The sequence below is a fragment of the Microbacterium oleivorans genome (assembly GCF_001644225.1).
In the GTDB taxonomy this organism is placed as follows: Bacteria; Actinomycetota; Actinomycetes; order Actinomycetales; family Microbacteriaceae; genus Microbacterium; species Microbacterium gawkjiense.
This window is the reverse complement of record NZ_LSTV01000001.1, coordinates 228,215-339,790: the sequence shown is the minus strand read 5'-3', so window position 1 is coordinate 339,790 and position 111,576 is coordinate 228,215. Positions and strand designations below refer to the sequence as shown.

Sequence of the window (111,576 nt, the reverse complement as noted above, 5' to 3'; positions counted from 1 at the left end):
TGTACACGGCGACGTGACCGGTCTTGCGGTCGAGCCGGGCGCGCGCGCCCTCGGGGAGTTCACCGTCGGGGGACGTGTGCTTCGCGTAAGCGGTCAGGATGGCCTGCTCGATGATCCGGACCAGTTCGTCGAACGGGATCTCCCGCTCGCGCTCGACAGTCCTCAGCAGCCCCAGGTCGATGTCCACAGGTGCCTCCCTTTTCAGTTGCTCAACACGGCGCCGCGATCACGCCCGGTCTCCCGGTGCGTCGCGGCATCCCGTCAACGTTACCCGATCGGATCGCGGGCGACCTGAGAAGATCGACGGATGACCGATGCCGTGGAGGATGTCGCACAGACCGTGCGGCGCTCCCCCGTCGCGCGCATCCTGGCCCGCGGCGGGTACGCCGCCAACGGCGTCGTGCACCTCGTCTTCGGCGTCGTCGTCATCGTCATCTCGTTCGGCGGCCGAGGTGAATCGGACCAGGCCGGGGTCTTCAAGGCCCTATTGGACGCGCCGCTCGGGCTCGTGCTCGTCTGGATCCTCGGCCTCCTCCTGACCGCGCTCGGACTGTTCCAGGCCCTGCGCGCCTGCCTCGTGAAGGGGAAGGATGCCGGGGCGTGGGGCAGGCGCGGCTCGGCGGCCGGGCAGTCTGTCGTTTACCTCGCCCTCGGCGCCATCGCCGTCACCATCGCGCTGGGGGCGCGCCCCGACGGCGACCGCACGGCACAGCAGATCACGCGCGGTCTCCTGGACACCCCCGGCGGGGTCTTCGTCGTCGCTGCGGCCGGCGTGGGCCTCGTGATCGGAGCGCTCGTCTTCGCGTCGATCGGTGTCCGCCGATCCTTCGACAAGCAGGTCCGCATCCCGGACGGCGCGCTGGGCGTCGCTGTGACCGTGTCGGGGATCCTCGGCTACATCGGCAAGGGGGTGTCGGTGCTCATCGTCGGCATCCTCCTCATCGTCGCGGCGGTGAAGCAGGACTCCGCGGCCGCCGGCGGCTTCGACGCCGCCATCGAGGCCCTCCTCTCGCAGATGATCGGTCCCGTCCTCGTCTTCCTCGTGGGGCTCGGCCTCGTCGTCTACGCGGTCTTCAGCTTCCTCCGCACCCGCTACGCGAAGCTCTGATCAGCCGACGGCGTGGGGCTCGGTCGGCGGCGTCGCCGGGGGCGCCGAGGGGAGCGCGTTGATCGCACGGATGAGATGGTGCAGCTCGCCGATACGGTGCCGGTCGAAGTCCAGGAGCAGGCGGGGCATCTCCAGCCGATCGTCGTCCTGACGCTCGCGGCGCAGGGGTGCGGTGCGCTGGATGCGGCCCCCGGTGAGCAGGTGCGAGAAACGGTCGCTGAGGTCTGCGACCTCGGCATCCGTCGGCTCCGCGCACAACCGCAGCACGAGGCGGGAACCGATCCACCGCAGCGAGTCGTAGTTGCGCCAGAACCCGGTGATCTCGGCCTCCGCCGCCGCGACCGAATCGGTCACGAGGACACGGTCGAGGTCGTCGGGCGAGATCACCCCCGACGGGATGAGATGGTCGGACGCGAACCGCTCGAGGCCCTGCCAGAACGTCCCCCCAGGGGCGTCGAGCAGCACGATCGGCGTCGGCTCGGCCTTGCCGGTCTGCTGCAGGGTGAGCAGTTCGAACAGCTCGTCGAGCGTGCCGAAACCCCCCGGGACGCAGACGAACCCGCGCGACTCCTTGACGAGCATGAGCTTGCGCGTGAAGAAGTACTTCATCGCGACGACGCGGTCCGCCTCGGCGATCACGGCGTTCGGCTTCTCCTCGAACGGCAGCCGGATCGACACGCCGAGCGAGTGCTCGGGACCCGCGCCCTCCGCCGCGGCCTGCATGATGCCGGGACCGGCGCCGGTCACAACCATCCAGCCGCGCTGCGCGAGCGCGCCGGCGATCTCGGCGGCCGCGCGATACAGCGGGTCATTCGCCCGGGTGCGCGCCGAGCCGAAGATCGTCACCTTCGGCGTCCCGCGGTAGGGCGCGAACAACCCGAACGCGGAGCGCATCTCCGACAGCGCCGCCGACGCGATCTTCAGGTCGAGCCGGTCGGTGTCGTCGACCCCCATCCCGAGTCCCGTCACGAGGATGCGGGCCACGAGATCGGCGTCGTCGGTCACCCCGGCGTCGGTCAGGAGGGCACGGACGGCGTCGGTGACGTCACCGTCGAGGGAAGAGGTGGGACTCGGCGACATCTCCCCAGGCTGTCACGATCCGGCATCCGTCGGGTGAACGGATGAGAACGGATGCCGCAGCTCAGGCGGTGAGCGCCGCGATCGCGTCGGCGGCGGCCAGAGTCGACCGCTCGCCCGAGCGGCGATCCCACAGCTCGACCTGGCCGTCGGCGGCGCCGCGTCCGACGATGAGGATCCACGGCACGCCGACCAGCTCGGCGTCGCCGAACTTCACGCCCGGCGAGACCTTGGGCCGGTCGTCGAGCAGCACGTCGCGGCCCGCGGCCTCGAGGTCGGCGGCGAGCTTCTCGGCGAGCTCGAACGCCACCGCGTCGCGACCGGTCGCGACGACGTGCACGTCGAAGGGAGCGATCGACTCGGGCCAGATGAGGCCGCGGTCGTCGTTGTTGAGCTCCGCGAGGATCGCGAGGATGCGGGTCACGCCGATGCCGTACGAGCCCATCGTCACCGTCACGAGCTTGCCGTTCTCGTCGAGGACCTTCAGCCCCAACGTCTCGGCGAAGAAGCGTCCCAGCTGGAAGACGTGCCCGATCTCCATGCCGCGCGCGAGCTCGACCGGCCCCGAACCGTCGGGGGCGGGGTCGCCGGCCCGGACGTCCGAGATGTCGATGACGCCGTCGGGCGTGAAGTCGCGGCCCGCAACGACGGAGTGGGCGTGCTTCTCGTGCTCGTTCGCGCCGGTGACCCAGGCGGTGCCCTCGACGACGCGGGGGTCGACGAGGTAGCGGATGCCGGTGGACGACTGCTCGCCGAGGACCGGACCGTTCGGCGACCAGGGTCCGATGTACCCCTTCACGAGGCCGGGGTGCTTCGCGAAGTCGGCCTCGGTCGCCGCTTCGACGGCGGCGGGTGCGAAGGCGACCTCCGCCCGCTTGTCGTCCACGTCGCGGTCGCCGGGCAGGCCGACGATCACGAGTTCGCGCGTGCCGTCGAGGTGCGTGAGGGCGAGGACGACGTTCTTCAGCGTGTGGGCCGCCGTCCAGGTGTCGGCGCCGTCGGTCGCGGGACCGGCGATGCCGGGCGCCGGGGCGTCGAGGTGGGCGTTGGCGTGCGCGACGAGCGTGTCGATCGTCGGGGTGTCCGGGGAGTCGAAGACGACCGGGGCGCCGTCGGGCAGCGGAAGGGCGTCGGGCACGACGGTCGTGAAGGCCTCGACGTTGGCCGCGTAGCCGCCCGCGGACCGGACGAAGGTGTCCTCGCCGACGGCGATCGGGTGCAGGAACTCCTCACTGCGCGCACCGCCCATCAGGCCGTTGTCGGCGGCGACGATGACGTACTCCAGGCCGAGGCGCGTGAAGATCCGCTCGTACGCGTCGCGCTGCGACTGGTACGACAAGTCCTGCCCCTCGTCGGTGTAGTCGAACGAGTACGCGTCCTTCATCGTGAACTCACGGCCGCGCAGCAGGCCCGCGCGGGGACGCGCCTCATCCCGGTACTTGTCCTGGATCTGGAAGATCGTCAGCGGCAGATCCTTGTACGAGGAGTACAGGTCCTTCACGAGGAGCGTGAACATCTCCTCGTGCGTGGGAGCGAGCAGGTAATCGGCGCCCTTGCGGTCCTGCAGGCGGAAGATCCCGTCGCCGTAGGAGGTCCAGCGTCCGGACTGCTCGTACGGCTCACGCGGCAGCAGCGCGGGGAAGTGGACCTCGAAGGCCCCCGCGTTCGCCATCTCCTCGCGGATGATCTGCTCGAGCTTCGCCTTCACCCGCAAGCCGAGCGGCAGCCAGGTGAAGACGCCGGGGGCGGCGCGGCGGATGTAGCCGGCGCGCACCAGCAGGCGGTGACTGGCGACCTCGGCGTCGGCCGGGTCTTCGCGGAGCGTGCGGAGGAAGTATGTCGAGAGACGGGTGACCACGAGGGTCAAGTCTAGGTGCGCGGGCCGGGACGCCGTGGCGGCGAGGCGCTTAGCCTGGAGGGATGCGCACCGTCCTCCTGACCGGATTCGAACCGTTCGCCGGCGACGCGGTGAACCCGTCGGGGGATGCCGTCCGCGCACTCGCCGCGCGCTGGCGCGGACCCGAGCGCCTCGTCACCGAGGTGCTGCCCGTCACCTTCGACGGTGCGACGACACGTCTGGCCGCGCTCCTCGAGGTGCATCGACCGGATGTCGTGGTCGCCACGGGTCTGGCCGGCGGTCGTGCGGCCGTGACCCCCGAACGCGTGGCCGTGAACCTGGCCGACGCCCGCATCCCCGACAACGCGGGCCACCGCCCCCAGGACGCCCCCGTCGTCGACGGCGGACCCGCGGCGTACTTCGCGACGCTCCCCGTCAAGGCGATCGGTGCGGCGCTCGCGGACCGCGGCATCCCGTCCACCGTCTCGCACACGGCCGGCACGTTCGTCTGCAACGCGGTGATGTACGCCGCCCTGCACGCCACGGACGGTGCACCGGTGCGCGCGGGGTTCGTCCACCTCCCGTGGGCGGACGGCACCGGCCCCGGCGACGCGCCGTCGTTGCCCTTCGACCGCCTCGTCGACGCGCTCGAGGTCGCGGTCCGGGTGTCGCTCGACGCCGGCGACGACGCCGGCGGGGTCGGCGGCGAGATCAGCTGAGGGTCAGCGGCCGAAGATCTCGTCGAGTCCGGGCAGCCCGAAGCCGCCGAGGTTCTCGCCGAAGCCCGAGACCTGCTCCCCGAGGCCGGAGACCTGCTCACCCGCACCGGAGAGCGCCTCTCCCGCCATGCCGTCGAGGTCGACGCCTGCGGCGAGCGCATCGAAGTCGACACCCATGCCGACAGCCTGGGCGAGCAGGGGCCCCGCCACCGAGGTGACGACCGCGCCTGCGGCGACCGCGCCGAGGATGCCGACACCGGCGCCGATCGCCGCACCACCGGCGACGCGGGCCGCGCCACCGCCCGTCCCGGCCCGCGCCAGGAGACCCTCGAGCAGGCCCGGGCGCGTCGCCTCGCCCCGTGCCGCCGCGCGGGCGAGGTCACCCGGTGACGACGATCGCGGGTGCTCGTGGGCGGGAAGCTCCGCCGTCATCCGCGACTGCACGTGCGCACGCTGCTCCGGAGTGAGACGGGCGAACGCCTCGCGGTGGATCTGCTCGACCTGATGGGGGTCCGCCGTCTGCAGCAGGTAGTCGTACCGCGCGACCGCCTGGCGATCGGCCGCCGACAGGGAGCCGTGCGATGCAGATGCCGGCGCTCCCCCCGCCGGCGGCGTCAGACCCACCGAGGTGCCCGCCGAACGCACGTCGGGGTTGTGCGCGGGCGACGGCGGAGCGCCGCGCCCGTCGCCCGTGAGCGCGTCCGCGGCGGAGCGGACCATGCCGCGCCAGTCCCCCGCTGACGAACCCTGCCGGGACGACGAGGCGGACGACGACGAGGACGAGTCGAGGGCTTTGGCGGCCAGGCCGATCAGTCGCGAGAGCGTGCTCATGCCGCTCACGGTATGCGTTGACGTTATGGGCGCCCTGGACGCAACCGAGGAACACGCTGAGGCGGCCCGGCCTACACTGACCGCGTGCCCTCCCGCCGCGCTCGCCTCGTCTCCCCCGTCCAGTCGGAACTGAGCGCCGCACTCGGCGCGCTGCGCGAGCGATTCGACCTGCCGGGCGCCTTCCCGGCCGAGGTCCAGGCCGCAGCGGAGCGGGCGGCACGCGAGGTCCCGGTCTCGGCGTCCGCGGAGCTCGCCGACCTGCGCGGCATCCCGTTCCTCACGATCGACCCCGAGGGCTCGACCGACCTCGACCAGGCCGTGCACCTCGAGCGGACCGCGGACGGCGGCGGCATCCTGCACTACGCGATCGCCGACGTGCCCGCGTTCGTACCCATGGGTGGCGCGGTCGACGCGGAGGCGCGGCGGCGCGGCCAGACCGTCTACGCGCCCGATGGCCGCATCCCGCTGCACCCGGCCGTCCTCAGCGAGGACGCGGCCTCGTTGCTACCGGATCGCGACCGGCGCGCCTTCGTCTGGCGTTTCGAGCTGGATGCCGGTGCCCGCCCGACGGCCGTGACGCTCGCACGCGGGGTCATCCGGTCCCGCGCGCAGTGGTCGTACGTCGACGCGCAGGCGGCGCTGGGGCGCGGCGACGCCCCCGAGACGATCCAGCACCTCGTGTGGTTCGGCGACGAGCGCGCCCGGCGCGAGAGCGAGCGCGGCGGCGCCAGCCTGAACCTGCCCGAGATCCGGGTCGTGGCGACGCCCGAGGGGTACGACCTGCAGGCCGACGAGGGCGTGCCGCTCGAGGACGCGAACGCCCAGGTGTCGCTGTTGACCGGGATGGCCGCCGCGGAGATCATGCTCGCCGGCAAGGTGGGCATCCTCCGGACGATGCCCCCGGCATCCGAGGAGGACGTCGCGGCGTTCCGCGCACAGACCGTCGGGCTCGGCGTGCCGTGGCACCCGGACGTCCCCTACGGCGACTACCTCCGCGATCTGCCGCGGACCCCGGTCGGCCGCGCGATCCGCGAGCAGGCCGCGGGCCTCTTCCGCGGAGCGGGGTACACCGTCCTCGACGGCGAGGTACCGGACCTCGTGACGCAGGCGGCCATCGCCGCGCCCTACGCGCACACGACCGCGCCGCTGCGGCGCCTCGTCGATCGCTGGTCGCTGCTCGTGTGCCACGCGCTCGCGAACGGCGAGGAGGTGCCGGCCGAAGTCCGCGGGTCGCTGACGGAGCTGCCCGAGGCGATGGAACGATCCTCGCGCGTCGCGTCGCAGGTGGACGCCGCCGCGATCGAGCACGTCGCCGCAGCGGTCCTCCGCGGTCGCGAGGGCGAGGTCTTCGACGCCGTCGTGCTCCGTCGCCGCGAGAACGGCGGGCGGGTCGCCCTGACGGTCCCGCCCCTCGAGACGACGGTCGCGGGCGTCGACGCCGAGCCCGGCGCGACGATCCGGGTGCGCCTCGTCGCCGCCGACGTCGCCTCCGGAAAGGTCGATTTCGCGCCCGCCTGAGCGCGCCGATTTGCGTCCGGCCGCTGTCGGGTGTGCAATATATTGCATGCCGGTGCCCTCGACCTCCCTTCCCCCGCGCGGACTGCTGCGCGACGAAGTCCGCACGAGACTGCGCGACGCGATCGTCGACGGGACCCTCGCCCCTGGCGAGCAGCTGCGCGACGTCGAGCTCGCCACGTGGCTCGGGGTCTCCCGCACCCCCGTCCGTGAAGCGCTCCTCGACCTGGCCCGCTCCGGCCTCGTCCTCGCCCTCCCGGGCCGGTCGACCGTCGTCGCTCCCGTCGACGACGACAAGGTCCGGGATGCCGCGGCGGTCGTCGCCGCGATGCACCGGGTCGCGGTCGTCGAGGCGACACCCCGGTTCACCGACGACGACATCGACCGCATGCGTCAGGCGAACGACGCGTTCGTCGCCGCACACGACGCGGGTGACACGTCCGCCGCCCTCGCTGCCGACCACGCGTTCCACGCCGTCGCCGTCGACCGCGCCGACAACGAGGCCGTGCGCACCGTCCTCGCCCTCTACGGACCGGTCCTCGAACGCGCCGAGCGCCTGCGCTTCGCCTCGAATGACGCGACCGCCTCCGCCGCCCGCCATGCCGAGCTCATCCGCCACTGCGCAGCGCGCGACGCGCAGGCCGCGGCAGCCGTGGCCGAAGGCCTCTGGCTCGACCTGCTCACCGACACCACCCAGGAGACCCCGTGATCCTCGACCAGTTCCCGCGCCACCCGCTGACCTTCGGTCCGAGCCCCCTGCAGCACCTGAAGCGCCTCACCCAGCACCTCGGCGGAGCCGAGATCTGGGCCAAGCGCGAAGACGTCTCGAGCGGACTCGCGTTCGGCGGCAACAAGACCCGCAAGCTCGAGTACATCGTCCCCGACGTCCTCGCCAGCGGCGCCGACACGATCGTCTCGATCGGCGGGTACCAGTCCAACCACACGCGTCAGGTGGCCGCGGTCGCCGCGCACCTGGGTCTGCAGGCTCGGCTCGTCCAGGAGAAGTGGGTCCCGTGGGACGAGCCCGTCAACGACAAGGTCGGCAACATCCTGCTCTCGCGCATGATGGGCGCGGACTCCCGCCTCGACGACGCCGGGTTCGACATCGGCATCCGTGACTCCTGGAAGCAGGCGCTGCAGGAGGTGAAGGATGCCGGTGGCACCCCCTACCCCATCCCCGCCGGAGCCTCCGAGCACCGCCTCGGCGGCCTCGGCTTCGCGAACTGGGCCTTCGAGGTGGCCGAGCAGGAGAAGCAGCTGGGCGTCTTCTTCGACACGATCATCGTCTGCACGGTGACCGGCTCGACGCACGCCGGCATGATCGCGGGCTTCGCCGCCCTCGAGGAGCTGACCGGGGTGACCCGCCGGGTCATCGGCATCGACGCCTCCGCGACGCTGCAGAAGACGCGCGACCAGGTCGCCCGGATCGCGCGCCACACCGCGGAGCTCATCGAGCTCGGCCGCGACCTGCGCGACGACGAGATCCAGGTGCTCGAGGGGTGGGCGGGCGACCTCTACGGCATCCCGGTGGAGTCCACGATGGCGGCGATGGCGCTCGGCGCGCAGCTCGAGGCGATGATCACCGACCCCGTTTACGAGGGCAAGTCGCTCGCCGGTCTCATCGACCTCGTGAAGAGCGGCGACATCCCGAAGGACTCGACCGTCCTCTACGCGCACCTGGGCGGGCAGCCGGCGATCAACGCCTACCACTCCCTCTGGAGCTGACGAGAACAGCGGATGCCGGGACCGCCCGGCATCCGCGGCGCGTCAGGAGGTGACGACCTGCGCCGTTCCGAGGGGCGCATCCGGCCCCATCTCGTCGGCGAGGCGGTTGGCCTCCTCGATGAGGGTGGCGACGATGTCCTCTTCGGGGACGGTCTTGATGACCTCGCCCTTGACGAAGATCTGCCCCTTGCCGTTGCCCGACGCGACGCCGAGGTCGGCCTCGCGGGCCTCGCCCGGACCGTTCACGACGCAGCCCATGACCGCGACGCGGAGCGGGACCGTCATGTCCTTCAGGCCCTCGGTGACGTTGTCGGCGAGGGTGTAGACGTCGACCTGCGCACGGCCGCACGACGGGCAGGACACGATCTCGAGCTTGCGCTCGCGGAGGTTCAGCGACTGGAGGATCTGGTGGCCGACCTTGACCTCTTCGGCGGGCGGCGCCGACAGCGAGACACGGATCGTGTCGCCGATGCCCTCGCCGAGCAGGATGCCGAACGCGGTCGCGCTCTTGATCGTGCCCTGGAAGGCGGGGCCCGCCTCGGTGACGCCGAGGTGGAGCGGCCAGTCGCCCCGTTCGGCGAGCTGCCGGTAGGCCTTCACCATGACGACGGGGTCGTTGTGCTTGACCGAGATCTTGAAGTCGTGGAAGTCGTGCTCCTCGAAGAGGGATGCCTCCCACACGGCGCTCTCGACGAGGGCCTCGGGCGTCGCCTTGCCGTACTTCTCGAGCAGGCGCCGGTCGAGTGACCCGGCGTTGACGCCGATGCGCAGCGACACACCCGCGGCCTGGGCCGCCTTGGCGATCGCGCCGACCTGGTCGTCGAACTTGCGGATGTTGCCGGGGTTCACGCGCACGGCCGCGCAGCCGGCGTCGATCGCCTGGAACACGTACTTCGGCTGGAAGTGGATGTCGGCGATCACCGGGATCTGGCTCTTCGCGGCGATGATGTGGAGGACGTCCGCGTCATCCTGCGACGGCACGGCCACGCGCACGATCTCGCATCCGGAGGCGGTGAGCTCGGCGATCTGCTGCAGCGTCGCGTTGATGTTGGTGGTCGGCGTCGTCGTCATCGACTGGACGCTGACGGGGGCATCGCCACCGACGAGGACCTTGCCGACCTTGATCTGACGGCTCTTGCGACGAGGCGCGAGGACCTCCGGCACGCGGGGCATCCCGATGTTCACAGCTGGCACGGCTCCAGCCTAAGCCGCGGGGGGCGCTCGGGCACGGCACCTGGCCGAGAGGATGCCGCGAGGGTCGCCTGTGGTAGGTTCGGCCCCATGTTCGCGAACCGCACGTGGTGGCGCTCCGCCTGAGGCGGACGCCACGTGCATCCCGACGACCGCCTGAGCTGACAGCCCGGCGGTCGTTTCTCGTTTACCGGCGACCGCCCCGAACGGAAGATCCCCCATGACCGGCACCGCCCCGATCATCCTCGCCGACCTCGCCGCGCGCGGCGTCCCCTTCGCCCTCCTCGCCCGCGACGGCGCGACCGTAGAGGTGCTCACCGGCGAGGTGGTCGACGTCGAGCTGCTCGCCGACATCCCCCTCACGGATGCCGCGGGCTCCCCGCGCGAGGTGCTCGCGCTCGTCCCGTTCCGTCAGGTCGTCGAGCGCGGCTTCGCGTGCCACGACGACGACGCGCCGCTGCGTTGCCTCGTCGTCGGCGAACGGCACTCCCTGCCCCTGTCGGAGGCGCTCGCCCAGCTGCCGACCGAGCCCGTCGCCCTCGAGGACGCCGGTTTCGACATCGACGACGAGGCGTACGCCGACATCGTCCGCCGGGTCATCGCCGACGAGATCGGCCGCGGCGAGGGGGCGAACTTCGTCATCCGCCGCGACTACGTCGCGCAGGTCGGCGGCGACCCGCTGACGGCGGGTCTGACGTGGTTCCGTGCGCTGCTCGAGCACGAGCGCGGCGCCTACTGGACGTTCCTGGTGTCGACTCCCGACCACCTCGCCGTCGGCGCGAGCCCCGAGGCACACGTCAGCGCCCAGGGCGGCGTCGTGACGATGAACCCCATCTCGGGGACCTTCCGCCACCCGGCGGGCGGCGCGACGGCCGAGACCCTGACCGAGTTCCTCTCCTCCACGAAGGAGACCGAGGAGCTCTTCATGGTCGTCGACGAGGAACTGAAGATGATGTCGGCGGTCTGCAGCGACGGCGGCCGCATCACGGGCCCGCACCTCAAGGAGATGTCGCGGCTGACGCACACCGAGTACATGCTGCGCGGGACGAGCACGATGGACCCGCGCGACATCCTCCGCGAGACCATGTTCGCGCCCACCGTGACCGGCTCGCCCATGCAGAACGCCTGCACCGTCATCGCCCGCCACGAACAGAGCCCGCGCGGGTACTACTCCGGCGTGGCGGCCCTCTTCACGCCGCGCGCCGACGGCGGACACGACCTCGACGCGCCGATCCTCATCCGCACCGCGTACGTCGTCGACGGCCGGCTGCGCGTCCCCGTGGGCGCGACCCTCGTGCGCCACTCCGACCCGTACGGGGAGGTGGGCGAGACCCACGGCAAGGCGGCCGGTGTGCTGGGGGCGATCGGCGCGATCCCGCGCGACGTCGTCGCCCGCACCGTCGACGAGGACGCGCCGGCCCCGGCCCCGCGGCCGCTCGCCGAGGATCCCGCCATCGCCGAGCTCCTCTCCTCGCGCAACGCCCGCCTGGCCGCCTTCTGGCTGAACCCCCAGGGCGAGCCGGGCCGCGGTCCGCTCGCCGGGCGACGCGCCCTCGTGGTGGACGCCGAGGACCGGTTCACGACGATGCTCGCCCACCAGCTGCGCCACCTCGGCTTCGACGTGACGATCGCGCACTGGTCCGAGGCCTCCCCCGCAGCGGTCGCCGCGGCGGACCTCGTCGTCTCAGGCCCGGGTCCGGGTGACCCGCGCGACGCCGACAGCGCCCGCATCGCCCGTCTCCGCGAGATCGTGGCGGAACGGGTGGATGCCGGTGCGCCGCTGCTCGCGGTGTGCCTGAGCCACCAGGTGCTCGCCGACCGGCTCGGACTCGAGCTGGCACCGCTCGCGAGCCCGCACCAGGGCCTGCAGAAGACCGTCGACGTCTTCGGCACCCCGGCATCCATCGGCTTCTACAACACGTTCACGGCCCGCGTCTCCCCGGGAACGACCCGCGTGGGGGCGACCGAGGTGTCGGCCGATGCGCGGACCGGCGACGTCTACGCGCTGCGCGGTCCCGCGTATGCGTCGGTGCAGGGCCACCTCGAGTCGATCCTCTCGCGGGACGGTCTCACCACCCTTGAGCGGCTCGTCACGCACGCGCTCAGCCCCGTCGAGGCCTGAGCCGCGCGTCAGCCCAGCAGCTGCACGGGGTTGACGATGTCGGCGAGGATCAGGGTGCCGCCCATGATGATGAGGCCGATCACGACGATGTAGGTGATCGGGACGAGCTTCGTCGCGTCGACCGGGCGCGGCGCGCGGCGCCCGGTCATCCGCGCCCAGACGCGCTTGATCCCGTCCCACAGCGCGACGACGACGTGGCCGCCGTCGAGTGGGAGCAGCGGCACGAGGTTGAACACGAACAGGGCGATGTTGAGCGAGCCCAGCAGCGCGAGCATGCCCGAGACGCGGTTGAGGATCGGCGTGTCGGTCGCGGCGACCTCGCCCGCGAGTCGCCCGGCGCCGACGACCGAGAGCGGTCCGTTCGGGTCGCGACCGGCGCCGGTGATCGTGTCCACGGCGGTCTGGTAGACCCGGGCCGGGAGCTGCCAGATGATCCCCACGACCTGGCCGGTCTGCGCGAGGGCTGCCTGCGGCCCGTCCCAGATGGGCTGCGGCACGAACGCGACGGTCGCCGACATCCCGACGAAGCCGACCTCGGCCGTCGTCGTGCCGCCGTCCGCCGTCGCGATCTCGCGGGTCGCGAGCACCGGGGTCACCTCGAGCGTCTGCCGCGTGCCGCCGCGCTCGACGACGACCGGGATCTGCCGGTCCGGGGACTTCTGGATGATCGCCGACGCCTCGGCGAAGGTGTCGACCGGGGTGCCTTTCACCGAGACGAGGACGTCACCGGGACGGATGCCGGCGGCCGCCGCCGGGGAGGCCGGATCGTCCGCCGCGCACGAGGTCTGCGTGCTGCCGGCCGGGAGGACGCACTCGTTGACCGACGCGACGGTGGTCGTGGCCGTCTGCACGCCGATACCGGAGAACATGATCGCGAAGAGGATGATCGCGAGCACGAGGTTCATCGCGGGGCCGCCGAGCATGATGATGACGCGCTTGTAGACCGGCAGCTGGTAGAAGGCACGTCCGGCGCCGTCGCCCTGCAGCGTCTCGTCGTTGGCCGTGCGGGCGTCCTGGATGAGCGTCTCGAACAGGCGGCGGCGGCGCGGCCGCGCGTCGTCGCCCTCGCCCGTGGTCGCCGCCGAGGGCGGGTACATGCCCGCCATGGAGATGTAACCGCCGAGCGGCAGGAGCTTGAAGCCGTACTCGGTCTCGCCGACCCGGCGCGAGAACACGGTCGGGCCGAAGCCGATCATGTACTGGCCCACACGGACACCGAACGCCTTGGCGGGGGCGAGGTGTCCGACCTCGTGGAGGGCGATCGACACGGCGAGCCCGACCACCAGCACGACGACGCCGATGATGAATGCGAGTACGGTCACGAGCCGCCACGCTACCCCCGGACGCTATGAAGCGGCGATGACGTCGCCGCCGTCATCGCCGCTCGTCTCGGATCTAGGCTGGGAGGGTGATCCCCCGACCCGTCGACTCGCGGCGCGTGCGCGTCGTGCGTGCGGGCGGGGCGGCTGCGGTCGCGACGCTGACCGCGGCGGCCGCCCACACCCTCGGCGGGGGCACCGCCCCCGCTCCCTGGCTCGTCGCGACCGTGATGCTGCTCGCGTGGCCGATCGCTCTCGTGATCGTGGGGTCCCGTCCCTCCGCCGTCCGGACGGGGCTCGCCGTCGTCGCCGCGCAGACGCTCCTCCACTCGGCCTTCGCGCTCGTCGGCGACGTCCAGCCGACGGCCGCCCCCGCCGGCCATCACCACGCCGCCTTCGCGCTCGGCGCGACCGCCGGGGGCACCGTCTCGGTCGACGGCGCGATGATCGCCGGCCACGCCCTCGCCGCGGTCGTCACCGCGGTGGCGGTCTGCCACGGCGAACGGATGCTGCGCGCCGTGGCACGCGGCATCCATTCCCTCCTGCGCGTCGCCGTCGTCGCCCCGCCGACGGGCGGATGGCCCGCGCCGGCCCTTCCGCTCACGACGCCGCGGGGCCTCCGCCCCCGCCTCGCCCTCGCCGATCTCTCCCGCCGCGGACCTCCCCGCTGAGTCGGCCGCCCACGGCGGCACGCTCCTCACCTTTCCGCGCGGGCCGGCCCTCGGTCGCGCCCCGCACACCCCTTCGGGAGACATCGACTCATGACCACGCGTTCCCCGCGCCGTTCGGCGCTCACCCTCACCGGCATCGCCCTCGGCGGCGCCCTCGTCCTCGCCGCCCCCCTGGCGGCATCCGCCCACGTCCACGTCCACGCCGAGGGCGCCGCCGCCGGCGCCACGTCGCGCCTGGACTTCTCGTTCAGCCACGGGTGCGACGGCTCCGCCACGACGGCCCTCGTCTTCGACGTCCCCGAGGGGGTGGCCAACGTCACCCCCGTCGTCGACGGCGTGTGGAAGATCAGCCGCGTCCTCGGCGACGACGGCACGCCGACGCAGGTGACGTACACCGCGCTCACCCCGATCGAGGACGGCTTCGCCGCCTCGGCATCCTTCGACGCGCTCTTCTCCTCGGACGTGGGCGACACCGACATCGCGTTCCCCGTGACGCAGCGGTGCGAGGTCGGCGAGACGGCCTGGACGCAGGTAGCCGAGGACGGTCAGGATCCGGAGGAGCTCGAATCCCCCGCGCCGGTCGTGGCCGTCGCTGCGGCGTCGGCCGCGGGCACCTCCGAGCACGGCGATGGCCACGGCGCGGCCGAGGCTGCTCCCGACGCGGAGGCCGCGGCGAGCGCCCCGGTCGCGACCTGGCTCGGGGGCGGCGCACTCGTGCTCGGTGCCGCGGCGCTCGTCGTCGCTCTGCTGAACCGACGTCGGGTCTGACCCGGGCCGGCCGGAGGGCGGGTGCGATGATGGAGGGACCATGCAGAACCCCTCCGCACCTCCCCCCGTCCTCCGGCCGTCGCACCCCCGTGCCGTGCCACTGCAGGACGTCGCCGCCCACCTCGGCGCGACGACGTCGGGCGACCTCGCGGGGGTGTCCGTCCACGGTGTGACCCTCGCGACCGCCGATCTGCGCGCGGGCGAGCTGTTCGTCGCCGTCCGCGGCGCGCATCGCCACGGGGCGGAGTTCGCTCCCGACGCGATCGCGATGGGCGCCGTCGCCGTGGTGACAGATGCCGACGGCGCGGCGCTCCTGGCGGACGTCCGCGTCCCGGTCCTCGTCGTCGACGACCCCCGGGCGCGCCTGGGCGGACTCGCCGCACTCGTCTACGGGACGGGAGCGGATGCCGACCTCCCGCCGCTCCTGGCCGTCACCGGGACGAACGGCAAGACGAGCGTCACCCACCTCATGGAGGGGATGCTGCACGGTCTCGGCGTCACGACGGGTCTGTCGTCGACGGCGGAGCGCCACATCGCGGGCGAGGTCATCCCGTCACGGCTGACGACCCCCGAAGCATCCGAGATGCACGCCCTGATCGGACGCATGCGCCAGAAGGACGTCCAGGCGATCCTGGTCGAGGTCAGCGCGCAGGCCCTCACCCGGCACCGCGTCGACGGTCTCGTCTTCGACGTCGCCGGGTTCACGAACCTGTCGCACGATCACCTCGACGACTACGCCGACATGACTGAGTACCTCGCCGCCAAGGCGGCCCTGTTCACCCCCGAGCGCGCGCGCCGCGCGGTGGTCTGCGTGGACCAGCCGGCGGGACAGGCGATCGCCGAGCGTGCCGGCATCCCGGTGACGACGGTGCTGACCGCCGCCATCGCGGAGGACCCGACCGCGGCCGCCGACTGGCGCGTCGACCTCGTCGCCGAGACGCCCGAGGGCACGACCTTCACTCTGTCGGGCCCGGCGGGCTCGGTGACCACGACGGTGCCGGTGATCGGTCCGCACATGGCGTCCAACGCGGGCCTCGCGATCGTCATGCTGCTCGAGGCGGGCTGGGAGTGGGACGCGCTGACCGCCCTCATCGGCGACCGCGCCATCGACGCGCGCCTGCCCGGCCGCATCCAGCGGATCTCGGGCGCCGGCGGCCCGGCGCTCTACCTCGACTTCGGCCACTCCCCCGACGCCTTCGCGAAGACCCTCGACGCGGTCCGTCGGGTCACCCCCGGGCGGGTCGTCATGGTGTGCGGGGCCAACGGCGACCGCGACACCACCAAGCGCGCCGACATGGGCGCCGTCGCGGCGCTCGGGAGCGACGTGCTCGTCGTGACCGACCAGCATCCCCGCTCAGAGGATCCCGCTCTCATCCGACGTGCGCTCGTCGACGGGGCGCGCGCGGCGCGACCGGGTGCCGTCATCCACGAGGTCACCCCGCCCGAGGAGGCCATCGCGACGGCGGTCTCGCTGGTCGGCGAGGGCGACGCCATCCTGTGGGCGGGACCGGGCCACCAGCACTACCGCGAGATCCACGGAGTCCGCACGCCGTTCGACGCCGAGGGCGCCGCGACGGACGCCCTGCGACGCGCGGGATGGCCGGTTCCCGCCTGACGTTCGGGAAGGGTCGGGACTCGAGGGAGCCTCAGCCGGCGGCGATGAGCCGGTCCGCGGTGGTCCGCGCCCAGCGCTCGGCGTCAGCGAGGCTCTCGCGCGTCAGCTCCGCGGGCGGCTCATGCGCGTCGACGACGCGCGCGATCGTGTCGACGATGCCCAGGAACGGCAGGGCGCCGTCGTGGAACGCCTCGACGGCCTGCTCGTTGGCGGCGTTGAACACGGCGGGATAGGTGGACCCGGCGACGCCGACCTGCTTCGCCAGCGAGACGCTCGGGAAGGCCGCCGTGTCGAGCGGCTCGAACGTCCACGTCGACGCCGTCGTCCAGTCGAGCGGGGCACCCACCCCCGCGACGCGGCGCGGGTGGTCGAGGGCGAGGGAGATCGGCAGCCGCATGTCGGGCGGCGACGCCTGCGCGATCGTCGACCCGTCGACGAACTCGACCATCGAGTGGACGATCGACTGCGGGTGGACCGTCACGTCGATGCGGTCGTAGGGGACGTCGAACAGAAGGTGCGCCTCGATGACCTCGAGGCCCTTGTTCACGAGGGTGGCCGAGTTCGTCGTGACGACGCGACCCATGTCCCACGTCGGGTGTGCGAGCGCCTCGCGGGGGGTCACCTCCCGCAGCTGCTCGCGGCTGCGCCCGCGGAAGGGGCCGCCGCTGGCGGTCAGGACGAGGCGGCGCACCTCGCCGGCATCGCCCGAGCGCAGGCACTGCGCGATCGCGGAGTGCTCCGAGTCGACCGGGACGATCTGGCCGGGGGCCGCCCGCCGGGTGACGAGCTCGCCGCCGACGATCAGCGACTCCTTGTTCGCGAGCGCGAGCGCCGCGCCCGTCTCGAGCACCGCGAGGGTCGGTCCGAGCCCGACCGATCCGGTGATCCCGTTGACGACGACGTCCGCCTCGACGCTTCGCACGAGCCGTTCGGCGTCGTCGGCCCCGAGCGCCGTGTCGGCGACACGGAACTCCTCCGCCTGACGACGGAGGCCCTCGGCATCCCGCCCCGCTGCGAGACCGACGACGTCGAAGCGGTCGCGGTTCGCGCGGATGACGTCGAGCGCCTGCGTCCCGATCGAGCCCGTCGAACCGAGGATCAGGATGCGTCGCATGCGCTTCACCCTACCCGCGGGGACCGGCTCGGCCGGGCCGCCGTCACTGCGCGGGAGCCGCCGCCGGTGTCTGCGCGCCGAGGATGTCGACGACGAAGACGATCGTCTCGCCCTTCAGGTCGGCCTCGTTGATCTTGCCCTCGCCGTAGCCTTCGGCGGGCGGGATCACGACGAGGACCTGCGACCCGACGGTTTGGCCCTCGAGCGCCTTCTGGAAGCCCTGGACGTAGTTCGTCGTCGGGTAGGCGATGGGCGATCCCTTATCCCACGTGGAGTCGAAGGTCTCGCCGTTCGACCACCGGACGCCGGTGTACTGGATGAGGGCGTAGTCGCCCTTCTGCACCGTGTAGCCGTCGCCCTTCTTGATGGTCGCGACCTCGGTCTGGGTTGGGGGCTCCTCGCCTTCGGGGATCGTGATCTTCGGCGCGCCGTTCTCGGCGAGCTCGACCTTCGGGAAGCCGGCGGGGGCGGCCTGCGGCTCACCCCAGGCCGCGGTGGGCACCGTGCCGAGCAGGTCGAGGACGTAGACCTCGGCCTGCGCCGTGTCACTGGCGGGGAACGCGGCGACGACCCGCTTGCCGACGTGCCCGCATCCGAAGACCTGACCGAGGACCGTGTCGGGCGAGAGCTGCGAGGGCAGGAACTGGCCGGGTTCGTAACCGATCGTGGCGAGCTCTTTCCCATCCTCGGCGCTGTACGCGGTCATCGCGTACGACACGAACTCGCCGGCCTTGACGGCGGGGCCGTCGCCCTCGTCGAGCACCGTCACCTGCAGTTCCTTCGGCTCGAGCGGCGTCGAGAAGGTCGCGGTGGAGGGCGAGCCGACGGCGCCGTCGACCTTGACGGAATCGGATGCCTCGCCCGGCTTCGCGGCAGCGTCGCAGAGATCTGCGGCCGCCGAGCCGGTGGGCGTCGGGGCGGCGGTGTCGGAGGAGCCGCATCCGGTCAGCAGAAGCGCGGTCACGGCGACGGCGGACAGGGCGGCGAAGGGACGAAGACGCACGGAGTAGACCTCACAGAGAAACGGGGAGTGCCTCCATCCTCCCCCACCTTCTTTTGTCCGGGGTGTGAGTCGGCGTTCCGAGCGCCGCGGTGCACCGGGGGCATGTCCTGGCCCGCATGGGTTTGGCAGTACCCTCTTCTGGTGACCGAAGCGCCGATTCCCCCCGAGAACTCCGCCGGGTCATCCGACGACGAACTCGCGCGTGCCGGTGGCCTCTACTACCTCGTGCGCTGGGGCTTCGGCCCGTTGGCACGACTGATCTACCGCCCCCGTATCGAGGGCGTGGGCAACATCCCGCGGTCGGGCCCCATCATCCTCGCGAGCAATCACCTGAGCTTCATCGACTCGTTCGTGCTGCCGCTGTTCGCGCCGCGGCCCGTCTACTTCCTGGCCAAGTCCAGCTACTTCGACGGGTCGGGGATCAAGGGCTGGTTCAGCAACCGCTTCTTCCGCGCCCTCGGCGCCACCCCCGTGCAGCGCGGGGCGGGCCAGGCCGCGCTCGACGCCCTCGACCAGCAGCGCCGCATCCTCGAGTCCGGCAAGGCCATCGCGCTGTACCCCGAGGGCACGCGCTCGCTCGACGGACGCCTGTACAAGGGCCGCACGGGTGTCGCCTTCCTCGCGCTGGAGACGGGCGCGAAGGTCGTGCCGGTGGGGATCGTCGGCACGAACGACGCGATGCCCGTGGGCGCGAAGTGGCCGCGCATGTCGCCGCGGGTGACGATCCGCTACGGCGCGCCGATGGATCTGTCCCACCACGGTCCGGCGTCCTCGGGCCGTGCCCGCCGCCAGGCCACCGACGACATCATGTCGGCGATCCACGCGCTCTCAGGTCAGGAGCTCGCCGGCTCGTACAACGAGGTGCCCGCGCAGAATCCGGTCGAGCGCCTCAAGCAGGTTCTGCCTCACGAACGTCGCTGACGGTCACGACGGCCTCGTGGTGCACGGGGAAGTTCACCGAGTTCGCGATGAAGCACCACTCGCGCGCCTGCCGGTGGGCGGCCTCCGCCGCGGGGACCATCGCGGCATCCGCCACCGTCACCCGCGGATGCAGGGTGACCTCGCGGAAGGAGCCGCCTCCTCTGCCGTCGAGCGTCATCGTCCCCGTCGCGTCGTCCTCGTAGGAGGTCACGACGACGCCCACCGTGACGCAGGCGTGCAGGTACGACAGCAGATGGCACTCCGAGAGGGCGGCGAGCAGCAGGTCCTCGGGGTTCCAGCGGGTCGGGTCGCCGCGGAACGGCTTGTCGGCCGAGGCGAGCAGGTCGGGCTTGCCCTCGACCTGCACGGTGACGGCGCGGTCGTAGTCGCGGTACCCGCTGGTTCCGCTCCCCCGGTCGCCCGTCCAGAGGGTCTTCACTCGATAGTGGTGTTCGTCGTGCACGCGGCCAGTCTCGCACGCGCGGCCGGGGCGGGCGCGGGAGGGCCCCGGGTAGGCTGAACGGGTGCCTGAGACCTTCGCCGTGACGGATGCCGTCGAACTCGCCGTCGTCGAACGCAGCGGTTTCATCGAGTCCCGTCACGCGGGGTCGGCGATCGTGCTCGACCCCGAGGGCGGGGTCGTCTCGGCGCTGGGTGCCGTGGAGGCGCCGATCCTGCCCCGCTCGACCCTGAAGCCGATGCAGGCGCTCGCGAGCGTCTCGGCCGGGGCGACCCTCGAGGGCCCGCACCTCGCCGTCGCGACCGCCAGCCACTCCGGCACGGACCGGCACGTGGCCCTCGTCACCGACATCCTCACCGCCGCCGGTCTCGGTGAGGATGCGCTGCAGTGCCCGCCCGCGTGGCCGGGCGACCCGGCCGCGCGCGACGAGATGACCCGCGAGCTGATCGGGCCGCAGCGCGTGCGGATGAACTGCTCGGGCAAGCACGCGGCGATGCTGCTGGCCTGTCACGCGAGCGGGTGGGACACGACGACCTACCTCGACCCGCAGCATCCGCTGCAGATCCACACCCGTGAGGTCATCGAGCGCCTGACAGGGACGAAGATCACGGCGACGGCGACGGACGGATGCGGCGCCCCGGTGCACGCGATGAGTCTCGCCGCCCTCGCCCGGGCCTTCCACCGCATCGGCGCCTCGTCCGAGAAGTCGCCGTTCGCGCTGCACCGGAGCGCGGGCACCCTGGTCCGTGCCGTCCGGGAGAACCCGTGGGTGATCCAGGGCCCCGGTCAGCCCGACTCGATCGTGACGGAGCGCCTCGGCGTGTTCGCCAAGCACGGTGCCGAGGGCGTCATGGCGATGATCGCTCCGAACGGCACGACCGCCGTGCTGAAGATGCTCGACGGCAGCACCCGGGCAGGCGCCGTGACGGCGCTCACGCTGCTCGTCCGCGCCGGCGCCCTGCAGGCGGCGGACGTGGCGCGCACCCTCGCCGACCTGCCGCTGACGGTGACCGGCGGCGGCAGGGACGTCGGCGTCATCCGTCCCACCGTCTGATCCCGGCAGCCCGCCGCTCAGTCGCGCTCCATCAGGACGCGCCGCACCGGGCGATCGGGCACGTGCCACCAGCCGCGACCCGCACCGGGGACGACGAACGGCGGCAGGTCGCGGGACCCGACGAGAGCGCGGTACTCCGCCGCGCACGCGGCGTCGATGATGAGGTCCGCGTCGGCGCGCGCGTCGGCGAGCAGCCGCCACTGGGCGAGCCAGGCGTCGGGCGGGCCGATCACGACCCCGCCGCGCGTCAGGGACGCCTGCCCGTCGACGGGTGTCACCGGGATTCCCCAGCGTTCCCACTCCGCCGTGAGCCGTCGCAGACGCGCGCCGACGGGTGCGACGACCGCCGCGGGCCGGCGTCCGGGGTGCCAGACGGGCGGCGGATCGCTGACGACGGAGAGGTCGTGGGCGCCGGCGTCGGCGACCTGGACGAGCGTCCGCCCGAGCCGTCCGCGTCCCGGCGGCAGATCCGGCAGGTGGTCGCTCGCGTCGCCGCCGGCGGCAACGTGGTCGGCACGCGTGGCCGTCCCGAGGACGAGACGCCGCGGCACGAGCTCGAGGATCCGGCCGACGCCGCCGCCGACGCGCTGCGTCGTGAGGGCGATCCGGATGCCGCGGGTGCGCGCGCCGCGCAGGGCCTGCTCGAGCGACTCGGCAGCGACGGCGCCGTACTCCCCCGGCAGGGCGGCGAGCATGGCGTCGAGGTCGTCCACGAGCACCGTGGTGCCGCCGGGCACGTGCTCGAGGGTCGTCAGTGCGTCCCACGCCCCCTCGGGATCCCCCGGCACCAGGAGCGTCTCCGTCTGCGCGGCGATCGTGCGGAGCACCCCCGTCCTCCCGCTCCGCGGGCCGCCGACCACCGCGAGCGCCGGCTCGTCCCAGACCACGGCGCGCTGGCGCTGCTGCTCGGGCTCGTCGGCGGTTCCCAGCACGACGACGCCGGCCTGCCGGACCGAGGCGAGCGGGACGCACTCGGGAAGAGCAGGCAACCAGGGGCGTCGCGCGCCCTCACCCTCGTACCTCGCCGCCGCCTCGGCGATCACCGTCGCATCGCACAGAGCCACCCGCACCGGCTGCGGCGACGTGTCGCCGGATCGTCGCACGAGCGCCGTGCCGCGGGCATCCGCTCGTCCCGAGAGCCGCGCGGCGTCGTCGACGCCCAGCACCGCACGGGAGTCGGTCGTATCACCGACCCGCAGCGCGATGCGGAGCGGGGCGTTGGCGAGCACGGCGTCGCGGAAGACGCCGTTCGCGCGCTGCGCCGCGAGGACGAGGTGGATGCCGAGGGCCCGCCCGCGTGCGGCGAGATCACCGAACACGTCATGCAGCAGGGGGTGCGCCGCCACGAGCGCCGCGTACTCGTCGACCACGATGACGAGCCGTCCGAGCCCGTCGCCCGCTTCGTCGACGTCGCGCGCCCCGAGGGACGCGAGGGTGCGCTCCCGGAAGCGGACCTCGGCGCGAAGGCTCTCGATGGCGCGCAGCGTCGTGGCCTCGTCGAGATCGGTGAGGACACCGGTCACGTGCGGCAGCGTTGCCAGATGGTCGAAGGTGCGGCCGCCTTTGAAGTCCACGAGCAGCAGTCCCAACTGAGACGGCGTGTGCGCGGCGCAGAGCGACACGACCCACGACGTGAGCAGCTCGCTCTTGCCCGCCCCGGTCATCCCGATGACCACCGCGTGCGGGCCGTCGGCCACGAGGTCGACCGGCGCCGCCGCTCCGCCCGCGCTGCCGAACGCCGCCGGCAGTGCGCCGCGCCGGGCGGGCGGAGCCTGCCGCAGCGTCTCGCGCAGGGTGAGGACGTCCCCCGCGGTCTGCCCGAGCGCGCGCTCCGCCCGATCGGCGAGGAGGCCGGCCAGGTGCGCCGCCTGCGCCGCCGAGAGCACGTCCACGGTCAGGTCACGGGACCGGCCGTCGAGATCGAGCCGCGCCTTGGTCGGCCCGGTCAGCCGCAGGACCGCCCCGCACCGCGGCGGCGGCGGCGCGCCGTCGGGCACGACGACGATCGGGATGTCGACGTCGCCGCCGACGAGCCCGCCGTCCTCGAGCACCTGCAGCAGCGGCCCGACCGCGGCGGCGCGGTGGGGGGCGGCATCCGCCCACGACGGACCGGCGTCGCTCAGACGCACGCGCCCGGGCGAGAGGCACAGGAGCACCTGCAGTGCGAGCGCGCGCGCCACCGCGGCGGCCAGCGCCGGCGGCCCCACGACGGCGACACCCGTCGTGAGCGGCACGAGGACGGGCACGTCGTCCACCCGCGCCGCGCGCCGGCGGAGCTCCGCCGACGCGTCGTCCCCGTCACCGCCCGTCGTCCGCAGGGCGCTCGCATCCTCTCCCGAGCCGACGACGAGCATGGACTCGCGCTCGGGGACGACCCGCCAGATCGATTCCGGGCGGGCGAGGAAGCGCGGAACGTCGGGATGCGTCGCCCAACGCTGGGCGCGCTCAGCGTCATGGCGGTTGGCCACATCGACTTCCGCCTGCGCCAGCCGACGGCCGAGCGCGGCGGCATCCTTCTTCGCGGTCCGTTTCGAGGTGCGCGCCGCGTCGGCGACCGAGGCGATCGCGATGAGCGGGCCCAGGGCGGCGAACAGCAGTGCGTAGGCCGACCCCGTGACCAACCACAACACGCCCGCACCGACGACCGGAACGACGACGGTCAGGAGCGGGAGGGGCGGGCGCGGTGCCGGCTCGGCACGGCGGGGAAGCGCGAGGGGGTCATCGGGTGCGTAGGTGGACACCGGTCCACTGTGCGCGGCGAGCCACGTCCGGCGACCGGTGCACGGACGTCCTGTGGACGATCCGCGTCAGGGGCGCACTGGTGAGGAGATCTCGACGGTGGCGGTGTCCTCATCGGCCGGGACGTGCCGCGCACTCACGACGATGATGGACACGTTGTCGCGGCCGCCGTTCTCCAGCGCCGCCTCGAGCATCGCGTCGACCGCGGCAGCCGGGTCCTGGTTCTGCAGGAGGAAGTGCAGGATGCCGTAGTCGGTGAGCTCTTTCGTGAGTCCGTCACTGCACACCACGAAGCGGTCGCCGTCGACGACCTCGAGTCGCACGTAGTCGGGCACCACCCCGTCGCTCGGACCGACGGCCCGGGTGATGACGTTGCCGTAGGGGTGGTTCTCGGCCTCCTCCGGGCTGAGACGGCCCGCGGCGATCAGCTCCTGGACGACGGAGTGGTCGGTCGTCACCTGCGCGAGCGCGCCGTCGCGGAGCAGGTACACCCGGGAGTCGCCGATGTTGAGGGTCACCCAGGTCGGCTCGGCGCCGGTGAGGTCGAGGTAGACACCCGTCACCGTCGTGCCGGTGCCGTCGTCGGTCGTCTCGGCGTGCGAGGCGATGTCAGCCACCGCGTGCTCGAGGGCGTCCTCGATCGCCTCCGGCGAGACCGTGCCGCGGTCGACGGCGGCCGAGAGGCGCTCCACCGTGCGCGAGCTGGCGATCTCTCCCCCGATGTGGCCGCCCATCCCGTCGGCGACGACGAAGAGCGGGAACGCCGACAGCACGGCGTCCTGGTTGTTCTCGCGGCGGCGGCCCTGGTGGGTGACCTCGGCCCAGCGCACCTCGATGGGGCCTGCGCCGGAGGGGACGACGCGGGACGAGGTGACGGCTTCGGGCACGCTCCCACCCTTCTTCCTGATCGGTGCAGCGTCCTCACACTCTAGTGGACGTCCTCCCCCGTCATCATGCGGCGCGGGGCGTTGCCCCCGACCCGTTCCCGGCACTACCTTTCGTGTGTGGCAGCGCACGCGCGCTGAACGCCGCGCGCCGCGGCGACGCCGACAGAAGGGCATACCGATGACAGACCCGAACACGCCGCCGCAGGACGGCCCCGCGTCTCCTCCTCCCGCAGGCGCGCCGACCCCTCCGCCGGGACAGAACCCGGGCGGTTACGCTCCGCCGCCGCCCCAGCAGCCCTACGGCCAGCAGCCCAACGGCCAGCAGCCCTACGGCCAGCCGGGCTACGGGCAGCCGGGTTACGGACAGCCGCAGCCGGGCGCCGCCCTCACCCCCGATCAGGACAAGCAGTGGGCGATGTTCGCGCACCTCGGCGGCATCGTCGGCTTCCTGCCCGCCCTCATCATCTGGCTCGTGTTCAAGGATCGCGGTCCCCGCACGAACGTCGAGGGCAAGGAGGCGCTGAACTGGCAGATCACCTTCACGATCGCCCTGATCGTGGCGTACATCGTCTACGCGATCTTCCTCTTCATCCCGTTCCTCGGCTTCATCGGTGGCCTGCTCCCGTTCGCCGTCTGGGTCGCCAATATCGTCTTCTCGATCCTCGGAGCCGTGCGGGTGAACGCCGGGGGCAGCTACCGCTACCCGGTGACCTTCCGGTTCATCTCGTAACGGGCGGCACGACGAGCTCCAGCTCGCCGGCTGCCGATGGGCGCAGGACGATCTCCTCGTCCTGCGCCCATCGCATGAGAGCGTCGGTTCCTGAGACGTCCGGCCGTGAGGTCGCAAGGCGGCGGACGAGCTCGCCCTTGGCGTGCTTGTTGAAGTGGTTCAGGGCGCGGACGGCGCCGTCCGGCCCCTCCGACACGACCCGCACGTAGGCCTGCGGGATCCCGGCGGGCACGGGCCCCAGGGCGACGTACGCCTCCGAGCGCAGGTCGAGGACGAACGAGGGTGAGGATGCCGCGATCGCGGCACCGACGGCATCCGCCCACACTGCCCGCATCGGCGGGAGTCCGGGGACGCGGATGCCGGCTCCCAGACGGTACGCCGGGATCGGATCCAGCGCCCCGACCACGCCGAACGGGGCGGAGTGGATCGCGACGTGGCCCGCCAGCCAGGCACGCGACGCGTCGTCGAGTGTCGCGGCGTCGAGGGCGTCGAAGAGGACCCCGGTATAGCGGTCGACGGCGGGCATCGTCGGGGAGCCGCGGAGCGCGGCGTTGACGGCGACCTCGCCGCGTTGCCGGGCGGAGAGCTTGAGCACGCGGGCCGCGCCCTCCTCGTCGTCGCTGAGCGCGACGAGCGCGTCGATCACCTGCTCGCGCTGCGACGAGAGCGTCGGGTAGGCGGGCGCGTCCGGACGCCAGCGCGGGCCGTCGCCGCCGGGGCGCTTGGTCTCGGACGGGGGCAGCAGGATGAGCACGGCGGCACCTCCGGGGAAAGCGCAGCGCCGCCCGGCGAACCGGACGGCGCTGCGTGGAAAGGGTGTCAGGACTGCAGGGCTGCGTTCCCGGCCACGATGGTGAGCTCGTCATTCTCCATCGAGAGGAAGCCGTCCTCCGCCGTCGCGACGATCTTCTCGCCGTTCGACTGCGTGATCCGGACTTCACCCTCCGCGAGGATGGCGAGGACGGGCTCGTGACCGGACATGAAGCCGATCTCGCCCTCGACCGTCTTGGCCACGACGAGGCTCGCCTCGCCGTGCCAGACCTCCGCCTCAGCGGAGACGAGGGTGACGGTCAGCGCCATGTCAGCCGTTCTCCTTCTGGATCTGCGCCCACTTCTCCTCGACGTCGGAGATGCCACCGACGTTGAAGAAGGCCTGCTCTGCCACGTGGTCGAAGTCACCCTTGACGATCGCGTCGAACGACTCGATGGTCTCCTTGATCGGGACCGTGGAGCCCTCGACACCGGTGAACTTCTTCGCCATGTAGGTGTTCTGCGAGAGGAACTGCTGGATGCGGCGTGCACGCGACACGACGATCTTGTCCTCTTCGGAGAGCTCGTCGACACCGAGGATCGCGATGATCTCCTGCAGTTCCTTGTTCTTCTGCAGGATCTGCTTCACGGCGGTGGCCACGCGGTAGTGGTCCTCACCGATGTAGCGCGGGTCGAGGATGCGGCTGGTCGAGGTCAGCGGGTCGATCGCGGGGTACAGACCCTTCGAGGCGATCTCACGCGAGAGCTCGGTGGTCGCGTCGAGGTGCGCGAAGGTGGTCGCCGGAGCCGGGTCGGTGTAGTCGTCGGCGGGGACGTAGATCGCCTGCAGCGAGGTGATCGAGTGACCGCGGGTCGACGTGATGCGCTCCTGGAGGACACCCATCTCGTCGGCGAGGTTCGGCTGGTACCCCACGGCGGAGGGCATGCGGCCCAGCAGCGTGGAGACCTCGGAACCGGCCTGCGTGAAGCGGAAGATGTTGTCGATGAACAGGAGAACGTCCTGCTTCTGCACGTCGCGGAAGTACTCCGCCATCGTCAGGGCCGACAGGGCGACGCGCAGACGCGTCCCCGGCGGCTCGTCCATCTGGCCGAAGACGAGGGCGGTCTTGTCGAAGACGCCCGCCTCCTCCATCTCACCGATGAGGTCGTTACCCTCACGGGTGCGCTCACCGACACCGGCGAACACCGACACACCACCGTGGTCCTGCGCGACGCGCTGGATCATCTCCTGGATGAGGACGGTCTTGCCGACGCCGGCACCACCAAAGAGGCCGATCTTGCCACCCTGGACGTACGGGGTGAGCAGGTCGATGCTCTTGATGCCGGTCTCGAACATCTCGGTCTTGGACTCGAGCTGGTCGAAGTTCGGCGCCTGGCGGTGGATGCCCCAGCGCTCGGTGACCTCGATGGTCTCGCCCGGAGCGGCGTTCAGGACGTCGCCCGTGACGTTGAAGACCTTGCCCTTGGTGACGTCGCCGACGGGGACCGTGATGGGGCCGCCGGTGTCGCGCACCTCCTGGCCGCGGACCATGCCGTCGGTGGGCTTCAGCGAGATCGCGCGGACGAGGTCGTCACCGAGGTGCTGGGCGACCTCGAGGGTGATCTCGGTCGACTCGCCGTCGATCGTGATGGTGGTCTTGAGGGCGTTGTAGACCTCGGGGATCGAGTCGTGCGGGAACTCGATGTCGACGACCGGGCCGGTGACGCGCGCGACGCGACCGACGACGGGGGTCTCCGTCTTCTCAGCGGTGAGGCTCATGGCTTCTCTTCTTTCGTGTGGTCTATTTGCCCGACGCCAGCGCGTCGGCGCCGCCGACGATCTCGGCGATCTGCTGCGTGATCTCCGCCTGACGCGCGTTGTTGCGCAGGCGGGTGTAGTCGGTGATGAGCTTGTCGGCGTTGTCGCTGGCGGACTTCATCGCCTTCTGCGTGGCGGCCTGCTTCGCGGCGGACGACTGGAGCAGCGCGTTGAACACGCGGCTCTGCACGTACACCGGCAGCAGCGCGTCGAGCACCGTCTCGGCATCCGGTTCGAACTCGTAGAGCGGGTAGACCTGGCTGGATGCCGTGTCCTCCGCCTCGACGACCTCGAGCGGGAGCAGCCGCACGGTCTCCGGCGTCTGCGTCATCATGCTGACGAAACGGTTGTAGACGAGGTTGATCTCGTCGACGCCGCCGTCCGCGCCGCCCTTCTCGTACGCGCCGATCAGCGCGGCCGCGATCTCCTCGGCCGTCGAGAACGCCGGCGTGTCGGTGTCACCGATCCACTCCCCCGCCGTCGCGATGCGACGGAACTGGAAGAAGCCGACGGGCTTGCGACCGATGAGGTAGTACACCGGCTCGCGACCCTCGCTGCGCAGCAGCTCGCCGAGCTGCAGCGCCTCGCGGATCACCTGGGAGTTGAACGCGCCGGCGAGACCGCGGTCCGAGCCGAAGACGACGACGGCGGAGCGTCGGATGTCCTCGCGCTCGGTGGTCAGCGGGTGCTGCACGTTCGAGTGCGTCGCCACGGCGGAGACGGCCCGCGTCACGGCCCGCGCGAAGGGGTTGGACGCGCGCACGCGTGCCATCGCCTTCTGGATGCGCGAAGCCGCGATGAGTTCCATCGCCTTCGTGATCTTCTTGGTCGTCTGAGCAGAAGAGATCTTCTGCTTGTAGACCCTGAGTTGTGCGCCCATTGGTTATGAGTCTCCCGTCGGCGTCAGCCGCGGCGGCCCTTGACGATCTTCTCCTGGTTCACGTCGTCGGCGTCCGCAGCAGCGACCTCTTCGTGACCCGGCGCGCCGAGTGCCTGACCCTTGCCGCCCTGGAACTCGAGGACGAAGGCGTCGACCGCCTTGTCGAGCTCCGCGACGGTGCTGTCGTCGAGGACGTTGGAGTCGCGCAGCGTATCGAGGATCGACGTGTTCCGCTTCAGGTGGTCCAGCAGCTCGCGCTCGAAGCGGAGGACGTCCTCCACCTCGATCGTGTCGAGCTTGCCGTTGGTGCCGGCCCAGATCGAGACGACCTGCTCCTCGACGGGGTACGGCGAGTACTGCGGCTGCTTCAGCAGCTCGGTCAGACGCGCACCGCGGGCGAGCTGACGACGCGACGCGGCGTCGAGGTCGGAGGCGAACATCGCGAACGCCTCGAGCGAGCGGTACTGGGCGAGCTCGAGCTTGAGCGTTCCCGAGACCTTCTTGATCGACTTGACCTGAGCGTCACCACCGACGCGCGAGACCGAGATACCGACGTCGACCGCGGGACGCTGGTTGGCGTTGAAGAGGTCGGACTGCAGGAAGATCTGGCCGTCGGTGATCGAGATCACGTTGGTCGGGATGTACGCCGAGACGTCGTTGGCCTTCGTCTCGATGATGGGCAGACCCGTCATCGATCCCGCACCGAGCTCGTCGGAGAGCTTGGCGCAACGCTCCAGCAGACGCGAGTGCAGGTAGAAGACGTCGCCGGGGTACGCCTCGCGGCCCGGCGGGCGGCGCAGCAGCAGCGACACGGCACGGTAGGCCTCGGCCTGCTTCGACAGGTCGTCGAAGATGATGAGGACGTGCTTGCCCTCGTACATCCAGTGCTGGCCGATGGCCGATCCGGTGTAGGGAGCGAGGTACTTGAAGCCGGCGGGGTCGGATGCCGGCGCCGCGACGATCGTCGTGTACTCCATGGCACCGGCGTCCTCGAGCGCGCCCTTCACCGAAGCGATGGTCGAGCCCTTCTGGCCGATCGCGACGTAGATGCAGCGGACCTGCTTGGTGACGTCGCCCGACTCCCAGTTGGACTTCTGGTTGATGATCGTGTCGATCGCGATCGCCGTCTTGCCGGTCTGGCGGTCGCCGATGATCAGCTGACGCTGACCGCGGCCGACGGGGATCATGGCGTCGATCGCCTTGATGCCGGTCTGCATCGGCTCGTGGACCGACTTGCGCTGCATGACGCCGGGAGCCTGGAGCTCGAGCGCGCGGCGGCCGGTGGTCGCGATCTCGCCGAGGCCGTCGATCGGGTTGCCGAGCGGGTCGACGACGCGGCCGAGGTAGCCCTCGCCGACACCGACCGAGAGGACCTCGCCGGTACGGGTGACCTTCTGACCGGCCTCGATGCCGGCGAAGTCGCCGAGGACGACGACACCGATCTCGTGCTCGTCGAGGTTCTGCGCGAGGCCCTCGACACCGTTCTCGAAGCGGACGAGCTCGTTCGCCATGACGCCGGGCAGGCCCTCGACGTGGGCGATGCCGTCCGCGGCGTCGACGACGGTGCCGACCTCGGTCGCCGCAGCCCCGGTGGGCTCGTAGGCGGCGACGAAGTCTTTCAGCGCGTCACGGATGACGTCGGGGCTGATGGACAGTTCTGCCATGGTCTTCCTTCTTAGTGAGGTCTTGTGGCGGGCACCTGGCCAGCCGGGTCCGCTCCTCGGTGGAGCGGGAAGAGTCAGCCCGCCAGACGCTGGCGGAGGTCGCCCAATCGGGACGAGACGGTGGCGTCGATCACGTCGTCGCCGATCTCGATGCGGATGCCGCCCACGACCTCAGGGTCGATGACGACATTGAGCGAGACCTCGGTGTCGTACCGCGCCGCCAGGGTCTGCCGCAGACGCGCGGTCTGCGCCTCGGTCAGCTCCGCTGCGGCGAACACCGTCGCGACAGCGCGACCGCGCTGCTCGGCGACGACGCGGAGCGCCCAGCTCAGCATCGAACGCACCCGCCGCTCGCGTGGGAGCTGCGCGAGCGAGGAGACGATGATCACCGTCGGCTCGGCGGCGCGGCCGGCGAGCAGCTTCTCGATGAGGGCGCCCTTGGCGGATGCCTCGCCGAGACGGCTGCCGAGCGCGAGTTCCAGCTCGGGGTTGGCCGCGATCGTGCGGGCCACCGAGAACAGTTCGCCCTCGATGTCGGCCTGCGGCGCCGCGATGGCGGCGGCACGGATGCCCGCCTCCTCGATGCCGGTCAGCAGATCGGCGGCCGAGGACCACCGCTCGCTGACGGCGGCGTCGAGGACGGCCACCGTGGCCGGCGCGAACGTGCCGAACACGTTCGCGACGACCTTCTGGCGGCCTTCCGCGGGAACCGACGCATCGGAGAGCGCGCCGCTCAGCTGCGACGAGCCGGCCAGGACGCGCGCCGCGGCGAAGAGCTCGCGGGCGACGTCGAGGTCGACGCCCGGCGCGGCCTGCAGGGCCGACGTCGTCGCCGCGAGGGCCTGAGTGGTCGCGCTGCCCATTACTTGGCCGCCTTCTCGGATGCTTCGAGGTCGGCGAGGAAGCGGTCGACCACGGCCTGGGCCTTGGCGTCGTCCGACAGGGTCTCACCGATCACGCCGCCGGCGAGGTCGAGGGCGAGGGTGCCCACCTCGCTGCGGAGGGAGACGAGCGCGCTCTGACGCTCAGCCTCGATCTGGGAGTGCGCGGCGGCGGTCAGACGTGCCGCCTCAGCGGTGGCATTGTCCTTGGCCTCGGTGACGATCTTCTTGCCGTCCTCGCGGGCGGCCTCACGGATCTCACCGGCCTCCTTGCGAGCCTCGGCCAGCTGGGCCGTGTACTCCTCGAGGGCGGCTTCCGCCTTGCGCTGCGCCTCGTCGGCCTTGGCGATGTTGCCCTCGATGGCGGCAGCGCGCTGGTCGAGCAGAGCCTGCATCTTCGGAAGTGCGACCTTCCAGAAGACGAAGAGGATCACGACGAAGCAGACGCCCGACCAGATGATGTCGTACCACTCGGGAATGAGCGGGTTGTGAGACTCGCCCTCTTCCGCGGCGTACGTGACAAGAGCGTTCAGCATCCTGTCTCCTTAGGAATCTGTTCGGGGATCAGACGAAGATGAAGTAGGTCGCGATGCCGATGAAGGCGAGCGCCTCGGTGAAGGCGATACCGATGAACATCAGGACCTGCAGGCGACCGGCCAGCTCGGGCTGACGAGCCACCCCCTCGATCGTCTTGCCCACGACGATGCCCACGCCGATGGCGGGACCGATGGCGGCGAGGCCGTAGCCCATCGTCGCGACGTTGCCCTCGAGGGCGGCGAGAACCGTAGTTGCGTCCACGGAGGTGTTTCCTTTCGGTTGGATGGTTCGGCGTGCGCCGGACCGCTTAGTGCTCTTCTGCCACCGCGAGCTGGATGTAGACCGCGGTGAGGATGGCGAAGACGTAGGCCTGGAGGAAGGCGACGAAGATCTCGAACAGCGTGAAGGCGAACCCGAACGCGAGCGTGCCCGCGGCCAGGGCGGAGAACCAGCCGCCCACGGTGAAGAGGAAGAAGTGCGTCGCCGCGAAGAACAGGACCAGCATGAGGTGGCCGACGATCATGTTCATCAGGAGACGGAGCGTCAGCGTGACGGGTCGGATGATGAAGGTCGAGAGGAACTCGAGGGGGATGATCAGGATGTAGAGGAACCACGGCAGCCCGGGAGGCATCAGGGAGTTCCGGAAGAAGTTCCCCGGGCTCGCCTTGATGCCCGCGTAGATGAAGGTCGCGTACGCGACGAGGGCCAGCAGCAGCGGAACGGCGACGATCGACGAGCCCGCGATGTTCAGGAACGGGATGACACCCGTGATGTTCATGAACAGCACCATGAAGAAGATCGTGGTGAGGATCGGCAGGAACCGACGGCCGTCCTTCTTGCCCAGAAGGTCCTCCGCGATGTTGACGCGGACGAAGTCCAGCCCCATCTCGACGACGCTCTGGAAGCGGCCGGGGACGACCGTCATGCGGCGGGTGCCGAGCCAGAAGATGAGGACGATGGCGATCGTCGAGAGGATCTGGATCAGGTGGATCCGGTTGATCTCGAGGGCGCCGATCTGGAAGACCGCATCGGGGAAGAACTCCGAGATGGACGGTCCATGGAACTCGCCAGGGGCATCTTCGGCGGCAGTAGCGATCAGGGTCGCAGCTTGAGTAAACAGCGCTGGCTCCAGCTTCGGGGCGTCGATCAAAGGATCGGGCGACGATGGTCGGTGAGCTGACTCCGCAGACGTTCCCGTCGGGATCAGGCGGGCTCGGAGAACAGCCTATCAGTCCTGGGACGTGGCCGAGTCCCCGGGCCGACGCTCGCCGGCCTCGATGTCCGCCGCCGTGGGCAGCGTCGTGTCGCTGACGGCGGAGGTCCGCATCCTCAGCATCACGACGACGTCGACGACGAGCGAGGCGACGATGCTGACGACGAGCGAGACGAGGAAGACGAGGGGCGTCAGCCACGGCTGGTCGCGGAGGACGAACAGGACGATGAGGAAGAGGACGAACTTGAGGATCCAGCCACCCATGACCGAGCCGAAGAAGATCGGGACGAACAGCGGATCACCGTAGAACCGGTTGGCGATGAGGATCGACACGATCGTGAAGGCGAGGAACACGGCCGCCATGAGCACGGCGACGAGCGCGCTCCACAGTCCCGACGTGCCCGCGACGAGCAGTCCGACTGCTCCCCCGGCGGCGAGGAGGACGGCGGTGACGATCGCGGACCACACGAGGGCGGTACGGAGCATGGACGTGGACGACAGGGAGCTCACGAGAGGGCCTTCTTTTCGGGCGCGACCGGTCGGGTGCGGCGCGCGGGGGGCAGTGTGACGAGGACGCAGGCGATGCAGCCGATGACGAGGAACGCGACGCCGGGCCAGTACCGGCCGGGCCAGCCCTTCGTCGTGCCGATGTACATCAGGAGGACCGACAGCGAGACGACGGCGGTCCACGCGTAGAACACGAAGACGGCGTTGCGGTCGGTGTGGCCCATGTCGAGCATCCGGTGGTGCAGGTGCTTGCGGTCGGGCGAGAACGGCGACTTCCCCTGCGCCATCCGCCGGACGACGGCGAGCCCGAAGTCGACGAGCGGCAGCAGCACGATGACGACGGGGAGGATGACGGGGATGAAGGCACCGAGCAGCTGCGAACGGCCGAAGAGGTCGTTGTCGCTCAGGAGATTCGGCGGCAAGTTGCCCGTGACGACGATCGCCGACGACGCCATCATCAGCCCGAGGAGGAGCGCACCGGCATCCCCCATGAACATCCGCGCGGGATTCCAGTTGAACGGCAGGAAGCCGGCGCACATCCCGAGCAGCACGATCGCGATGAACACCCCGGTGTTGCTCTGCTCGCTGTTGTCGAAGTCGCGCACGAGCATCGCGGAGTAGGCGAAGAACACCGCGTTCGCGATGAGGCAGACCCCGGCGACGAGGCCGTCGAGCCCGTCGATGAAGTTGACGGCGTTCATGACGATGACGATGAGAAGGATCGACAGGCTGATGCTGACCCAGCTGGACACCACGACCTGCTGGCCGAAGGGCAGGTAGAAGATCTGGATGCCGCCCGGCGAGACGACGATCCAGGCGGCGACGAACTGCGCCCCGAGCTTGATCATCCAGTCGAGGTCCCAGAGGTCATCGGCGACGCCGACCACCACCATGAGGGCGGCGGCCCCCAGCAGGGACCACACCATCGCCGGCTCCTGCCACACGATCGCGAAGGCGGGGAGCTGTGACGACAGCACGAAGAAGCCGAGCATGCCGATGAACATCGCCACTCCCCCGAGCCGGGGCGTGGGGGTCTTGTGGACGTCCCGCTCGCGGATCGCCGGGTGCAGCCCGAACTTCATCGCGACACGCCAGACCACCCACGAGAAGACGAAGGTGAGGGCGCCGGTGATGACGAACGCGAGCAGGTAGTCCCTCACGCGTCGTCGGATTCGTCGGGCGAGACCGGATCCGGCTCGAGCAGGTCGCCGAGCACTTCCCGCAGGGCGGCGCGGGAGACGGCACCGTCGCGCAGCACCGTCACGGGCCGCGGGTCGCGGCCGACGAGACCGGTCGCATCGATGATGGTGGAGGCGACCCCGGTGTCGACGAGTCCCCCGTCGAGGTATACGGAGATGCTGTCGCGGAGCATCTCGATCGCCGAGTCGATCTCGAGCGCCGCGGGCTTGCCCGTCAGGTTCGCGCTCGAGACGGCGAGTGGACCGGTCTCCTGCAGCAGTTCGAGGGCGAAGGCGTCGTCCGGCATCCGCACCGCGACGGTGCCGCGGGTCTCGCCGAGGTCCCAGCGCAGCGAGGGCTGGGCGGGCAGGACGATGGTGAGACCCCCCGGCCAGAACCGCTCCACGAGGCGATCGACGGGCTCGGGCACCTCGGCCACGAGCGCACGCATCGTGTCGGGTCCCGAGACGAGGACGGGCGGGGGCGACTGCCGTCCGCGGCCCTTGGCCGCCAGCAGGCGCGCGACGGCGGAGGCGTTGAACGCGTCGGCGGCCACGCCGTAGACGGTGTCGGTCGGCATCACGATGAGTTCGCCGCGGCCGATCGCCTGGCGCGCCTGGCGCAGAGCGGGGAGCAGCTGACCGGCGTCACGGCAGTCGAGGACGGGAGACATATCCGCAGCATTCTACGAGGACAGGGCTCGGGACCGCCTGCATGCGGGCGGTCCCGGTTCAGGGACGCAGCGCCGTCGTCGCGCGGTCGCGCGTGGTGAGGTCGCGGTGCGTGGCCGCGCCGCGCCACCCATCCGCGGTCAGCAGATCGCGGATGTCGGGGCCCTGCCACTCGCCGTGCTCGATCACCAGCGTGCCGCCGGGGTGCAGCAGCCGCAGCGCGACGTGCGACAGCACGCGCACGACGTCAAGGCCGTCGGGGCCGCCGTACAGCGCCGCCGGCGGGTCCCAGAAGCGCACCTCGGGGTCGCGCGGGATCGCGTCGTCGGGGACGTACGGCGGGTTCGACACCACGACCGAGACGGTGCCGTCCAGCTCGGGGAACGCATCGGCGAGGTCGATGAAGGCGAGCCGGGCGTGCGGCGCATGCGCGGCGAAGTTCTCCTTCGCCCAGAGGAAAGCATCGACCGAGTTCTCGGCCGCGTGCACCTGCGCGTGCGGCACCTCGGTCGCGAGCGACAGGGCGAGCGCGCCGCTCCCCGTACCGAGGTCGACGGCGACCGGCTCCGGGCCGGGCGCGGCGCGCAGCGCGTCGATCGCGAGCTGCGCGACCATCTCGGTCTCGGGACGCGGGACGAAGACCCCCGGACCGACACGGAGTTCGAGGTGCCGGAACGGGGCCGTTCCGGTCAGGTGCTGAAGGGGCTCGCGTGCGGCGCGGCGCGCGACGAGTTCAGCGAATCGGGTCGCGGCGGCCTCCGGCATCCGATCACCGCGCATCATGGCAGCGGCGAGCTCCCCCCGGCCGATGCCCAGGACGTGCGCGGCGAGGAGTTCGGCGTCGACATCGGCGGACGTCACGCCGGACGCGGCGAGGCGCTCGGCGGCGCGACGGACGAGGGGGGCGAGGTCGCTGCCCGTGGGCGCGTCGGAAGTCCGTGAAGTCGACATGGGAAGCCTCAGGATACCGCGCACGGCATCGTCACACAGGGCCGCCCGGGTCGCCGGGACCGTAGGCTGGGGGCGCATCGCGGACACCTGAGCCGCACCCTTTCATCCGACCCGCACGGAAGGCATCCCATGACCGGCATCCACTCCGACATCACGAGCGCATTCGGCAACACCCCCCTCGTCCGACTGAACCGCGTGTCCGAGGGACTGCCGGGGACCATCCTCGCCAAGCTCGAGTTCTACAACCCCGCCTCGTCGGTCAAGGACCGCCTGGGCATCGCGATCGTCGACGCCGCCGAGGCGTCCGGTGAGCTGCAGCCCGGCGGCACGATCGTCGAGGGCACGAGCGGCAACACCGGCATCGCGCTGGCGATGGTGGGCGCGGCCCGCGGCTACAAGGTCATCCTGACGATGCCGTCCTCGATGTCGATCGAGCGCCGGATGCTGCTGCGCGCCTACGGTGCCGAGCTCGTCCTGACCGACCCGTCGCTCGGCATGAAGGGCGCCGTCGGCGAGGCCGAGCGCATCGCCGCCGAGACCCCCGGCGCGGTGCTCGCGAAGCAGTTCGCCAACCAGGCCAACGTCGAGATCCACCGCAAGACCACCGCCGAGGAGATCCTCCGCGACACCGACGGCGCCGTCGACTACTTCGTCGCCGGCATCGGCACCGGCGGGACGATCACCGGCGTCGGCCAGGTGCTGAAGGAGCGCGTGCCCGCCGCGAAGGTGGTCGCGGTCGAGCCGAAGGACTCCCCGCTGCTGACCGAGGGCAAGCCCGGACCCCACAAGATCCAGGGCATCGGCCCGAACTTCATCCCGCCGATCCTCGACCAGGGCGTCATCGACGAAGTCCAGGACGTCACGTTCGACGACGCGATCGCGACCGCCAAGAAGGTCGCCACGACCGAGGGCATCCTCGTGGGCATCTCGTCCGGCGCCGCCATCTGGGCGGCGCTCCAGGTCGCCGCACGTCCCGAGGCCGAGGGCAAGAACATCGTCGTGATCATCCCCTCCTTCGGCGAGCGGTACCTCTCGACGGCGCTCTTCGAGGAGTTCCGCGACTGATCCCGGCCGTCTCCGAAAGGTCCGTCGTGCCCGGCATCGCCCGCTCCCTGCGCCGCAGCCTCGTCGCCGTCGTCCGCGCCGTCCGCGAGGACATCGCGGCGGCGAAGCTGCGCGACCCGGCCGCACGCGGCGGGCTCGAGATCGCGCTGCTGTACCCGGGGCTCCACGCAGTGTGGAGCCACCGGGTGTCGCACGCGCTGTGGCGGCGGGGCCGGCGCTTCCCCGCGCGGGCGCTCTCGCAGGTCACCCGCTGGCTCACCGGCATCGAGATCCACCCCGGCGCCCGCATCGGGCGACGCTTCTTCATCGACCACGGCATGGGTGTCGTCATCGGCGAGACCGCCGAGGTCGGCGACGACGTCATGCTCTACCACGGGGTGACGCTGGGCGGTCGCACCCGGGACGGCGGCAAGCGGCATCCGACCCTCGAAGACGGCGTCGCCGTCGGCGCGGGAGCGAAGATCCTCGGACCGATCGTCATCGGCGCGCACTCGGTCATCGGCGCGAACGCCGTGGTCACGAAGGACGCGCCGTCCGACTCCGTGCTCGTCGGGGTGCCGGCGCGGGCCCGACGGCGGGCGGTCGGCGAGGACACCCGGGCGATCCTGACGGCGCCCGAGTACCACATCTGAGCGGTCAGGCCTCTGAGCCGACGGCTGCCAGCCGCGCTTCCTCATCGGCCGCGATCGCGGACTCGATGAGAGGTCCGAGCGCGCCGTCCATCACCTGGTCGAGGTTGTACGCCTTGTACCCGGTGCGGTGGTCGGCGATCCGGTTCTCGGGGAAGTTGTACGTGCGGATGCGCTCCGAACGGTCCATCCCGCGGATCTGGGACCGGCGGGCGTCGGAGGCCGCGGCATCCCGCTCCTCCTGCTGCTTGGCGAGCAGGCGCGCGCGGAGCACACGCATGCCGGCTTCGCGGTTCTGCAGCTGGCTCTTCTCGTTCTGCATCGACACGACGATGCCCGTGGGCAGGTGGGTGATGCGGACGGCGGAGTCGGTCGTGTTGACCGACTGACCTCCCGGACCCGACGAGCGGAAGACGTCGATCTTGAGGTCGTTCGCGTCGATCTGCACCTCTTCGGGCTCGTCGACCTCGGGGAAGACCAGCACTCCGGTCGTGGAGGTGTGGATGCGGCCCTGCGACTCGGTCGCGGGCACGCGCTGCACACGGTGCACGCCGCCCTCGTACTTGAGGTGGGCCCAGACACCCTGGGCGGGATCGCTCGAGGAGCCCTTGATGGCGACCTGGACATCCTTGTAGCCGCCCAGATCGGACTCGTTGCGCTCGAGCAGTTCGGTCTTCCACCCCTGCGAGGCGGCGTACTGCAGGTACATGCGCAGCAGGTCGGCGGCGAACAGCGCCGACTCGGCGCCGCCCTCCCCCGCCTTGATCTCGAGGATCACGTCGCGGGCGTCGTCGGGGTCGCGCGGGATGAGCAGGCGACGGAGCTTCTCCTGCGCCTCCGCGAGACGCTGCTCGAGCACGGGGACCTCGTCGGCGAAGGCGGCGTCCTCCTTCGCGAGTTCCCGCGCAGCCGCGAGGTCCTCCTCCGCGGCCCGCCAGGCGTCGTGCGCCGCGACGATGCGCGAGAGCTCCGCGTACCGCCGGTTGACGCGCTTGGCGCGCGCCGCATCGGCGTGCACCGCGGGGTCGGAGAGTTCCTCCTGGACCGCGCGGTGCTCGTCGATCAGCGTCTGGACGGACTCGAACACGACGCGAGGGTCAGCGGATGCTGTTCTCGTGCCCGTGGCCGTGGCCGCCCGCGGCGGGCGTCGGGATCGACTTCTGCATCTGCACGAGGAACTCGACGTTCGACGTCGTCTCCTTGAGCTTGCCGAGGACGACTTCGAGGGCCTGCTGGGGGTCGAGACCCGCGAGGGCCCGGCGCAGCTTCCACGTGATCTTGACCTCGTCGGCCGAGAGCAGCATCTCCTCGCGACGCGTGCTCGACGCGTTCACGTCGACGGCGGGGAAGATGCGCTTGTCGGCGAGCTGACGCGACAGGCGCAGCTCGCTGTTGCCGGTGCCCTTGAACTCCTCGAAGATGACGTCGTCCATCTTCGAACCGGTCTCGACGAGGGCTGTCGCGAGGATCGTGAGCGATCCGCCGTTCTCGATGTTGCGCGCAGCGCCGAAGAAGCGCTTGGGCGGGTAGAGAGCGGATGCGTCGACACCGCCGGTGAGCACGCGACCCGAGGTCGGCGCCGAGATGTTGTAGGCGCGACCGAGGCGGGTGATCGAGTCGAGCAGGACGACGACGTCGCGGCCCAGCTCGACGAGGCGCTTGGCGCGCTCGATGGCGAGCTCGGCGACCGTCGTGTGGTCCTCGGCGGGGCGGTCGAACGTCGAGGCGATGACCTCGCCCTTGACCGTCCGCTGCATGTCGGTGACCTCTTCGGGACGCTCGTCGACGAGCACGACCATGAGGTGGACCTCGGGGTTGTTCGTCGCGATCGCGTTCGCGATCTGCTGCAGGACGATCGTCTTGCCGGCCTTCGGCGGCGCGACGATCAGGCCGCGCTGGCCCTTGCCGATCGGGGCGACGAGGTCGATGATGCGCTGCGTCAGCTTCTCGGGGGCCGTCTCGAGGCGCAGCCGCTCCTGCGGATAGAGCGGCGTGAGCTTGCCGAACTCGACACGCGTCGCGGCGTCCTCGACCGAGAGGCCGTTGACGGCGTCGACCTTGACGAGCGCGTTGTACTTCTGACGGCTCGACTGCTCGCCCTCGCGCGGCTGCTTGATGGCGCCGACGACGGCGTCGCCCTTGCGCAGGTTGTACTTCTTGACCTGACCGAGCGAGACGTAGACGTCGCTCTGGCCGGGGAGGTAGCCGGTCGTGCGGACGAACGCGTAGTTGTCGAGGACGTCGAGGATGCCGGCGATCGGGATGAGGACGTCGTCCTCGCCGATCTCGGTGTCGAACTCGTCGTTCGTGGACTGACCGCGACGCTTGTTGCGCTGGCGACCGCGACCCTGACCCTGCTCGTCGTCGGAGGCCTGCTCGACGGCGGGCTTGTCGGCGGGCGCGTTCTGGCCGTTGCCGTTCTGCGCGTTGCCGTTCTGGGCGTTCTCGCCCTTGTTGCGGTTGCGGCTGCGGCTGCGCGAACGGCTGCGGCTGCGGCCGTTGCCCTCGCCGGCGTTCTCGCTGTCATCGGCGGATGCCGTCGGTGCCGCGGCATCGGCCGTCGGCGCCTCGGCGGTCGCGGCCTGCTCGGTGGTCTCGGGGGCGGCGTCGGCCGCGGGTGCCTCGACGGCGGACGCGGCGTCGGCGGCCGGAGTCTCGGCGGCGTCGGCGGCCGGGGCCTCGGCGGTGGGGGCCTCGACGGCGGGGGCTTCCGCGGCGTCGGCGGCGACGGCGGCATCGGCGGACGGCACATCGGTGCTCTTCGCGCGACGCGGAGCGCGCTTGCGCGGCGCCTTCGCCGGCTTCTCGGCGGGCTTCTCCTCGGCCGGGGCCTCGTCGACCGGCTGCGCAGCGGCCACCTCGTCGTCGGCGACGGGGGCCTCCGCGGTGGGGGCCTCGGCGGCGGGGGCCTCGTCCGCGGGGGCCTCGTCCGCGGGGGCCTCCTCGGCGGGAGCCTCCTCGGCGGGCGTCTCTTCGGTCGCGGGCACGGCCGACTCGGCGGTGGCGTCGGCGGTGGTCTCGTCGGCGACGGTGCCGCCGGTGGCGACGTCGTCGCCGGTCTGGATCTCGGAGATGGACTCCACGAGTTCTCCCTTTCAGATGTGGAAAGTCATAACCGCAGGTGGTTCCGTCCACGACGAATCCGGTTCCTCAGCGGGGTGTTCGCGCAGGCACAGAAGTTGCGCAGGCCCGTCAGAAGGGGGTGTGCGGTGGTTCGCAGATTGCGATGGAGGGCAGATTCACGTGATTACGTGGCATCCTCCGTATGGTCCTTCACTGTACCACCCCGGACATCGACGGCCAGCAGCAGGGGTTTCCATGGCGTGTCCGTGGACCGCGCCGCGAACTCGACCGCCTCGAGGCGGCGCCCGGGGCCGTCGGCCAGGACGAGCACGCTGGGGCCGGCGCCCGAGACGACGGCGGCGAAGCCGGCGCCGCGGAGCGACTGCACGAGCGCGTCGGTCGCGGGCATCGCCTGCGCCCGGTACGACTGGTGCAGCTTGTCCTCGGTCGCCGCCATCAGCAGCTCGGGGCTCTGCGTGAGCGCCGCGATCAGCAGCGCAGACCGCGAGACGTTGAAGACGGCGTCCTCGCGGGTGACGTGGAGCGGCGCGAGTCCCCGCGCGACCGACGTCGACATCGTGAACTCGGGAACGAACACGAGGGGCGAGACACCGCGGTGGACCGCGAGCTTCTTGTGCTGCGGACCGTCCTGGTCCATCCACGCGATCGTCAGACCGCCGAAGAGCGCCGGGGCGACGTTGTCGGGGTGCCCTTCGAGTTCGGTGGCGAGGCGCAGCAGGGTCTCGGGCCCGAGGGTGACGTCCCCCTCGAGCAGTCCCTGCGCCGCGAGGAGGCCCGCGACCACGGCGGCCCCCGACGATCCCATGCCCCGGCCGTGCGGGATCACGTTGTGCGCGCGCAGTCGGATGCCGGGCATCGGCCTGCCGACGGCCTCGAACGCGTACGCCATAGATTTCACGACGAGGTGCGAGGCGTCCGTCGGCACGTCGGCGGAACCCTCGCCGGTGACCTCGATCTCGAGCCCCGGCGCGTCGAGCGCGGTCACGACGAGCTCGTCGTGGACGCTCAGGGCGAGGCCCAGCGTGTCGAAGCCCGGACCCAGGTTGGCGCTCGTGGCCGGCACGCGGACGGCGACGCTACGCCCGGCGAGCGTCATCCCGCCACGCGCGTGAGGTCGAGCGCGGACGCGACCTCGCTGGTCGCGGCATCCACGACGAGCGGCTCGACCTGCGAGCCGTCGGCGTTGCGCAGCGCCCACTGCGGGTCCTTCAGGCCGTGGCCGGTGACGGTCAGCACGACCTTGGCGCCGTTCGGGATGACGCCGGCCTCGGCACGGTCGAGCAGACCCGCGACGCTGATCGCGGAGGCCGGCTCGACGAAGACGCCGACGGTCCCGGCGAGCAGCTTCTGCGCCGCGAGGATGCGCTCGTCGTCGATCGCGCCGAACCACCCGTCGGTCGCCGCGCGGGCCTCGAGAGCGAGGTCCCACGACGCGGGGTTGCCGATGCGGATGGCCGAGGCGATCGTCTCGGGGTTCTTGACGACCTCGCCGCGCACGAGCGGCGCCGAACCCTCGGCCTGGAAGCCGAACATGCGGGGCACGCGCGTCGCGACGCCACGCTCGGCCTCCTCGCGGTACCCGCGCGAGTAGGCGGTGTAGTTGCCGGCGTTGCCGACCGGGATGAAGTGGAAGTCGGGGGCGTCGCCGAGCTGGCTGACGACCTCGTAGGCGGCGGTCTTCTGGCCCTCGATGCGGTCGGGGTTGACCGAGTTGACGAGGTGCACCTTGTAGCCGACGGCGAGCTCGCGCGCGATCTCGAGGCAGTCGTCGAAGTTGCCGCGGATCTGGATGAGCTTGCCGTTATGGGCGACGGCCTGGCTGAGCTTGCCCATCGCGATCTTGCCCTCGGGCACGAGGACGGCCGCCGTGATACCGGCGTGCGCCGCGTAGGCGGCTGCGGATGCCGAGGTGTTGCCCGTCGAGGCGCAGATGACGGCCTCGGCGCCGTGCTCGACGGCACGCGAGAGCGCGACCGTCATGCCGCGGTCCTTGAACGAGCCGGTCGGGTTCATGCCCTCGAACTTGATGTAGACGTCGGCTCCGGTGATGCGCGACAGCGACGCGGCGGGGATGAGGGGGGTGCCGCCCTCGCCGAGCGTCACGACGGTCGAGGCGTCGGTGACGCCCAGTCGATCGGCGTACTCGCGGAGGACTCCGCGCCAGACGTGTGCCATGTCAGTCTCCTTCTACGCGCAGGACCGAGATCACCCGGCGCACGGCGCTGGTGGCAGCCAGCCGCTCGACGGTGTCGGCCAGGTCCTGCTCCCGGGCCGTGTGGGTTCCGATGACGAGGTGCGCGACGGCATCCCCGCCGTCCCGGACGACGGCGTCGCCCGAGGTGGTCTGTTCGACGGTCGCGATGGACACGTCCCCGTCGCTGAGGATCCCCGCGACGGTGGCCAGGACGCCCGGTCGGTCGTCGACCTCGAGCGTGATCTGGCAGCTGGTGCGGATGCGGCCGATCGGCACGATCGGAAGTCCGGCCCGCGTCGACTCGCCGACACCCGGCCCTCCGGCGACGTGACGACGCGCGGCCGAGACGACGTCGCCGAGCACGGCCGACGCGGTCTGCACTCCCCCGGCGCCGGCGCCGTAGAACATGAGGTCGCCGGCGGCCTCGGCCTCGACGAACACGGCGTTGTTGGCGCCGTGGACGGACGCCAGCGGGTGCTCGCGCGGGACGAGCGCCGGGTAGACGCGCACCGAGATGGCCTCGCCCGTGGGCGCGGCGTCGGGCTGGTCGACGAGACGCTCGCAGACGGCGAGCAGCTTCACGACATAGCCCGCCTTGCGGGCGGCCTCGATGACACCGGCATCCACCGCCGTGATGCCCTCGCGGTGCACGGCCTCGAGCGGGACGGTCGTGTGGAAGGCGAGACTCGCGAGGATGGCGGCCTTCTGCGCCGCGTCGTAGCCCTCGACATCCGCCGTCGGGTCGGCCTCGGCGTACCCGAGCCGCTGCGCCTCGGCGAGCACCTCGTCGAAGCCGAGGCCCTCGCGGTCCATGCGGTCGAGGATGTAGTTCGTCGTCCCGTTGACGATGCCCATGATGCGACGGACGCGGTCGCCGGCGAGCGAGTCGCGCAGCGGACGGATGATCGGGATGGCGCCGGCGACGGCGGCCTCGTAGGCGACGGTCGCACCGACCTGGTCGGCGGCGTCGAAGATCTCACTGCCGTGGGTGGCCAGCAGCGCCTTGTTGGCGGTGACGACGTCGGCGCCGGAGGACAGAGCGTGGAGGATCCGGGTGCGCGCCGGCTCGAGACCGCCGGTGACCTCGATCACGATGTCGGCGCCGGCGATGAGGGTGTCGGCGTCGGTCGTGAACAGGTCGCGCGGCAGGTCGGCCTCGCGCGGCGCATCCACGTCGCGGACGGCGATCCCGACGAGGTCGAGCGGCGCACCGGCGCGGTCGGCGAGCTCGTCGGCGTGGGTCAGCAGCAGGCGGGCGACCTGGGATCCGACGGCGCCGGCTCCCAGCAGCGCGACGCGCAGGCGGCGGGGTTCGATCATGCGGACTCCTCGGTGGTGCGGGATGCGGCCGGTGCGACGCCGAGGTCGCGCGCCAGCAGGTCGTTCTCGTCCTCTCCGCGGACGATCAGCCGGGCGGCACCGCCGCCGACGGCGACCACGGGAGGGCGCGTCAGGTAGTTGTAGTTGCTCGCGAGCGAGAAGCAGTACGCGCCGGTCGCCGCGACGGCCAGCAGGTCGCCCGGGGCCACGTCGCCGGGGAGGTACTCCGCGCCGACGACGATGTCACCCGCCTCGCAGTGCCGACCGACGACGCGCGCGAGCGAGGCGTCCGCGTCGCTGCGACGGCTCGCGATGCGGGCGCTGTAGTCGGCGCCGTACAGCGCCGTCCGCGCGTTGTCGCTCATGCCCCCGTCGACGCTCACGTACAGCCGCTCGAGGTCGTCCGAGACGCGCACGGGCTTCACCGTGCCGACCGAATACAGGGTCACGCCGGCGCGGCCGACGATCGCCCGTCCCGGCTCGAACGCGAGTTCGGGAAGAGGGATGCCGCGGCTCGCGCACTCGCCGGCGACCGCCGCGACGATCCCCCCGGCGAGCTCCGCGATGGGGGTCGGGTCGTCCTTCGACGTGTAGGCGATGCCGAAGCCGCCGCCGAGGTTCAGCATCGGGACCTCGCCGCCCTCGCGCAGCCGTGCGTGGACCTCGACGACGCGCGCGGCGGACTCGGCGAACCCGGCCGTGCCGAAGATCTGCGAGCCGATGTGGCAGTGCAGCCCCGCGAAGCGCAACGAAGGCAGCTCGCGGATGCGGGCGACCGCCGCCTCGGCATCCGTCAGGGCGAAGCCGAACTTCTGATCCTCGTGGGCGGTCGCCAGGAAGTCGTGCGTCTCGGCGTGGACGCCGCTGTTGACGCGGACGAGGACGGTCTGCACGACGCCCTGGGAGGCGGCCTCGGCCGCGATCCGCTCGATCTCGACGAGCGAGTCGATGACGATCGAGCCGACCCCCGCGCGCACGGCGCGGGCGATCTCGGGCAGGAGCTTGTTGTTGCCATGGAGTCCGAGACGGCTGGGGTCCGCGCCCGCGGCGAGGGCGACCGCCAGCTCGCCGCCGCTGGCGACATCGACGCCGAGGCCCTCCGCGGTCACCCAGCGCACGACGTCGGTCGTGAGGAACGCCTTGCCCGCGTAGTAGACCCGCGCCGTGCCGCCGTGGCGGGCCGCGGCATCCCGGAACGCCGTCAGCACCTCGCGGGCGCGGGCGCGGACGAGGTCCTCGTCGACGACGTAGAGCGGCGTGCCGAAACGCTCGGCCAGCTCGGTCGCCGGCACGCCACCGAGGACGAGCGCGCCGGTGTCGTCGCGCGTCGCGCCAGCGGGCCAGACGGCCTCGACGAGCGCATTCGCATCATCCGGCTTCGAGAGCCACTCGGGCACGGCGGGACGGTCGGAGGCGGTGGACACGCAGGGGCACCAATCGGGTGGGAACGGGATCGTCGGGCGGTGTGGCCACGCCCCGACGGTGCCCACAGTCTAGGGCACCCCGGCCGCCGCCCCCGGCCCCGTGACGCTACGAGGCGTCGGAGCAGGAACCGGGCTGCTGGGCGGTCTCGTCGCGCAGAATCGCGCTGTCGATCTCGAAGGTCGCGACAACCCCGCGCTCCTCGACGACGACGCCCGTCAGGGTGAGCGCGCGCGGCAGGTACTGCGCGAGGCACACCGGCCAGCTCTGCGCGAAGGAGCCCACGAGCGGCCCGACCTGCTCGCGGAGCGCATCGGCGCTCACGTCCACGTCGCCGAGCCGGAAGGTCGTCGGCGAGAGGACGAGGTCGCCGTCCTCCGCGGCCGCGGACAGGCGCACACCCAGCGGGATGGCGGCCCCGAACAGGTTCAGTTCCGTGTCGAGGGCGACCTCGGGGGGCGCGAGGCGGAAGGCGTCGACCGGGAAGCCGTCCACCCGCGACAGGATCGTGCGGACCTGGTCCTCGTCCAGCACGACGACGGCGCGGGCGCTGCTCCAGTCGCCACCCCGGACCGGCGCATCCTGGATGTCGACCCGAACATCGCCCGAGATCCCCTCGACGTCCACGTCGTCGGCGGACACGCTCATCTGAGCGATGCTCCCGACGGCGAGCTGGGGCAGGACGAGCCCGGGGATCTCGACGTCGATCGCCTGGTCCGCAGGCAGGCCGAGGTTCTCGATCAGCTGCGAGCGGACGACCTGCGGCACGATCGCCCGCGCCGCGAACTCCGCCGCGACCACCAGGGCGGCGAGCACCGCGACGACGACGATCACGACGACCCAGCCGCGGCGACGTCGGCGGGGCGCCGTGACGGTCGTCATGTCACATCCGCTCGGGCGCGCTCACGCCGAGCAGGTCGAGACCGTTGCGCAGCACCTGACCGGTGGCGTCGTTGAGCCAGAGGCGCGTGCGGTGAAGGTCGGTGACCTCCTCGTCGCCGAGGGGCGTCACACGGCAGGAGTCGTACCAGCGGTGGTAGAGGCTCGCGAGCTCCTCGAGGTAGCGCGCGATGCGGTGCGGCTCACGCAGCTCGGCCGCGAAGGCGACCAGGCGCGGGAACTCCTGCAGGGCGCCGAGGAGAGCGGACTCGGTCTCGTGCGTGAGCAGCTCCGGGGCGAACGCGTCGCGCGAGACGCCGGAGTCCGCGGCGTTCCGAGCGACGTTGTGCGTCCGCGCGTGGGCGTACTGCACGTAGAACACCGGGTTGTCGTTCGTGCGCTTCTGCAGAATCTCGGGATCGAGCGTGAGCGGCGAGTCGGCCGGGTAGCGCGCGAGCGAGTACCGCAGCGCGTCCGTGCCGAGCCACTCGCGCAGGTCGTCGAGCTCGATGATGTTGCCCGCGCGCTTGGACAGCCGCGCGCCGTTGACCGACACGAGCTGCCCGATGAGCACCTCGATGTCCTTCTCCGGGTCGTCGCCGGCAGCCCCCGCGAGCGCCTTGAGGCGGTGCACGTACCCGTGGTGGTCGGCGCCGAGCAGGTAGATCTTGTGCGCGAAGCCGCGGTCGCCCTTGTTCAGGTAGTAGGCGGCGTCGGCGGCGAAGTAGGTGTACTCGCCGTTGGACCGACGGATGACGCGGTCCTTGTCGTCGCCGAAGTCGGTTGTGCGCACCCAGACCGCACCCTCGGCGTCGAACACGTGGCCCTGCGCGCGCAGGCGGTCGACCGCCTCGTCGACGAGGCTCGGGCCGCCGTCCGGCTTCTTCGCGTGGAGCGTGCGCTCGCTGAAGAAAACGTCGAAATGCACGTTGAACTTCTCGAGGGATGCCTGGAGCTCCGCGAGCTGCAGCTCGTAGGCCTTGTCGCGGGCCACCGCGACGCGCTCGGCCTCGGGCAGGTCGCCCAGACCCGGCTCGGCGGCGGCGACCCGGGTCGCGAGGTCGTCGATGTACGCGCCGGCATACCCGTCCTCGGGCGTCGGCTTACCCTCGATGCGGGCGAGGACCGAGCGGCCGAAGCGATCCATCTGCGCACCGGCGTCGTTGATGTAGAACTCGCGCACGAGGGTCGCGCCGCTGGCCAGCAGCAGACGCGCGATCGCGTCGCCGAGCGCCGCCCACCGCGTGTGGCCGATGTGCATGGGACCGGTCGGGTTCGCGCTGACGAACTCGAGGTTGATCGTGTTGCCCTCCTGCGTGCGCCCGTGTCCGAAGCTCGCACCGGCGTCGACGATCGTCTTCGCGAGCGCGCCGGCGGCGGCGGCATCCAGTCGGATGTTGATGAACCCGGGACCGGCGACCTCGACCGAGGCGATGCCGTCGACGGCGGCGAGCGCGTCGGCGACCTCGGCCGCGAACTCGCGCGGGTTCGCCCCGACCTGCTTCGACAGCTTCAGGGCGGCGTTGGAGGCCCAGTCGCCGTGATCGCGGTTCTTCGGCCGCTCGACCGGGAAATCGGCGACGGTGAGCGACTCACCGGCGCCGGGTCGTCGCGCCTCGACGAGCGGGAGGACGACGGCGAGGAGGGCGGCGGAGAGGGCGTCGGGAGTCATAACCCGATAAGTCTACGGTCGGGAGACCCTCACGCCGACGGCAGGACGACCCAGATGCGGGCTCCCCCGAGCGGCGAATCGTCGATCCCGAGGCGGCCGCCGTGGGACTCGACGATGCGACGGCACGTCGCGAGGCCGATCCCGAAGCCGGGGGCCTCGGCGTTCGATCCGCGCTCGAGCGGCTCGAGCACGAGCTCCCGCTCGGCGACCGGCACACCCGGGCCGTTGTCGTCGACGACGATGCGCACGCCGGACGCGACCGTTCCGACCGAGACGACGACCCGCGGGAGGCGACCGCCGGTCCCGGCGAACTTGACCGCGTTCCCGACGAGGTTCTGCACGAGGACGCTTGCCAGGGTCGGGTCGGCCTGGACGGGGACGGATGCCTCGACCGTCACCTCGGCGCCGTTGTCCTCGCCCGCGCTGCGGAGGTCCTCCATCGTCGAGGCGACGAGCGGTTCGACGTCGACCGCGGTGCGACGGATGGGCGATCCGCCGACGCGCGCGTAGTCCAGCAGCCGCGCGATCATCCCCGACATCCTGTCGGCGACCGACTCGGCGCGGGCGAGCGCGCGCGACGCCGCGGGGAGATCTGCGACCTCGGGGACGTCCGCGGCGAGCTCGATGTATCCGGTGAGCGCGGTCAGCGGGTTGCGGAGGTCGTGCGCGACCTGTGCCGCGAAGTTCTCGAGCTGCTCGTTCGACTCGCCGAGCTCCCGCGAGATGCGTCGCAGTTCGAGCACGTCGACGATCTGGCGCGCGATGAGGGCGAGCGCCGCACTCTCGTCCTCGGGGAGCTCACGGGGCACCTCGTCGAAGATGCAGATGGTGCCGATGGGCACCCCCATCGGGGTGATGAGTGGGCTCGAGGCGTAGAACTTGACGTTGGCGACCTCCCCGGTCACGAACGGATTGCCCGCGAATCGCTCGTCGAGGCTCGCGTCGGTGACGACGGTGTGACCCGGCTTGCGGAACACGACCGCGCACATCGAGTCCTCGCGGCTGCAGACCGCCGGCTCGATGCCGACCGCCGCGATCTGATGCTGGAACCGATCGTCGATGAGGTTGATGACCGCGGTGGGGACGCCGCACACGGTGGCGGCCAGCTGCACCAGGCCCTGGAGGTCCGCTTCCGGGGCCTCGCCCAGCACGCGGTAGTCCTCGATGATCGCTCGCCGAATGGCGTCATCCGCGGTCTTCACCCGCACCTCCCCGATGTCCTACGCATCACCCTAATCACCCGATCGAGACCAGCGCTGCCCGATCGTCCTGCTGCGGATCGGATGCCGCGGCGGCGACCGCGTCGTCGGCGTCGACGCACGCGTCCACGACGAGCCGTCGCAGCGCCAGGTTCGCACCGTAATAGCTGAGGAAGGCGCAGTCCGCGGCATCCCGCCCCGTGGCGATGCGCACCAGCCCGCGACGGTTCGACAGCCGGGTCGCGTCGACGACGAGCCAGCGCCCGTCGATCCACGCCTCGGCGACTGCGTGGAAGTCCATCGGGACGAGACCCGGTGCGTAGCACGCGACGTAGCGGGCGGGGACATCCATCGCCCGCAGGAGCGCGATGACGAGGTGCGCGTAATCGCGGCAGACGCCCTGCCCCGTGGCGAGCGTCGTGACGGCCGAGTCGGTGCCGAGGGACAGACCGGGCGAATAGGTGACGGTCTCGGCGACGAACGACTCGACGGCGGCGAGGAGGTCGGTGCCGCGGAGCCCCCCGAACTGGCGGCGCGCCTGCGCGAAGACGGAGTCCGACGGGGCGTAGCGGCTCGGCCGGAGGTAGACGGCGGTGTCGAGGTCGGAGGCCGGGGCCACGGCGAGCGGCCCGTCGACGCGTGCGTCGTACCGCACCTGCACGGGGCCCGCCCCGACGCGGAGGCGGTGCAGCCGCGTGCCCACGGCATCCGTCACCGTCACGGCGGGCAGATCCTCGCCGTTCCGCAGGATGCGGAGGCGCTCGTGGGCGAGCGGAGTGCCGGCGGCCACGGCGACGGAGAGGATGAGGTCGAGCTCGCCCTCGAGATCGAGGTCGAGTTCCGCCGTGACGACACGCTGCACCGAGCAATCCTCCCACGGTGAAGATCGTGCTCGGCGAGTTCGGGGATCATCGCTTACCCTCGTCGCATGACCTCTGAACGACGCGCTCGGGGGTGGGGACTGGGGATCATCGCCGTCGGAGTCGCCGCCATCGTCGCGCTCGCCGCGTGGCAGCCGTGGCGCAGCATCTCCGCCGTCGACGCCGCCTCCTCATCGGACGGCGTCTCCACCGTCGAGCCGCTCTCGCTCCCGGCCGACGCCGACGTGCTCGTCTTCGGCGACTCCTGGACCTACGGCGCGGCAGCGACCGTCCCCACGGACGGCTACGCGTACCGCCTCGAGCGGCTCACCGGGTGGGACGTGACCGTCGACGGCGTCCGCGGCTCGGGGTACATGAAGCCCGGGTGGGACGGTCCCGACTTCCGCACGCGGGCGAAGTGGCTCGATCCGGCCGCCGACTACGACCTGATCATCATCCAGGGCTCGATCAACGACCGTCAGCAGGGCGAGCGCGGCTACCGCGAGGCCGTCGACGCCACCTGGGACGTCTTCGCCCGGCTGTACCCGCACGCGCAGATCGTGATCTTCGGGCCGACCCCGCACCAGTTCCCGATCGACGAGGGCACCGCCCGCATCGACCGCGACCTCCAGAAGGCGGCCGCCGACCGGCACTGGTGGTACATCTCGCCGCTCCAGGAGCAGTGGGTCACCCCCGCCAACTACCTCGACGTGATCGACGTCGGCGCCGGCAAGCGGCATCCTTCCGACCCGGGTCACGCGTACCTCGCCGAGCGGCTTCAGCAGGCGCTCGTCGACCGCAGCGCGAGCACCGACGCCGTCGCCCCGACCGAGGACGAGTCGGCGCCCGTCCGGCCCTGACCGCTCACGGCCGGATGGCCTCGGCGATCGGCACGTCGCCGGTGTTGAACGAGACCGTGCGTCCGATCGTGGCCGGTTCCGCCAGCACCGCCGCGATCACGGCGGCGACGTCCGCACGCGGGACCGAGGTCCCTTCGTCGGCGCGGGCGTCGATCTTGCCGGTGGGCTCGTCGAGGGTCAGCGCCGACGGCGCGAGGATCGTCCAGTCGAGGTCGGCGCCTCGCAGGTGTTCGTCCGCCGCCGCCTTCGCCTCGGCGTACGCGTAGAAACCGTCCGACGGGTCGACCCCGTGATCCGGCCCGGCGCCGAAGTACGACACCATGACGTAGCGGCGCGCCTCAGCAGCGACGGCCGCGTCGATCGATCGGATCGCGGCATCCCGATCCACCGCGTAGGTGCGCTCGGGCGAGCCGCCACCGGCACCGGCGGACCAGACCACGGCATCGCTGTCGGCCAGCAGATCGGTGAGGGCGTCGAGATCGGATGCCGCGACGTCGGCGACGACCGGGCGGGCACCCGTGCGGGCGACGTCCTGCTCGTGCTCCGGGTTGCGGATGACGGACGTGACGTCGTGTCCGGCCTCGACCAGGAGCGGCGCAAGCAGCAGCGCGACCTTCCCGTGTCCCCCGATGATCGTGATGCGTGCCATGTGGGCTCCCTTCCTACCGCGTCGACGCTACGGTGGACAGTCCCGGAGGCGCTCCCCCTTGCGCTTGTACGCTCGTCGTGGAAGGGGGCCGGTGGGCTCTCTCTGCATCGACGAGGGGGACACACACGTGAGCGAAACGACGCCTGCCGGGTGGTATCCGGCTCCGCACGCCGGCAACGAACTCCGCTACTGGGACGGCGCGGCGTGGCACGCCGCTCCCCCGTTCCTGCCCGCAGACGCGGCGACCGTTCCTCCGGCGCAGGGTCCCGTGCCGGCGTACGGCCCGGTGCCGCCGCACGCGCCCTACGGAGCGCCGCCGGCACAGTACGGAGCGCCGCCGGCGGGGTACGCACCGTACGGCGGCCCCGTCCTGCCGCCGAGCGCGCCGCAGGGGTGGGCCGTCGCGGCCCTCGTGCTCGGCATCGCGGCCTTCCTGTCGGCGTGGATCCCGTTCCTCGGACTCCTCATCGCCCTGGCCGGCGCCGTCATCGGCGTGATCGCCCTCGTCCGCCGGCAGCGCAAGGCGCTCGCGGTGACCGGCACGGTCCTGTCCGGCCTCGGACTGGCGTGGGCGCTCATCGTGTCCATCTCGATCGGCTCCCTGATCTGGGCGCCGAGCCCGTCGTACAACGATCCCGATGCGGGCGCGGCACCGGCACCCGAGGCATCCCCCTCGGACCGCGGCTTCGAGCCCTACGCCCCCGAGACCGGTCCCGGGTCTTTGGAGGACCCGCTCCCCCTGCCGTACGTGGCGGGGTCGTCGTCGCGCGACGAGTACCGTGCCGACGTCCGGCTCGTCGACGAGGACGCCACCGACGAGATCCTGGGGTGGAACGCCTACAACGAGAGGGACATCACCGGCATGCGGTACGTCCTCGTCGAGATGACGGTGACGGGACTCGACCCCGAGGGCATCGAGGCGTCGTACGCGTCGTACGACCTGTCGGTCGCGACCCCGGACGGGATGAGCTACCCGAGCGCGTACGTCGTGCCGCCTGACGACACGACGCTGCTGGTCGACCAGGGCACGATCGCCGAGGGCGAGACGGTCGAGGGTCTCGTCGCCTACCTCGTCCCGGAGGATGCGACCGACCTGCTGCTGTCGGACTACGCGAACTTCTACGCGTTCTGACCCGGCAGGGGGATGACGCGGCCCGCATCCCACGGCTCCTCCCAGCCGAGCCGGGTGAACAGGCCCGCCAGGATCATGGCGGTGAACCCCCATACGAGGCGGTCGCCGCGGGGTGTCGGGATGAGGAACGCGGGCCCTCGGAACTCGCCCCGGTCGCTCCGCACGACGGTGACGCCCCGGTGGGCGGGGTCGAGCAGATCGGCGACGGGAGCGCGGAAGACGTCCGCCGACTCGGCCTCGTCCACGACGCGGACGGGTGAGGGGCGGCGCCACCACGCGACCACGGGTGTCACGAGGTGGCGGGAGAACTCGAGCGGGATCGGCTCGAGCGTGCCGAGGACGTCGACCCCGTCGATCTCGAGCCCCGTCTCCTCCCACGCCTCGCGGAGGGATGTCGCGACGGCATCCGCATCCCCCGGATCGACCCGTCCGCCGGGGAACGCGACCTGTCCCGGGTGGGCGCGGAGCGTCTCGGCCCGGGAGAGCAGCAGCACGTCGAGATCGCGGGAGACGGCGCTCTCAGCCGCCTCGCGGTCGGCCGGCACGTCGTCGAGGACGCCGAACAGGATGAGCACCGCCGCCGGCCGGGCACCCGGCACCTCGGGCATCGAGCGCAGCACCTCGAAACCCGGCTGGGCGGCGCCGCTCGCGACGGATTCGACGAGGCCGACGAGCTGCTCCCGCGCGGTCGGGGCGGGAGCGGAGGAGGTCATCGCTTCAGGCTAGGCGACGGCGTGGACGTGCGCGCGGGAGCGGCCGCACCGGTGATAGTCTCGATCGGTACGCCTCCGTAGCTCAGGGGATAGAGCGTTGGTTTCCGGTACCAGAAGTCGGGGGTTCGAATCCCTCCGGGGGCACACGGAAGCGAAGGGGACTCGGCATCGCGCCGGGTCCCCTTCGTCGTTCCGCGGGACCTCAGTCCTCGCGCGGGTCCTGGTCCTCGTCCGGGTGGACGGGCTGGCCGAAAGGCGGGACGCCGCCCGGTACCGCGCCGTCGTGGGTGGGGAGTTCCACATCCGGCCCCTCGTACGCGTTGTCGTCGGTGCTGCGGTCGTCGCCGGTCATGTCGCCCTCCGTCGGTCGGTGTCCTCTGTGGACGTGACGCTAACGCGACGCTCGCGCGGATGCCCGGGGTTGACAGGGCGGCGCGTCAATCCGAGACGAGCTTGAGCCCGACGATGCACGCGACGAGGCCGAGGATGAGCAGGATCTTCACCACGGAGACCGACTCGGCGCCCGTCACCATCGCCCAGACCACGGTGAGGGATGCCCCGATGCCGACCCACACGGCGTACCCCGTCCCGGTGGGGATCTCGCGCAGCGCGAAGGCGAGACCGCCCATGCTGGCGACGAGCGCGACACCGAAGGTGATCGTCGGCCACAGCTTCGTGAAGCCTTCGGAGCGCCCGAGCGCGGTGGCCCACACGGCTTCGAGCATCCCGGCGACGATGAGAACGATCCACGACAGCATCACTGACCTCCTGGCCAGTCTTGTCGCTCACCGGGTACTGAACCCTCGTCCGGAGGCCCGGTCGGGGCCTGCCGCCGAGTCTATCGAGGCTGCCTGTGCAGACCCGGTGCAGAGGCGATGGCGCCGCGCCGCTCCCCTGTCGCAACACGCCGTGCCGCGCCGCGTTTCGTGACAGGGAACGGATGCCGCGGCGCGCCGTCATCACTCCCCTGTCACAACACGCCGCGGCCCACCGCACTTCGCGACAGGGGAAGGGATGGGCTGCGGTGACGGGGACCTCGCCGCGACCGTTCTAGCGGCCGACATCATCCCCGAGGATGACCCGGGCCACCCTCGCGAAGGACGCGCCGACGAGCGCCGATTCGTAACGTCGGGGTATGGCTACCGCGACCCTCTCCACACGCTCGCATTCCGTCGCCCGCGCGGGCGGCGCGGCCTCGGCGGCCGTGCTGTCGGTGCTCGGCACGATCGTCGCCATCGGCATCGCGGCGATCGGTCTGCTCGTCGTCCCCGTCGCCCTCCTGGTGACCTTCGGCGCGTCCCTGCTCGCCCGGTTCTGACACCCGGCGCGGCGGGGCGCGGCATCCGCACCGGCTCGGCGATGCCCGCACACGGAACTGCCGTCGCACGAAGGCGGACATCCTCGTGCGACGGCAGGCCTTGCGCCGAGCGGACTCAGCCGCCCGACGGGTTCTCGATGGGAGTACCGTCCTCGTCCGTCGTGACGGGCGGGTTCTCGTCGGGCGATCCGCCGGACGCGGTGTCGGCGTCGGCGCCCTCGTCGGGGACACCCTGCGTGTTGTGCTCGTCCGAGCCGTTCGTGTCGCTCATCGCAGTCCTTCCGGTCGTTGTCGGTCACGTGACGGCGACGCTACGCAGCCGCCCGCGTCCCGCTCAGGGCCTTGACAGACCCGATCCGCCGGGGACGCTCAGAGGTCGACGGTCGCGTTGCGCCCCTCGTACGGCTCACCCGTGATCTTCGACTTGACGAGGCTGACCACCGAGGCGACGACCCCTCCCGGGCTGCTCCAGTACTCCCCCGACACCGCATCGATCTTCAGCAGCGTGACGTTCGGGTCCTCGGGGCCGTCGGGGAACCACGCCTCGACCGCGGGCGACCAGTACTCGCGCAGTCGTGCGAGGTCGTCGACCACCTCGGCGTTGCCCGCGATCGACACCCACGCGTCGTTCGTGCTCAGCGCGACGCCGACCTGAGGACGGGCGGCGACATGCGCGACGACGGACGAGTCACGACCGACAATGAACCACAGGTCGCCGTCGAACTCGCGATCCTGCACCGTCAACGGCCGCGCCGTGTGGGCACCCTCCTCGTTCATCGTGGTGACCATCGCGAAGCGGAACTTCGGCAGCAGGTCGATCAGTGTCGCGTGCGGATCCTTCTCATCGGCCATGAGGCCCTCCTTCGTCTTTCCGCCAGGCTCGCACCGGGGCGCGACGCGATCGCAGGGCTTGACACCCTCCATCGGATGCGCGACACGAGGTACCGCCGCCGCCCGACCCATGCCAGGCTCGGGCCATGACGCCGCGCTCGTTCCGCACCCTCCTCGCGATCCTCGGGACCGTCGCCGTCACGGCGTACGCCGCCGTGCTCGCCCTCCAGATCGCCGTCTGGAACCCGTTGGCGGCCGCACCCGGACTCACCCTCGACGAGATCCGCGAGGCGGCGGCAGCCCGCGGCGAGACCGTGTTCACCCCCGTCCCCTGGGTTTTCGCCGCGGTCGGTGTCGGCCTCGCGCTCCTCGTCCTGGTCCCGTCCCTCATCGTCCGTCAGGCCTCGACCCGCGCCGTGGCCGCCTCCTACCTCGCGATCATCGTCGGCGGCGCGCCCGCGTACTTCATGGCCTCGTTCGGACCCGGGATGTCGCTCGCCGACACCTTCATGATCGGCGGCGGCGATCACGCCCCGGGCGGTGCCGTGCTGATGGCGGCGAGCGCCGTCGCGGCGGTGGCCCTGGTCGTCTGGGGTGTCGCGCACGCGACGTCGGCGCGCGCGACGGCATCCGCTTCTCCCGCCTGACGGCCCGGGTCAGGGCGCCGGAACGAGGAAGACCGCGTCGAGCAGGCCCGGGTTGTGGGCGTGGACGAGTACGCCGAACACCACCGCATCGAACAGCAGGTGCACCGTCACGACGTAGGCGAGCGACTTCGTCCGCAGGAAGATGACGGCCTGCAGCAGCGCGAACGGGATCGTCAGCACGGGACCCCATGCGCGGTATCCCAGCTCCCACAGGAACGAGACGAACACGATCGCCTGCAGCACGTTCGCCGTCGCATCCGCGAAGTGACGGCGCAGCAGGGCGAAGCACGTGCAGATGAAGAACAGCTCGTCCCAGATGCCGACCGCGCCGACACCGACGAACAGGCGCGCGATGAGGTCGGGGGTGTCCACGACGGGCCAGTTCTCGTAGACGCCCGACGTGATGAAGTAGAACGGCAGGATCAGCCAGCCGAGCACGAGGACCGCGACCAGCCAGGCCCACTGCCACAGCGTCCACCGCCCGCCGCCGCGCCACGGGAACCGGATCGCATGGTCCCGGTACACGAACCGCGACACGAGGTAGGGCACGAGGACCGCGCCGCCGAGCGCCAGGGTGAAGCGCACCATCGCCGCGTCGTCGAGCTCGGCCTTCAACGGGATGACACTGACGATCAGCATCCCGATCGCGATGAGCGAGAGGTCGCGCGTGAGCGACGGGGTCCGGGCCACGCCCACCTGCGTGGACGACTCGAGGGTCGACCCCACCGAGACGACCTCACCACCACCACCCCCGCGATCGAGCAGCGCAGCGGTCCCGACTCCCGCGGCGAGGAGGATCCACCCGAGCCAGGGCGTCAGCAGCACGAAGAACGCCGGTGCCGCGAGGCAGACGAGCAGCGCCGGCACGAGGCGCACACCGACGAGCGGACGTGCTCCTGCGTCGGCGCGCACCATCAGGGCGTCCGCGGCCGGCGGCGGTACGTCAGGTCGCGGATGTCGCGCCCCTTGGCGATGCCCTTGCGCTCGAACGCGGTCATGATGCGACCCTCGAACCGCGCCGCCCACTCCCCGTCGAACGCCGCCTCGAACTCGTCGGCGCCGGCGAGGACCTCGCGCATCTGCACCGCGTAGTCCTCCCAGTCGGTCGCGAGCCGCAGCACCCCGCCGTCCCGCAGCGCGCGGGCGGCGAGCGCGGGGAATCCGTCGGCGATGAGCCGGCGCTTGGTGTGCTTGGTCTTGTGCCACGGGTCGGGGAAGAAGATCCACACCTCGTCGACGGATGCCTCGGGCAGCAGGTGCTCGAGGACTTCGGGCGCGTTCGCCTCGACGAGCCGGAGGTTCCGCACGCCCTCGCGGTCGGCGTCGAGCATCGTGCGGGCGAGCCCGGCGCGGAACACCTCGACGGCGATGAAGTCGGTGGCGGGGTCGGCCGCCGCGGCGTGCACGATCGCGTGCCCCTGCCCGGAGCCGATCTCGACGACGAGCCGGGCCGCGCGGCCGAACTCGGCGGCGGGGTCGATCGTGGAACCGGGGCGGATGCTGGTGGCCGCGGCATCCCGCTCGACCTCGAGCAGGTAGGTGCCCGAGAGCTCATCCCACGCGCGCTCCTGGGCGTCGCTCATGCGGCCGCTGCGCCGGACGAACGACACCGGCTTGTCACGGAAGCGCGGCGCGGCCTCGGGCGCATCGGGGTCGGGCATGCGACCAGGGTATCCCGCGGTGTCCTGCGCCCCCGCGGGCCGGCCCTTGCGTCGCCCGCTCATGCGGTCACGAAGTCGATGAGTTCCTCGACGCGGCCGAGAAGGGCGGGGTCGAGGTCGCGGTAGGTCGTGACGGACCCGAGGATGCGCTGCCAGTTGTGGGCGATGTCGGTCTGGTCCTCGGCCGGCCAGCCGAGGGCGCGGCTGACGCCCTTCTTCCACTCGATCCCGCGCGGCACCTCCGGCCAGGCGGCGATGCCGACCGCGCGCGGCAGCACGCACTGCCAGACGTCGATGTGGGGATGTCCGACGATCTTCAGGAACCGTCCGTGCGGACCCCGCAGGATCTGCTCGGCGATGCGCGTCTCCTTCGACCCCGGGACGAGGTGGTCGACGAGCACGCCGTAACGACGCTCCGCACTCGGCGGCTCGGCACGGAGCAGATCCTCCAGGAGGTCGACGCCCTGCAGGTACTCGACCACGACCCCCTCGATGCGGAGGTCGTCGCCCCAGACCTTCTCGACGAGTTCGGCGTCATGGCGACCCTCGACGAGGATGCGCGAGGCCCGGGCGACGCGCGCCCGCGCCTGCGGGTCGGCGAAGGAGCCGGACGCGGTACGGGTCCGTCCCGCGGGGGCTGCAGCGCGGGGCGGGACGAGCTGAACGGGCCGACCGTCGACGAGGAACCCGCCGCCGATCGGGAACAGCCGCACACGGCCGTGCCGGTCCTCGAGCTCGACGTGCCCCGCCGTCACGCCGGTCACGGCCCCCACGAAGTCGTCCAGCGCGACCTCGACGACGAGACCCCGCTCGGCGGGGACCGTCGCCACCGTGGGCCGCCCCTTGTCGCGCCATCCCGCGGCGAGCACGTCGCTTCCATACCGGTCGTCCATCGGCACCTCCGAACCGGGAAGCCTAGAGGAGGAACACAGAGGGAACGCACAGGCGCTCCGGTCGGATGCCGGTACCGAGGCATACGGGTCGCGGCATAGACTCGCGACAGGCGGTTCCGACCGCACTCGAGCGACTCCCGGAGGTCTGGACGATGCGATCCCGCCTGACGTCCGTCGTGGCGGTGTCGCTCGCGGTCCTCTTCGGCGCCGCCGTCGCCGCACCGGCCGCCGCGACCGAGCCGGTCACCCTCGACGAGACCCGTGTGCTCGACGCATCCGACGTCCTCACGGACGCGCAGGAAGCCCGCCTCGACAGCCGTCTCGCGCAGCTGCAGGACGACACCGGCCTCGGCCTGTGGGTCGTCTACGTCGACGACTTCACCGATCCCTCGGGCGCCGAGGACTGGGCGAACGCGACCGCCGAACGCAACAACCTCGGCCCGAACCAGTACCTCCTCGCGGTCGCGACCGAGGGGCGCGCGTACTACCTCTCCGCCGACTCGAGCGGCCCGATCTCCCCGGACGCCGTCGCACGCATCGAGCAGGAACGCGTGCTCCCCGCCCTGAGCGACGGCGACTGGGCGGGCGCCGGCACCGCCGCGGCCGACGGGCTCCAGGAGGCCCGGTCCGGCGGCGGTGGTGGACTCGTCTGGGTCGTGGTCATCGTCGTGGCTGCGCTGGCGGCCCTCGTCGTGTGGGCGCTCGTGCGGCGTCGACGCCGCGGGGCGGGCGCGGCATCCGGGCAGACCCAGGTCCCGCTGGAAGAGCTCGAGCGACAGGCCGGTGCCGCCCTGGTCCGCACCGACGACGCCATCTCGACGAGCACGCAGGAGCTCGGCTTCGCGAAGGCGGAGTTCGGGGATGCCGCGACGGGCGAATTCGAGCAGGCGATCGCCGCGGCGCGCGCCTCGCTGCAGCAGGCGTTCGCCCTGCAGCAGAAGATGGATGACGAGACGCCCGACTCCCCCGAGCAGCGCCGCGCCTGGTACGAGGAGATCCTCGAGCGCTCGCGCGCCGCCGAAGCGGCCCTGGCGGAGAAGGCGGGCGCGTTCGAAGCCCTGCGGGACCTCGCCGCGAACGCCCCCGAGGCGCTCGCCCGCGTGCAGCAGCGCCGCGCCGAGGTGGGCGCGCGGGCCGCGGAATCCGACGCCCGGCTCACGCAGCTCCGCGCCGCTTACCGTGCAGAGGCGCTGAGCGCCGTCGCCGACAACCCCGACCAGGCGCGCGACCGGCTGACCTTCGCCGACGCGCGGCTCGCCGAGGCGCAACGCGAGGTCGCGGCGGGCGACGGCGCTGCGGCGGCCGTCGGCATCCGGGCGGCCGAGCAGGCCGTCGCGCAGGCGGCCCAGCTGCAGGACGCGATCACGAAGCTCGCCGCCGACCTCGAGGCCGCGGAACGCGACGGCGCCGCCCTCGTCACCGAGCTCGAAGCGGATCTCGCGGCCGCGGCGGCGACACCCGATCCCGACGCCCGCCTCGCCCCCGTCATCGCCGCCACCCGGCAGAACCTCGACGCGGCGCGCGAGGATCTCACCGGCACGCACCGCGACCCGCTCGCGGCCCTCACCCTGCTCGAGCGCGCGAACACCGCGATCGACGGCGCGCTCGGCCAGGTCCGCGAGGCGCAGCAGCGCGCCGACCGCGCTCGCAGCGTGCTCTCGCAGACCCTGCTGCAGGCGAGGGCGCAGATCTCCGCCGCGGAGGACTTCATCACCGCCCGTCGCGGCGCCGTGGGAGCGACCGCGCGCACCCGGCTCGCCGAGGCCGGTGCGACGCTCGTCCAGGCCACGCAGGCGCAGGACGGCGACCCGGAACGGGCGCTCGCTCTGGCGCAGCGCGCCGCGAGCCTGGCGGAGGAGGCGACGCGGCGCGCGCAGAGCGACGTGGGCTCGTTCGCCGGCGGCGGAAACGCTGGCGGCGGGGGCGACTTCGGCGGCATGCTGGGCGGCATCATCATGGGATCCCTCCTCAGCGGCGGCGGGTCCCGTCGCTCCTCCGGCGGGTTCGGCGGGTTCGGCGGCGGCTCCTCCCGGCGCAGCGGCGGTCGCAGCGGCGGATCCATCGGCCGCAGCAGCGGCGGCTCCCGATCCCGCAGAGGAGGCGGTCGCTTCTGATCTTCCGACGCCGCAGGGCCACGACCTCCCCACCGACCTCGACACCACGACCTCCCGCTAGGAAAGGAAACACGATGGCAAAGCAGTCCATCTTCGGCCGCATCTCGACTCTGGTGAAGGCGAACATCAACGCCCTCCTCGACTCCGCCGAGGACCCGCAGAAGATGCTCGACCAGCTCGTCCGCGACTACACGAACAACATCGCCGACGCCGAGACGGCCATCGCCGAGACCATCGGCAACCTGCGTCTGCTCGAGCGCGACCACGACGAGGACGTGAAGGCCGCGGCCGAGTGGGGCAACAAGGCCATCGCCGCCAGCCGCAAGGCCGACGAGCTCCGCTCCGCCGGGAACACGACGGATGCCGACAAGTTCGACAACCTCGCCAAGATCGCCCTGCAGCGCCAGATCAGCGAGGAGAACGAGGCCCGCGCCATCGCCCCCTCGATCGCCGCACAGACCGAGGTCGTCGAGAAGCTCAAGGACGGCCTCAACGGCATGAAGCAGAAGCTCGACCAGCTGCGCTCGAAGCGCTCCGAGCTGCTGGCGCGCGCCAAGACCGCCGAGGCGCAGAACAAGGTGCACGACGCCGTCAAGTCGATCGACGTGCTCGACCCGACGAGCGAGCTCGGCCGCTTCGAGGACAAGGTCCGTCGCCAGGAGGCCCTCGCCGCCGGCAAGGCCGAGATCGCGGCGTCGTCGATCGACGCGCAGTTCAACCAGCTCGAGGACATCGGTGAGCTGACCGAGGTCGAGGCGCGCCTGGCCGCGCTGAAGACCGGCGGCAACGCCGGCGCGATCGAGCAGTAAACCCACTCGCACGGACGGCGCCGGGCCCTCGGGTCCGGCGCCGTCCTGCTCCCCGGAGGTGTTCATGACCCGTTTCGTCGTCGCCCCGCAGTGGCAGGGCTCGCCGTCCGCCCGCGCGATGCGCCTCATCGACGGCGCCGAGGCGATCGCCGACGACCTCCCCCGGTCCGCGCTCACGCGGATCGAGGTCCCCGCCGAGGCAGGAGAGGCGCTCGGCACCGGCATCCGTCGGTTCAGCACCCTCACCCGCGTGCGCGATGCGATCGCCGAAGCGCTCGACGGCGCCGACGAGCCCGCCGTCGTCGTGGGCGGCGACTGCGCCGTCGCGGTGCCCGGGATCGCGGCCGCGGCCGCGCGGCATCCCTCCCTCGCCGTCGTCTGGTTCGACGCGCACGGCGACCTGCACACCCCCGCGTCCTCGCCCTCGGGCGCCCTCGCCGGCATGGCCCTGCGCGCCGCGATCGCGCCGGGCCCGTTCACGGACGCGCCCCCCGCCGCCGGCGCGCGCACCGTCCTCGTCGGGGCGCGCGCGCTGGACGACGGCGAGGCCGACGTGCTCGACTCCTCGCCGGTCACGATGCTCGCCGCCGACGCCCTCGCCGACCCCGCGGCCCTCGCGGACGCCGTCGCCGCGACCGGCGCCGATGCGGTGTACGTCCACGTCGACCTCGACGTCCTCGACCCGGCCACGATCACGGGCGTGCTCGAACCGGTGCCGTTCGGCGCCCAGCCCGCCCAGGTCGTCGCCGCGATCGGACGACTGCGAGAGCGGATGCCGCTGGTCGGCGCCTCCGTCGCGGGTTTCGCCCCGGCGAGCCGGGACGCCGCGGTCGAGGACCTCGGCACGATCCTCCGCCTGCTGGGGGCCCTCGCGTGAGTCCGCTCCCTCCGCCCGGATGGGAGCAGCGCGCGGAGCGTGCCCTCGACCGCGGGCGACGGTGGGACCGGTGGATCCCCGGCATCCTGCTCGACTCCCCCCTCAGCCGCCTCGGATACCTGGCGGGCACCGCCTTCGGGTTCGTGTGGGGGTCGCTCTGGTCGACGGGGCGGGTCGAACGCCGTGGCGGACTCTGGGTGTTCCGCGGCATGCCCGACGCGACGTTCGGACGCGGTGGCGTCTGCGTCGGCGGCTGCTTCCTCACGGGCACCGGCTCCATCGACGACCGGCTGCTCGCCCACGAAGCGGTGCACCGGGAGCAGTGGCGGCGCTACGGCATGCTCATGCCACTGCTGTACCTGTTCGCCGGCCGCGACCCCCTCACCAACCGGTTCGAGATCGAGGCGGGCCTGGAGGACGGCCGGTACGTACCGCGCCGCTGAGGGGCGTCACGCGATGAGGATTCGGCGGAGCTCGGCGATCTCGTCGTCGCGCAGTCCGTACGCCCGCAGGTAGTCGACCGGGCCGCCGTAGCGCAGCTGCAGGTCCTCGAAGACGGCGCGCATCGCCTCCGCCGGCGAGCGCGTCGCGAGGTCCTCGAGGTGCCGCGCGTGCGGGTAGCGGGCGCGGAGGAAGCGCAGGACGGCGTCGTTGCGGGCCGCCGGCAGCAGGTGCTCGGTGCGCGCGTAGTCGGCGACGACGGCGTCCTCGTCGACCCCCGCGGCGGCGAGGACGAGGGCGACCGACAGCCCGGTGCGGTCCTTGCCGACCGTGCAGTGGACGAGCACCGGCTGCGCCGCCAGCACGGCGCGCACCACCTCGACCAGCCGGGACGCAGAACCGTCGATGAGCGCCCGGTACAGGTCGTCGAGCGAGAGGTCGTCGTCGAAGAACGAGGCGGCCGACCCGGCGAACATCGGCAGGCACACGGTCTCGACGCCGAGACCGTCGATGCGGGACGGTTCGTCGCGTCGCTCCTGCTCGTCGCGGAGATCGACGATGCGACGGATGCCGAACGCCGCGAGCCGCTCGCGGCCCTCCGAGGTCAGCCGCGCCAGGTGCCCCGATCGGAACAGGACGCCGTCCCTCGTGCGGCCGCCGTCCGCGGGCAGCCCGCCGACGTCGCGGACGTTGAAGACGCCGGGGACGTCGTGGACCGTCACGGTGTCGGCGGCGCCGGGCGCTCGGGCACGGGGTAGCGCCCCGCGATCGCGATGCGGTTGAAGGCGTTGATCGAGACGAGCAGCCAGCTGAGCGCGACGTACTCCTCCTCGGAGAGGATGCCGCCGACCCGGTCGTAGACCTCGTCGGGGACGCCCTCCTCGTGGATGAAGACGTAGGCCTCCGTGAGCTCGAGCGCCGCGCGCTCCCGCTCGGTGAAGACGCCCGATTCGCGCCAGACGGCGATCTGGGCGACGACGTCCATCGTGAGCCCCGCCTTGGCGGCGCGGTCGGCGTGCACGCGCACGCAGTAGGCGCATCCGTTCAGCTGCGAGGAATGGATGAGGGCGATCTCCCGCAGGCGGGCGTCGATCCCCGCCTCGGCGGCGAGGTCGCCGACCGTCTTGGCGAACGCCTCGAGGGCGTCGTAGGCCGGTCGGGCCGCGCGGGCCAGGTGCACGCGGTGGGGATCGCTCATGCCGTCCACCGTAGCCGCGTCCCCGCCCCGCGGGATCGACGACAATGAGGAACGTGAGCGACGACGCGTTCGACGAGTTCTCCCACCTCCCCGCGCAGGGCGACGCCCTCGGGGTCCCCGTCCCGCCGGTGCGCCGCCTGACGCACCGGCTGCCGGACGGACGGACGGTGAGCGCCCTGCGGTTCGGCGACCCGGGCCTCGCGCCCGAGGTCACGTTCCTCCACGGCGCCGGACTCAACGCCCACACGTGGGACACGACGGTCCTCGCCGCCGGTCTCCCGGCGCTCGTCCTGGACCTGCCGGGGCACGGCGACTCGTCGTGGCGCAGCGACGCCCAGTACACCGGTGACACCCTCGCCGCCGACATCGCACCCGCCGTCACCGCCTGGACCGGCGGCCGCCCGCAGACCGTCGTCGGGCACTCGCTCGGCGGGCTCACCGCCGCGGCCCTCGCGGCGCGGCATCCCGAGATCGTCGCGGCCCTCGTCCTCGTCGACATCTCCCCCGGCATCGACCCGAACGGCGCCGCCGCCTCGATCCGCGCCTTCTTCGCCGGTCCCACCGACTGGGCGAGCCGCGACGACCTCGTCGACCGCGCACTCTCGTTCGGTCTCGGCGGCTCGCGCGAGGCGGCCACGCGAGGGGTGTCGCTGAACTCCCGCATCCGCCCCGATGGCCGCGTCGAGTGGAAGCACCACTACGCGCACCTCGCGAACCGGCTCGCGGCGGACCCGGGGGCCGCCGCGGCGGTCGACGCCGCGCAGCGGGCGGATGCCGGTGTCCTCTCCGCCGCGGGATGGGACCACCTCGCCGCGGTCACCGCCCCCGTCACCCTCGTCACCGGCACGCGGGGCTTCCTCACCGAGGCGGACCGGCGCGAGTTCCGGGAGCGGATGCCGGACGCCCGCCACGTCGAGCTGGAATCGGGGCACAACGTGCAGGAGGAGCGCCCCGTCGAGCTCGCCGCGGCCGTCCGCGCGGCACATGACGGCCGGTGACCGAACTGCGCGCGCGGGACTCTAGGCTGTAACGCGCACCCGAGCACTCCGATGGCGCGGCCGCAGTGACGACCCCCATCGTGCCGAAAGGATCCCCCACGCACATGCTTCGCCGCACCGCCCTGGCCGCCGCCGCGCTCGTCGCTGCCGGCGCCCTGCTCCTGTCCGGCTGCACCGGCTCCCAGCCCGGTCCCTCCGCCTCGGCAGGCACCCCCGACCCCGACGCATCCGTCAACGTGCGTCTCGTGCTCGAGCCGGGCAACCTCGACATCCGCGAGACGGCCGGTTCGGCCCTCGACCAGATCCTCGTCGACAACGTCTACCAGGGCCTCGTCGCCCGCACCCCCGACCAGGAGATCGTCCCGGCGCTCGCGAGCGACTACGAGGTCTCCGACGACAAGCTGACCTACACCTTCACGGTGCGCGAAGGCGTCACCTTCCACGACGGTCAGCCGCTCACCCCCCAGGACGTCGTGTGGTCGCTGACGCAGGTGCGCGACACCCCGACCTTCCGCGACTCCGCGCGGCTCGCGAACGTCGCGGACATCGCCGCCGACGGGCAGACCGTGACCCTCACGCTGAAGGCGCCCGATTCGACGCTCCTGTGGAGCCTCACGGGTCGCGCCGGGCTCGTCCTGAAGGAGGGCGACAAGATCGACCGCAAGACCGCGGCGAACGGCACCGGCCCCTTCCGTCTCACCGAATGGCGCGAGGGCGACAGCATCGTCTTCGAGCGCTTCGCCGAGTACTGGGGCACCCCGGCCGCCGCGGCCGAGGTCGTCTTCTCCTATGTGGGCGAAAACCAGGCCGCGCTCAGCGGCGCGCTGGCCGGCGAGTTCGACGTGCTCACCGGGTTCGACGCGAATCTGAAGGACCAGATCGAGGCGAACGGCGACTTCTCTCTCGAGATCGGCGAGTCCACCGATAAGGGAACGCTCGCGTTCAACCAGACCTCCGGTCCGCTCGCCGACGACCGGGTGCGCCAGGCGATCCGCCAGGCGATCGACAACGCGTCCATCGTCGAGGCGCTCGGCGCCGGCACGACGATGTACGGCCCGATCCCGTCGCTCGACCCGGGGTACGAGGACCTCGCCGACGTCGCCCCGTTCGACCCGGAGGCCGCGCGCGCCCTGCTCGCCGAGGCGGGCGCCGAAGACCTCACCCTCACGCTCACGATCCCCTCGGCCTACGGCACCACGGTCCCGCAGATCCTCGTCTCCAACCTGCGCGACGTGGGGATCACCCTCCAAGTGAACCCCGTCGAGTTCCCGGCGTGGATCAACGACGTGTACGTCAACAAGGACTACGAGCTGAGCTTCGTGCTGCACACCGAGGCGCGCGACTTCGAGAACTGGGCGAACCCCGACTACTACTTCACCTACGCCAACCCTGAGGTGCAGGCGCTGTACGCGCAGTCGGTCGCCGCGACCGACGACGCCGAGGCCGCCGATCTGCTCGCGCAGGCCGCGCGCATCGTGTCCGAGGACGACGCCGCCGACTGGCTCTACAACGGTGCGTCCGTCGTGGCGGTCGGCTCGAACGTGAGCGGGATGCCGACCGTCAACGTCAACGAGCGACTCAACGTCGCAGAACTGGCCAAGAGCGAGGGGTGATCCGTTACGCGCTGACGCGACTGGCCCTGCTGGTGCTGGGCCTGTTCGTCGCCAGTGCGCTGATCTTCACGACCCTGCGCATCCTCCCCGGTGACGTCGCGCAGCTCATCGCGGGCGTCAACTCCACCCCCGAGCAGATCGCAGGGATCCGCGAGCGCCTGGGACTCGACCGGCCACTGCCCGTGCAGTACGGCGACTGGATCGCCGGCATCCTCACGGGGGACCTCGGACGTTCGCAGCTGACCGGTACGCCGGTGGCCTCGGAGCTGCTGCAGAAGGCGGAGGTCACGGTGCCCCTCGGCATCCTCTCCTTCGTCATCGCCCTCATCGTCGCGGTCCCGTTCGGCGTGCACGCCGCGGTCCGGCACCGCCGACCGGACGGCGTCCTCGTCTCCGTCGGCGCGCAGGCCCTCGCCGCCGTCCCGGTCGTGTGGGCGGGGATGATGCTCGTCGTCGTCTTCGCCGTGTCGCTCGGCTGGCTGCCCGCCCAGGGGTTCCCGCGGGCCGGGTGGTCCGACCCCGGCGCGGCCGTCCGCGCCCTGCTCCTGCCGGCCCTCACGATCGGCGTCGTCGAGGGCGCGGTCCTGCTCCGGTTCGTGCGCTCGGCGACCCTGCAGGCGATGGGGCAGGACTTCGTGCGGACGGCGGCCGCGAAGGGACTCACCCGCACGCAGGCGCTTTTGCGGCACGGCCTGCCGAGCGTCGGCCTGTCGGTCGTCACCGTGCTGGGCGTCCAGGTCGCCGGCATCATGGTCGGCGCCGTCGTGATCGAGCAGCTCTTCAGCCTCCCCGGCATCGGCCGCATGCTCGTGGAGGACACCGGCAACCGGGACCTCGTGAAGGTGCAAGGCGAGCTGCTCGTGCTCACCGGGCTCGTCCTCGTCATCGGTTTCGCGGTCGACCTCGTCCATCGCCTCCTCGATCCGCGTCAGCGGGAGGCCGACTGATGCGGCGGTTCACGTGGGCGCAGCGGCTCTGGGGGTCGGGCACGGGACGGTTCGGCGTCGTCGTCGTTCTCGTCATCCTCGTCGTCGCCGCCGTCTCGCTCATCTGGACGCCGTTCGATCCGCAGCGCGTCGACGTCGCGAACCGGTGGTCCGGACCGGATGCCGCGCATCTGCTCGGCACCGACGGTTCGGGCCGCGACATCCTCAGCCTGCTCATGGCGGGCGCGCGCACGACGGTCCTCGTCGCCGTCGGCGCCGGGGTCATCGCGACCGTCATCGGGCTCGTGCTCGCGGCTCTCGGGGCGCTCACCCCGCGGCCCGTCCGCGAGGCCGTCACGGTGCTCGTCGACGTCCTCATCGCCTTCCCCGTGCTGCTCATCGCGATGATGATCTCGGCGGTGTGGGGCGGCTCCCTTCTCGTGGTCGTCGTCTCGGTCGGCATCGGGTTCGGGGTCAACATCGCCCGGGTGACCCGGCCCGAGCTCCGCCGGGTGCTGCACAGCGACTTCGTGCTCGCCGGACGCGCCTCGGGCTTGACCCCCTGGCAGAACCTGTGGCGCCACCTGCTGCCCAACGTCGCGCCGGTGTTCATCGTGCAGCTGTCCTGGGGCATGGCCGTCGCCGTCCTCGCCGAGGCGGGACTGTCCTACCTCGGGTTCGGCGCCCCCGTGACGGAGCCGTCGTGGGGGCTGCTGCTGGCCGACCTGCAGCGGTTCATCAGTGTCCACCCGCTCTCGGTGGTGTGGCCGGGGCTCGCGATCACCCTGACGGTGCTCGGTTTCAACCTCCTCGGCGACGCCCTGCGCGACGCCACCGACCCCACGCTGTCGCGCCGTGTCGGCCCGGTCGGCGCGGAACCGCCCGCGGCGGTGACGGCATGACGCTCTCGGTGGCGGGACTCACGATCGACGTCGGCGGTCGCCGCGTCGTCGACGGCGTCGACCTCGAGGTGGGAGACGGCGACCGCGTCGGCCTCATCGGCGAGTCGGGGTCGGGCAAGTCCCTCACGGCGCTCGCGATCCTCGGGCTCCTGCCCGACGGCGCGGAGGTCGGCGGCAGCATCCGCTGGGACGGGCGGGAGCTCGTCGGTATGCGGGATCGCGACCTCGCGCAGCTGCGCGGGGACGAGATCGGCATGGTATTCCAGGAGCCGCAGACGGCGCTCAACCCGATCCGCACGGTGGGGCGACAGATCGCCGAGTCGATCCGCATCCACCATCGCGACGTCTCCCGCGCCGACGCGTGGGCGCGGGCGGTCGAGGAGGCGCGCCGGGTGCGCCTGCCCGATCCGGAGTCGATCGTCCGCCGCTACCCGCACCAGCTCTCGGGCGGACAGCGTCAGCGCGTCGCGATCGCCATGGCCCTCGCCTGCCGGCCGCGTCTGCTCATCGCCGACGAGCCCACGACGGCGCTCGACGTGACGATCCAAGCCGAGATCCTCGACCTGCTGCACCAGCTCGTCGACGAGGACGGGATGTCGCTCGTGTTCATCACGCACGACCTCGCGGTGCTCTCGCAGATCGCGACGGACGCCGTCGTCCTCGACACCGGACGCGTCGTCGAGCAGGGACCGCTGCGCACGCTGCTGCACTCCCCCGCCTCCCCCGTCACGCAGGCCCTGCTGCGGGACGCGACGGCGACCCTGTGGCGACCGAGGGGGGACGCGTGAGCGAACTGATCCGTGCGCGCGGACTCACGCGGCGGTACCGGATGCCGCGGGCCGGTGCCTTCGCACCGAAACGGTGGACGACGGCGCTCGACGACGTGGACGTCGACGTCCGCGCCCACAGCGCCCTCGGCATCATCGGCGAGTCCGGCTCGGGCAAGTCCACGCTGGTGCGCCTGCTGCTCGGCCTCGACACGGCGACCGCCGGCACCGTCGAGTTCGACGGGCGTCCCGTCGACGGGAGCGCACCCGCTCGCTCCCTGCACTGGCTGCGGCGGCGGACCGGCATCGTCTTCCAGGACCCGTACGGGTCGCTCGACCCGCGGATGAGCGTCGGACGCATCGTCGGCGAGCCGCTGTCGGCGCTCGAGATCCCGGGCGACCACCGCGCGCGCGTGCGGGAGGTGCTGGACGACGTCGGCCTGCCCGCCGACGCCGCGGAGCGGTTCCCCCACGAGTTCTCGGGCGGTCAGCGGCAGCGCATCGCCCTCGCCCGCGCCCTCGTGCACCGGCCCGACGTCCTCGTCGGCGACGAGCCGCTGTCGGCGCTCGACGTGACCGTCCGGGCGCAGATCCTCGACCTCATCCGGGGCCTGCGGCAGCAGAACGGCCTGACCCTGGTGATGGTCTCGCACGACATCGGCGTGGTGCAGAACCTCTGCGACGACGTCGTCGTCATGACCGAGGGCCGTGTCGTCGAGGAGGGCCCGACCGAGAAGGTCCTGCTCGATCCGCAGGTCGCCTACACCCGTCGCCTGCTCGCGTCGATCCCCGTCATCGACCCGCGCGAGCGCTGACCGACGGCCCGGGTGTCGGCGCCGGGCACTAGCGTGGCCGCATGCACGCCATCGTCCCGCCGTACCTGCTCGCCCGTCTCGCGGCCGCTCCGGCCGAACGATTCCCGCACGCCGTCGCCGCCGCACGCGCGACCCTCGCCGTCCCGCGGGCGTACGCGCCGATGCGCGCGCACCTCGACCTGTCGGTCGACGGCGACGCCCTCGTCGTCTCGGCGGCGCCCGACCCCGACCGGCTGATCTCCGACGCGCAGAACCGCGAGGAGCTGCCGGGCACCCCCGCCCGCGCCGAGGGCGCCGCCCCCACCGGCGACGCGGCGGTCGACGAGGCGTACGACGGGCTCGGCGCGACCTTCACCTTCCTCTGGGACGCCTTCGAGCGGGTCGGTCTCGACGGCCGCAGCGGCGCTCTCGCCGCCACCGTGCACTACGGCCGGGCGTACGACAACGCGTTCTGGGACGGCGAGCGCATGGTGTTCGGCGACGGCGACGGCGAGGTGTTCGCCGGGTTCACCCGTTCGCTCAGCGTCATCGCGCACGAGCTCGGGCACGGCGTCATCGACAGCGCCGGCGGCCTCGACTACTCGGGGCAGTCCGGCGCGCTCAACGAATCGATCGCCGACGTCTTCGGGGCGCTCACCGACCAGCACCACCACGGACAGACGGCGGATGCCGCGACCTGGCTCGTCGGCGCCGAGATCTTCACCGACGCCGTCACCGGATCGGCGCTGCGCTCGCTCGCCGCCCCGGGCACCGCCTACGACGACGATGTGCTCGGCAAGGACCCGCAGCCCTCGCACATGCGCGACTTCGTCGAGACCTCAGGCGACAACGGCGGCGTGCACATCAACTCCGGCATCCCGAACAAGGCCTTCCACCTCGTCGCCACGGCGCTCGGCGGCTACGCCTGGGAGCGCGCGGGACGTATCTGGTACCTCACCCTCACCGCCGGTTCCCTCAGCCCCGCCGCCACCTTCGCGCAGTTCGCGACGGCGACCGCGGACACGGCGGCGCGGGAGTACGGTGAGGACTCGGAGGAGGCCGTCGCCGTCCGCACCGCGTGGGCGAGCGTCGGAGTCGTGGAGGATGCCCGAACCCGCTGACCCGATGACGATCGACGTGGTGCGCACCGGCGGCTTCGCAGGGCTGCGCCGGGCATGGCGCGTCGAAGTCGCCCCCGAGGAGGCGGACGGGTGGATGCCGCTCATCGACGCGTGCCCGTGGGAGGAACCACCGGCATCCGCTCCCGGTGCCGACCGGTTCTCGTGGGAGGTCGCCGTGGCCGGCGGCTCGTGCCACCGCCGGGCGTCGCTCGGCGACGGCGACGCCGCCGGGCCCTGGCGCGACCTGATCGACCGGGTGCAGGCCGACGGCGCGGCGGTGCCGGCTCCCTGACTCAGCGCGCGCGGATGCGCGAGAGGATCGATTCCTTCTTCTTCGGGTTGAGGTGCTTCTGCAGGTAGATCGTGCCGAGCGATCGCCCGAACTTGTATCCGACGCGCCCCATCCGGCCCACCTCGACGAAACCGAGCCGCTCGTGCAGGGCGAGCGAACCCTCGGCCCCCTTGTCGCTGATGACGGCGACCATCTCGCGGATGCCCTTCTCCTCGCACGCGGCGATGAGGGCCTGCAGCAGCGCCTTCCCGAGCCCCTTGCCGGTGGCCGCCTGGCCCAGGTAGATCGAGTTCTCGACGGTGTAGCGGAAGCCGCTCTTGCCCGTCCAGGGCGAGACGAGGCCGTAGCCGAGGATCTGCCCGGTCGGCGAGACGGCGACGAGGAACGGCAGCCCGAGCTTCGTCAGGTGGTCGAACTTCTCCACCCACTGCGCGTGCGTCCAGCGCTTCTCGTCGAAGGTGACGACGGAGTTGGTGACGTAGTAGTTGTAGATCTCCCGGACGTCCGGCATGTCGGTGCGCACGGCGGGACGCAGCTCGAAGGAGAACTCGCGCTCGGGCTCGGGCCGGCGGCGGAGGTGACGGGGCAGGCGACGACGATCGCGCTCGTACTCGTCCTCCAGCATGCCGCCAGCATACGGCTCACCGGCGGCCCGTCCCGTCAGTCGGGCAGCCGCCAGTCGACGGGGGCCGCCCCCTGCGCCTCGAGCAGCGCGTTCACCCGAGAGAACGGCCGCGACCCGAAGAAGCCGCGCCGCGCCGAGAGGGGGGACGGATGCGCCGACTCGACGCGCGGGGTGTCGCCGAGCATGGGGATGAGGCCCGCGGCATCCCTCCCCCACAGCACCGCGACGAGCGGACCGGGCCGCGCGACGAGGGTGCGGATCGCGTGCTCGGTGACGCGTTCCCACCCCCAGCCGCGGTGGGAGCCCGCCTCGCCGGGCGCGACGGTGAGGACGCGGTTGAGGAGCAGGACGCCCTGCTCGGTCCACGCCGACAGGTCGCCGTGGGGCGCCGGGGGGATGCCGAGATCGGCCGAGAGCTCGGCGTAGATGTTGGCGAGGCTGCGCGGCAGCGGACGCACGTGGCGCTCGACGGCGAACGAGAGGCCGATCGGATGCCCCGGGGTGGGGTACGGGTCCTGGCCGACGATGAGCACCCGCACGCGCGACAGCGGCTGCGCGAAGGCGCGCAGGACGTGGCGTCCCTCGGGCAAGTAGCCGCGCTCGTCGGCGCGCAGGCGGTCGCCGAGGGCCGCGATGTCGGATGCCACGGGCCCGAGCGCGTGGGCCCATTCCGGGTCGAGCAGACCGTCGGCGGCCAGGTCGTCGAGCGAGCGGGCGGTCATGCGCCGGCGGGGAGCCCCTGGTCCTCCTGGACCACGGTTCCGCGGAACGACCAGGGGAAGTCGATCCAGAGGTCGGTCTCGCGCCACGAGTAGTCGGGCATCGCGATCGATCCCGGCTTCGTGTAGATGCACACCGAGCGGACGTCGGCGCCGGCCTCCCGCAGCATCTTCACGGCGAGCGCGAGGGTGCGGCCGCTGTCGGCGACGTCGTCGACGAGGAGCACGCGCTTGCCCGGCAGGGCGCCGAGGTCGAGGTCGGGCGGCAGGAGCGCGGGGGCGTCGAGCACCGTGCCGATGCCGGTGTAGAACTCGACGTTCAACGCACCGCAGCTCTTCACCCCCAAGCCGTACGCGATCGCTCCGGCGGGCAGCAGTCCCCCGCGGGCGATGGCGACGACGATGTCGGGAGCGAACCCGTCGGCGATGATCGATCGCGCGAGGTCGCGGGTCGCCCCGCCGAAATCGTCCCAGGTCAACGTCTCGCGTTCGGCGGCCACCGGCATCCCTTCGTCCATGAGGTCCCAGACTACGACCTGCGGGGCGGGCGCCTTCGCGGTCGCGGGCCCCTCCGGCGCTAGGTGTACTGACCCGGATCGTTGTTGCCGTAGGAGAGACGTCCGGGGTCGAGTTGGAGCTGTCTAGGTTCTCTCGAGTCCTCGGAGGTCTCTCTTGTCTCACGGGAACGCCCGGCTGACGCCGGCCGGCAGGTTGGTCATGGTTCAGCGCATCGGATCGGGGCGTGCGGTCGCGCACGTCGCGGCGGAGATGGGTGTGTCACGCACGACGGCGTGGCGGTGGCGGAGGTTCCGTAAGTCTGGGCCAGCGGCGCTGGTCGACCGTTCCAGCGTCGCCCGCTCGCATCCTCGCCGGACAACGACGACCGGGCCGCTGCCTTGACTGCCTGAGTCGATCACTACGACCTAGACAGGCGCCACCTCGGCATCGGAAGCAAGACCGCCATCGACCGCATCAACAACGGTCGGAGTCAGTACAGCTGGGTTCCGGTGCGCTTCGGCGAATCGCGCAGCCTTCCACGGATACGAGCGATCGCCTGGAGCGGCCCGCTCACGTTCTCGCCGATGTTCTCGGCCACCCACTGAAAGTACCGTTCGGCTTCGTCTAGGACCCCGGGAAAGAAGGTCGCCGGATCGACGACCGATGTTTCCGTGTTGATCGTGAGCAGTGTGGTCTGACGAACCCGCCGGAGCAGGATGGGCGCGGGTTGACCGGGAAAGCTCGTCTCTGCTGCCCCGTGGTCGAGGAAGCTTCCGATCGCGTCGACCAGGTTCGACCAGATGCCTCCCACGTGATCCCACAGGTCCCCGGCGATCAGATTGCGGCCGTAGTGCTCCAGGGCGACATAGCCTTCATCGCCGTACGAGTTCCGCCGGAGACGCTCCCGCCACAACGCCGCCGCTCGTTCGGGCTCCTCGTACACACTCACGAGATACGTGGGGTGGTTCTCAGTGAAGTCTTCGAGGTCCGTCACGGTGTGAGGGACGAGGATGAACGAGTTGCTCGCGACTGCCGGAGCCGACAGGTCGGTATCAAGAGGGCTCATTGATCCATCCTTAACGCGGGTAGAACTGGACGACGCTGCCATTTTGAATCGTCATCGTGTACTTCACTCCTTCGGCACTTCCGCTCAAGGTGAACATTGAACCAGTCCCCTTGGACTTGAGAGTGTTCGGCCACTGCTTCATAGCCACATGAACGAGCGCCTTGACGTCCGGAACGCTCATGTTCGGATGGAAGAACGTTTGCGTTGCTTTGGTGGACCCGTCCCAATACTTGGGGTGGTGGCGCGTCAGAATGTGCCGGATTCCAGCTTTGTCCAGCTTGAATGTGTGCGCACCTGCTCGGAGCTGGAGCGTTGTGCGCCCTAACCGCAAGCGGGGACTCGGATATGACTACGTCCACACCGTCATCGACGACCACTCTCGCGTCGCCTACGCGGAGATCCACGACGACGACGAGAAAGGCGCGACAGCTGCCGGCGTGCTGGAACGGGACATCGCGTTCTACGCGGTCCTCGGGGTCCGGGTCGAACGCGTCATCAGCCACAACGTGTTCGCCCATCGGCACTCAGCAGCGTTCCGCGCCGTGATCGACGCGCACGGCATCACGCAGAAGTTCATCCGCCCGCACTGCCCCTGGACGAACGTGAAAGTCGAGCGCCTGAACCGGACCCTCGCCGCCGAGTGGGCATACGCCCACCCCTGGACATTCAACGACGACCGGGCCGCTGCCTTGACGGCCTGGATCGATCACTACAACCTAGACAGGCGCCACCTCGGCATCGGAGGCAAGACCGCCATCGACCGCATCGACAACGGTCGGAGTCAGTACAGCTAGGCTCGCGCTCGTGACCGGCTCCGCGCGCTCCTCGACCCTGCGCTCCTCAGCGCTGCGTTCCTCGGCCGCGGGGATCACCGCCGGGCTCATCGGGTGGTTCATCCTCGTCGAGATCGTCAGCGGCATCCTGCAGGGGTTCTACGTGCCCCTGTTCAGCGACATCGTGATCCAGCTCGGGATCCGCGACGCCGACGTCAACTGGTTCGAGGCGGGGCAGCTGCTGCTCAGCGCCCTCGTCGTGCCGATCCTCGCGAAGCTCGGCGACATGTTCGGCCACAAGCGCATCCTGCTCGTCGCGGCGATCCTCACCGCGCTCGCCTCGTGGGGTCTCGTCTTCGCCGACTCGTTCTGGACGTTCCTGCTGTTCTGGTCGCTGCAGGGCTTCTACGTCGTGTGGCTCCCGCTCGAGATCGCGCTGATCTTCGAACGGGGGCGGCAGCAGAACCGCGGCGTCTCGATGACCCGGCGCGCCGCGGGTCTGCTGGTCGTCGGGCTCGAGGCCGGCGCCATCATGGGCGCGCTCGCGGCGGGTCGCATCTATGCGGCGACAGGCGACCTGGGCCTCACCCTCATGGTGCCCGCCGTCGCGGTCTCGCTCATCGCGCTCGTCATCTGGCTCTTCGTCCCCGAGTCGACGCCGAGCGGCGAGCGCCGCCTCGACACGTGGGGCGTCGTCCTGCTCGCGTGGGGTCTGCTGCTGGTCACCGGTGCACTGGCGTGGATGCGGCTCATCGGCGAGCTCGCACTCGGCCCGGTGGCGTGGGCGGGGGTCGTGGGGCTGTTCGTCGTCGGCGTCGGCGTGCTGGTCTGGTTCGTCCGTCACGAGCGGGGCCACGCCTCGCCGGTGATCGACGTGCGGGTCCTCGCCCGACCCGACATGTGGCCGGTGCAGGCGACCGCCTTCCTCATCGGCATCAGTCTTCTCGGTGCGCAGGGGCCTCTGTCCACCTACGCCGGGACCGACTCCTCGCTCGGCTACGGACTCGGATTGGATGCGACCGAGCGCTCGTACGTGATCGGGCTGTACCTCGTCTCGCTGATCGTCGGCGCGGTGCTGTTCGCCGTCACCTCGCGACGGGTCAGCCCGCGCCTCGCGCTCATCGCCGCCGCCGGCCTGGTGGGCGTCGGCTACGCCCTCTTCCTGCCGTTCCACCTCGAGGTGTGGCAGGTGCTGCTGAACCTGTCGATCGCGGGCATCGGCTGCGGCGCGCTCGTCGGCGCCCTGCCCGCCGCCGCGGCGGCGGCCGCCCCGCTCGGCAAGACCGGTGAGGCCTCCGGCCTGACCAACACGACGAAGACGATCGGCGGGGCGTTCTCGTCCGCCGTGTTCGGCGTAGTCCTCGCCGCCGGCGCCGGCACCGTCGTGGGTCAGACAGCGAGCTCGCTCGGCGGCTACCTCACGGTGTGGGCGATCTGCGCAGCCGGCGGATTCCTCGCCGCCGTGCTGCTGGTGTTCGTGCCGAAGGTCGCGTTCGCCGACGCCCCGCCCGCGGGCTGAGCGCGGTCAGTCCTTGTCGCTGCGGGGGCGGAGGCGCCCCCGCGCCAGCAGGTGCTGCGCCGACTGGGCAACCGGTCGCATCGTGACGAGGTCGAGGTTCACGTGTCCCGGCGCCTCGAGCGCGTACCCGATGACGTCGGCGACGTCGGCCGCCGTCAGCGGCTCGTCGACGCCGTCGTAGACCTTCTCGGCCGCGGCCCGGTCGCCGCCGAGGCGGTTGAGCGAGAACTCCTCGGTCTGCACCATCCCGGGGGCGATCTCGACGACGCGGATCGGCTCGCCGTTCAGCTCGAGCCGCAGCGCATGCACCAGCATCGACTCCCCCGCCTTCGCCGCGTTGTACCCCGCACCGCCCGGGTAGGCGGTCTGGGCCGCGGTCGAGGTGACGTAGACCGTGTCGGCGTGACCGTCGGCCTCGGCGGCGCGCCGCAGGAGCGGCAGGAGGGCTGCCGTCAGCAGCTGCGCCGACAGGACGTTGGCCTCGAACATCCAGCGCCAGTCGGCGGCGTCGCCGTCCTCGACGCGCTGCGTCCCGCGGGCGCCGCCCGCGACGTGGACGAGCGCGTGCACCGGACCGGTGTCGGCGAGGTGCGCGGCGAGCGCCGCGACGTCCGCCTCGCTCGTGAGGTCGGCGGCGTACGAGCGCGACCCGATCTCGGCGTCGAGGGCCTCCAGGCGCGCGGCGCGCCGGGCCACTCCGACGACGTCCCAGCCCCTCGCGCGGAGGTCGCGCACGATCGCCTCACCGATCCCCGAGCTCGCGCCGGTCACCACTGCACGTCGATTCGCCATGGGGTCCACGCTAGCCACTCGCGACCCGCCCCCGGCACGCCGTCACGTTACGCCGCGTGTCCGTTCCGTTGTCCTCACCGGATGCGGCTCGTAACGTCGGTGTCGGGCCCGCGGCATCCATCCGCAGGCCGTCACCCCACCGTCCACTCACGCAGGGAGCCCGTCATGTCCGCACCCGAGAACTGGCGCTTCGAGACCAAGCAGATCCACACCGGCGCCGCTCCGGACCCGGTCACCAAGGCCCGCGCCACGCCGATCTACCAGACGACGTCGTACGTCTTCGACAACGCCGACCACGCCGCGAACCTGTTCGCCCTGGCGGAGTTCGGCAACATTTACACCCGCATCCAGAACCCGACGCAGGACGTCCTCGAGCAGCGTCTCGCGGGCCTCGAGGGCGGCACCGGTGCACTCCTCGTCGCCTCGGGCCAGGCGGCCGAGACCTTCGCCGTCCTCAACATCGCGCAGGCCGGCGACCACATCGTCTCGTCGAGCTCGATCTACGGCGGCACGTACAACCTCTTCAAGTACACGCTCGCCAAGCTCGGCATCGAGACGACGTTCGTCGAGAACCAGGACGACGTCGAGGAGTGGCGTCGCGCGGTCCGCCCGAACACGAAGCTGTTCTTCGCCGAGACGATCGGCAACCCGCAGATCAACGTGCTCGACATCCGCACCGTCGCCGACGTCGCCCACGAGGCGGGCGTCCCGCTCATCGTCGACAACACGATCGCGACGCCCTACCTCATCCGTCCGTTCGAGCACGGCGCCGACATCGTCGTGCACTCGGTCACGAAGTTCCTCGGCGGCCACGGCACCACGATCGGCGGCGCCATCATCGACGGCGGCTCGTTCCCGTGGTCCCAGCACTCCGACCGCTTCCCCGGTCTCACGACCCCCGACGAGTCCTACCACGGCGCCGTCTACACCGACGCGGTGGGCGACGGCCTGGCCTACATCATCAAGGCGCGCGTGCAGCTGCTGCGCGACCTCGGCTCGGCCATCTCGCCGCAGAGCGCGTGGAACCTCATCCAGGGTGTCGAGACGCTGTCGCTGCGCATCGAGCGCCACGTGCAGAACGCGCAGGAGATCGCGGAGTGGCTCGAGAACCACCCCGACGTCGCTTCGGTGAACTACTCGGGTCTGCCCACCTCGCCCTGGTACGCCGCGGCGAACCGCTACGCCCCCAAGGGCGTCGGTGCGGTGCTGTCGTTCGAGCTCAAGGGCGGCGTCGCCGCCGGTCGTGAGTTCGTCAACGCGCTCACCCTGTTCAGCCACCTCGCGAACATCGGCGACGTGCGCTCGCTCGTCATCCACCCGGCATCCACGACGCACTCGCAGCTGACCCCGGAGCAGCAGCTCACCTCGGGCGTCACGCCGGGCCTCGTCCGCCTGTCGGTCGGCCTCGAGAACATCGACGACTTGAAGGCCGACCTCTACCAGGCCCTCGCCGCCGCGCGCCGCCTCTCCGAGGCCGCCCGCGCCTGACCTCCCCTCCTCAGGAGACCGACACCCCGCCCGGGTCCGCCCGCGGCGGGGTGTCGTGCGTGCGGCGCCGTCATCCTCGGGGATGACCCCGGTCACCCCTTCAGACGGATGAGCGCCCCCGGGACCGCCACCTAGATTGGCGGGATGCAGATGAGCGACAAGAAACGCGCGGTGAACCTCGGATTCGGTATCGGTATCGCCCTCGTCGTCCTGGGGCTCCTGGTGGTCTGGTTCGCGCCGGCGGTCTGGAGCGGCTGGGCAACGTTCGCGGTCGTCGTGGGCGTCATCGCCGCCCTCATCGGGTTCGTGTTCGCCCTCATCCCCGCCCGCGACCACCCCTGAGGGGGCGCCGGGCCGAGCGGCCCGCGTAACACTCTGCGTGGTCTCCGTCCGGCCCGGGACAATGGAGGCATGGACTGGCAGACCTCGGAGGACACGGTGCCCTCGGCGCCCGTGACCGAGGCCGACGCGCGTCTGCTGCTCGGGCGCCCGCCGGCGACGGGGGCGTGGCGCGACGGCGATCCCGCGGGCGAGCGCCGCTTCGCGCAGTTCGGTGCGTTCGCGACCGAGGGCGGCGCGAGCCTGCCCGGCATCCGACTCGCCTACGAGACCTGGGGCGAGCTGTCCCCCGCCCGCGACAACGCCGTGCTGATCCTGCACGCCCTCACGGGCGACAGCCACGTGCGCGGCGAGGCGGGTCCCGGCCACGCGACGGACGGTTGGTGGGGTGAGGTCGTCGGCCCGGGCGCCCCGATCGACACCGACCGGTGGTTCGTCGTCGCACCGAACATCCTGGGGGGATGCCAGGGGTCGACCGGCCCCGCGAGCATCGCCCCCGACGGCTACGAGTGGGCGTCGCGGTTCCCGTTCCTCACGATCCGCGACCAGGTCGCCGCGCAGGTCATGCTCGCCGACGCCCTCGGTGTCGACGTCTGGGCGGGAGTGGTCGGCGGCTCGATGGGCGGCATGCACGCGCTCGAGTGGGCGGTCACGCATCCCGAGCGCGTCGAGCGACTCGGTGTGCTGTGCTCGCCGCCGACGACGACGGCCGACCAGGTCGCGCTCAACTCCGTGCAGCTCGCGGCGATCCAGATGGACCCCCGGTTCGCCGGCGGCCACTACTACGACGCGCCCGACGGCGACGGTCCGCACCGCGGCTTGTCGCTCGCGCGCCGCATGGCCCTGCTGAACTACCGCACGCCCACCGAATTGAACCAGCGGTTCCAGCGGTCGTGGCAGTCCGACAAGAGTCCGTTCGGCGAGGGCGGCCGGTACGCCGTGGAGAGCTACCTCGACTTCCACGGTAACCGCTTCACGCGCCGCTTCGACGCGAACTCGTACCTGACCCTCGTCGAGGCGATGAACTCGCACGACGTCGGGCGCGACCGCGGCGGCGTCGAGGACGCCCTCGCCCGCGTCACGGCGCGGACGCTCGTGCTGGGGATCGACAGCGACCGGCTGTTCCCCGTCGAAGGCCAGCACCGCATCAGCCGCGGCATCCGCACGACCATCGACGACGACACCGTCGTGCTGCACAGCGACTTCGGGCACGACGGGTTCCTCATCGAGACCGAGCCCGTCGGCCGGCACCTGCGCCGCCTGCTCGAGAGCTGACGTTCAGCGGGGCGAAAGATCCGGGGCGATGCGCGTCCCGAAGGTGTGCCGCAGCGCCGACCGCGCCGCGTGCCAGCCGGCGAGCCCGTGCACCCCGGGTCCCGGGCTCGTCGACGCGGAGCACAGGTAGACGCCCTCGAGGGGCGTCCGCCACGGCTCGGGCGAGACGATGGGTCGCTTCAGCAGCTGCCAGAGCGCCGGGGCGCCCGCGGCGATGTCGCCACCGGGGTAGTTGGGGTTCTCCGCCTCGACCTCGACGGCGTTCCGCGAACTGACGGCCAGGATCAGGTCGCGGAAGCCCGGCGCGAAGCGCTCGATCTGCCGGATGACGGCCTCGGCCCGGTCGGCCGTGCTCCCCGCGGGGACGTGCGTGTACGTCCACAGGGTGTGGCCGCCCGCCGGCGCGCGCGACGCGTCGAACGACGAGGGCTGCGCGACGAGTACGTAGGGCGCGTCCGGAAGGCCGCCATGCGCGATGAGGGTCTCGGATGCCGCGACCTCGGCGCGCGTGCCCCCGACGTGCACCGTGCCGGCCGCCGCGACTTCGGGGTTCGCCCACGGCACCGGGCCCGACAGGGCGAAGTCGACCTTCGCGACCGCCCCCCCGTACCGGAACCGTTCGAGCGCACCGCGGTACCCCGCTGGCACGGCGTCGCCGGCCATCCGCAGGAACGCGCGCGGGATGACGTCGAGCAGCACGGCGCGCGCCCGCGGCAGCTCGGCGAGCGAGGTGACCTCGTGGTCGGTCACGATCTCGCCGCCGTGGGCGCGCAGGTCGTCGGCCATCGCGTCGACGATCGCCTGGCTGCCACCGACCGGGATCGGCCACCCGCGTGCGTGGGCGTAGGTCGTGAGGGCGAGGCCCGCCCCCGCACCGGCGAGGCTCGGCAGCGGTAGGATCGTGTGCGCGGCGACACCCGTGAGCAGCGCCGGCGCGGCATCCTCTCGGAACCGGGCGTTCCACAGCGGACTCCCCTGCTCCAGCGTGCGGGCGCCGAACCAGCCCGCCGCGAGCGGATGCCGCGGCACCCGCAGCAGCGGATGCCCCGTGAAGTCGGCGACCTCCGACGCACGCTCGACGAGCGGGCGCAGGAGCCGCGCGTATGCGTCGCCGTCGCGGCCCAGGCCGTCGGCGGTGCGGTCGAGGTCGCGGTAGGCGACACCCGCGCGACCGCCGTCGAGCGGATGCGCGAACGACGCCTCCGGGACGACGAACGCGACGCGCCGGCCGAGGCCGAACTCGCGGAAGAAGCGGCTCTCGAAGGCGAGCGGGTGCACGGCGGAGCAGACGTCGTGGTGGTACCCGGGGAGGGTCATCTCAACGGTGCGGGCTCCGCCCCCGATCGTCGCCCCCTTCTCGTAGACGCGGACGGCCAAGCCCGCACGAGCGAGGGTGACGGCCGCGGCGAGTCCGTTGGGGCCCGCCCCCACGACGACGGCGTCGAGGTCGCTCATTCGGCGACGCCCTCGTCCTCGGCGGTCGTCTCGTCGGTCGGCCGAGCGGCGCGCCCCTCGGCGAGGTAGGCGAGCCGGTGCAGCGTCTCGTGGTTGCGCAGCTGCAGGACGACGTCGAGGAGCGGCTGCGGCACGAGGCTCCCCGGCCCCGCGACGGCCTCCTCCTGGATGCGGACGATGCACCCGTCCCGGTGCGGCTTTACCTGGATGTCGACCTGGGCCTCACCCATCGGCCACCCCTTCGCCCGGAGCAGCACGTGGCGGGGCGGATCGTAGACGAGCACCTCGGTCGCGTCGTCGATGAGCACCGGCCAGACGCCGAACGAGTGGTGCAGCCGGGAGCCCACCTGCGGCCACGTGTCGGCGACTTCGCGCATGCGGGACGCACCGACCACCCACGACGGGAACAGCCAGCCGTCCGCCAGGACGGCGAACACGTCGTCGGGTGTGCAGGCGAACCGGCGCGAGTTTCGGGACATGGCTCGACGCTAGCGAGTCACGGGCTCGGTCGCGGACGGGGTTGCGTCGCCCGCTGCGGCGTGTCAGACCCGGGCGGGCGTGCGGGCCTGACGCCGCTCGAGTGTGATGCTGAGCGCGGCGATGCCGAGCCCGGCGAGCGCGAGGAGGAAACCGACCCACACGGGCGCCGCGAAGCCGAAGCCCGCGGCGATGACGGCACCACCCAGGGCCGCGCCCATGGCGTTGCCGGTGTTGAGGGCGGAGTGGTTGAGGGCGGCGGCAATCGACTGGTTGTCGCCGGCGACGTCCATGAGTCGGGTCTGGATGGTGGGACTGACCGCCGACGCGGCGAAGGCGACCGCGAAGACGAAGATCACGACCATCACGATCCACCCCGAGGTCAGGGCGAGCAGCAGCAGCGTCAGCGCCAGCAGGCCGAGCAGCCCGAACATCGCGCGGATCAGGTCGACGTCGGCGAGGTGCCCGCCGACGAGGTTGCCCACCGTCATCCCGATCCCGAGGATCACGAGCGTGATCGGGACGACCCACGCGGGCGACCCTGCGGCCTCGGTCACGAGCGGCGACACGTACGTGTAGACGGCGAAGAAGCCGCCGAAGCCGATGGCGCCGATCCCGAGCGCGAACCAGACCTGTCCGATGCGGAACACCCCGAGCTCGGCGCGGAGGGTGCGCGAGGGCTCCCCCGCCCGGCGCGGCACCGTGACGGCGATCGCGGCGGTCGCAGCGGCGAAGATGGCGACGACGAGCACGAACGCCCACCGCCAGCCCAGGTTCTGCCCGAGGAAGGTGCCGAGCGGCACGCCGACGACGTTCGCGACCGTCAGACCGGTCAGTACGAAGGCGACCCCCTTGGCCCGGTTCCCCGGACCCATGACGTCGGCGGCCACGAGCGCGCCGATGCCGAAGTACGCGCCGTGGGGCAGCCCCGCCAGGAGGCGCGATGCCGCGACGAGCTCGAACGTCGGCAGCACGAGGGTCAGCGCGTTGAACAGCGTCAGCGCCGCCGCGAGCAGGATCATGACGCGGTGACGCGGGTATTTGGCGACCGATGCCGCGATCGTCGGCGCTCCGATGACCACCCCGAGCGCGTAGAGCGTGATGAGCCACCCCGCCTGCGCGATCGCGTCCTCCTGCGAGCTCGCCCACGCGGCGGGCAGCAGCTCGCGCGCGATCTCGGGGAGCAGCCCCATCACGACGAACTCGGTCATGCCGATGCCGAAGCTGCCGACGGCGAGCGCGAGGAGGGCGCGGCGGGGACGCGTGGGGGCGGAGATCACTCCGAGATCGTAGTCCCGCTCCCCTGCTCGCCACGAATCGATTCGATCGCGGTCTCCAACCGAGCGATCTTGCCGTCGATCTCGCCGGTGTACCCCGGGCGGATGTCGGCCTTCAGGACGAGCGAGACACGGGAACCGAAGGGCTGCACGGCGTCGACGGCGCCCTTGACGACGGCCATCACCTCGTCCCACTCCCCCTCGATCTCGGTGAACATGCTCGTGGTGCGGTGGGGCAACCCCGACGCGCGGACGACCGTGACGGCCGCGGCGACCGCGTCGTGGACGGAACCGTCCGGGTTGCCGTCACCGGAGGGGGCGACGGAGAAGGCGACGAGCACGGGAGGACCTCCGGGGATCAGGGGGCGACACGGACGGGAGCGGACACGGATACGGGCAGGCGGACGAGGCGCGCGACCATCCACACGAGAAGCCCCACCAGCACGAGGTTGCGGAGCGTGAGGACCGCGACGGGCAGGACCGCCGGCGTGATGATGCCGCCGTAGAGGACGGGATACACGAGCTGGGTAAGCGCGGCCGCCGTGAGCACGAGGGCGGCGGGGGCCACCCATCGGCGCCGGTCGATCACGAGGCCGAGGACGGTGGGCGCGAACAGCCAGGTGTGGAACTGCGGCGACCCGACCTTGTTCGCGACGATGAGCACGAGCACGAGGGCGAGCGCGAGGACGGGGAACAGGCGCACGAACGGCACTCCGCGACGCACCTGCCGGACCCCGAGCAGGAGGACGCCGGCGGCCGCGAGGGCGAGCAGCGGCGTCATCGCGGCGATGACGAGGTCGACCTGCGGGCCGGTGACCTGGAAGGTGAGCAGGCCCTGGTCGTAGTACACCGCCGACCCGTCGGCGCCCAGCAGCGCACCCCAGACGTACGGCGCGCTCACGGGCGCCTCGACCTGCAGTCCGCGCCCGGTCTGCCCGGTGACGAATCCCAGCGCGTGGTCCGCTCCGCCGGCAGCTACGACGACTCCGAGCACCGCGACGCTCACGAGCGCTGCGGCGGCGATCACCCTCGCGCGGCGGCGCACCGCGACGACGGCCGCCGCGAGGAGGGCGGCGGGCCACACCTTGATCCAGGTCGCGGCCGCGAGGAGCGCGGCGGCGAGCGCGGGCCGGCGCAGCAGCCACAGGCATCCGAGGATCGCCAGCGGTACCGAGACCGCATCGATCCGATACAGGCCGACGGGGCCGAGGCAGACGATCGCCGCGAGCCAGAAGACGGCGGCGACGACGCGCCCGCGGGAGTGCCCGCGGCCGACGAGCACCGCGAAGGCGACCGCGTCGGCCAGCGTCACGAGCACGGCCCAGCCGACCGTGTAGTCGCCCACGAGGCCGGCGGGCAGATGGGCGAGCAGCATGGGCAGCAGCGCGAGCTGGGGGTAGACCCAGTCCTGCGTCACGCCCACGACGCCGCCCCCCGAGAACACCGCGCGCGACCACGGCTCGTACACGCGGTACACGTCGCCCATGGGCTCGTTCGGCAGGACGAACCCGAGCAGGCCGACACCCGCGTGGACGAGGACGAACACGGTCCACAGCAGCACGCGGTTCGTCACGCGCCCAGCCTACGGGCGCCGCCGACCGACGCGTGTCAGCCGGCCAGCACCTCGGCGACGGCGTACGGCAGGTGCTCCGCGACGTCGAGCGCCGCGATCGGTCCGCCGCGGTGGGCGGCGACGGCGAGCGCCGCCGCGTGGCCGTGCAGCCAGACTGCGGATGCCGCGGCCCGCTGCAGCGCGCCCAGGTCGCCCGGCGTCCCGCCTCGCCCGACGACGCCCGCGATCACGGCGCCGACCGTCCCGGCGAGGACGTCGCCGGTCCCGGCCGTCGCGAGCCACGAGGTGGGAGCCGTGATCTCGATCGCCTCTTCGCCGGGCGCGGCGACCACCGTCGTCGCGGCCTTCCGCACCACCACACCGCCGAGGACGGCCGCCGTCTCGGACGCATCGTCCACGTCCGGGTCGAGCCCCAGCATCCGCCGCAGCCGCTCGTGCTCGCGGCCGTGCGGTGTCGCCACGACCGGCGCGGCCGCCGCCGGGGCGAGATCGAGGGCGCCCGCGTCGACCACGACGGGGACCTCCCCCGAGAGGATGCCGCCGAGCGCGGCGCGCTCGCGCGCGGAGCGGTGCGCGGCATCCGTCCCCGACCCGACCACCCACGCCTGCACGCGACCGTCCGCGGTCACCGTCTCGGGGCGCCGGGCGAGCACGAGGTCCGCCGCGCGCTGCGGTCCGAGGTAGCGCACCATGCCGACGCCCGTTCGCCAGGCGGCTTCGACGCCGAGCATCGCCGCACCGGGGAAGTCCGTCGATCCGGTCCGCAGGCCGACCACACCGCGGGAATACTTGTCGTCGTCCGCCGTTGGCCCGAAGACGACCTCGGCCGTGTCCGCCCTCGTCCATCCCCGCGCCACCATGGCGCCCACCCTACTGCGACGGAGTCCGCCCATGACCCTGCTGTTCCGCCCCCTCGAGCTGGCCGGCGCCACCGCGCGCAACCGCCTGTGGGTCTCGCCGATGTGCCAGTACTCGGCGGTGGACGGCGTGCCGAACGACTGGCACCACGTGCACCTCGCCCAGTTCGCGAGCGGCGGTGCGGGCGTGGTGATCGCCGAGGCGTCCGCCGTCACCCCGGAGGGGCGGATCACCCCGCACGACGCGGGGCTCTGGAACGACGCGCAGCGGGATGCCTGGGCTCCCATCGTCGCCGCGATCCACGCCCGCGGCGCCCTCGCCGGGGTGCAGCTCGCGCACGCGGGCCGCAAGGCCTCGACCCACCGGCCGTGGGACGACGCCCGCGGCTCCGTCGCCCCCGCGGAGGGCGGCTGGACGACGGTGGCCCCCTCGGCGATCGCGTTCGACGGCTACGCGCAGCCGGTCGCGATGACCGACGGCGACATCGACGCCCTCGTCGACGCCTTCACGCAGGCCGCCCGCCGCGCCGACGAGGCCGGGTTCGATCTCCTCGAGGTCCACGCCGCCCACGGCTACCTACTGCACCAGTTCCTCTCGCCGCTGTCGAACGAGCGCACCGACGCGTACGGCGGATCGCTCGAGAACCGCGCGCGCCTGCTGCTGCGCGTCGTCACCGCCGTCCGCGAGGCCGCACCGAGCCGGGTGATCGCGGTGCGGTTCTCGGCCACCGACTGGGCCGACGGCGGCTGGGGCGTCGACGAGACCGCGACCGTCGCCGCCTGGGCCGGCGAGCGCGGCGCGAGCGTCATCGACATCTCCACCGGCGGGCTCGTCGCCCACCAGCGCATCACGACCGGACCGGGCTACCAGGTGCCTTTCGCCGCCACGGTGCGCGAGCGCACCGGACTCCTCGTCACGGCGGTGGGCGAGATCCTCGACGGCGCGCAGGCCGAGACGATCCTGCAGGACGGGCTCGCCGACGCCGTCATGGTCGGGCGCGGCTGGCTCCGCGACCCCCACTTCGCCCTGCGCGCCGCCGACGAGCTCGGCGACGCGGAGGCCGCGGCGCTGTGGCCGCCGCAGTACCTCCGCGCCCGCCGGCGCTGAGGTCGCCCGCGACGCGTCGCCGGCGACCTCAGAGACGCCGCGTCGCGTCGTGGACCTCGCCGACGAGCTCCTCGATGATGTCTTCGAGGAACAGCACCGCCGTCGTCTCCCCCGCCGAATCGCGCACCTGCGCGAGGTGTCGGCTCGAACGCCGCATGAGCGCGAGCGCGTCCTCGAGGTCGGTGGCCTCGCCGATGGGGATCATGTGGTGGATGCGCTTCGGCTTGATCGGCGCGTCGACCGTCGCCTCGGCATCCGGTCCCTCCGCCGCGCGCAGCACGTCCTTGAGGTGGACGTAACCGAGCGGCATCCCCTCGTCGTCGACGATCACGTAGCGCGAGAACCCGTGACGGGCCACGGCCCGCTCGATCTCGTCGGGCGTCGTGTGCTCCGGCAGGGTGACGAGCTCCGAGAGCGGGACCGCGACATCCTTCGCCTTCTTGTCGGTGAACTCGACCGCCATGGCGACGGCGCCCGATGCGTCGTCGAGCACACCCTCCATGCGCGATTGGTTCACGATCGTGGCGACCTCGTCGAGGGTGAAGGTCGAGGCGGCCTCGTCCTTCGGCTCGACGCGGAACAGCCGGACGACGTGGTTCGCGATCCAGTTGAGCGCGACGATGATCGGGTGGAAGACCCGCGAGACGAACACGAGCGGCGGGGCGAGCAGCAGGACGGCGCGGTCCGGCAATGAGAACGCGAGGTTCTTCGGCACCATCTCGCCGAACACGACGTGCAGGTACGACACGAGCAGCAGCGCGATGACGAACCCGGTGACGTCGACGACCGCGTACGGCAGCCCGATCGCCTCCAGCGGCACGGCCAGCAGGTGGTGGATCGCCGGCTCCGACACGTTCAGGATCAGCAGCGAGCAGATCGTGATGCCGAGCTGGCACGTGGCGAGCATGAGCGTGGCGTGCTCCATCGCCCACAGCGCGGTCTTCGCCGAGCGGGACCCCTTCTCGGCGAGGGGCTCGATCTGCGAGCGTCGCGCCGAGATGACGGCGAACTCCGCGCCGACGAAGAAGGCGTTGGCCACGAGGAGGACGACCAGCCAGGCGATTCCGGCCCAGTCGCTCATCGGCGCTCACCCCCTTCGGTCTCGGCGCCGACCGGCACGGGAGCGGGCACGAACTTGACGCGGTCGACGCGGCGACCGTCCATCCGCTGCACGGTGATGGTCCCGTCCTCGAGGGTGATCTGATCGCCGACCGCCGGGATGCGCTCGAGCGTGGCCATGATGAAACCGCCGACGGTGTCGTACACGTCGCCCTCCGGCACGCGGATGCCGGTGCGGTCGAGCACCTCGTCGGGACGCAGGTCGCCGGGGAAGATGATCGACCCCTTCGCCCGCACGACGCCCGCGCGGCTGCGGTCGTGCTCGTCGAGCACCTCCCCCACGATCTCCTCGACGAGATCCTCGAGCGTCACGACACCCGCCGTGCCGCCGTACTCGTCGACGACGATCGCCATCTGGTACCCGCGGGAGCGCAGCTCGGACATGAGGCCGTCGAGATGGACGGCCTCGGGGACGCGCAGGGGCTCCTGCGCGATCGCGGCGGCGGGGACGTCGGCACGACGTTCGCGCGGCACCGACACGGCCTGCTTGAGGTGGACGATGCCGGTGATGTCGTCCATCGACTCGCCGTAGACCGGGAACCGGCTGTGGCCGGTGCGGCGCGCGAGCTGCACGATCTCCTCGACGCTGTCGTCGGCGGCGACCGCGTGGACGCTCGGCCGGGGCGTCATGACGTCGGCGGTCGTGAGCCGCGAGAAGGTGAGGGTGCGATCGAGCAGCGACGCGGTGTCCTCCTCGAGCACGCCGGCGCTCGCGGAGCGCCGCACGAGGCTCGACAGCTCCTCGGCCGTGCGGGCACCCGACAGCTCCTCCTTGGGCTCGACGCCCATGGCACGCAACACCGCGTTGGCGCTGCCGTTGAGGAGGAGGATCGCGGGGCGGAAGACCGTCGTGAAGACGGTCTGGAACCCGATCACGAGCTTCGCGGTCTGCCGCGGAACGGCGAGGGCGAAGTTCTTCGGGACGAGCTCGCCGATGATCATCGAGAAGACGGTCGCGACCGTGATCGCCACGACGGTCGCGATGGGACGGGATGCCGCCTCCGGCACGCCCCAGAGGGCGAACACCGGGTTCAGCAGGTTCGACAGCGCCGGTTCCATCGTGTAACCGGTCAGGAGCGTCGTCAGAGTGATGCCGAGCTGCGCGCTCGACAGGTGCGTCGAGGTGATCCGCAGCGCGTTGATCGTCAGCGACAGACGGGTCTCGCCGGCGGCGCGGCGGGCCTCGAGGTCGGCGCGGTCGAGGTTCACGAGGGCGAACTCGCTCGCGACGAATAGACCGGTTCCCACGGTCAGGAGCAGCCCCACGCCCAACATGACGTAGTCCATCACACGTCACCCCCGATCATCGGGGAGCAGGGTCGGTGGGGCGAGGGTCTACTGGGAGGGTCGTCCATTGTGCGGACGATTCTACGGCACGCCCGCCCCCACCCGGGGGCGGCGGCTCACCAGCTGACGGGCAGGGCCTTGCCCTCCTCGTACCCGGCCGCCGACTGGAAACCGACCGTCGCCCGCTCGTGGAAGTCGGCGACGGTCGCGGCTCCGGCGTAGGTGAACGAGGAACGCACACCCGAGGTGATCATGTCGAGCAGGTCCTCGACGCTCGGGCGCAGCGGGTCGAGATAGATGCGCGACGACGAGATGCCTTCGGCGAACAGCTCCTTGCGGGCACGCTCGAACGGGTCGAGGCGGCCGAAGCGCCCTTGCACCGCTTTCGTCGACGCCATGCCCCACGACTCCTTGAAGACCCGCCCGTCGGCGTCGACCCGCAGCTCGCCCGGCGACTCGATCGTGCCGGCGAACCACGAGCCGATCATGACGGATGCCGCGCCCGCCGCGAGGGCCAGGGCGACGTCCCGGGGGTAGCGGACACCCCCGTCCGCCCAGACGTGGGCACCGGCGGCGGCCGCCGCCTCGGCAGTCTCGAGCACGGCGGAGAACTGCGGACGGCCGACGGCCGTCATCATGCGGGTCGTGCACATGGCGCCCGGGCCGACCCCGACCTTGAGGATCGTGGCGCCCGCCTCGACGAGGTCGCGGACCCCCTCGGCGGTGACCACGTTGCCGGCGACGATGGGCAGGTCGAGCCCCTCGGCGTGGACGGCGCGGAGCGCCCGGATCATGCTTTCCTGGTGACCGTGCGCGGTGTCGACGACGAGCGCGTCGACACCCGCGGCCGCGAGGGCGCGCGCCTTCGCCGCGACGTCGCCGTTGATCCCGACGGCTGCGGCGACGATGAGGCGTCCGTCGGCGTCGACCGCCGGACGGTACAGCGAGGAGCGCAGGGCCGTCCGCTGCGACAGCGTACCCACGAGGTGGCCGTGCTGCAGGACCGTGACGATGTCGGCATCCGCCGCGACCAGGAGGTCGAAGGCCGCCCGCGCGGTGTCCACGTCGTCGGCGTCGATGGATGCCGCCCGCCCCCGCACGAGGTCGCCGAGCCGCGCGTCCGGCAGGGCCGTCCCCAGCCGCTCCGCGGGGACGATGCCGAGGATGTCGTCGACGTGCACGCGCGGTGCTCCGGCACCCTGCGCCACAGAGGTCGCGACGACGATGCCGTGCCCGGCGGCCGGAGGCAGCAGTGCGGCCGCCTCCGACACGAGCGCCTCCGGCGGCAGGACGAGCGGGGTGTCCCAGCGCACCGGCTGGTCCTTGACCCACCGGATCGCCGCGTCGACCTCTTGCAGCGGCATGTCCTGGGGCAGCACCGCGAGCCCGCCGCGACGGGCCAGGGTCGTCGCCAGGCGCGGTCCCGTGACGGAGTTCATGTTGGAGGCGACGAGCGGGATCGTCGCACTCGTCCCGTCGCCGGGTGAGAGGTCGACGTCCAGGCGACTCGTCACGTCCGACCGTCGCGGGACGAGGAACACGTCGGAGTAGGTCAGGTCGCCTGCGGGCCGCTCACCGGAGAAGTGCATACTCCAACGCTAGGCGACCGTCGAGCCCCTGCGCGGGACGGCCTGAGCGGGTCGGGCGGACGCGAACCTGGGATACCCTTGATCTCTGTGCGCGAGGCCGCGCGGGCACCGCACATTTCGAACGTCGACGACGAAAGCAGGCGGAACCGTGTCCAGTCAGGCGACCGGCGTGGGAACTACGAGCGACGGGGAGTTCGGAGCCAACGAATGGCTCGTCGCGGAGCTGTACGAGCAGTACAGCCGCGACAAGAACTCGGTGGACAAGGAGTGGTGGCCGATCCTCGAGGCCTACACCCCCGACGGAGCCTCCGGCGCACCCGCGACGGAACCCGCACCTGCGGCATCCGCACCGGCCGGATCCGCCGCACCGGCATCCGCTCCGGCGGCTCCGGCAGCCGAGAACCGCCCCGCCGCGGCCGGCGCCCAGCCCGTCGCCCGGACAACCGCGCGTCCGGCCGCACCGCAGCCGATCCCGGCCGAGGCCCCTAAGGCCGCACCCGCCGCCGACAAGGCCGTCCTCGAGGACACCGTCACGCCGCTGCGCGGACTCCCGAAGACCCTCGCGGCCAACATGGACGAGTCCCTCACCGTCCCGACCGCGACGAGCGTGCGGACGATCCCGGCGAAGCTGATGATCGACAACCGCATCGTCATCAACAACCACATGTCCCGCACGCGCGGCGGCAAGGTGAGCTTCACCCACATCATCGGGTGGGCGCTCATCCAGGCCCTGAAGGCCTTCCCGACCCAGAACGTGTACTACGCCGAGGTCGACGGCAAGCCGTCCGTCGTCGCGCCCGCCCACATCAACCTCGGCATCGCGATCGACCTGCCGAAGCCCGACGGCACGCGTGCCCTCATGGTGCCGAGCATCAAGCAGGCCGAGACGCTGACGTTCGGCGAGTACCTCACCGCGTACGAGGACCTCGTCCAGCGCGCCCGCAAGAACAAGCTCACCGCGGCGGACTTCCAGGGGACGACGGTCTCGCTGACCAACCCCGGCGGCATCGGCACGGTCCACTCCGTCCCGCGCTTGATGAAGGGCCAGGGCTGCATCATCGGCGCCGGCGCCCTCGACTACCCGGCCGAGTTCCAGGGCGCGAGCGAGAAGACGCTCGGCGAGCTCGGCATCGGCAAGACCATCACGCTCACGAGCACCTACGACCACCGCGTCATCCAGGGTGCCGGCTCGGGCGAGTTCCTGAAGATCGTGCACCAGCTGCTGATCGGCCAGGAGGGGTTCTACGACGACATCTTCGCGGCGCTCCGCATCCCGTACTCCCCCATCCGCTGGTCGAGCGACATCAAGGTCGACGTCGCCGAGCGCGTCGACAAGACGGCTCGCGTGCAGGAGCTCATCAACTCCTACCGCGTCCGCGGCCACATGATGGCCGACATCGACCCGCTCGAGTACGTGCAGCGCACGCACCCCGACCTCGAGATCGAGAACCACGGCCTGACATTCTGGGACCTCGACCGCGAGTTCGTCACGAACGGCTTCGGCGGCAAGCGCACGATGAAGCTGCGCGACATCCTGGGCATCCTGCGCGACTCGTACTGCCGCACCATCGGCGTCGAGTACATGCACATCCAGGACCCGACGCAGCGCAAGTGGTTCCAGGACAACCTCGAGGTCAAGTACCAGAAGCCCGGCCACGACGAGCAGTTGCGCGTGCTCGGCAAGCTCAACGAGGCCGAGGCGTTCGAGACCTTCCTGCAGACGAAGTTCGTCGGCCAGAAGAGGTTCAGCCTCGAGGGCGGCGAATCGCTCGTGCCCCTGCTCGACCAGATCCTGCAGGGCGCGGCGGCCGAGGGCCTCGACGGCGCCGCCATCGCCATGGCCCACCGCGGTCGCCTCAACGTCCTCACGAACGTCGCCGGCAAGACCTACAGCCAGATCTTCCGCGAGTTCGAGGGCTCCGTCGCCGTCGGCTCGAAGAGCGGCTCGGGCGACGTCAAGTACCACCTCGGCACCGAGGGCACCTTCGTCGCCGACGGCGGCGAGGAGCTCCCCGTCTACCTCGCGGCGAACCCCTCGCACCTCGAGACGGTCGACGGCGTCCTCGAGGGCATCGTCCGCGCCAAGCAGGACCGCCTCCCCATCGGCTCGTTCTCGTGGCTGCCGATCCTCGTCCACGGCGACGCGGCCTTCGCCGGCCAGGGCGTCGTGATGGAGACCCTGCAGATGTCGCGTCTGCGCGGCTACCGCACGGGCGGCACGGTGCACGTCGTCGTCAACAACCAGGTCGGTTTCACCACGCTCCCCCTCGACGCCCGCACGTCGATCTACGCGACCGACGTCGCCAAGACGATCCAGGCGCCGATCTTCCACGTGAACGGCGACGACCCCGAGGCCGTCGTCCACGTCGCCGAGCTCGCCTTCCGCTACCGGCAGGAGTTCAACCGGGATGTCGTGATCGACCTCGTCTGCTACCGGCGCCGCGGTCACAACGAGGGCGACGACCCCTCGATGACGCAGCCGCTCATGACGAACCTGATCGAGGCCAAGCGCTCGGTGCGCAAGCTCTACACCGAGGCGCTCGTCGGTCGCGGCGACATCACCGAGGAGGAGTACGAGAAGGCCAAGCAGGACTTCCAGAACCGCCTCGAGATCGCCTTCGCCGAGACGCACGCCGCCCAGACCGGTACCTCGCCGGTCGTCGCGGCGGACGAACCGGCCGACACGGCCGTCGGCGAGCCCGAGACCACCGGGGTCGCCCGCGACGTCATCGAGCGCATCGGGGACGCCTTCGTCAACAAGCCCGAGGGCTTCACGGTCCACACCAAGCTGCAGCAGCTGCTCGAGAAGCGGCACGACATGAGCCGCAACGGCAAGATCGACTGGGGCTTCGGCGAGCTGCTCGCGTTCGGTTCGCTGCTGGTCGAGGGCTCGAACGTCCGCCTCGCCGGTCAGGACGTCCGACGCGGCACGTTCGTGACGCGTCACGCCGTCATGCACGACCGTGCGAACGGTCAGGAGTGGCTGCCGCTGGCGAACCTGAGCGACAACCAGGGGCGTTTCTACGTGTACGACTCTCTCCTGAGCGAGTACGCCGCGATGGCGTTCGAGTACGGCTACTCGGTCGAGCGGGCCGACACCCTCACGCTGTGGGAGGCCCAGTTCGGCGACTTCGCCAACGGCGCCCAGTCGGTGATCGACGAGTTCATCTCCTCGGCCGAGCAGAAGTGGGGCCAGCAGTCCGGCGTCGTGCTCCTGCTCCCCCACGGCTACGAGGGCCAGGGACCCGACCACTCGTCGGCGCGCATCGAGCGCTACCTGCAGATGTGCGCGCAGGACAACATGACCGTCGCACGTCCGTCGACGCCGGCGTCGTACTTCCACCTGCTGCGCCGTCAGGCGTACGCCCGCCCGCGCCGGCCGCTCGTCGTCTTCACGCCGAAGGCGATGCTGCGCCTGCGCAACGCCACGAGCCCCGTCGAGGACTTCCTCGACGGCCGGTTCGAGCCGGTGATCGACGACAGCCGCTCCCTCGACCGCGAGGCGGTGACCCGGGTGCTGCTGCACGCCGGCAAGATCCACTGGGACCTCGCCGCCGAGCTCGAGAAGAACCCGAACGAGAAGGTCGCGCTCGTCCGCCTGGAGCAGTACTACCCGGCCCCCATCGACCAGCTCAACGCGGTGCTCGACAGCTACCCGAACGCCGAGCTGTTCTGGGTCCAGGAAGAGCCCGAGAACCAGGGCGCCTGGCCGTTCATCGCGCTCGAGGTCGTCAAGCACCTCCACGGCCGCACGATCAAGCGGATCTCGCGTTCCTCGGCCGCCTCCACGGCGACCGGCTCACCGAAGGTCCACGCCCGCGAGCACGCCGCGATCATGGAGAAGGCGCTCACCTTCTGAGCGCCTTCACAAAAGAAGGGGCCCCGCTTCGGCGGGGCCTCTTCTTTTGTGGAACGAGGGGTGGCGTCCGGTCAGTGGTGCGTCGCCTGCTCCGCGCGCAGCCGCGCGAGCACCTGATCGCGTAGGTCCTCCGGCGCAGCCTCTTTGCACGCGCGCGCGACCACCGCGGTCAGGGTGGTGGCGACCAGGGCTTCGTCGCGGCACGCGGCGCAGTTCTCCAGGTGCTCGGTGATGTCCGAGTGGCGCGTGTGGCAGATCTCGTTGCGCAGGTACTCCTCGAGGTCCTGCCGGGCTTTGTCGCAACCGCAGTCGGTCATTTCGCACTCCTCGTGGCGGGCACATCGATGCCGCGCTCTTTCGCATATTCGGACAGCAGGTCGCGGAGCTGACGTCTGCCACGGTGCAGACGGCTCATGACCGTGCCGATGGGGGTTTTCATGATGTCCGCGATCTCCTGATACGCGAATCCTTCGACGTCCGCGAGGTACACGGCCAGTCGGAAGTCCTCCGGAAGCGCCTGCAACGCGTCCTTCACGACGGATGCCGGCATGTGGTCGATCGCCTCGGCCTCGGCCGATCGCGCCGACGACGCCGTGGTCGACTCGGCCCCGCCGAGCTGCCAGTCCTCGAGGTCGTCGATCGTGCCCTGGTAGGGCTCGCGCTGCTTCTTCCGGTACGTGTTGATGTACGTGTTCGTGAGGATGCGGTACAGCCACGCCTTGAGGTTGGTGCCCTGCGTGAACGACGCCCACGCGGCGAACGCCTTCACGAAGGTCTCCTGGACGAGATCCGACGCGTCGGCCGGGTTGCGGGTCATCCGCATGGCCGCAGCGTAGAGCTGGTCCATGAAGGGGAGCGCCTGCTCCTCGAACTGGGTACGCGGGTCGTCGACCGCCTGATCGTTCATCGCAGGCCAGTCTACGTCGGCCCCTTCGGCGAGCACGGGCGCATCGGCTGTCGCGATCATCGCGCTCCTCTCCCCTGGCATGCACGGTGTCGACAGAGGGGTCAACGGACGAAGGGCGGGGCCTATTCCCAGGTTCGCGGATGTCGCGGCCGTGTCGCGACGATGTCGCAGATCCGAGACACCGACTCGTCGGCGTCGACGCGCCGTTCAGTAGGCTGGGAGCGATGAGCGACGCCCCTTCCTCCCCCGCCACTGCCGACGAGATCCCCGGCGGGTCGTGGCCGGCGCCCACGCCGGGCGAGCCGGTCCACGCGCACGTGACGGTGCCGGGGTCGAAGTCGCTCACCAACCGCGAACTCGTCCTCTCCGCCATCGCCGACGGACCGAGCCTGCTGACCGGCGCGCTCCACTCGGACGACTCCGCACGCATGATCGACGCCCTCCGTCGCCTCGGCGTGAGGATCGAGCCGGTCGCCGGCGACTCCCCCTTCGGTCCGGACCTCGAGGTCACCCCGCCGTCCCGCTTCACCGGCGGCACCACGATCGACTGCGGTCAGGCCGGCACCGTCATGCGATTCGTCTCCCCGATCGCCGGCCTCGCCGTGGGCGATGTGCACGTGACCGCGCACCCCACCGCTCTGCACCGCCCGATGGGGGCGATGATCCACGCGCTGCGTGACATCGGGGCGGACATCGACGACGCCGGCAGCTGGTCGCTCCCCTTCGACGTGCGCGGCCACGGGCACCTCCGCGGCGGCGAGGTCACGATCGACGCGAGCCAGTCCAGTCAGTTCGTCTCCGGACTGCTCCTGGCCGCGGCGCGCTTCGACGTCGGCCTGCGTCTCATCCACGACGGCGAGCGCCTGCCGAGCCTCCCCCACATCGAGATGACGGTCGAGGCACTCGCCCGCCGCGGGGTGCATGTCGAGCACCCCACCCCGAACGAGTGGCTCGTGCCCGCGGGACCGGTGCGCGGCAAGGAGATCGCGATCGAACCCGACCTCTCCAACGCCGCTCCGTTCCTCGCCGCCGCCGTCCTCACCGGCGGGTCGGTGACGGTCCCCGGCTGGCCCGCGCACTCGACCCAGCCGGGCGCGCTGCTGGCCGACATCCTGCCCGTCATGGGAGCGCACGTCTCCCGCCGAGCCGGAGCGCTCACCGTCACCGCGGGCGACCGCATCGCCGGCCTCGACCTCGACCTGTCGGCGGCGAGCGAGCTCACCCCGACGCTGTTCGCGCTCGCCGCGTTCGCCGACGCCCCCACGACCTTCCACGGCATCGGTCACATCCGGGGCCACGAGACGGATCGGATCGCGGCCCTCGTGGAGAACCTCCGCGCGCTCGGCGGCGAGGCGGAGGAGCGGAAGGACGGCATCCACATCGTTCCGAGGCCCCTGCACGGCGGGGGGTGGCGCGCCCACCACGACCACCGCATGGCGACGGCGGGCGCGGTCATCGGCCTGCGGGTGCCCGGGGTGGTCGTCGACGACATCGGGACGACGGCCAAGACGATGCCCGAGTTCCCCCAGCTGTGGGCGGGCATGCTCGCGTGAGCTGGCTCGACGACGATGGCGACGACGACGACCTCGACTACGACGAGGCCGACATCCGCGTCCGGCCGAATCCCAAGGCCAACCGCCCCCGCACCAAGCGCCGCCCCGCGCACGCGGATGCGCAGACCGCCCGCGTGCTCGGCGTGGACCGTGGCCGCTACACCGTCCTGATCGACGAGGACGGCCCGGACGAGCGCCAGATCCTCGCAACGCGCGCCCGCGAACTCCGCAAGCAGCCGATCGTCAACGGCGACCGCGCCCGGGTCGTCGGCGACACCTCCGGCGACGACGGCACCCTCGCGCGCATCGTCGGCATCGAGGAGCGCACCTCGCTGCTGCGCCGCAGCGCGGACGACACCGACCAGGTCGAGCGCATCATCGTCGCCAACGCCGATCAGCTGCTCATCGTCGTGGCCGCCGCCGACCCCGAACCCCGCCCGCGCCTCGTCGACCGCTACCTCATCGCGGCGCTGGATGCCGGCATGCACCCGCTGCTCGTCGTCACCAAGACCGATCTCGCCGATCCGGCATCCTTCCTCGCGCACTTCGAGGGCCTCGACGACCTGGAGGTGTTCACCAGCGGGACGGGCGCGATGCCGGTCGCCGAGATCGGCGAACGCCTCGCCGGGCACGCCACCGTGTTCGTCGGCCATTCCGGTGTCGGCAAGTCGACCCTCGTCAACGCCCTCGTCCCCGACGCCGCGCGCGCGACCGGACACGTCAACGAGGTGACCGGCCGCGGCCGCCACACGTCGAGCTCGGCCGTCTCGCTCCGCTACGTCGGCGACCGGGGTCGCGGCTGGGTGATCGACACCCCCGGCGTCCGGTCGTTCGGTCTGGGCCACGTGGACCCCGCCAACATCCTCCGCGCCTACACCGATCTCGCCGCCGTCGCCGAGGAGTGCCCGCGCGGGTGCACGCACCTGCCCGACGCTCCCGACTGCGCGATCATCGAGGCCGTGGCGGAGGGTCGGCTGGGCGAGCGCGGTCCTGCGCGACTGGACTCGTTGCAGCGACTCCTCGCCACCTTCGCGACCTGAGCGGCCGACTAAAATGAGGGGATGCCGCGCCTGAACCCCGGATCCCCCGCCCCCGACTTCACCCTCGTCGACCAGGACGGGCGGACCGTCTCGCTGAGCGACTTCCGCGGCGGGCGCCTCATCGCCTTCTTCTACCCCGCCGCCATGACGCCGGGCTGCACGACCGAGGCCTGCGACTTCCGCGACAGCGTCGCGCCGCTGCAGGCGGCCGGGTACACCGTGGTGGGGATCTCCCGCGACGAGCCGGCGAAGCTGCGCGAGTTCCGTGAGCGCGACGCCCTTCCCTATGCCCTCCTGAGCGACCCCGACCACAGCGTCCACGAGGCCTACGGCGCGTGGGGCGAGAAGATGAACTACGGCAAGGTCGTCGAGGGCGTCATCCGCTCGACCTTCGTGATCGACGAGGACGGCACGGTCGCGCACGCGCTCTACAACGTGAAGGCCACCGGCCACGTGGCGCGGATCCGGAGCCTGCTCGAGGTCTGATCAGACTTCGTCGGCCTCGCTCCGCGATCGCGCGCCGGCCGCCCGAGCGGCCGCGATCAGGAGGACGAGCCCCACGACGGCGGGGACCGCGATCGTCGCGGCGAGGCGTGCGTCGGCTCCCTCTCCCGTGAGGGTTCCGAGCGCGACGGACAGGACGAGCAACTGCACGACGACGCCGCCGGAGCGTCCCCACGACCTGCCGCGCCACACGGCGACGGCGAAGCCTGCGACGGCGACCGCGCCGATCACCGTCAGGGCGAGGAGTGCCAGCGAATTCGGCACGCTCTCGCTGTCGCCGCGGACGAGCGCGATCAGCTCCCACGCGGCGAGGGCCAGGACGCCGATCGCCTCGAGGGCGAGCCATCCGGCCGCGATCCGCTCGACGCGGGTGGTACGCACGTTCACTGCTCCTCCTGGGCGCCGGGGCACGGCGAGGCGCCGAAATACTCCGTTAACCCGCGATTCACATAACCCTTGATTCCCATGCCCGGGCATGGGAATATTGATGGGCAAGTGTGCTCCCACAGCGGCGTGGGGCGAGCAACAGCTCGCACACCACTCAGGTTAGTCGACGTCGCCCGGCGTCGCATCCCGACTTCCGATCCCCCACAAGGAGCACCGCTATGGATTGGCGCGACAAAGCCGCCTGCCTGACCGTCGACCCCGAACTGTTCTTCCCCGTGGGGAACACCGGGCCCGCCGTCGACCAGATCGAGAAGGCGAAGTCCGTCTGCGCCCGGTGCACCGTCACCGAACTCTGCCTCCAGTACGCCCTCGAGACCGGCCAGGACTCGGGTGTCTGGGGCGGTCTCTCCGAAGACGAGCGCCGCGCCCTCAAGCGCCGCGCCGCCCGCGCCCGCCGCGCGTCCTGACACCGCCGCGCGCGGGCCTCAGGCCCGCGCGCGCTCGATGTACCGCATCGGGATCTCGATCGTCACCTCGGTCCCGCTGCCCATCAGGGTGTGCCAGTCAATCGTCCCGCTCAGCTCACCCTGGATGAGCGTCCTCACGATCTGCGTGCCGAGACCCCGACCGACCTGACCCTCGGGCAGGCCGACACCGGTGTCGCGGACGCGGACCGCGAGCCGGTCCTCGTCGCGCTCGGCGATGATCTCGACCTCGCCCTCCTTGTCGGCCAGACCGTGTTCGACGGCGTTCGTCACGAGCTCGGTGAGCGCGAGGGCGAGCGGCGTCGCGTACTCGCTCGGCAGCGTCCCGAACGTGCCGGTCTTGACCGTGCGGGCACGCGTGTTGGGCGCCGCCGCGACCTCGGCGACGAGCTTGAGCACGCGCTCGAACACGTCGTCGAAGTCCACGCTCTGCGTGAGCCCCTCCGACAAGGTGTCGTGGACGACGGCGATCGCGCTCACCCGGCGCATGGCCTGCGTCAGGGCGTCCCGACCCTCGTCGGAATGGGTCCGCCGCGCCTGGATGCGCAGGAGCGACGCGACGGTCTGCAGGTTGTTCTTGACGCGATGGTGGATCTCGCGGATCGTCGCATCCTTCGTGATGAGCTCCTGCTCCTGGTGGCGGATCTCGCTCACGTCGCGGCACAGGACGATGGCACCGATGCGGGTGCCGTTCTCGCGCAGGGGGATGGTCCGGAGCGACACGGTGACGCCGCGCGCCTCGACGTCCGCGCGCCACGGCGCACGACCTGCCATCACGATCGGCAGCGACTCGTCGAACTGGCGCGACGCCGGCATGATCTTCGTCGCCACCTCCATGAGCGATTCGCCTTCGAGCTCGTCGTCGAAGCCGAGCCGGTTGAAGGCCGACAGGGCGTTCGGGCTCGCGAACGTCGTGATGCCGTCGACGTCGAGACGGATGAGGCCGTCCGAGGCCCGGGGGGCGCCCCGGCGCGGCGAGGTCGGCGCCGTGAGGTCGGGGAAGTCCGCCGATGCGATCATCCCGAACAGGTCGTCCGCGCAGTCGTTGAAGGTGATCTGCTGACGCGACGGGGTGCGGGCCTCGCCGAGGTTGGTGTGCCGGGTCAGCACGCCGATCACCCGGCTCTCGCGTCCCTCCGCTGCGCGCTCGCGCACGATCGGCACGGCCCGCACGCGGGTCGGGGTCTCCTCGAACCAGTCCGGCGAGGACGAGTCCACGACGCGCACCTGCGTGAACGCATCCGTGACCTGCGTGCGCCATTGCGGCCGCACGGCGTCGCCGACGATGTCGCGGTAGAACAGGGTCGCCGCTCCGCTCGGCCGGGTGTGGGCGACGGCGATGAACGAGTCGTCCGATGTCGGCACCCAGATGACGATGTCCGCGAAGGCCAGGTCGGCGAGGAGCTGACCGTCACCGGCGAGGCGGTGGAGCCACTCCACATCCTCCGCGGTGGATCGGCCTTGGGCGTAGACGAGGTCGCTGAGGGTGGACACGCCTCCACCCTAGATCCTCCTCCCGGGCGCTTCCCGCGGGCTACGCGCTCCGGGCCAGACGGCGCAGCGAGTGTCGGGTCGCGGCCTGCGCGGCACGCCGCGGGGCGAGGGATTCGGCGACGAGGCGTCGCACCGCGGTCGGCACCGCCGAGCGCGGTGCGACGTGGGCGATCGGGCGCGCGGCGAGGAGCGCGGCATCCGTCCCCCGGGCATCCCACGGGACGAAGGACACGTCCGTCACGCCCGTGTAGCGCTCGAGGGTACGCCGCACCTGTCCGCGGGCGTCGACACCCAGGGCGCCGGCGCGGATCTTGTTGACCACCACCCGCACGGGTGTCGTGCCCGCCGCCGCGCGGAGCTCGGGCCAGTTCCGCACGAAACGCGACACCCCGACGGGATCGGCGGCGACGACGGCGAGGACGACGTCGGCCGCTTCGACGGCCGCGAGCGTCGCGGCGTTCCGGCGGGGCCCGTCGACGAGGTCGCTCACGATCTCCTCGTCGCGTTCGAGGGATGCCGCGGTGTCGACGACGGTGTCATCCACCCATCCGCGACACGCCTCGAGGGCGGCCAGCACGCGGGCATGGGAGAACTCGGGCCACCGTCCCGGCCGATTGAGGCCGGTGAGCACGTCCACGTCGGCAAGCGTCGACGCGATGCGGCTGAGCTCGGCCACCGTGAGCGTGCCGCGTTCGGCCTGCCGGCATGCGGCGGCGAACCCGGGGCCCTCGTCGGCGAGGCCGGTCGCGAGGGCGAGCGAGGGCGCGTGGGAATCCGCGTCGACGAGCGCGACGCGGTGGTCGGCACTCGAAAGTGCACAGGCGATCTCGATGGCGAGGGTCGTCCGCCCGGGCGCTCCCTGTGCGCCCCACACGGTGATCACACGGCCGCGGGTGGGCTCGACGGTGAGGGACGACGGAGGGCTCGCGAGGAGCTCGGCCGCCGGTGCGTCCGGATCGTGGGCCGCGAGCCCGAGCGATGCGGCGAGGCGCCGATCCGAGGTTCGAGCGCACAGCGGCACGATGCGCACCGACAGACGATCGCAGGCGGCGACGAGCTCGGCGGTCAGGGTCGCCGCCCGCCCCTCGACGATCAGGAGGTCCGCCCGGGCCAGCTCGGCGAGGAGCTCCGCCGCCTCGGGCGCGGCCATGGCATCGAGCGCGGCGGCAGCGGGGGCGGATGCCGCCACCACCGCGCGCACGTCGGCGTCCTCGTGGCGCAGTCGCGCGGCGAGGGTGTCCGCGCGGGGACCGTCCGCCGCGACGACGACCCTCACCGGGACTCCCTCGCCACGGGCACGACCGATAGGAGGGAGTCGTCGGACACCGCGGCGAGCGTCGCGGCGACATCGGCGCGGGGGATGACGATCTCGAGCGACACGTCCTCGCCCGAGACGACGGCGTCGTCCTTCGTCACCGTGACCACCGTCGCCGAGGGCACGAGGATCCGCGGCTCGCCGACCTCGCCGCCCTCCTCGGCCGGTGCCGCCCAGACCTCCACGACCGAGCCCGCGGCGACGGCGTCGGACACGTCTCCGGCCGTCCGGATCACCACGCTCGTCGTGGTCGCGGCATCCGCCTCGTCCACGGCCGCGTGCGGGACGAGCTCGCCCGCCAGGATCGTGCGGGTCGCGATGACGCCGGGCTCGAGCGAGGCGGGCGAGACGTACGTGTCGCCCGCGGACCCCAGGGCGACGTCGACCACCCGCAGGTCGTCCGCCGTCACGGTCTGACCGGGGACGATCGTGCGGGCGGCGGCGAACACCGGCGCGGTCTGACGGGCCGAGGCGACGACGAGCCAGACGCCCGCGACGGACGCGATGATCAGCGCGATACCGAGGAGGAATCGCGCGTCGGCCCAGAGTGCACGCGGCGCGGGCCGGACGGTGTCGGGAGTGGTCATGACGCCATGGTGACCGAGCCCGCGGCTGTGCCACCGCGATTATCCACAAGCCGGCGATGCAACCGATGCGACCGGTACGCGGGCCCATAATGGCCTCATGCCCGATGCGTCCCCCCTGCGTATGCTCACGCCCGCCCAGGTGGCGGAGATGCTGCAACTGGAGGTCGACGAGGTCGTGGCTCTCATCCTCGACGGACGTCTGCGGGGGGCTCGGCTCGGCTCCCCGCTCGCGTGGCGCATCGAGGCGGACAGCGTCGAGGACTACCTGGACGAACAGGCGGAGGACGCGCGACTCCACGCGCTCTGGCGCGAGTCCAACGCCGCGAGCTTCCCCGAGCTCTGGGGGCGCGGCCGCCGCGGCGGCGAATGATCACGGCCTGATCGCGCCGCGCTCAGGCGAGCGAGGCCGGCGCTTCCAGCCGCACGGCCGTGACCGCCGACAACGGCACGATGCGGTATCCGCTCACGACGTCGGCGCGACGGGGTGAACCGCGGTCGTGCAGGGCGAGATCGAGATGATCGGATGCCGCACGGTCGATCGTGCCGCAGTACTCCCGCCCGTCGACGGCGTACAGCGTCACGGGGACACGCCGCCGCGCGAGGTCGCGTAGGAGGAACCCGAGCGTCATCCGCTCGCGGAGCCGCCCGGGCTCACTCCCCCGGGCGCTGCGAAGCAGGTCGGCGTGCGTCGGCCCCATCGCGACGAGGGCGGCCAGGGGAACGATCAGGGCACCCCGCGCGCCGCCGTCGTCCACCACGAGCCAATCCGGTCCGACCGCGACGGGTACGCCGGTCACGGCGGCGCCGCCCACGAGATCCAGGGTGATGGCGTCCTCGACGGCACCCACCAGGGCATGCAACCGCTGGAACAGCGACAGCCGGGCCAGTCGCAGTCGCTCGGCCTCGGTGTCGAGCGCCGCGCGCTCGGCCTCCCATTCGGAGTCCAATTGGTCTTCGAGATCCTCGAAGAATCGATCCCAGCGCACGATCGCGAATGTAGAGGACCACCCGCGGGCAGCGCCGGGTTTGTCCACAGGTTGGAGTATTCTCATCCACCCTCTCGTCCCCCTGTGCTGTACTCGTGGCGTTCATCGACCCGCAGACACCTGTCGCCCGAGAGGAACCGACATGGCCCTCACCGCCACCGAAGACAGCCGGATACCGCGTTCGGGGAGCGCCCTCGAGGTCGCCGAGTACTTCGCACCGCAGCGCACCTCGACGGCTGATCTCCCCGACCCGCTCCCCCTCGTGAAGAACCTCACGATCGGCGTCCTCGAGGTGCTGGCCGGCGTGCGCGACGTCGATCAGCTGGCGCGGTGGCTCGGCGAGGACGCGTACCGGGCGCTCGTCACCCGGGCGAACCTGTCGGCTCGTGCGCGGAGCGCACGCGGCGTCGCCGCCGTCCGACCGGCGCACCGCATCCTGAGCGATCGCACCTGCGAACCCGCCGACGGCGTGCTCGAGGCGGTCGTGGTCGTCGGCGGTCCGATCCGCACACGTGCCGTCGCGATGCGCCTCGAGGGCTGGGACGGGCGCTGGCGCGCGACCTCCCTCGCCCTGCTCTGACCTCGCGGCGCCTTACTGCTTGTACGACGCGAGGAAGTTGCCCAGGCGCTCGATCGCCTCGGTGAGCACCCGCGCCTCGGGCAGCGTGACGATGCGGAAGTGATCCGGCGTCGGCCAGTTGAACCCGGTCCCCTGCACGAGCAGCACGTGCTCGGCGACGAGGAAATCGTAGACGAACTTGGCGTCGTCGTGGATGTCGTGGACCTCGGGGTCGAGCCGGGGGAAGGCGTACAGGGCGCCCTCGGGCTTGACGCAGGTGACGCCGGGGATGGCGGTGAGGCCGGCCCAGGCGGCATCCCGCTGCTCATGGAGCCGACCCGTCGGTGCGATGAGCGCGTCGATGGACTGGACACCCGACAACGCCGCCTGGACGGCGAACTGCGCGGGGACGTTGGGGCACAGACGTGTCGAGGCGAGCAGCTGGATGCCCTCGAGGAAGCCGGCGGCGTGCTTCTTTGGTCCCGTGATGACCATCCACCCCGAGCGGTACCCGGCGACGCGGTAGGTCTTCGACAGTCCGTTGTAGGTCAGGCAGAGCAGGTCCGGTGCGAGGGTCGCGAGCGGGATGTGCCGAGCGCCGTCGAAGAGGATGCGGTCGTAGATCTCGTCGGAGAGCAGGAGGAGCTGGTGCTCGCGGGCGATCTCCACGATCCCCTGCAGCACCTCGCGGGTGTAGACGGCGCCGGTCGGGTTGTTCGGGTTGATCACGACGATCGCCTTGGTGCGCGGCGTCACCTTGGCCCGGATGTCCTCGAGGTCGGGCTGCCAGCCGTTCTCGCTGTCGGCCAGGTAGTGCACCGGGGTGCCGCCCGCGAGGCTCGTCATGGCGGTCCACAGCGGATAGTCCGGCGCGGGGATGAGGACCTCGTCGCCCTCGTCGAGCAGCGCCTGCATCGTCATCGTGATGAGCTCGGACACACCATTGCCGAGGTAGACGTCATCGGGGTCGAACTTCGGGAAGCCCGGCTCCTCCTCGTATCGCGAGACGATCGCCCGCCGCGCGGACATGATGCCGCGGGAGTCGGAGTAGCCGTGCGCCTGCGGGACCGCCTCGATCATGTCCCGGACGATCTGGAACGGCGCCTCGAATCCGAAGATCGCGGGGTTGCCGGTGTTGAGCTTGAGGATCGTGTGACCCTCGTCCTGCAGCCGGTCGGCCTCGACCAGTGCGGCTCCGCGGATCTCGTACAGGACGTCCTTGAGTTTGGATGACTGGTCGAAGGTGCGCGGGCTCATCGGTTCAGGATATCGGGGACCCGACGGGGCCAATGGCGGTCCAGTGGCCCGCCCGACCCCGTCGGACCGAGATCACTTCTTCTTGCCGGACGCCCGTCGCTGCGCGCGGTTGCCCGCCTCGGCCGGCGCCTGCACCTGCTGCCCGAACGAGCCGCGCGGGGCGTCGGCGGGGGCCTCCTGCTCGGCCTCGCGCTGGCGCGCCTTGCTGGTCGCCGCCTGCTGGACCTGGCCGCGCTCGTTGCGGACCTCGACCTCGCCCGCGTCGTTCGGGGCGGTGTACTGCAGCTTCTGCGCGTCGATCTCGGGCGCGGCGAGGCCCTTCGCCTCGATGTCGCCGCCCTCGGTCTGGCGGACCTCGACCTCGAGGTTGAAGAGGAAGCCGACCGACTCCTCCTTGATCTGGGCCATCATCGACTGGAACATCTGGTACCCCTCGCGCTGGTACTCGATGAGGGGGTCGCGCTGCGCCATGGCACGCAGGCCGATGCCGTCCTTGAGGTAGTCCATCTCGTAGAGGTGGTCGCGCCAGCGACGGTCGAGGACCTGCAGCACGACGCGACGCTCGAGCTCGCGCATGGCGGGCGCTCCGAGCTTCTCCTCGCGGTTGCGGTAGGCGATCTTGGCGTCCGAGAGCAGCTCGCGCTTGAGCAGTTCGGGGGTCACCTTGCCCTTGCTGCCGCTCTCGGCGACGACCTCGTCGATCGTGACGCCGACCGGGTAGAGGGTGCCGAGCTCGGCCCACATCGCATCGAAGTCCCAGCTCTCGTTGTGGCCGGAACCGGTGTGCTCGTCGATGATCGCGGCGATGGTGTCCTCGAGGAAATGCTCGATGCGCTCCGAGAGGTCGTCGCCCTCGAGCATGTGCCGGCGGTCGGCGTAGATCGCCTCGCGCTGCCGGTTGAGGACGTCGTCGTACTTGAGGACGTTCTTGCGGATCTCGGCGTTGCGCGCCTCCACCTGCGCCTGAGCGCTCTTGATCGCGCGCGAGACCATCGAGGACTCGATGGCCACGTCGTCGGGGAAGTTGGTGCGGGCCAGGATCGCCTCGGCCGCACCCGACTGGAACAGTCGCATGAGGTCATCCGTGAGCGACAGGTAGAACCGGCTCTCACCGGGGTCGCCCTGACGGCCCGAGCGACCGCGGAGCTGGTTGTCGATACGGCGCGACTCGTGGCGTTCGGTGCCGAGGACATAGAGTCCCCCCGCCTCGACGACGCGGTCGGCCTCCTCCTGCACCTTCTCCTTGACGGCGGCGTAGACCTCTTCCCACGCGGCCTCGTACTCGTCCGGCGTCTCGACGGGGTCGAGGCCCTTGGCCTTCATCTCCGAGACGGCGAGGAACTCGGCGTTGCCGCCGAGCATGATGTCGGTGCCTCGACCGGCCATGTTCGTGGCGACCGTCACGGCGCCGTAGCGACCGGCGCGGGCGACGATCTCGGCCTCGCGCGCGTGGTTCTTCGCGTTGAGGACCTCGTGCTTGATGCCCTTCTTCGCCAGCAGGCGGGAGAGGTACTCGCTCTTTTCGACGCTCACGGTTCCGACGAGGACCGGCTGACCGGAGGCGTGACGCTCGGCGATGTCCTCCACGACCTGCGCGAACTTCGCCTGCTCGTTCTTGTAGACGAGGTCGGACTGGTCCTTGCGGATCATCGGCTTGTTCGTCGGGATCGGGACGACACCGAGCTTGTAGGTCGACATGAACTCCGCCGCCTCGGTCTCGGCGGTACCGGTCATGCCGGAGAGCTTCTCGTAGAGGCGGAAGTAGTTCTGCAGGGTCACGGTGGCGAGGGTCTGGTTCTCGGCCTTCACCGCGACACCCTCCTTCGCCTCGATCGCCTGGTGAATGCCCTCGTTGTAGCGACGCCCCACGAGGATGCGGCCGGTGTGCTCGTCGACGATCATCACCTCGCCGTTCATCACGACGTAGTCGGTGTCGCGCTTGAACAGGGCGAGCGCCTTGATCGAGTTGTTGAGGAAGGAGATGAGCGGGGTGTTCGCCGACTCGTAGAGGTTGTCGATGCCGAGGTAGTCCTCGACCTTCTCGATACCGGGCTCGAGCACACCGATCGTGCGCTTCTTCTCGTCGACCTCGAAGTCGACACCGGCCTCGAGGGTGCGGGCGATCTTCGCGAACTCGGTGAACCAGCGGTTCGCCTCACCGGAGGACGGGCCCGAGATGATGAGCGGCGTCCGCGCCTCGTCGATGAGGATCGAGTCCACCTCGTCGACGATGCAGTAGAAGTGACCCCGCTGCACGAGGTCCTCACGGCGCCACGCCATGTTGTCGCGCAGGTAGTCGAAGCCGAACTCGTTGTTGGTGCCGTACGTGATGTCGGCTTCGTACTGCTGCCGGCGCACCTCGGGGTTCTGGCCCGAGACGACGGTGCCGGTGGTCATCCCGAGCGCGCGGTAGACGCGACCCATGAGCTCGGACTGGTACGAGGCGAGGAAGTCGTTGACCGTGATGACGTGGACGCCCTTGCCCGCGATCGCGTTGAGGTACGCGGGGAGGGCAGCGGTCAGGGTCTTGCCCTCACCGGTCTTCATCTCGGCGATGTTGCCGAGATGGAGGGCCGCCCCACCCATCACCTGTACGTCGTAGGGGCGCTGGCCGAGGGTGCGGCTCGCGGCTTCGCGGACGGCGGCGAAGGCCTCGGGCATGAGCTTGTCGAGGCTCTCGCCCGCCTCGTAGCGGGCGCGGAGTTCGGCGGTCTCGCCGCGCAGCTCCTCGTCGGTGAGGTGCGCATAGTCCTCTTCGAGGGCCGACACGGCCTTCACGACCTGCTGCAGCCTGCGCAGGACGCGGCCTTCACCGGCACGAAGCAGTTTCTCGAGGGGGTTCGCCACGGAGGATCTCCATCTGTCGATTCGCCACCCCGACGTGCGATGTCGGGATGCCGGTGCGCGGGACGCGCAGACATACACCGCCATGTTATCCGCCTGTGACCTACGAGGTTGCTGGGGGCATCCGGCCTCTCCCCCGCGCGTCGACCGGCGGCATCCGTCGGCCCGTAAGATCGGCCCATGGCCGGTTTCTGGGGAAGACGCAAGCGCGAGGACGCGGAGATCGAGGCGCAGGACGCCGAGCTCAGCCGCAAGGCGGGGGCGGCGCTCGTGTCGGCCGACGAGCGCATCCGCGTGACGGACGACGAGCTGTCCTACGCCGAGATCGAGCTCGGGCGCGACGCGACCGCTCCGCTGCGCGAGGCGCTCGCGGCGGTGCGCCAGCACCTGGGCGAGGCGTTCCAGCTGCACCAGCTGAACCACGACGAGATCCCCGACACCCCCGAGGAGCTCCGCACGCGCAACGCGCGCATCGTCCAGCTGTGCGAATGGGCCGAGGACCTGCTCGACGACCGCACCGAGTCCCTCGCCGAGGCGATCGCCCGTGCCCGGCGCGCGCCCGAGATCATCGCCGGCATCCGCGCGGACGTGACGCGCCTGCGGGAGCGCCTACCCGCACTGAACGCGAGCCTCGAGCGACTGTCCACGCGGTACTCGGATGCCGCGATGCGCACCGTGCTGGGCAATGCGGCCGAAGCGGCCCAGCTGCTGGATTTCGCCGAGCACAGCGCCGAGGTCTCGGAGCGCCGCCGCGACAGCGGTCAGCGCGAGCAGGCGAACCTCGCCCTCGAGACCGCGATCGAGGCCTCACGGCGGGCGGGCACGCTCGTCGAGGCCGTCGACACGTTCGAGATCGAGGCCCTGCGGGCGGAGTCGACCCTGGCGGCCATCGTCGACGATTCGCGCGACGACCTGATCGTCGCGCAGCCGATGCTGGGCACCCCGGCCGTCGCGGCCGCCGCCGCCGAGCTCGAGGCGGCGCTCGCCTCGCTCACCCCCGCGGGCAGCAAACCCGACCCCTTCGCCGAACTGACCCGTCTGCGCGCCGCCAACGCCGCGCTCGACGCCGCCGTCGCCAAGGCGCGGGAACGCGCCGAGCGGCCGGTGCCGTCCGAGGAGCACGTGCGCCACGCGATCGACGACGCCGACCGCCAGATCGGGGTCGCGCGCAGTGTGATCTCGGGCCACCGCGGGTGGATCGGCGCCGACGCCCGCACCCGGCTCGCCGAGGCCGAGCGCATCCGCGGCGACCTGCTGCGCTTCTCGGGCCCGATCGGCGAGGACGACCGCGAGCAGGCGATGGGTCTCGCCCGTCGCGCCGCGCACCTGGCGGGCGAGGCGCTCCAGCTGGCGCAGCGCGACATCGACTCGTCCCGGCCCAACGACTGGGGGAACGGCGGATACGGCGGTCGAGGGATGGGCGGCGGGATGGGCGGCGGCAGCCTGGCCGGCGGCCTGCTCGGCGGTCTCGTCATCGGCGGTCTGCTGGACGGCATGTTCGACTGATGGCCGCCCTCGACGACGCGCTCGCCCTCTCGCAGACCTGGGGCGTCCCCCACGCCTCCGCCGTCGTCGTGACGGCGGACGGGACGGCGGCGGCGTCCGCCGGGGACCAGAACCGCGTC

At 71.6% G+C, this 111,576-nt stretch carries 112 protein-coding genes, 1 tRNA gene, 2 pseudogenes and 1 riboswitch (2 of these 116 only partly in view); of the genes and pseudogenes, 47 read left to right on the top strand and 68 right to left on the bottom strand.

The annotated features are described in order from the left end of the window. On the bottom strand, nt 1-187 hold the beginning of the coding sequence (gene nusA / locus AYL44_RS01570; protein ID WP_064001510.1) for a transcription termination factor NusA. It extends 803 nt beyond the left edge of the window; only the first 187 of its 990 coding nucleotides appear in the window; its start codon is at nt 185-187; its stop codon lies beyond the left edge, outside the window. Between the two features lie 120 nt (nt 188-307). Between nusA and AYL44_RS01565 the strand changes: the two genes are divergently transcribed. Continuing rightward, nucleotides 308-1,108, top strand: coding sequence for a DUF1206 domain-containing protein (locus AYL44_RS01565; protein WP_064001509.1), 801 nt, complete (start codon nt 308-310; stop codon nt 1,106-1,108). Here AYL44_RS01565 and AYL44_RS01560 read toward each other — a convergent pair whose 3' ends face one another. Both AYL44_RS01560 and AYL44_RS01555 read right to left on the bottom strand, forming a co-directional pair. After that, nucleotides 1,109-2,188, bottom strand: coding sequence for a TIGR00730 family Rossman fold protein (locus AYL44_RS01560; protein ID WP_064001508.1), 1,080 nt, complete (start codon nt 2,186-2,188; stop codon nt 1,109-1,111). Nucleotides 2,189-2,249: 61 nt separating this feature from the next. Next, nucleotides 2,250-4,043: a proline--tRNA ligase gene (locus tag AYL44_RS01555; protein WP_064001507.1), complete on the bottom strand. Its 1,794-nt coding sequence runs from the start codon at nt 4,041-4,043 to the stop codon at nt 2,250-2,252. A 62-nt stretch (nt 4,044-4,105) separates the two neighbouring features. On the opposite strand from AYL44_RS01555, the gene pcp reads away from it, so the two are divergent. After that, complete coding sequence (gene pcp, locus AYL44_RS01550) at nt 4,106-4,741, top strand: pyroglutamyl-peptidase I (RefSeq protein WP_064001506.1); 636 nt, start codon at nt 4,106-4,108, stop codon at nt 4,739-4,741. A gap of 3 nt (nt 4,742-4,744) precedes the next feature. On the opposite strand, the gene AYL44_RS01545 is transcribed toward pcp, so the two are convergent. Continuing rightward, nucleotides 4,745-5,572 carry a hypothetical protein gene (locus tag AYL44_RS01545; protein WP_064001505.1) on the bottom strand — a complete coding sequence of 276 codons (828 nt, stop codon included), beginning with the start codon at nt 5,570-5,572 and terminating at the stop codon, nt 4,745-4,747. Nucleotides 5,573-5,656: 84 nt separating this feature from the next. Between AYL44_RS01545 and AYL44_RS01540 the strand changes: the two genes are divergently transcribed. Genes AYL44_RS01540 through AYL44_RS01530 form a run of 3 tightly spaced genes read left to right on the top strand, consistent with a single transcriptional unit; the run spans nt 5,657 to nt 8,812 of the window. Then, nucleotides 5,657-7,090, top strand: coding sequence for an RNB domain-containing ribonuclease (locus AYL44_RS01540; protein ID WP_064001504.1), 1,434 nt, complete (start codon nt 5,657-5,659; stop codon nt 7,088-7,090). A gap of 46 nt (nt 7,091-7,136) precedes the next feature. Continuing rightward, nucleotides 7,137-7,796, top strand: a complete 660-nt coding sequence (locus AYL44_RS01535) for a GntR family transcriptional regulator (protein WP_064001503.1) — start codon at nt 7,137-7,139, stop codon at nt 7,794-7,796. Next, nucleotides 7,793-8,812, top strand: a complete 1,020-nt coding sequence (locus tag AYL44_RS01530) for a 1-aminocyclopropane-1-carboxylate deaminase (RefSeq protein WP_064001502.1) — start codon at nt 7,793-7,795, stop codon at nt 8,810-8,812. Before AYL44_RS01535 ends, AYL44_RS01530 begins: the two co-directional genes overlap by 4 nt. A 42-nt stretch (nt 8,813-8,854) precedes the next feature. On the opposite strand, the gene ispG is transcribed toward AYL44_RS01530, so the two are convergent. Then, entirely contained in the window at nt 8,855-9,985 is a 1,131-nt protein-coding gene (ispG, locus tag AYL44_RS01525) for a flavodoxin-dependent (E)-4-hydroxy-3-methylbut-2-enyl-diphosphate synthase (RefSeq protein WP_064002420.1), read from the bottom strand. 238 nt (nt 9,986-10,223) lie between these two features. Here ispG and AYL44_RS01520 point away from each other — a divergent pair, with 238 nt between their 5' ends. After that, the gene (locus AYL44_RS01520) at nt 10,224-12,125 is read left to right on the top strand and encodes a chorismate-binding protein (RefSeq protein ID WP_064001501.1); all 1,902 of its coding nucleotides are present in this window, start codon (nt 10,224-10,226) and stop codon (nt 12,123-12,125) included. An 8-nt stretch (nt 12,126-12,133) separates the two neighbouring features. On the opposite strand, the gene AYL44_RS01515 is transcribed toward AYL44_RS01520, so the two are convergent. Next, nucleotides 12,134-13,447 carry a M50 family metallopeptidase gene (locus AYL44_RS01515; protein ID WP_064001500.1) on the bottom strand — a complete coding sequence of 438 codons (1,314 nt, stop codon included), beginning with the start codon at nt 13,445-13,447 and terminating at the stop codon, nt 12,134-12,136. 86 nt (nt 13,448-13,533) lie between these two features. Between AYL44_RS01515 and AYL44_RS01510 the strand changes: the two genes are divergently transcribed. From AYL44_RS01510 to AYL44_RS01500, 3 genes are all read left to right on the top strand, one after another. After that, nucleotides 13,534-14,115 (top strand): hypothetical protein, encoded by a 582-nt coding sequence (locus AYL44_RS01510; protein WP_064001499.1) that lies wholly within the window; start codon nt 13,534-13,536, stop codon nt 14,113-14,115. 90 nt (nt 14,116-14,205) lie between these two features. Further along, the gene (locus AYL44_RS01505; protein WP_064001498.1) at nt 14,206-14,883 is read left to right on the top strand and encodes a DUF1775 domain-containing protein; all 678 of its coding nucleotides are present in this window, start codon (nt 14,206-14,208) and stop codon (nt 14,881-14,883) included. 40 nt (nt 14,884-14,923) lie between these two features. Continuing rightward, complete coding sequence (locus AYL44_RS01500) at nt 14,924-16,498, top strand: Mur ligase family protein (RefSeq protein ID WP_064001497.1); 1,575 nt, start codon at nt 14,924-14,926, stop codon at nt 16,496-16,498. 31 nt (nt 16,499-16,529) lie between these two features. On the opposite strand, the gene AYL44_RS01495 is transcribed toward AYL44_RS01500, so the two are convergent. Both AYL44_RS01495 and AYL44_RS01490 read right to left on the bottom strand, forming a co-directional pair. Further along, on the bottom strand, nt 16,530-17,612 hold the full coding sequence (locus AYL44_RS01495) for a 1-deoxy-D-xylulose-5-phosphate reductoisomerase (RefSeq protein WP_064001496.1): 1,083 nt from the start codon (nt 17,610-17,612) through the stop codon (nt 16,530-16,532). 43 nt (nt 17,613-17,655) lie between these two features. Next, nucleotides 17,656-18,615 (bottom strand): FKBP-type peptidyl-prolyl cis-trans isomerase, encoded by a 960-nt coding sequence (locus AYL44_RS01490; protein ID WP_064001495.1) that lies wholly within the window; start codon nt 18,613-18,615, stop codon nt 17,656-17,658. A 141-nt stretch (nt 18,616-18,756) separates the two neighbouring features. Here AYL44_RS01490 and AYL44_RS01485 point away from each other — a divergent pair, with 141 nt between their 5' ends. Next, a complete protein-coding gene (locus AYL44_RS01485) occupies nt 18,757-19,536 on the top strand; it encodes a lysophospholipid acyltransferase family protein (RefSeq protein ID WP_064001494.1) in 780 nt (259 codons plus the stop codon). Here AYL44_RS01485 and AYL44_RS01480 read toward each other — a convergent pair. After that, nucleotides 19,505-19,999, bottom strand: coding sequence for an OsmC family protein (locus AYL44_RS01480; protein WP_064001493.1), 495 nt, complete (start codon nt 19,997-19,999; stop codon nt 19,505-19,507). The two genes, AYL44_RS01485 and AYL44_RS01480, sit on opposite strands and share 32 nt — an antisense overlap. A gap of 61 nt (nt 20,000-20,060) precedes the next feature. On the opposite strand from AYL44_RS01480, the gene AYL44_RS01475 reads away from it, so the two are divergent. Further along, on the top strand, nt 20,061-21,050 hold the full coding sequence (locus tag AYL44_RS01475; RefSeq protein WP_064001492.1) for an asparaginase: 990 nt from the start codon (nt 20,061-20,063) through the stop codon (nt 21,048-21,050). A 17-nt stretch (nt 21,051-21,067) separates the two neighbouring features. On the opposite strand, the gene AYL44_RS01470 is transcribed toward AYL44_RS01475, so the two are convergent. Then, nucleotides 21,068-23,791 (bottom strand): FtsK/SpoIIIE domain-containing protein, encoded by a 2,724-nt coding sequence (locus AYL44_RS01470; protein ID WP_064001491.1) that lies wholly within the window; start codon nt 23,789-23,791, stop codon nt 21,068-21,070. Between the two features lie 66 nt (nt 23,792-23,857). Next, entirely contained in the window at nt 23,858-24,676 is an 819-nt protein-coding gene (locus AYL44_RS01465; protein ID WP_064001490.1) for a PP2C family protein-serine/threonine phosphatase, read from the bottom strand. Nucleotides 24,677-24,854: 178 nt separating this feature from the next. On the opposite strand from AYL44_RS01465, the gene AYL44_RS01460 reads away from it, so the two are divergent. Continuing rightward, a complete protein-coding gene (locus AYL44_RS01460) occupies nt 24,855-25,406 on the top strand; it encodes a DUF4870 domain-containing protein (RefSeq protein ID WP_064001489.1) in 552 nt (183 codons plus the stop codon). On the opposite strand, the gene AYL44_RS01455 is transcribed toward AYL44_RS01460, so the two are convergent. From AYL44_RS01455 to prmC, 13 genes are all read right to left on the bottom strand, one after another. Then, on the bottom strand, nt 25,396-26,160 hold the full coding sequence (locus AYL44_RS01455; RefSeq protein ID WP_064001488.1) for a YaaA family protein: 765 nt from the start codon (nt 26,158-26,160) through the stop codon (nt 25,396-25,398). The two genes, AYL44_RS01460 and AYL44_RS01455, sit on opposite strands and share 11 nt — an antisense overlap. A 65-nt stretch (nt 26,161-26,225) precedes the next feature. Then, on the bottom strand, nt 26,226-26,486 hold the full coding sequence (locus AYL44_RS01450; RefSeq protein WP_064001487.1) for a F0F1 ATP synthase subunit epsilon: 261 nt from the start codon (nt 26,484-26,486) through the stop codon (nt 26,226-26,228). 1 nt (nt 26,487) lies between these two features. Beyond that, on the bottom strand, nt 26,488-27,936 hold the full coding sequence (gene atpD / locus AYL44_RS01445; RefSeq protein WP_064001486.1) for a F0F1 ATP synthase subunit beta: 1,449 nt from the start codon (nt 27,934-27,936) through the stop codon (nt 26,488-26,490). A 22-nt stretch (nt 27,937-27,958) separates the two neighbouring features. Further along, the gene (locus AYL44_RS01440; protein WP_064001485.1) at nt 27,959-28,855 is read right to left on the bottom strand and encodes a F0F1 ATP synthase subunit gamma; all 897 of its coding nucleotides are present in this window, start codon (nt 28,853-28,855) and stop codon (nt 27,959-27,961) included. A gap of 23 nt (nt 28,856-28,878) precedes the next feature. Further along, a complete protein-coding gene (atpA, locus tag AYL44_RS01435) occupies nt 28,879-30,519 on the bottom strand; it encodes a F0F1 ATP synthase subunit alpha (protein ID WP_064001484.1) in 1,641 nt (546 codons plus the stop codon). A 74-nt stretch (nt 30,520-30,593) separates the two neighbouring features. Further along, the gene (locus tag AYL44_RS01430) at nt 30,594-31,382 is read right to left on the bottom strand and encodes a F0F1 ATP synthase subunit delta (protein WP_064001483.1); all 789 of its coding nucleotides are present in this window, start codon (nt 31,380-31,382) and stop codon (nt 30,594-30,596) included. Next, nucleotides 31,382-31,936, bottom strand: a complete 555-nt coding sequence (locus tag AYL44_RS01425) for a F0F1 ATP synthase subunit B (protein WP_064001482.1) — start codon at nt 31,934-31,936, stop codon at nt 31,382-31,384. Before AYL44_RS01425 ends, AYL44_RS01430 begins: the two co-directional genes overlap by 1 nt. 28 nt (nt 31,937-31,964) lie before the next feature. Continuing rightward, on the bottom strand, nt 31,965-32,198 hold the full coding sequence (atpE, locus tag AYL44_RS01420; RefSeq protein WP_064001481.1) for an ATP synthase F0 subunit C: 234 nt from the start codon (nt 32,196-32,198) through the stop codon (nt 31,965-31,967). Between the two features lie 46 nt (nt 32,199-32,244). After that, nucleotides 32,245-33,036 carry a F0F1 ATP synthase subunit A gene (gene atpB / locus AYL44_RS01415; protein WP_231872742.1) on the bottom strand — a complete coding sequence of 264 codons (792 nt, stop codon included), beginning with the start codon at nt 33,034-33,036 and terminating at the stop codon, nt 32,245-32,247. A gap of 129 nt (nt 33,037-33,165) precedes the next feature. Next, nucleotides 33,166-33,660: a hypothetical protein gene (locus AYL44_RS01410; RefSeq protein ID WP_064001480.1), complete on the bottom strand. Its 495-nt coding sequence runs from the start codon at nt 33,658-33,660 to the stop codon at nt 33,166-33,168. Further along, the gene (locus AYL44_RS01405) at nt 33,657-34,817 is read right to left on the bottom strand and encodes an MraY family glycosyltransferase (RefSeq protein ID WP_064001479.1); all 1,161 of its coding nucleotides are present in this window, start codon (nt 34,815-34,817) and stop codon (nt 33,657-33,659) included. Before AYL44_RS01405 ends, AYL44_RS01410 begins: the two co-directional genes overlap by 4 nt. Next, on the bottom strand, nt 34,814-35,509 hold the full coding sequence (locus tag AYL44_RS01400) for an L-threonylcarbamoyladenylate synthase (protein WP_064001478.1): 696 nt from the start codon (nt 35,507-35,509) through the stop codon (nt 34,814-34,816). Before AYL44_RS01400 ends, AYL44_RS01405 begins: the two co-directional genes overlap by 4 nt. Before the next feature lie 58 nt (nt 35,510-35,567). After that, the gene (gene prmC / locus AYL44_RS01395) at nt 35,568-36,458 is read right to left on the bottom strand and encodes a peptide chain release factor N(5)-glutamine methyltransferase (protein WP_064001477.1); all 891 of its coding nucleotides are present in this window, start codon (nt 36,456-36,458) and stop codon (nt 35,568-35,570) included. Nucleotides 36,459-36,587: 129 nt separating this feature from the next. On the opposite strand from prmC, the gene cysK reads away from it, so the two are divergent. Beyond that, a complete protein-coding gene (gene cysK / locus AYL44_RS01390; protein WP_064001476.1) occupies nt 36,588-37,523 on the top strand; it encodes a cysteine synthase A in 936 nt (311 codons plus the stop codon). Nucleotides 37,524-37,549: 26 nt separating this feature from the next. Then, nucleotides 37,550-38,155: a serine O-acetyltransferase EpsC gene (epsC, locus tag AYL44_RS01385; RefSeq protein ID WP_082886059.1), complete on the top strand. Its 606-nt coding sequence runs from the start codon at nt 37,550-37,552 to the stop codon at nt 38,153-38,155. Nucleotides 38,156-38,159: 4 nt separating this feature from the next. Here the strand turns inward: epsC and prfA are convergent, their stop codons facing one another. The 10 genes from prfA to AYL44_RS01335 form a co-directional block, all read right to left on the bottom strand. After that, nucleotides 38,160-39,239, bottom strand: a complete 1,080-nt coding sequence (gene prfA / locus AYL44_RS01380; protein ID WP_064001475.1) for a peptide chain release factor 1 — start codon at nt 39,237-39,239, stop codon at nt 38,160-38,162. A 10-nt stretch (nt 39,240-39,249) separates the two neighbouring features. Continuing rightward, entirely contained in the window at nt 39,250-41,235 is a 1,986-nt protein-coding gene (gene rho, locus AYL44_RS01375) for a transcription termination factor Rho (RefSeq protein ID WP_064001474.1), read from the bottom strand. Nucleotides 41,236-41,399: 164 nt separating this feature from the next. Next, entirely contained in the window at nt 41,400-42,332 is a 933-nt protein-coding gene (gene thrB / locus AYL44_RS01370; RefSeq protein ID WP_064001473.1) for a homoserine kinase, read from the bottom strand. Further along, entirely contained in the window at nt 42,329-43,411 is a 1,083-nt protein-coding gene (thrC, locus tag AYL44_RS01365; protein ID WP_064001472.1) for a threonine synthase, read from the bottom strand. Before thrC ends, thrB begins: the two co-directional genes overlap by 4 nt. Before the next feature lies 1 nt (nt 43,412). After that, nucleotides 43,413-44,750 carry a homoserine dehydrogenase gene (locus tag AYL44_RS01360; RefSeq protein WP_064001471.1) on the bottom strand — a complete coding sequence of 446 codons (1,338 nt, stop codon included), beginning with the start codon at nt 44,748-44,750 and terminating at the stop codon, nt 43,413-43,415. After that, nucleotides 44,747-46,174, bottom strand: coding sequence for a diaminopimelate decarboxylase (gene lysA, locus AYL44_RS01355; protein WP_064001470.1), 1,428 nt, complete (start codon nt 46,172-46,174; stop codon nt 44,747-44,749). Before lysA ends, AYL44_RS01360 begins: the two co-directional genes overlap by 4 nt. Nucleotides 46,175-46,280: 106 nt before the next feature. Then, nucleotides 46,281-47,054 carry an LmeA family phospholipid-binding protein gene (locus AYL44_RS01350; RefSeq protein ID WP_064001469.1) on the bottom strand — a complete coding sequence of 258 codons (774 nt, stop codon included), beginning with the start codon at nt 47,052-47,054 and terminating at the stop codon, nt 46,281-46,283. A 1-nt stretch (nt 47,055) separates the two neighbouring features. Continuing rightward, nucleotides 47,056-48,723, bottom strand: coding sequence for an arginine--tRNA ligase (locus AYL44_RS01345; protein ID WP_064001468.1), 1,668 nt, complete (start codon nt 48,721-48,723; stop codon nt 47,056-47,058). 29 nt (nt 48,724-48,752) lie between these two features. After that, nucleotides 48,753-49,925: a sensor histidine kinase gene (locus AYL44_RS01340; RefSeq protein ID WP_231872691.1), complete on the bottom strand. Its 1,173-nt coding sequence runs from the start codon at nt 49,923-49,925 to the stop codon at nt 48,753-48,755. 34 nt (nt 49,926-49,959) lie between these two features. Next, on the bottom strand, nt 49,960-50,784 hold the full coding sequence (locus AYL44_RS01335) for a transglutaminase-like domain-containing protein (RefSeq protein WP_064001466.1): 825 nt from the start codon (nt 50,782-50,784) through the stop codon (nt 49,960-49,962). 66 nt (nt 50,785-50,850) lie between these two features. Here AYL44_RS01335 and AYL44_RS01330 point away from each other — a divergent pair, with 66 nt between their 5' ends. Next, nucleotides 50,851-51,642: an SGNH/GDSL hydrolase family protein gene (locus tag AYL44_RS01330; RefSeq protein WP_064001465.1), complete on the top strand. Its 792-nt coding sequence runs from the start codon at nt 50,851-50,853 to the stop codon at nt 51,640-51,642. Between the two features lie 4 nt (nt 51,643-51,646). Here AYL44_RS01330 and AYL44_RS01325 read toward each other — a convergent pair whose 3' ends face one another. Next, nucleotides 51,647-52,291, bottom strand: a complete 645-nt coding sequence (locus tag AYL44_RS01325; protein ID WP_064001464.1) for an NAD(P)-dependent oxidoreductase — start codon at nt 52,289-52,291, stop codon at nt 51,647-51,649. Between the two features lie 127 nt (nt 52,292-52,418). On the opposite strand from AYL44_RS01325, the gene AYL44_RS01320 reads away from it, so the two are divergent. Then, nucleotides 52,419-53,423: a DUF2510 domain-containing protein gene (locus tag AYL44_RS01320; RefSeq protein ID WP_064002417.1), complete on the top strand. Its 1,005-nt coding sequence runs from the start codon at nt 52,419-52,421 to the stop codon at nt 53,421-53,423. On the opposite strand, the gene AYL44_RS01315 is transcribed toward AYL44_RS01320, so the two are convergent. Continuing rightward, complete coding sequence (locus AYL44_RS01315; RefSeq protein WP_064001463.1) at nt 53,411-54,136, bottom strand: NUDIX hydrolase; 726 nt, start codon at nt 54,134-54,136, stop codon at nt 53,411-53,413. The two genes, AYL44_RS01320 and AYL44_RS01315, sit on opposite strands and share 13 nt — an antisense overlap. Before the next feature lie 71 nt (nt 54,137-54,207). Here AYL44_RS01315 and AYL44_RS01310 point away from each other — a divergent pair. After that, nucleotides 54,208-54,280 (top strand) — tRNA-Arg (locus AYL44_RS01310). A 58-nt stretch (nt 54,281-54,338) separates the two neighbouring features. On the opposite strand, the gene AYL44_RS14635 is transcribed toward AYL44_RS01310, so the two are convergent. Both AYL44_RS14635 and AYL44_RS01305 read right to left on the bottom strand, forming a co-directional pair. Beyond that, the gene (locus AYL44_RS14635; RefSeq protein ID WP_197471561.1) at nt 54,339-54,488 is read right to left on the bottom strand and encodes a hypothetical protein; all 150 of its coding nucleotides are present in this window, start codon (nt 54,486-54,488) and stop codon (nt 54,339-54,341) included. Nucleotides 54,489-54,573: 85 nt separating this feature from the next. Beyond that, a complete protein-coding gene (locus AYL44_RS01305) occupies nt 54,574-54,891 on the bottom strand; it encodes a DMT family transporter (protein WP_197471590.1) in 318 nt (105 codons plus the stop codon). A 12-nt stretch (nt 54,892-54,903) separates the two neighbouring features. Continuing rightward, nucleotides 54,904-54,967: riboswitch (guanidine-III (ykkC-III) riboswitch) on the bottom strand. A 304-nt stretch (nt 54,968-55,271) separates the two neighbouring features. Between AYL44_RS01305 and AYL44_RS01300 the strand changes: the two genes are divergently transcribed. Continuing rightward, nucleotides 55,272-55,454 (top strand): hypothetical protein, encoded by a 183-nt coding sequence (locus AYL44_RS01300; RefSeq protein ID WP_064001461.1) that lies wholly within the window; start codon nt 55,272-55,274, stop codon nt 55,452-55,454. Nucleotides 55,455-55,569: 115 nt separating this feature from the next. Here AYL44_RS01300 and AYL44_RS14630 read toward each other — a convergent pair whose 3' ends face one another. After that, nucleotides 55,570-55,725 (bottom strand): hypothetical protein, encoded by a 156-nt coding sequence (locus AYL44_RS14630; protein WP_197471560.1) that lies wholly within the window; start codon nt 55,723-55,725, stop codon nt 55,570-55,572. Between the two features lie 98 nt (nt 55,726-55,823). Next, nucleotides 55,824-56,306 carry a pyridoxamine 5'-phosphate oxidase family protein gene (locus tag AYL44_RS01295; RefSeq protein ID WP_064001460.1) on the bottom strand — a complete coding sequence of 161 codons (483 nt, stop codon included), beginning with the start codon at nt 56,304-56,306 and terminating at the stop codon, nt 55,824-55,826. Nucleotides 56,307-56,431: 125 nt separating this feature from the next. On the opposite strand from AYL44_RS01295, the gene AYL44_RS01290 reads away from it, so the two are divergent. Beyond that, nucleotides 56,432-56,932, top strand: coding sequence for a hypothetical protein (locus AYL44_RS01290; RefSeq protein WP_064001459.1), 501 nt, complete (start codon nt 56,432-56,434; stop codon nt 56,930-56,932). 9 nt (nt 56,933-56,941) lie between these two features. Here AYL44_RS01290 and AYL44_RS01285 read toward each other — a convergent pair whose 3' ends face one another. From AYL44_RS01285 to AYL44_RS01275, 3 genes are read right to left on the bottom strand one after another with little or no spacing between them, the layout of a single operon-like run. Continuing rightward, nucleotides 56,942-57,847, bottom strand: coding sequence for a CPBP family intramembrane glutamic endopeptidase (locus AYL44_RS01285; protein ID WP_064001458.1), 906 nt, complete (start codon nt 57,845-57,847; stop codon nt 56,942-56,944). Next, nucleotides 57,847-58,593: a tRNA (guanosine(46)-N7)-methyltransferase TrmB gene (gene trmB, locus AYL44_RS01280; protein ID WP_064001457.1), complete on the bottom strand. Its 747-nt coding sequence runs from the start codon at nt 58,591-58,593 to the stop codon at nt 57,847-57,849. The genes AYL44_RS01285 and trmB overlap by 1 nt, the downstream gene beginning before the upstream one ends. A gap of 59 nt (nt 58,594-58,652) precedes the next feature. Continuing rightward, nucleotides 58,653-59,486 carry a DUF3097 family protein gene (locus AYL44_RS01275; protein ID WP_064001456.1) on the bottom strand — a complete coding sequence of 278 codons (834 nt, stop codon included), beginning with the start codon at nt 59,484-59,486 and terminating at the stop codon, nt 58,653-58,655. A 152-nt stretch (nt 59,487-59,638) separates the two neighbouring features. Between AYL44_RS01275 and AYL44_RS01270 the strand changes: the two genes are divergently transcribed. The 4 genes from AYL44_RS01270 to AYL44_RS01255 all read left to right on the top strand — a co-directional run bounded on the left by AYL44_RS01270 (nt 59,639) and on the right by AYL44_RS01255 (nt 63,729). Further along, nucleotides 59,639-61,600 carry a TPM domain-containing protein gene (locus AYL44_RS01270; RefSeq protein WP_064001455.1) on the top strand — a complete coding sequence of 654 codons (1,962 nt, stop codon included), beginning with the start codon at nt 59,639-59,641 and terminating at the stop codon, nt 61,598-61,600. A gap of 74 nt (nt 61,601-61,674) precedes the next feature. Further along, the gene (locus AYL44_RS01265) at nt 61,675-62,409 is read left to right on the top strand and encodes a PspA/IM30 family protein (RefSeq protein ID WP_064001454.1); all 735 of its coding nucleotides are present in this window, start codon (nt 61,675-61,677) and stop codon (nt 62,407-62,409) included. 64 nt (nt 62,410-62,473) lie between these two features. Next, nucleotides 62,474-63,286 carry an arginase family protein gene (locus tag AYL44_RS01260; RefSeq protein ID WP_064001453.1) on the top strand — a complete coding sequence of 271 codons (813 nt, stop codon included), beginning with the start codon at nt 62,474-62,476 and terminating at the stop codon, nt 63,284-63,286. Continuing rightward, the gene (locus tag AYL44_RS01255) at nt 63,283-63,729 is read left to right on the top strand and encodes a hypothetical protein (protein ID WP_064001452.1); all 447 of its coding nucleotides are present in this window, start codon (nt 63,283-63,285) and stop codon (nt 63,727-63,729) included. The genes AYL44_RS01260 and AYL44_RS01255 overlap by 4 nt, the downstream gene beginning before the upstream one ends. Before the next feature lie 6 nt (nt 63,730-63,735). On the opposite strand, the gene AYL44_RS01250 is transcribed toward AYL44_RS01255, so the two are convergent. Both AYL44_RS01250 and AYL44_RS01245 read right to left on the bottom strand, forming a co-directional pair. Next, entirely contained in the window at nt 63,736-64,449 is a 714-nt protein-coding gene (locus tag AYL44_RS01250; RefSeq protein WP_064001451.1) for a tyrosine-protein phosphatase, read from the bottom strand. Continuing rightward, the gene (locus tag AYL44_RS01245; protein ID WP_064002416.1) at nt 64,446-64,925 is read right to left on the bottom strand and encodes a carboxymuconolactone decarboxylase family protein; all 480 of its coding nucleotides are present in this window, start codon (nt 64,923-64,925) and stop codon (nt 64,446-64,448) included. Before AYL44_RS01245 ends, AYL44_RS01250 begins: the two co-directional genes overlap by 4 nt. A 53-nt stretch (nt 64,926-64,978) precedes the next feature. Here AYL44_RS01245 and AYL44_RS01240 point away from each other — a divergent pair, with 53 nt between their 5' ends. The 8 genes from AYL44_RS01240 (at nt 64,979) to AYL44_RS01205 (ending at nt 72,338) form a co-directional block, all read left to right on the top strand. Beyond that, nucleotides 64,979-65,923 carry an alpha/beta fold hydrolase gene (locus AYL44_RS01240; RefSeq protein ID WP_419865906.1) on the top strand — a complete coding sequence of 315 codons (945 nt, stop codon included), beginning with the start codon at nt 64,979-64,981 and terminating at the stop codon, nt 65,921-65,923. A 104-nt stretch (nt 65,924-66,027) separates the two neighbouring features. Further along, nucleotides 66,028-67,536, top strand: coding sequence for an ABC transporter substrate-binding protein (locus AYL44_RS01235; RefSeq protein WP_064001449.1), 1,509 nt, complete (start codon nt 66,028-66,030; stop codon nt 67,534-67,536). After that, complete coding sequence (locus AYL44_RS01230) at nt 67,533-68,483, top strand: ABC transporter permease (RefSeq protein WP_064001448.1); 951 nt, start codon at nt 67,533-67,535, stop codon at nt 68,481-68,483. The genes AYL44_RS01235 and AYL44_RS01230 overlap by 4 nt, the downstream gene beginning before the upstream one ends. Continuing rightward, nucleotides 68,483-69,364 carry an ABC transporter permease gene (locus AYL44_RS01225; RefSeq protein ID WP_064001447.1) on the top strand — a complete coding sequence of 294 codons (882 nt, stop codon included), beginning with the start codon at nt 68,483-68,485 and terminating at the stop codon, nt 69,362-69,364. The genes AYL44_RS01230 and AYL44_RS01225 overlap by 1 nt, the downstream gene beginning before the upstream one ends. Then, nucleotides 69,361-70,152, top strand: coding sequence for an ABC transporter ATP-binding protein (locus tag AYL44_RS01220; RefSeq protein WP_064001446.1), 792 nt, complete (start codon nt 69,361-69,363; stop codon nt 70,150-70,152). The genes AYL44_RS01225 and AYL44_RS01220 overlap by 4 nt, the downstream gene beginning before the upstream one ends. Before the next feature lie 41 nt (nt 70,153-70,193). Next, nucleotides 70,194-70,946, top strand: a complete 753-nt coding sequence (locus AYL44_RS01215; protein ID WP_064002415.1) for an ABC transporter ATP-binding protein — start codon at nt 70,194-70,196, stop codon at nt 70,944-70,946. A gap of 41 nt (nt 70,947-70,987) precedes the next feature. Further along, nucleotides 70,988-72,046, top strand: coding sequence for a M4 family metallopeptidase (locus AYL44_RS01210; protein ID WP_064001445.1), 1,059 nt, complete (start codon nt 70,988-70,990; stop codon nt 72,044-72,046). Further along, entirely contained in the window at nt 72,030-72,338 is a 309-nt protein-coding gene (locus AYL44_RS01205) for a protealysin inhibitor emfourin (RefSeq protein WP_064001444.1), read from the top strand. The genes AYL44_RS01210 and AYL44_RS01205 overlap by 17 nt, the downstream gene beginning before the upstream one ends. A gap of 1 nt (nt 72,339) precedes the next feature. On the opposite strand, the gene AYL44_RS01200 is transcribed toward AYL44_RS01205, so the two are convergent. The 3 genes from AYL44_RS01200 to AYL44_RS01190 are packed head-to-tail and all read right to left on the bottom strand — an operon-like array spanning nt 72,340 to nt 74,200. Continuing rightward, nucleotides 72,340-72,963, bottom strand: a complete 624-nt coding sequence (locus AYL44_RS01200; protein WP_064001443.1) for a GNAT family N-acetyltransferase — start codon at nt 72,961-72,963, stop codon at nt 72,340-72,342. A gap of 35 nt (nt 72,964-72,998) precedes the next feature. After that, nucleotides 72,999-73,685 (bottom strand): uracil-DNA glycosylase, encoded by a 687-nt coding sequence (locus AYL44_RS01195; protein ID WP_064001442.1) that lies wholly within the window; start codon nt 73,683-73,685, stop codon nt 72,999-73,001. Beyond that, a complete protein-coding gene (locus AYL44_RS01190) occupies nt 73,682-74,200 on the bottom strand; it encodes a phosphoribosyltransferase (RefSeq protein WP_064001441.1) in 519 nt (172 codons plus the stop codon). The genes AYL44_RS01195 and AYL44_RS01190 overlap by 4 nt, the downstream gene beginning before the upstream one ends. Before the next feature lie 154 nt (nt 74,201-74,354). On the opposite strand from AYL44_RS01190, the pseudogene AYL44_RS14330 reads away from it, so the two are divergent. After that, nucleotides 74,355-74,561: pseudogene (locus AYL44_RS14330) on the top strand (helix-turn-helix domain-containing protein); the annotation flags it as partial. Between the two features lie 109 nt (nt 74,562-74,670). On the opposite strand, the gene AYL44_RS01185 reads toward AYL44_RS14330, so the two are convergent. Beyond that, on the bottom strand, nt 74,671-75,246 hold the full coding sequence (locus tag AYL44_RS01185; protein WP_064001440.1) for a hypothetical protein: 576 nt from the start codon (nt 75,244-75,246) through the stop codon (nt 74,671-74,673). A 326-nt stretch (nt 75,247-75,572) separates the two neighbouring features. Between AYL44_RS01185 and AYL44_RS01180 the strand changes: the two are divergent. Next, nucleotides 75,573-76,040 (top strand): annotated as a pseudogene (locus AYL44_RS01180) (integrase core domain-containing protein); the annotation flags it as partial. A gap of 52 nt (nt 76,041-76,092) precedes the next feature. Further along, a complete protein-coding gene (locus tag AYL44_RS01175; protein WP_064002414.1) occupies nt 76,093-77,538 on the top strand; it encodes an MFS transporter in 1,446 nt (481 codons plus the stop codon). 6 nt (nt 77,539-77,544) lie between these two features. Here AYL44_RS01175 and AYL44_RS01170 read toward each other — a convergent pair whose 3' ends face one another. Beyond that, entirely contained in the window at nt 77,545-78,330 is a 786-nt protein-coding gene (locus AYL44_RS01170; protein ID WP_197471559.1) for an SDR family oxidoreductase, read from the bottom strand. Between the two features lie 165 nt (nt 78,331-78,495). Here AYL44_RS01170 and AYL44_RS01165 point away from each other — a divergent pair, with 165 nt between their 5' ends. From AYL44_RS01165 to metX, 3 genes are all read left to right on the top strand, one after another. Continuing rightward, complete coding sequence (locus AYL44_RS01165; RefSeq protein ID WP_064001438.1) at nt 78,496-79,818, top strand: bifunctional o-acetylhomoserine/o-acetylserine sulfhydrylase; 1,323 nt, start codon at nt 78,496-78,498, stop codon at nt 79,816-79,818. Nucleotides 79,819-79,962: 144 nt separating this feature from the next. Next, nucleotides 79,963-80,160, top strand: coding sequence for a hypothetical protein (locus AYL44_RS01160; RefSeq protein ID WP_064001437.1), 198 nt, complete (start codon nt 79,963-79,965; stop codon nt 80,158-80,160). Between the two features lie 69 nt (nt 80,161-80,229). Then, nucleotides 80,230-81,432, top strand: a complete 1,203-nt coding sequence (metX, locus tag AYL44_RS01155; RefSeq protein WP_064001436.1) for a homoserine O-acetyltransferase MetX — start codon at nt 80,230-80,232, stop codon at nt 81,430-81,432. Nucleotides 81,433-81,435: 3 nt separating this feature from the next. On the opposite strand, the gene AYL44_RS01150 is transcribed toward metX, so the two are convergent. From AYL44_RS01150 to AYL44_RS01125, 6 genes are all read right to left on the bottom strand, one after another. Then, nucleotides 81,436-82,887: a phytoene desaturase family protein gene (locus tag AYL44_RS01150; protein WP_064001435.1), complete on the bottom strand. Its 1,452-nt coding sequence runs from the start codon at nt 82,885-82,887 to the stop codon at nt 81,436-81,438. Further along, a complete protein-coding gene (locus tag AYL44_RS01145) occupies nt 82,884-83,366 on the bottom strand; it encodes an SRPBCC family protein (protein WP_064001434.1) in 483 nt (160 codons plus the stop codon). The genes AYL44_RS01150 and AYL44_RS01145 overlap by 4 nt, the downstream gene beginning before the upstream one ends. Nucleotides 83,367-83,429: 63 nt before the next feature. Next, nucleotides 83,430-84,644 (bottom strand): MFS transporter, encoded by a 1,215-nt coding sequence (locus AYL44_RS01140; protein WP_064001433.1) that lies wholly within the window; start codon nt 84,642-84,644, stop codon nt 83,430-83,432. Then, a complete protein-coding gene (locus tag AYL44_RS01135) occupies nt 84,641-84,982 on the bottom strand; it encodes a thiamine-binding protein (RefSeq protein WP_064001432.1) in 342 nt (113 codons plus the stop codon). Before AYL44_RS01135 ends, AYL44_RS01140 begins: the two co-directional genes overlap by 4 nt. A 17-nt stretch (nt 84,983-84,999) precedes the next feature. Then, nucleotides 85,000-86,214 (bottom strand): glycosyltransferase 87 family protein, encoded by a 1,215-nt coding sequence (locus AYL44_RS01130; protein WP_064001431.1) that lies wholly within the window; start codon nt 86,212-86,214, stop codon nt 85,000-85,002. Between the two features lie 35 nt (nt 86,215-86,249). Beyond that, complete coding sequence (locus tag AYL44_RS01125) at nt 86,250-87,083, bottom strand: ADP-dependent NAD(P)H-hydrate dehydratase (RefSeq protein ID WP_064001430.1); 834 nt, start codon at nt 87,081-87,083, stop codon at nt 86,250-86,252. 22 nt (nt 87,084-87,105) lie between these two features. Here AYL44_RS01125 and AYL44_RS01120 point away from each other — a divergent pair, with 22 nt between their 5' ends. Then, a complete protein-coding gene (locus AYL44_RS01120) occupies nt 87,106-88,179 on the top strand; it encodes an NADH:flavin oxidoreductase/NADH oxidase (RefSeq protein WP_064001429.1) in 1,074 nt (357 codons plus the stop codon). A gap of 28 nt (nt 88,180-88,207) precedes the next feature. Here AYL44_RS01120 and AYL44_RS01115 read toward each other — a convergent pair whose 3' ends face one another. The 3 genes from AYL44_RS01115 to AYL44_RS01105 form a co-directional block, all read right to left on the bottom strand. Next, the gene (locus AYL44_RS01115; protein ID WP_064001428.1) at nt 88,208-89,260 is read right to left on the bottom strand and encodes a hemolysin family protein; all 1,053 of its coding nucleotides are present in this window, start codon (nt 89,258-89,260) and stop codon (nt 88,208-88,210) included. Next, on the bottom strand, nt 89,257-90,585 hold the full coding sequence (locus tag AYL44_RS01110) for a hemolysin family protein (RefSeq protein WP_064001427.1): 1,329 nt from the start codon (nt 90,583-90,585) through the stop codon (nt 89,257-89,259). The genes AYL44_RS01115 and AYL44_RS01110 overlap by 4 nt, the downstream gene beginning before the upstream one ends. A gap of 116 nt (nt 90,586-90,701) precedes the next feature. Continuing rightward, nucleotides 90,702-92,174 (bottom strand): GuaB1 family IMP dehydrogenase-related protein, encoded by a 1,473-nt coding sequence (locus AYL44_RS01105; RefSeq protein ID WP_064001426.1) that lies wholly within the window; start codon nt 92,172-92,174, stop codon nt 90,702-90,704. A gap of 148 nt (nt 92,175-92,322) precedes the next feature. Between AYL44_RS01105 and AYL44_RS01100 the strand changes: the two genes are divergently transcribed. Next, nucleotides 92,323-96,033 carry a multifunctional oxoglutarate decarboxylase/oxoglutarate dehydrogenase thiamine pyrophosphate-binding subunit/dihydrolipoyllysine-residue succinyltransferase subunit gene (locus AYL44_RS01100; RefSeq protein ID WP_197471558.1) on the top strand — a complete coding sequence of 1,237 codons (3,711 nt, stop codon included), beginning with the start codon at nt 92,323-92,325 and terminating at the stop codon, nt 96,031-96,033. Nucleotides 96,034-96,104: 71 nt separating this feature from the next. On the opposite strand, the gene AYL44_RS01095 is transcribed toward AYL44_RS01100, so the two are convergent. Continuing rightward, a complete protein-coding gene (locus AYL44_RS01095; RefSeq protein WP_064001424.1) occupies nt 96,105-96,350 on the bottom strand; it encodes a hypothetical protein in 246 nt (81 codons plus the stop codon). Continuing rightward, nucleotides 96,347-96,940 carry a sigma-70 family RNA polymerase sigma factor gene (locus tag AYL44_RS01090; RefSeq protein WP_197471557.1) on the bottom strand — a complete coding sequence of 198 codons (594 nt, stop codon included), beginning with the start codon at nt 96,938-96,940 and terminating at the stop codon, nt 96,347-96,349. The genes AYL44_RS01095 and AYL44_RS01090 overlap by 4 nt, the downstream gene beginning before the upstream one ends. A gap of 224 nt (nt 96,941-97,164) precedes the next feature. Between AYL44_RS01090 and aroA the strand changes: the two genes are divergently transcribed. From aroA to bcp, 3 genes are read left to right on the top strand one after another with little or no spacing between them, the layout of a single operon-like run. Then, nucleotides 97,165-98,493 (top strand): 3-phosphoshikimate 1-carboxyvinyltransferase, encoded by a 1,329-nt coding sequence (aroA, locus tag AYL44_RS01085; protein WP_064001422.1) that lies wholly within the window; start codon nt 97,165-97,167, stop codon nt 98,491-98,493. Beyond that, a complete protein-coding gene (gene rsgA, locus AYL44_RS01080; protein WP_064002413.1) occupies nt 98,490-99,533 on the top strand; it encodes a ribosome small subunit-dependent GTPase A in 1,044 nt (347 codons plus the stop codon). Before aroA ends, rsgA begins: the two co-directional genes overlap by 4 nt. Nucleotides 99,534-99,554: 21 nt before the next feature. Further along, entirely contained in the window at nt 99,555-100,019 is a 465-nt protein-coding gene (bcp, locus tag AYL44_RS01075) for a thioredoxin-dependent thiol peroxidase (protein WP_064001421.1), read from the top strand. Here bcp and AYL44_RS01070 read toward each other — a convergent pair whose 3' ends face one another. After that, complete coding sequence (locus tag AYL44_RS01070) at nt 100,020-100,418, bottom strand: hypothetical protein (RefSeq protein WP_064002412.1); 399 nt, start codon at nt 100,416-100,418, stop codon at nt 100,020-100,022. Between the two features lie 224 nt (nt 100,419-100,642). Between AYL44_RS01070 and AYL44_RS01065 the strand changes: the two genes are divergently transcribed. Then, nucleotides 100,643-100,891: a WhiB family transcriptional regulator gene (locus AYL44_RS01065; protein WP_018188706.1), complete on the top strand. Its 249-nt coding sequence runs from the start codon at nt 100,643-100,645 to the stop codon at nt 100,889-100,891. A gap of 18 nt (nt 100,892-100,909) precedes the next feature. On the opposite strand, the gene AYL44_RS01060 is transcribed toward AYL44_RS01065, so the two are convergent. Genes AYL44_RS01060 through AYL44_RS01050 form a run of 3 tightly spaced genes read right to left on the bottom strand, consistent with a single transcriptional unit; the run spans nt 100,910 to nt 104,305 of the window. Continuing rightward, nucleotides 100,910-102,403 (bottom strand): sensor histidine kinase, encoded by a 1,494-nt coding sequence (locus AYL44_RS01060; protein WP_064001420.1) that lies wholly within the window; start codon nt 102,401-102,403, stop codon nt 100,910-100,912. 40 nt (nt 102,404-102,443) lie between these two features. After that, nucleotides 102,444-103,679, bottom strand: a complete 1,236-nt coding sequence (locus tag AYL44_RS01055) for an AAA family ATPase (RefSeq protein WP_064001419.1) — start codon at nt 103,677-103,679, stop codon at nt 102,444-102,446. Then, the gene (locus tag AYL44_RS01050) at nt 103,676-104,305 is read right to left on the bottom strand and encodes an SAF domain-containing protein (RefSeq protein ID WP_064001418.1); all 630 of its coding nucleotides are present in this window, start codon (nt 104,303-104,305) and stop codon (nt 103,676-103,678) included. Before AYL44_RS01050 ends, AYL44_RS01055 begins: the two co-directional genes overlap by 4 nt. Nucleotides 104,306-104,426: 121 nt before the next feature. Between AYL44_RS01050 and AYL44_RS01045 the strand changes: the two genes are divergently transcribed. Further along, a complete protein-coding gene (locus tag AYL44_RS01045; RefSeq protein WP_064001417.1) occupies nt 104,427-104,675 on the top strand; it encodes a helix-turn-helix domain-containing protein in 249 nt (82 codons plus the stop codon). Nucleotides 104,676-104,697: 22 nt separating this feature from the next. Here AYL44_RS01045 and AYL44_RS01040 read toward each other — a convergent pair whose 3' ends face one another. Beyond that, nucleotides 104,698-105,339, bottom strand: a complete 642-nt coding sequence (locus AYL44_RS01040; RefSeq protein WP_331709473.1) for a hypothetical protein — start codon at nt 105,337-105,339, stop codon at nt 104,698-104,700. Nucleotides 105,340-105,433: 94 nt separating this feature from the next. Here AYL44_RS01040 and AYL44_RS01035 point away from each other — a divergent pair, with 94 nt between their 5' ends. Continuing rightward, nucleotides 105,434-105,871 (top strand): Rv3235 family protein, encoded by a 438-nt coding sequence (locus AYL44_RS01035; RefSeq protein WP_064001416.1) that lies wholly within the window; start codon nt 105,434-105,436, stop codon nt 105,869-105,871. A gap of 12 nt (nt 105,872-105,883) precedes the next feature. Here the strand turns inward: AYL44_RS01035 and AYL44_RS01030 are convergent, their stop codons facing one another. Together AYL44_RS01030 and secA are read right to left on the bottom strand one after the other, a co-directional pair. After that, nucleotides 105,884-107,107 (bottom strand): pyridoxal phosphate-dependent aminotransferase, encoded by a 1,224-nt coding sequence (locus tag AYL44_RS01030; RefSeq protein WP_064001415.1) that lies wholly within the window; start codon nt 107,105-107,107, stop codon nt 105,884-105,886. Between the two features lie 72 nt (nt 107,108-107,179). Next, on the bottom strand, nt 107,180-109,954 hold the full coding sequence (secA, locus tag AYL44_RS01025; protein WP_064001414.1) for a preprotein translocase subunit SecA: 2,775 nt from the start codon (nt 109,952-109,954) through the stop codon (nt 107,180-107,182). A 177-nt stretch (nt 109,955-110,131) separates the two neighbouring features. Between secA and AYL44_RS01020 the strand changes: the two genes are divergently transcribed. Together AYL44_RS01020 and AYL44_RS01015 are read left to right on the top strand one after the other, a co-directional pair. Next, nucleotides 110,132-111,457 carry a hypothetical protein gene (locus tag AYL44_RS01020; protein WP_064001413.1) on the top strand — a complete coding sequence of 442 codons (1,326 nt, stop codon included), beginning with the start codon at nt 110,132-110,134 and terminating at the stop codon, nt 111,455-111,457. Further along, nucleotides 111,457-111,576, top strand: partial view of a serine hydrolase domain-containing protein gene (locus tag AYL44_RS01015; RefSeq protein ID WP_064001412.1) — the 5' portion only. Its footprint extends 711 nt past the window's final position; the window shows 120 of its 831 coding nt (coding positions 1-120); the start codon lies at nt 111,457-111,459; its stop codon lies beyond the right edge, outside the window. Before AYL44_RS01020 ends, AYL44_RS01015 begins: the two co-directional genes overlap by 1 nt.

Coding starts and splice junctions, on each gene's coding strand:
- AYL44_RS01360 (WP_064001471.1), bottom strand. CDS start 44,750: ATGATCGAACCCCGCCGCCTGCGCGTCGCGCTGCTGGGAGCCGGCGCC.
- AYL44_RS01295 (WP_064001460.1), bottom strand. CDS start 56,306: ATGGCCGATGAGAAGGATCCGCACGCGACACTGATCGACCTGCTGCCG.
- AYL44_RS01035 (WP_064001416.1), top strand. CDS start 105,434: ATGGCCCTCACCGCCACCGAAGACAGCCGGATACCGCGTTCGGGGAGC.
- AYL44_RS01170 (WP_197471559.1), bottom strand. CDS start 78,330: ATGGCGAATCGACGTGCAGTGGTGACCGGCGCGAGCTCGGGGATCGGT.
- AYL44_RS01030 (WP_064001415.1), bottom strand. CDS start 107,107: ATGAGCCCGCGCACCTTCGACCAGTCATCCAAACTCAAGGACGTCCTG.
- AYL44_RS01300 (WP_064001461.1), top strand. CDS start 55,272: ATGGCTACCGCGACCCTCTCCACACGCTCGCATTCCGTCGCCCGCGCG.
- AYL44_RS01450 (WP_064001487.1), bottom strand. CDS start 26,486: ATGGCGCTGACCGTCACCCTCGTCTCCGCTGAGGCGGAGGTCTGGCAC.
- AYL44_RS01260 (WP_064001453.1), top strand. CDS start 62,474: ATGACCCGTTTCGTCGTCGCCCCGCAGTGGCAGGGCTCGCCGTCCGCC.
- thrC (WP_064001472.1), bottom strand. CDS start 43,411: ATGGCACACGTCTGGCGCGGAGTCCTCCGCGAGTACGCCGATCGACTG.
- AYL44_RS01190 (WP_064001441.1), bottom strand. CDS start 74,200: ATGGACGAAGGGATGCCGGTGGCCGCCGAACGCGAGACGTTGACCTGG.
- AYL44_RS01165 (WP_064001438.1), top strand. CDS start 78,496: ATGTCCGCACCCGAGAACTGGCGCTTCGAGACCAAGCAGATCCACACC.
- AYL44_RS01215 (WP_064002415.1), top strand. CDS start 70,194: ATGCCGCGGGCCGGTGCCTTCGCACCGAAACGGTGGACGACGGCGCTC.
- AYL44_RS01145 (WP_064001434.1), bottom strand. CDS start 83,366: ATGTCCCGAAACTCGCGCCGGTTCGCCTGCACACCCGACGACGTGTTC.
- AYL44_RS01275 (WP_064001456.1), bottom strand. CDS start 59,486: ATGGACGACCGGTATGGAAGCGACGTGCTCGCCGCGGGATGGCGCGAC.
- AYL44_RS01065 (WP_018188706.1), top strand. CDS start 100,643: ATGGATTGGCGCGACAAAGCCGCCTGCCTGACCGTCGACCCCGAACTG.
- AYL44_RS01285 (WP_064001458.1), bottom strand. CDS start 57,847: ATGGTGCGCGCCGACGCAGGAGCACGTCCGCTCGTCGGTGTGCGCCTC.
- AYL44_RS01315 (WP_064001463.1), bottom strand. CDS start 54,136: ATGACCTCCTCCGCTCCCGCCCCGACCGCGCGGGAGCAGCTCGTCGGC.
- AYL44_RS01095 (WP_064001424.1), bottom strand. CDS start 96,350: ATGACCGACTGCGGTTGCGACAAAGCCCGGCAGGACCTCGAGGAGTAC.
- AYL44_RS01290 (WP_064001459.1), top strand. CDS start 56,432: ATGACGCCGCGCTCGTTCCGCACCCTCCTCGCGATCCTCGGGACCGTC.
- atpD (WP_064001486.1), bottom strand. CDS start 27,936: ATGAGCCTCACCGCTGAGAAGACGGAGACCCCCGTCGTCGGTCGCGTC.
- AYL44_RS01430 (WP_064001483.1), bottom strand. CDS start 31,382: ATGGGCAGCGCGACCACTCAGGCCCTCGCGGCGACGACGTCGGCCCTG.
- AYL44_RS01565 (WP_064001509.1), top strand. CDS start 308: ATGACCGATGCCGTGGAGGATGTCGCACAGACCGTGCGGCGCTCCCCC.
- atpA (WP_064001484.1), bottom strand. CDS start 30,519: ATGGCAGAACTGTCCATCAGCCCCGACGTCATCCGTGACGCGCTGAAA.
- AYL44_RS01505 (WP_064001498.1), top strand. CDS start 14,206: ATGACCACGCGTTCCCCGCGCCGTTCGGCGCTCACCCTCACCGGCATC.
- AYL44_RS01225 (WP_064001447.1), top strand. CDS start 68,483: ATGCGGCGGTTCACGTGGGCGCAGCGGCTCTGGGGGTCGGGCACGGGA.
- AYL44_RS01325 (WP_064001464.1), bottom strand. CDS start 52,291: ATGGCACGCATCACGATCATCGGGGGACACGGGAAGGTCGCGCTGCTG.
- AYL44_RS01210 (WP_064001445.1), top strand. CDS start 70,988: ATGCACGCCATCGTCCCGCCGTACCTGCTCGCCCGTCTCGCGGCCGCT.
- AYL44_RS01185 (WP_064001440.1), bottom strand. CDS start 75,246: ATGAGCCCTCTTGATACCGACCTGTCGGCTCCGGCAGTCGCGAGCAAC.
- AYL44_RS01105 (WP_064001426.1), bottom strand. CDS start 92,174: ATGCACTTCTCCGGTGAGCGGCCCGCAGGCGACCTGACCTACTCCGAC.
- pcp (WP_064001506.1), top strand. CDS start 4,106: ATGCGCACCGTCCTCCTGACCGGATTCGAACCGTTCGCCGGCGACGCG.
- bcp (WP_064001421.1), top strand. CDS start 99,555: ATGCCGCGCCTGAACCCCGGATCCCCCGCCCCCGACTTCACCCTCGTC.
- AYL44_RS01050 (WP_064001418.1), bottom strand. CDS start 104,305: ATGACCACTCCCGACACCGTCCGGCCCGCGCCGCGTGCACTCTGGGCC.
- AYL44_RS01045 (WP_064001417.1), top strand. CDS start 104,427: ATGCTCACGCCCGCCCAGGTGGCGGAGATGCTGCAACTGGAGGTCGAC.
- AYL44_RS01090 (WP_197471557.1), bottom strand. CDS start 96,940: ATGAACGATCAGGCGGTCGACGACCCGCGTACCCAGTTCGAGGAGCAG.
- AYL44_RS01195 (WP_064001442.1), bottom strand. CDS start 73,685: ATGACCGCCCGCTCGCTCGACGACCTGGCCGCCGACGGTCTGCTCGAC.
- AYL44_RS01330 (WP_064001465.1), top strand. CDS start 50,851: ATGACCTCTGAACGACGCGCTCGGGGGTGGGGACTGGGGATCATCGCC.
- AYL44_RS14635 (WP_197471561.1), bottom strand. CDS start 54,488: ATGACCGGCGACGACCGCAGCACCGACGACAACGCGTACGAGGGGCCG.
- AYL44_RS01245 (WP_064002416.1), bottom strand. CDS start 64,925: ATGAGCGATCCCCACCGCGTGCACCTGGCCCGCGCGGCCCGACCGGCC.
- AYL44_RS01440 (WP_064001485.1), bottom strand. CDS start 28,855: ATGGGCGCACAACTCAGGGTCTACAAGCAGAAGATCTCTTCTGCTCAG.
- AYL44_RS01460 (WP_064001489.1), top strand. CDS start 24,855: ATGACAGACCCGAACACGCCGCCGCAGGACGGCCCCGCGTCTCCTCCT.
- AYL44_RS01200 (WP_064001443.1), bottom strand. CDS start 72,963: ATGCTGGAGGACGAGTACGAGCGCGATCGTCGTCGCCTGCCCCGTCAC.
- cysK (WP_064001476.1), top strand. CDS start 36,588: ATGACCGGCATCCACTCCGACATCACGAGCGCATTCGGCAACACCCCC.
- AYL44_RS01520 (WP_064001501.1), top strand. CDS start 10,224: ATGACCGGCACCGCCCCGATCATCCTCGCCGACCTCGCCGCGCGCGGC.
- aroA (WP_064001422.1), top strand. CDS start 97,165: ATGAGCGACGCCCCTTCCTCCCCCGCCACTGCCGACGAGATCCCCGGC.
- AYL44_RS01500 (WP_064001497.1), top strand. CDS start 14,924: ATGCAGAACCCCTCCGCACCTCCCCCCGTCCTCCGGCCGTCGCACCCC.
- ispG (WP_064002420.1), bottom strand. CDS start 9,985: ATGCCCCGCGTGCCGGAGGTCCTCGCGCCTCGTCGCAAGAGCCGTCAG.
- AYL44_RS01535 (WP_064001503.1), top strand. CDS start 7,137: ATGCCGGTGCCCTCGACCTCCCTTCCCCCGCGCGGACTGCTGCGCGAC.
- metX (WP_064001436.1), top strand. CDS start 80,230: ATGGACTGGCAGACCTCGGAGGACACGGTGCCCTCGGCGCCCGTGACC.
- AYL44_RS01545 (WP_064001505.1), bottom strand. CDS start 5,572: ATGAGCACGCTCTCGCGACTGATCGGCCTGGCCGCCAAAGCCCTCGAC.
- AYL44_RS01560 (WP_064001508.1), bottom strand. CDS start 2,188: ATGTCGCCGAGTCCCACCTCTTCCCTCGACGGTGACGTCACCGACGCC.
- AYL44_RS01115 (WP_064001428.1), bottom strand. CDS start 89,260: ATGAGCGACTGGGCCGGAATCGCCTGGCTGGTCGTCCTCCTCGTGGCC.
- AYL44_RS01160 (WP_064001437.1), top strand. CDS start 79,963: ATGCAGATGAGCGACAAGAAACGCGCGGTGAACCTCGGATTCGGTATC.
- AYL44_RS01120 (WP_064001429.1), top strand. CDS start 87,106: ATGACCCTGCTGTTCCGCCCCCTCGAGCTGGCCGGCGCCACCGCGCGC.
- AYL44_RS14630 (WP_197471560.1), bottom strand. CDS start 55,725: ATGAGCGACACGAACGGCTCGGACGAGCACAACACGCAGGGTGTCCCC.
- AYL44_RS01270 (WP_064001455.1), top strand. CDS start 59,639: ATGCGATCCCGCCTGACGTCCGTCGTGGCGGTGTCGCTCGCGGTCCTC.
- AYL44_RS01495 (WP_064001496.1), bottom strand. CDS start 17,612: ATGCGACGCATCCTGATCCTCGGTTCGACGGGCTCGATCGGGACGCAG.
- thrB (WP_064001473.1), bottom strand. CDS start 42,332: ATGACGCTCGCCGGGCGTAGCGTCGCCGTCCGCGTGCCGGCCACGAGC.
- prmC (WP_064001477.1), bottom strand. CDS start 36,458: ATGTCGACTTCACGGACTTCCGACGCGCCCACGGGCAGCGACCTCGCC.
- AYL44_RS01425 (WP_064001482.1), bottom strand. CDS start 31,936: ATGCTGAACGCTCTTGTCACGTACGCCGCGGAAGAGGGCGAGTCTCAC.
- AYL44_RS01220 (WP_064001446.1), top strand. CDS start 69,361: ATGACGCTCTCGGTGGCGGGACTCACGATCGACGTCGGCGGTCGCCGC.
- AYL44_RS01345 (WP_064001468.1), bottom strand. CDS start 48,723: ATGACTCCCGACGCCCTCTCCGCCGCCCTCCTCGCCGTCGTCCTCCCG.
- AYL44_RS01265 (WP_064001454.1), top strand. CDS start 61,675: ATGGCAAAGCAGTCCATCTTCGGCCGCATCTCGACTCTGGTGAAGGCG.
- AYL44_RS01020 (WP_064001413.1), top strand. CDS start 110,132: ATGGCCGGTTTCTGGGGAAGACGCAAGCGCGAGGACGCGGAGATCGAG.
- AYL44_RS01150 (WP_064001435.1), bottom strand. CDS start 82,887: ATGAGCGACCTCGACGCCGTCGTCGTGGGGGCGGGCCCCAACGGACTC.
- AYL44_RS01235 (WP_064001449.1), top strand. CDS start 66,028: ATGCTTCGCCGCACCGCCCTGGCCGCCGCCGCGCTCGTCGCTGCCGGC.
- AYL44_RS01400 (WP_064001478.1), bottom strand. CDS start 35,509: ATGTCTCCCGTCCTCGACTGCCGTGACGCCGGTCAGCTGCTCCCCGCT.
- trmB (WP_064001457.1), bottom strand. CDS start 58,593: ATGCCCGACCCCGATGCGCCCGAGGCCGCGCCGCGCTTCCGTGACAAG.
- AYL44_RS01350 (WP_064001469.1), bottom strand. CDS start 47,054: ATGACGACCGTCACGGCGCCCCGCCGACGTCGCCGCGGCTGGGTCGTC.
- AYL44_RS01205 (WP_064001444.1), top strand. CDS start 72,030: ATGCCCGAACCCGCTGACCCGATGACGATCGACGTGGTGCGCACCGGC.
- AYL44_RS01110 (WP_064001427.1), bottom strand. CDS start 90,585: ATGGACTACGTCATGTTGGGCGTGGGGCTGCTCCTGACCGTGGGAACC.